This window comes from Candidatus Poriferisocius sp. (genome assembly GCF_965219775.1).
GTDB lineage: Bacteria > Actinomycetota > Acidimicrobiia > Acidimicrobiales > Bin134 > Poriferisocius.
This window is the reverse complement of the sequence record NZ_OZ244793.1, coordinates 976,116-1,089,316: the sequence shown is the minus strand read 5'-3', so window position 1 is coordinate 1,089,316 and position 113,201 is coordinate 976,116. Positions and strand designations below refer to the sequence as shown.

General features: G+C 68.2%; 108 protein-coding genes (1 of these 108 only partly in view). 64 read left to right on the top strand and 44 right to left on the bottom strand.

Annotated features, from left to right (window positions below; all coding sequences use genetic code 11):
• Positions 1-31: 31 nt before the first annotated feature.
• Together ACOQPQ_RS04990 and ACOQPQ_RS04985 are read right to left on the bottom strand one after the other, a co-directional pair.
• A complete protein-coding gene (locus ACOQPQ_RS04990; RefSeq protein ID WP_420638344.1) occupies positions 32-898 on the bottom strand; it encodes an amidohydrolase family protein in 867 nt (288 codons plus the stop codon).
• A 52-nt stretch (positions 899-950) separates the two neighbouring features.
• Positions 951-2,174 (bottom strand): amidohydrolase family protein, encoded by a 1,224-nt coding sequence (locus ACOQPQ_RS04985; protein WP_420638343.1) that lies wholly within the window; start codon positions 2,172-2,174, stop codon positions 951-953.
• Between the two features lie 277 nt (positions 2,175-2,451).
• Between ACOQPQ_RS04985 and ACOQPQ_RS04980 the strand changes: the two genes are divergently transcribed.
• The 4 genes from ACOQPQ_RS04980 (at position 2,452) to meaB (ending at position 8,607) form a co-directional block, all read left to right on the top strand.
• Positions 2,452-3,513, top strand: coding sequence for a hypothetical protein (locus tag ACOQPQ_RS04980; protein ID WP_420638342.1), 1,062 nt, complete (start codon positions 2,452-2,454; stop codon positions 3,511-3,513).
• Between the two features lie 89 nt (positions 3,514-3,602).
• Positions 3,603-5,327: a methylmalonyl-CoA mutase family protein gene (locus ACOQPQ_RS04975; RefSeq protein WP_420638341.1), complete on the top strand. Its 1,725-nt coding sequence runs from the start codon at positions 3,603-3,605 to the stop codon at positions 5,325-5,327.
• Complete coding sequence (gene scpA, locus ACOQPQ_RS04970) at positions 5,324-7,561, top strand: methylmalonyl-CoA mutase (protein ID WP_420638340.1); 2,238 nt, start codon at positions 5,324-5,326, stop codon at positions 7,559-7,561. The genes ACOQPQ_RS04975 and scpA overlap by 4 nt, the downstream gene beginning before the upstream one ends.
• Before the next feature lie 74 nt (positions 7,562-7,635).
• Positions 7,636-8,607, top strand: coding sequence for a methylmalonyl Co-A mutase-associated GTPase MeaB (meaB, locus tag ACOQPQ_RS04965; protein ID WP_420640358.1), 972 nt, complete (start codon positions 7,636-7,638; stop codon positions 8,605-8,607).
• A gap of 7 nt (positions 8,608-8,614) precedes the next feature.
• On the opposite strand, the gene ACOQPQ_RS04960 is transcribed toward meaB, so the two are convergent.
• The 5 genes from ACOQPQ_RS04960 to ACOQPQ_RS04940 all read right to left on the bottom strand — a co-directional run bounded on the left by ACOQPQ_RS04960 (position 8,615) and on the right by ACOQPQ_RS04940 (position 15,083).
• Positions 8,615-9,328 carry an amino acid ABC transporter ATP-binding protein gene (locus tag ACOQPQ_RS04960; RefSeq protein WP_420640357.1) on the bottom strand — a complete coding sequence of 238 codons (714 nt, stop codon included), beginning with the start codon at positions 9,326-9,328 and terminating at the stop codon, positions 8,615-8,617.
• 71 nt (positions 9,329-9,399) lie between these two features.
• The gene (locus ACOQPQ_RS04955; protein WP_420638339.1) at positions 9,400-10,926 is read right to left on the bottom strand and encodes an amino acid ABC transporter permease; all 1,527 of its coding nucleotides are present in this window, start codon (positions 10,924-10,926) and stop codon (positions 9,400-9,402) included.
• Between the two features lie 113 nt (positions 10,927-11,039).
• Positions 11,040-12,473 (bottom strand): ABC transporter permease subunit, encoded by a 1,434-nt coding sequence (locus tag ACOQPQ_RS04950; RefSeq protein WP_420638338.1) that lies wholly within the window; start codon positions 12,471-12,473, stop codon positions 11,040-11,042.
• Between the two features lie 160 nt (positions 12,474-12,633).
• Positions 12,634-13,770: an amino acid ABC transporter substrate-binding protein gene (locus ACOQPQ_RS04945; RefSeq protein WP_420638337.1), complete on the bottom strand. Its 1,137-nt coding sequence runs from the start codon at positions 13,768-13,770 to the stop codon at positions 12,634-12,636.
• Between the two features lie 146 nt (positions 13,771-13,916).
• On the bottom strand, positions 13,917-15,083 hold the full coding sequence (locus ACOQPQ_RS04940) for an LLM class flavin-dependent oxidoreductase (RefSeq protein ID WP_420638336.1): 1,167 nt from the start codon (positions 15,081-15,083) through the stop codon (positions 13,917-13,919).
• A gap of 147 nt (positions 15,084-15,230) precedes the next feature.
• Here ACOQPQ_RS04940 and ACOQPQ_RS04935 point away from each other — a divergent pair, with 147 nt between their 5' ends.
• Entirely contained in the window at positions 15,231-15,719 is a 489-nt protein-coding gene (locus ACOQPQ_RS04935; protein ID WP_420638335.1) for an NUDIX hydrolase, read from the top strand.
• Positions 15,720-15,764: 45 nt separating this feature from the next.
• Here ACOQPQ_RS04935 and ACOQPQ_RS04930 read toward each other — a convergent pair whose 3' ends face one another.
• Entirely contained in the window at positions 15,765-16,019 is a 255-nt protein-coding gene (locus ACOQPQ_RS04930; protein ID WP_420638334.1) for a hypothetical protein, read from the bottom strand.
• Positions 16,016-17,044, bottom strand: coding sequence for a glycosyltransferase family 4 protein (locus tag ACOQPQ_RS04925; protein WP_420638333.1), 1,029 nt, complete (start codon positions 17,042-17,044; stop codon positions 16,016-16,018). Before ACOQPQ_RS04925 ends, ACOQPQ_RS04930 begins: the two co-directional genes overlap by 4 nt.
• Before the next feature lie 154 nt (positions 17,045-17,198).
• Between ACOQPQ_RS04925 and ACOQPQ_RS04920 the strand changes: the two genes are divergently transcribed.
• Positions 17,199-18,356 carry an MGH1-like glycoside hydrolase domain-containing protein gene (locus ACOQPQ_RS04920; protein ID WP_420638332.1) on the top strand — a complete coding sequence of 386 codons (1,158 nt, stop codon included), beginning with the start codon at positions 17,199-17,201 and terminating at the stop codon, positions 18,354-18,356.
• Positions 18,357-18,407: 51 nt separating this feature from the next.
• Here ACOQPQ_RS04920 and ACOQPQ_RS04915 read toward each other — a convergent pair whose 3' ends face one another.
• The gene (locus ACOQPQ_RS04915) at positions 18,408-19,052 is read right to left on the bottom strand and encodes a septum formation family protein (protein ID WP_420638331.1); all 645 of its coding nucleotides are present in this window, start codon (positions 19,050-19,052) and stop codon (positions 18,408-18,410) included.
• 18 nt (positions 19,053-19,070) lie between these two features.
• Positions 19,071-20,489, bottom strand: coding sequence for a sortase (locus tag ACOQPQ_RS04910; RefSeq protein ID WP_420638330.1), 1,419 nt, complete (start codon positions 20,487-20,489; stop codon positions 19,071-19,073).
• Positions 20,490-20,590: 101 nt separating this feature from the next.
• Between ACOQPQ_RS04910 and ACOQPQ_RS04905 the strand changes: the two genes are divergently transcribed.
• Positions 20,591-22,126 (top strand): AMP-binding protein, encoded by a 1,536-nt coding sequence (locus ACOQPQ_RS04905; RefSeq protein WP_420638329.1) that lies wholly within the window; start codon positions 20,591-20,593, stop codon positions 22,124-22,126.
• A 36-nt stretch (positions 22,127-22,162) separates the two neighbouring features.
• Here ACOQPQ_RS04905 and ACOQPQ_RS04900 read toward each other — a convergent pair whose 3' ends face one another.
• Entirely contained in the window at positions 22,163-23,800 is a 1,638-nt protein-coding gene (locus ACOQPQ_RS04900) for a fumarate hydratase (protein ID WP_420638328.1), read from the bottom strand.
• A gap of 23 nt (positions 23,801-23,823) precedes the next feature.
• Positions 23,824-24,312, bottom strand: coding sequence for a hypothetical protein (locus ACOQPQ_RS04895; RefSeq protein ID WP_420638327.1), 489 nt, complete (start codon positions 24,310-24,312; stop codon positions 23,824-23,826).
• Between the two features lie 115 nt (positions 24,313-24,427).
• Here ACOQPQ_RS04895 and ACOQPQ_RS04890 point away from each other — a divergent pair, with 115 nt between their 5' ends.
• From ACOQPQ_RS04890 to ACOQPQ_RS04845, 10 genes are all read left to right on the top strand, one after another.
• On the top strand, positions 24,428-25,246 hold the full coding sequence (locus tag ACOQPQ_RS04890; protein ID WP_420638326.1) for a hypothetical protein: 819 nt from the start codon (positions 24,428-24,430) through the stop codon (positions 25,244-25,246).
• A gap of 62 nt (positions 25,247-25,308) precedes the next feature.
• The gene (locus tag ACOQPQ_RS04885) at positions 25,309-26,208 is read left to right on the top strand and encodes an A/G-specific adenine glycosylase (RefSeq protein ID WP_420638325.1); all 900 of its coding nucleotides are present in this window, start codon (positions 25,309-25,311) and stop codon (positions 26,206-26,208) included.
• Positions 26,209-26,277: 69 nt separating this feature from the next.
• Positions 26,278-26,778: a flavin reductase family protein gene (locus ACOQPQ_RS04880; protein WP_420638324.1), complete on the top strand. Its 501-nt coding sequence runs from the start codon at positions 26,278-26,280 to the stop codon at positions 26,776-26,778.
• Positions 26,779-26,834: 56 nt separating this feature from the next.
• Positions 26,835-27,374, top strand: a complete 540-nt coding sequence (locus tag ACOQPQ_RS04875; RefSeq protein ID WP_420638323.1) for a gamma carbonic anhydrase family protein — start codon at positions 26,835-26,837, stop codon at positions 27,372-27,374.
• 66 nt (positions 27,375-27,440) lie between these two features.
• A complete protein-coding gene (gene sufB / locus ACOQPQ_RS04870; RefSeq protein ID WP_420638322.1) occupies positions 27,441-28,844 on the top strand; it encodes a Fe-S cluster assembly protein SufB in 1,404 nt (467 codons plus the stop codon).
• Positions 28,844-29,236 (top strand): hypothetical protein, encoded by a 393-nt coding sequence (locus ACOQPQ_RS04865; protein WP_420638321.1) that lies wholly within the window; start codon positions 28,844-28,846, stop codon positions 29,234-29,236. Before sufB ends, ACOQPQ_RS04865 begins: the two co-directional genes overlap by 1 nt.
• Positions 29,233-30,522, top strand: coding sequence for a Fe-S cluster assembly protein SufD (gene sufD / locus ACOQPQ_RS04860; protein ID WP_420638320.1), 1,290 nt, complete (start codon positions 29,233-29,235; stop codon positions 30,520-30,522). Before ACOQPQ_RS04865 ends, sufD begins: the two co-directional genes overlap by 4 nt.
• The gene (locus ACOQPQ_RS04855; protein ID WP_420638319.1) at positions 30,519-30,875 is read left to right on the top strand and encodes a non-heme iron oxygenase ferredoxin subunit; all 357 of its coding nucleotides are present in this window, start codon (positions 30,519-30,521) and stop codon (positions 30,873-30,875) included. Before sufD ends, ACOQPQ_RS04855 begins: the two co-directional genes overlap by 4 nt.
• Positions 30,876-30,885: 10 nt before the next feature.
• Positions 30,886-31,665: a Fe-S cluster assembly ATPase SufC gene (gene sufC / locus ACOQPQ_RS04850; protein ID WP_420638318.1), complete on the top strand. Its 780-nt coding sequence runs from the start codon at positions 30,886-30,888 to the stop codon at positions 31,663-31,665.
• Positions 31,662-31,967 carry a 4a-hydroxytetrahydrobiopterin dehydratase gene (locus ACOQPQ_RS04845; RefSeq protein WP_420640356.1) on the top strand — a complete coding sequence of 102 codons (306 nt, stop codon included), beginning with the start codon at positions 31,662-31,664 and terminating at the stop codon, positions 31,965-31,967. The genes sufC (ACOQPQ_RS04850) and ACOQPQ_RS04845 overlap by 4 nt, the downstream gene beginning before the upstream one ends.
• An 11-nt stretch (positions 31,968-31,978) precedes the next feature.
• Here the strand turns inward: ACOQPQ_RS04845 and ACOQPQ_RS04840 are convergent, their stop codons facing one another.
• Positions 31,979-32,467 carry a hypothetical protein gene (locus ACOQPQ_RS04840; RefSeq protein ID WP_420638317.1) on the bottom strand — a complete coding sequence of 163 codons (489 nt, stop codon included), beginning with the start codon at positions 32,465-32,467 and terminating at the stop codon, positions 31,979-31,981.
• 187 nt (positions 32,468-32,654) lie between these two features.
• On the opposite strand from ACOQPQ_RS04840, the gene ACOQPQ_RS04835 reads away from it, so the two are divergent.
• Entirely contained in the window at positions 32,655-33,158 is a 504-nt protein-coding gene (locus ACOQPQ_RS04835) for a pyridoxamine 5'-phosphate oxidase family protein (RefSeq protein WP_420638316.1), read from the top strand.
• A 41-nt stretch (positions 33,159-33,199) separates the two neighbouring features.
• Here the strand turns inward: ACOQPQ_RS04835 and sufU are convergent, their stop codons facing one another.
• The 4 genes from sufU to ACOQPQ_RS04815 all read right to left on the bottom strand — a co-directional run bounded on the left by sufU (position 33,200) and on the right by ACOQPQ_RS04815 (position 36,444).
• Entirely contained in the window at positions 33,200-33,679 is a 480-nt protein-coding gene (gene sufU / locus ACOQPQ_RS04830) for a Fe-S cluster assembly sulfur transfer protein SufU (RefSeq protein WP_420638315.1), read from the bottom strand.
• An 81-nt stretch (positions 33,680-33,760) separates the two neighbouring features.
• Positions 33,761-35,002, bottom strand: coding sequence for a SufS family cysteine desulfurase (locus ACOQPQ_RS04825; RefSeq protein WP_420638314.1), 1,242 nt, complete (start codon positions 35,000-35,002; stop codon positions 33,761-33,763).
• Positions 34,993-35,751, bottom strand: a complete 759-nt coding sequence (gene sufC / locus ACOQPQ_RS04820; protein ID WP_420638313.1) for a Fe-S cluster assembly ATPase SufC — start codon at positions 35,749-35,751, stop codon at positions 34,993-34,995. The genes ACOQPQ_RS04825 and sufC (ACOQPQ_RS04820) overlap by 10 nt, the downstream gene beginning before the upstream one ends.
• A gap of 84 nt (positions 35,752-35,835) precedes the next feature.
• Positions 35,836-36,444, bottom strand: coding sequence for an MBL fold metallo-hydrolase (locus ACOQPQ_RS04815; protein WP_420638312.1), 609 nt, complete (start codon positions 36,442-36,444; stop codon positions 35,836-35,838).
• 112 nt (positions 36,445-36,556) lie between these two features.
• Here ACOQPQ_RS04815 and ACOQPQ_RS04810 point away from each other — a divergent pair, with 112 nt between their 5' ends.
• From ACOQPQ_RS04810 to ACOQPQ_RS04795, 4 genes are all read left to right on the top strand, one after another.
• Positions 36,557-37,672 carry an acyl-CoA dehydrogenase family protein gene (locus ACOQPQ_RS04810; protein WP_420638311.1) on the top strand — a complete coding sequence of 372 codons (1,116 nt, stop codon included), beginning with the start codon at positions 36,557-36,559 and terminating at the stop codon, positions 37,670-37,672.
• 111 nt (positions 37,673-37,783) lie between these two features.
• On the top strand, positions 37,784-38,236 hold the full coding sequence (locus tag ACOQPQ_RS04805; protein WP_420638310.1) for a hypothetical protein: 453 nt from the start codon (positions 37,784-37,786) through the stop codon (positions 38,234-38,236).
• A 20-nt stretch (positions 38,237-38,256) separates the two neighbouring features.
• On the top strand, positions 38,257-38,448 hold the full coding sequence (locus tag ACOQPQ_RS04800; protein ID WP_420638309.1) for a hypothetical protein: 192 nt from the start codon (positions 38,257-38,259) through the stop codon (positions 38,446-38,448).
• Positions 38,445-39,203 (top strand): alpha/beta hydrolase, encoded by a 759-nt coding sequence (locus tag ACOQPQ_RS04795; RefSeq protein WP_420638308.1) that lies wholly within the window; start codon positions 38,445-38,447, stop codon positions 39,201-39,203. The genes ACOQPQ_RS04800 and ACOQPQ_RS04795 overlap by 4 nt, the downstream gene beginning before the upstream one ends.
• Positions 39,204-39,290: 87 nt before the next feature.
• On the opposite strand, the gene ACOQPQ_RS04790 is transcribed toward ACOQPQ_RS04795, so the two are convergent.
• The 3 genes from ACOQPQ_RS04790 to ACOQPQ_RS04780 all read right to left on the bottom strand — a co-directional run bounded on the left by ACOQPQ_RS04790 (position 39,291) and on the right by ACOQPQ_RS04780 (position 41,993).
• Positions 39,291-40,388, bottom strand: a complete 1,098-nt coding sequence (locus tag ACOQPQ_RS04790; RefSeq protein ID WP_420638307.1) for a hypothetical protein — start codon at positions 40,386-40,388, stop codon at positions 39,291-39,293.
• Between the two features lie 26 nt (positions 40,389-40,414).
• Positions 40,415-41,182 (bottom strand): SDR family NAD(P)-dependent oxidoreductase, encoded by a 768-nt coding sequence (locus ACOQPQ_RS04785; protein ID WP_420638306.1) that lies wholly within the window; start codon positions 41,180-41,182, stop codon positions 40,415-40,417.
• Between the two features lie 67 nt (positions 41,183-41,249).
• Complete coding sequence (locus tag ACOQPQ_RS04780; protein WP_420638305.1) at positions 41,250-41,993, bottom strand: SDR family NAD(P)-dependent oxidoreductase; 744 nt, start codon at positions 41,991-41,993, stop codon at positions 41,250-41,252.
• A gap of 257 nt (positions 41,994-42,250) precedes the next feature.
• Between ACOQPQ_RS04780 and ACOQPQ_RS04775 the strand changes: the two genes are divergently transcribed.
• Complete coding sequence (locus ACOQPQ_RS04775; RefSeq protein ID WP_420638304.1) at positions 42,251-43,138, top strand: amidohydrolase family protein; 888 nt, start codon at positions 42,251-42,253, stop codon at positions 43,136-43,138.
• 32 nt (positions 43,139-43,170) lie between these two features.
• Here ACOQPQ_RS04775 and ACOQPQ_RS04770 read toward each other — a convergent pair whose 3' ends face one another.
• Complete coding sequence (locus tag ACOQPQ_RS04770) at positions 43,171-44,277, bottom strand: mandelate racemase/muconate lactonizing enzyme family protein (protein ID WP_420638303.1); 1,107 nt, start codon at positions 44,275-44,277, stop codon at positions 43,171-43,173.
• A 180-nt stretch (positions 44,278-44,457) separates the two neighbouring features.
• Here ACOQPQ_RS04770 and ACOQPQ_RS04765 point away from each other — a divergent pair, with 180 nt between their 5' ends.
• Positions 44,458-45,474, top strand: a complete 1,017-nt coding sequence (locus ACOQPQ_RS04765) for a LacI family DNA-binding transcriptional regulator (RefSeq protein WP_420638302.1) — start codon at positions 44,458-44,460, stop codon at positions 45,472-45,474.
• A 420-nt stretch (positions 45,475-45,894) separates the two neighbouring features.
• Here the strand turns inward: ACOQPQ_RS04765 and ACOQPQ_RS04760 are convergent, their stop codons facing one another.
• Positions 45,895-46,827, bottom strand: a complete 933-nt coding sequence (locus ACOQPQ_RS04760) for a BsuBI/PstI family type II restriction endonuclease (RefSeq protein ID WP_420638301.1) — start codon at positions 46,825-46,827, stop codon at positions 45,895-45,897.
• Positions 46,828-46,884: 57 nt separating this feature from the next.
• Positions 46,885-48,426 (bottom strand): Eco57I restriction-modification methylase domain-containing protein, encoded by a 1,542-nt coding sequence (locus ACOQPQ_RS04755; RefSeq protein ID WP_420638300.1) that lies wholly within the window; start codon positions 48,424-48,426, stop codon positions 46,885-46,887.
• A gap of 688 nt (positions 48,427-49,114) precedes the next feature.
• Between ACOQPQ_RS04755 and ACOQPQ_RS04750 the strand changes: the two genes are divergently transcribed.
• The gene (locus tag ACOQPQ_RS04750; protein ID WP_420638299.1) at positions 49,115-50,368 is read left to right on the top strand and encodes a hypothetical protein; all 1,254 of its coding nucleotides are present in this window, start codon (positions 49,115-49,117) and stop codon (positions 50,366-50,368) included.
• A gap of 236 nt (positions 50,369-50,604) precedes the next feature.
• On the opposite strand, the gene ACOQPQ_RS04745 is transcribed toward ACOQPQ_RS04750, so the two are convergent.
• The 5 genes from ACOQPQ_RS04745 to ACOQPQ_RS04725 all read right to left on the bottom strand — a co-directional run bounded on the left by ACOQPQ_RS04745 (position 50,605) and on the right by ACOQPQ_RS04725 (position 55,536).
• Entirely contained in the window at positions 50,605-51,894 is a 1,290-nt protein-coding gene (locus tag ACOQPQ_RS04745; protein ID WP_420638298.1) for a DUF222 domain-containing protein, read from the bottom strand.
• A 168-nt stretch (positions 51,895-52,062) separates the two neighbouring features.
• Positions 52,063-52,299 (bottom strand): biotin/lipoyl-containing protein, encoded by a 237-nt coding sequence (locus tag ACOQPQ_RS04740; RefSeq protein WP_420638297.1) that lies wholly within the window; start codon positions 52,297-52,299, stop codon positions 52,063-52,065.
• An 11-nt stretch (positions 52,300-52,310) separates the two neighbouring features.
• The gene (locus ACOQPQ_RS04735) at positions 52,311-53,303 is read right to left on the bottom strand and encodes a thiamine pyrophosphate-dependent dehydrogenase E1 component subunit alpha (protein WP_420638296.1); all 993 of its coding nucleotides are present in this window, start codon (positions 53,301-53,303) and stop codon (positions 52,311-52,313) included.
• Positions 53,304-53,328: 25 nt separating this feature from the next.
• Entirely contained in the window at positions 53,329-54,333 is a 1,005-nt protein-coding gene (locus ACOQPQ_RS04730) for an alpha-ketoacid dehydrogenase subunit beta (protein WP_420640355.1), read from the bottom strand.
• Between the two features lie 108 nt (positions 54,334-54,441).
• Positions 54,442-55,536 (bottom strand): Gfo/Idh/MocA family protein, encoded by a 1,095-nt coding sequence (locus tag ACOQPQ_RS04725; RefSeq protein WP_420638295.1) that lies wholly within the window; start codon positions 55,534-55,536, stop codon positions 54,442-54,444.
• 92 nt (positions 55,537-55,628) lie between these two features.
• Here ACOQPQ_RS04725 and ACOQPQ_RS04720 point away from each other — a divergent pair, with 92 nt between their 5' ends.
• Together ACOQPQ_RS04720 and ACOQPQ_RS04715 are read left to right on the top strand one after the other, a co-directional pair.
• Positions 55,629-56,393 carry an SDR family NAD(P)-dependent oxidoreductase gene (locus ACOQPQ_RS04720; protein WP_420638294.1) on the top strand — a complete coding sequence of 255 codons (765 nt, stop codon included), beginning with the start codon at positions 55,629-55,631 and terminating at the stop codon, positions 56,391-56,393.
• Between the two features lie 95 nt (positions 56,394-56,488).
• Positions 56,489-56,803: an L-rhamnose mutarotase gene (locus ACOQPQ_RS04715; protein WP_420638293.1), complete on the top strand. Its 315-nt coding sequence runs from the start codon at positions 56,489-56,491 to the stop codon at positions 56,801-56,803.
• Positions 56,804-56,843: 40 nt separating this feature from the next.
• Here the strand turns inward: ACOQPQ_RS04715 and ACOQPQ_RS04710 are convergent, their stop codons facing one another.
• Positions 56,844-58,262 (bottom strand): hypothetical protein, encoded by a 1,419-nt coding sequence (locus ACOQPQ_RS04710; RefSeq protein ID WP_420638292.1) that lies wholly within the window; start codon positions 58,260-58,262, stop codon positions 56,844-56,846.
• A 90-nt stretch (positions 58,263-58,352) separates the two neighbouring features.
• Here ACOQPQ_RS04710 and ACOQPQ_RS04705 point away from each other — a divergent pair, with 90 nt between their 5' ends.
• Complete coding sequence (locus ACOQPQ_RS04705; RefSeq protein WP_420638291.1) at positions 58,353-59,759, top strand: hypothetical protein; 1,407 nt, start codon at positions 58,353-58,355, stop codon at positions 59,757-59,759.
• Between the two features lie 81 nt (positions 59,760-59,840).
• On the opposite strand, the gene ACOQPQ_RS04700 is transcribed toward ACOQPQ_RS04705, so the two are convergent.
• The gene (locus ACOQPQ_RS04700; protein WP_420638290.1) at positions 59,841-61,304 is read right to left on the bottom strand and encodes a hypothetical protein; all 1,464 of its coding nucleotides are present in this window, start codon (positions 61,302-61,304) and stop codon (positions 59,841-59,843) included.
• A gap of 33 nt (positions 61,305-61,337) precedes the next feature.
• On the opposite strand from ACOQPQ_RS04700, the gene ACOQPQ_RS04695 reads away from it, so the two are divergent.
• Both ACOQPQ_RS04695 and ACOQPQ_RS04690 read left to right on the top strand, forming a co-directional pair.
• Positions 61,338-62,456 carry a hypothetical protein gene (locus tag ACOQPQ_RS04695; RefSeq protein ID WP_420638289.1) on the top strand — a complete coding sequence of 373 codons (1,119 nt, stop codon included), beginning with the start codon at positions 61,338-61,340 and terminating at the stop codon, positions 62,454-62,456.
• A gap of 7 nt (positions 62,457-62,463) precedes the next feature.
• A complete protein-coding gene (locus ACOQPQ_RS04690; RefSeq protein ID WP_420638288.1) occupies positions 62,464-63,486 on the top strand; it encodes an alcohol dehydrogenase catalytic domain-containing protein in 1,023 nt (340 codons plus the stop codon).
• 33 nt (positions 63,487-63,519) lie between these two features.
• Here the strand turns inward: ACOQPQ_RS04690 and ACOQPQ_RS04685 are convergent, their stop codons facing one another.
• The 4 genes from ACOQPQ_RS04685 to ACOQPQ_RS04670 all read right to left on the bottom strand — a co-directional run bounded on the left by ACOQPQ_RS04685 (position 63,520) and on the right by ACOQPQ_RS04670 (position 67,810).
• The gene (locus ACOQPQ_RS04685) at positions 63,520-64,569 is read right to left on the bottom strand and encodes an ABC transporter permease (RefSeq protein ID WP_420638287.1); all 1,050 of its coding nucleotides are present in this window, start codon (positions 64,567-64,569) and stop codon (positions 63,520-63,522) included.
• A 1-nt stretch (position 64,570) separates the two neighbouring features.
• Positions 64,571-66,085, bottom strand: coding sequence for a sugar ABC transporter ATP-binding protein (locus tag ACOQPQ_RS04680; protein ID WP_420638286.1), 1,515 nt, complete (start codon positions 66,083-66,085; stop codon positions 64,571-64,573).
• A gap of 55 nt (positions 66,086-66,140) precedes the next feature.
• Positions 66,141-67,103 (bottom strand): sugar ABC transporter substrate-binding protein, encoded by a 963-nt coding sequence (locus tag ACOQPQ_RS04675; protein WP_420638285.1) that lies wholly within the window; start codon positions 67,101-67,103, stop codon positions 66,141-66,143.
• Between the two features lie 131 nt (positions 67,104-67,234).
• Positions 67,235-67,810, bottom strand: coding sequence for an HhH-GPD-type base excision DNA repair protein (locus ACOQPQ_RS04670; protein ID WP_420638284.1), 576 nt, complete (start codon positions 67,808-67,810; stop codon positions 67,235-67,237).
• 86 nt (positions 67,811-67,896) lie between these two features.
• Between ACOQPQ_RS04670 and ACOQPQ_RS04665 the strand changes: the two genes are divergently transcribed.
• The 18 genes from ACOQPQ_RS04665 to ACOQPQ_RS04580 all read left to right on the top strand — a co-directional run bounded on the left by ACOQPQ_RS04665 (position 67,897) and on the right by ACOQPQ_RS04580 (position 85,742).
• Complete coding sequence (locus ACOQPQ_RS04665; RefSeq protein ID WP_420638283.1) at positions 67,897-68,121, top strand: hypothetical protein; 225 nt, start codon at positions 67,897-67,899, stop codon at positions 68,119-68,121.
• 103 nt (positions 68,122-68,224) lie between these two features.
• Positions 68,225-68,743 (top strand): HNH endonuclease, encoded by a 519-nt coding sequence (locus tag ACOQPQ_RS04660; RefSeq protein ID WP_420638282.1) that lies wholly within the window; start codon positions 68,225-68,227, stop codon positions 68,741-68,743.
• Entirely contained in the window at positions 68,727-69,503 is a 777-nt protein-coding gene (locus tag ACOQPQ_RS04655) for a lipoyl protein ligase domain-containing protein (protein ID WP_420638281.1), read from the top strand. The genes ACOQPQ_RS04660 and ACOQPQ_RS04655 overlap by 17 nt, the downstream gene beginning before the upstream one ends.
• Before the next feature lie 239 nt (positions 69,504-69,742).
• Complete coding sequence (locus ACOQPQ_RS04650) at positions 69,743-70,150, top strand: division/cell wall cluster transcriptional repressor MraZ (RefSeq protein WP_420638280.1); 408 nt, start codon at positions 69,743-69,745, stop codon at positions 70,148-70,150.
• A gap of 290 nt (positions 70,151-70,440) precedes the next feature.
• The gene (gene rsmH, locus ACOQPQ_RS04645; RefSeq protein ID WP_420638279.1) at positions 70,441-71,430 is read left to right on the top strand and encodes a 16S rRNA (cytosine(1402)-N(4))-methyltransferase RsmH; all 990 of its coding nucleotides are present in this window, start codon (positions 70,441-70,443) and stop codon (positions 71,428-71,430) included.
• The gene (locus ACOQPQ_RS04640) at positions 71,430-71,816 is read left to right on the top strand and encodes a hypothetical protein (protein WP_420638278.1); all 387 of its coding nucleotides are present in this window, start codon (positions 71,430-71,432) and stop codon (positions 71,814-71,816) included. Before rsmH ends, ACOQPQ_RS04640 begins: the two co-directional genes overlap by 1 nt.
• Positions 71,813-73,906, top strand: coding sequence for a penicillin-binding transpeptidase domain-containing protein (locus ACOQPQ_RS04635; protein ID WP_420638277.1), 2,094 nt, complete (start codon positions 71,813-71,815; stop codon positions 73,904-73,906). Before ACOQPQ_RS04640 ends, ACOQPQ_RS04635 begins: the two co-directional genes overlap by 4 nt.
• 11 nt (positions 73,907-73,917) lie before the next feature.
• Positions 73,918-75,351, top strand: coding sequence for a UDP-N-acetylmuramoyl-L-alanyl-D-glutamate--2,6-diaminopimelate ligase (locus tag ACOQPQ_RS04630; RefSeq protein WP_420638276.1), 1,434 nt, complete (start codon positions 73,918-73,920; stop codon positions 75,349-75,351).
• Positions 75,348-76,379, top strand: coding sequence for a phospho-N-acetylmuramoyl-pentapeptide-transferase (gene mraY, locus ACOQPQ_RS04625; RefSeq protein WP_420638275.1), 1,032 nt, complete (start codon positions 75,348-75,350; stop codon positions 76,377-76,379). Before ACOQPQ_RS04630 ends, mraY begins: the two co-directional genes overlap by 4 nt.
• The gene (gene murD, locus ACOQPQ_RS04620; RefSeq protein ID WP_420638274.1) at positions 76,376-77,698 is read left to right on the top strand and encodes a UDP-N-acetylmuramoyl-L-alanine--D-glutamate ligase; all 1,323 of its coding nucleotides are present in this window, start codon (positions 76,376-76,378) and stop codon (positions 77,696-77,698) included. Before mraY ends, murD begins: the two co-directional genes overlap by 4 nt.
• The gene (gene ftsW / locus ACOQPQ_RS04615) at positions 77,695-78,885 is read left to right on the top strand and encodes a putative lipid II flippase FtsW (protein ID WP_420638273.1); all 1,191 of its coding nucleotides are present in this window, start codon (positions 77,695-77,697) and stop codon (positions 78,883-78,885) included. Before murD ends, ftsW begins: the two co-directional genes overlap by 4 nt.
• The gene (gene murG, locus ACOQPQ_RS04610; RefSeq protein ID WP_420638272.1) at positions 78,882-80,042 is read left to right on the top strand and encodes an undecaprenyldiphospho-muramoylpentapeptide beta-N-acetylglucosaminyltransferase; all 1,161 of its coding nucleotides are present in this window, start codon (positions 78,882-78,884) and stop codon (positions 80,040-80,042) included. Before ftsW ends, murG begins: the two co-directional genes overlap by 4 nt.
• Positions 80,043-80,047: 5 nt before the next feature.
• On the top strand, positions 80,048-81,421 hold the full coding sequence (gene murC / locus ACOQPQ_RS04605; RefSeq protein WP_420638271.1) for a UDP-N-acetylmuramate--L-alanine ligase: 1,374 nt from the start codon (positions 80,048-80,050) through the stop codon (positions 81,419-81,421).
• Entirely contained in the window at positions 81,418-82,365 is a 948-nt protein-coding gene (gene murB / locus ACOQPQ_RS04600) for a UDP-N-acetylmuramate dehydrogenase (RefSeq protein ID WP_420638270.1), read from the top strand. Before murC ends, murB begins: the two co-directional genes overlap by 4 nt.
• 1 nt (position 82,366) lies before the next feature.
• On the top strand, positions 82,367-83,242 hold the full coding sequence (locus ACOQPQ_RS04595; RefSeq protein ID WP_420638269.1) for a cell division protein FtsQ/DivIB: 876 nt from the start codon (positions 82,367-82,369) through the stop codon (positions 83,240-83,242).
• Positions 83,243-83,348: 106 nt separating this feature from the next.
• Positions 83,349-84,434 carry a cell division protein FtsZ gene (ftsZ, locus tag ACOQPQ_RS04590; protein ID WP_420638268.1) on the top strand — a complete coding sequence of 362 codons (1,086 nt, stop codon included), beginning with the start codon at positions 83,349-83,351 and terminating at the stop codon, positions 84,432-84,434.
• Between the two features lie 22 nt (positions 84,435-84,456).
• Positions 84,457-85,116, top strand: coding sequence for a YggS family pyridoxal phosphate-dependent enzyme (locus ACOQPQ_RS04585; protein ID WP_420638267.1), 660 nt, complete (start codon positions 84,457-84,459; stop codon positions 85,114-85,116).
• Between the two features lie 113 nt (positions 85,117-85,229).
• Positions 85,230-85,742, top strand: coding sequence for a cell division protein SepF (locus ACOQPQ_RS04580; protein WP_420638266.1), 513 nt, complete (start codon positions 85,230-85,232; stop codon positions 85,740-85,742).
• A 30-nt stretch (positions 85,743-85,772) separates the two neighbouring features.
• On the opposite strand, the gene ileS is transcribed toward ACOQPQ_RS04580, so the two are convergent.
• Positions 85,773-88,958, bottom strand: coding sequence for an isoleucine--tRNA ligase (gene ileS / locus ACOQPQ_RS04575; RefSeq protein ID WP_420638265.1), 3,186 nt, complete (start codon positions 88,956-88,958; stop codon positions 85,773-85,775).
• 129 nt (positions 88,959-89,087) lie between these two features.
• On the opposite strand from ileS, the gene ACOQPQ_RS04570 reads away from it, so the two are divergent.
• From ACOQPQ_RS04570 to ACOQPQ_RS04560, 3 genes are read left to right on the top strand one after another with little or no spacing between them, the layout of a single operon-like run.
• Positions 89,088-89,726: a TraR/DksA family transcriptional regulator gene (locus ACOQPQ_RS04570; RefSeq protein WP_420638264.1), complete on the top strand. Its 639-nt coding sequence runs from the start codon at positions 89,088-89,090 to the stop codon at positions 89,724-89,726.
• A 4-nt stretch (positions 89,727-89,730) separates the two neighbouring features.
• Positions 89,731-90,228 carry a signal peptidase II gene (gene lspA / locus ACOQPQ_RS04565; protein ID WP_420638263.1) on the top strand — a complete coding sequence of 166 codons (498 nt, stop codon included), beginning with the start codon at positions 89,731-89,733 and terminating at the stop codon, positions 90,226-90,228.
• A 32-nt stretch (positions 90,229-90,260) separates the two neighbouring features.
• Positions 90,261-91,256, top strand: a complete 996-nt coding sequence (locus tag ACOQPQ_RS04560) for an RluA family pseudouridine synthase (protein WP_420638262.1) — start codon at positions 90,261-90,263, stop codon at positions 91,254-91,256.
• Between the two features lie 44 nt (positions 91,257-91,300).
• On the opposite strand, the gene ACOQPQ_RS04555 is transcribed toward ACOQPQ_RS04560, so the two are convergent.
• Positions 91,301-91,744: an RrF2 family transcriptional regulator gene (locus ACOQPQ_RS04555; protein WP_420638261.1), complete on the bottom strand. Its 444-nt coding sequence runs from the start codon at positions 91,742-91,744 to the stop codon at positions 91,301-91,303.
• Between ACOQPQ_RS04555 and ACOQPQ_RS04550 the strand changes: the two genes are divergently transcribed.
• The 10 genes from ACOQPQ_RS04550 (at position 91,731) to ACOQPQ_RS04505 (ending at position 101,885) form a co-directional block, all read left to right on the top strand.
• Positions 91,731-92,927, top strand: a complete 1,197-nt coding sequence (locus tag ACOQPQ_RS04550; RefSeq protein WP_420638260.1) for an alkaline phosphatase family protein — start codon at positions 91,731-91,733, stop codon at positions 92,925-92,927. The genes ACOQPQ_RS04555 and ACOQPQ_RS04550 overlap by 14 nt on opposite strands.
• A gap of 42 nt (positions 92,928-92,969) precedes the next feature.
• A complete protein-coding gene (locus ACOQPQ_RS04545; protein ID WP_420638259.1) occupies positions 92,970-93,482 on the top strand; it encodes a proteasome activator in 513 nt (170 codons plus the stop codon).
• Between the two features lie 149 nt (positions 93,483-93,631).
• Complete coding sequence (gene dnaE / locus ACOQPQ_RS04540) at positions 93,632-97,159, top strand: DNA polymerase III subunit alpha (protein WP_420638258.1); 3,528 nt, start codon at positions 93,632-93,634, stop codon at positions 97,157-97,159.
• A 153-nt stretch (positions 97,160-97,312) separates the two neighbouring features.
• Positions 97,313-97,981, top strand: a complete 669-nt coding sequence (locus ACOQPQ_RS04535; RefSeq protein ID WP_420638257.1) for a hypothetical protein — start codon at positions 97,313-97,315, stop codon at positions 97,979-97,981.
• 26 nt (positions 97,982-98,007) lie between these two features.
• The gene (locus ACOQPQ_RS04530) at positions 98,008-98,586 is read left to right on the top strand and encodes a nitroreductase family protein (protein ID WP_420638256.1); all 579 of its coding nucleotides are present in this window, start codon (positions 98,008-98,010) and stop codon (positions 98,584-98,586) included.
• The gene (locus ACOQPQ_RS04525; RefSeq protein ID WP_420638255.1) at positions 98,583-99,071 is read left to right on the top strand and encodes a nuclear transport factor 2 family protein; all 489 of its coding nucleotides are present in this window, start codon (positions 98,583-98,585) and stop codon (positions 99,069-99,071) included. Before ACOQPQ_RS04530 ends, ACOQPQ_RS04525 begins: the two co-directional genes overlap by 4 nt.
• 84 nt (positions 99,072-99,155) lie before the next feature.
• On the top strand, positions 99,156-99,533 hold the full coding sequence (locus ACOQPQ_RS04520; protein WP_420640354.1) for a Zn-ribbon domain-containing OB-fold protein: 378 nt from the start codon (positions 99,156-99,158) through the stop codon (positions 99,531-99,533).
• 34 nt (positions 99,534-99,567) lie between these two features.
• Entirely contained in the window at positions 99,568-100,770 is a 1,203-nt protein-coding gene (locus tag ACOQPQ_RS04515; protein ID WP_420638254.1) for a thiolase family protein, read from the top strand.
• Positions 100,771-100,818: 48 nt separating this feature from the next.
• Complete coding sequence (locus ACOQPQ_RS04510) at positions 100,819-101,637, top strand: SDR family NAD(P)-dependent oxidoreductase (protein WP_420638253.1); 819 nt, start codon at positions 100,819-100,821, stop codon at positions 101,635-101,637.
• Positions 101,637-101,885 (top strand): NifU family protein, encoded by a 249-nt coding sequence (locus ACOQPQ_RS04505; RefSeq protein ID WP_420638252.1) that lies wholly within the window; start codon positions 101,637-101,639, stop codon positions 101,883-101,885. Before ACOQPQ_RS04510 ends, ACOQPQ_RS04505 begins: the two co-directional genes overlap by 1 nt.
• 80 nt (positions 101,886-101,965) lie before the next feature.
• Here ACOQPQ_RS04505 and ACOQPQ_RS04500 read toward each other — a convergent pair whose 3' ends face one another.
• Entirely contained in the window at positions 101,966-104,860 is a 2,895-nt protein-coding gene (locus tag ACOQPQ_RS04500) for a fibronectin type III domain-containing protein (protein WP_420638251.1), read from the bottom strand.
• A 166-nt stretch (positions 104,861-105,026) separates the two neighbouring features.
• Positions 105,027-107,024, bottom strand: a complete 1,998-nt coding sequence (locus tag ACOQPQ_RS04495; RefSeq protein ID WP_420638250.1) for a thioredoxin domain-containing protein — start codon at positions 107,022-107,024, stop codon at positions 105,027-105,029.
• 107 nt (positions 107,025-107,131) lie between these two features.
• Between ACOQPQ_RS04495 and ACOQPQ_RS04490 the strand changes: the two genes are divergently transcribed.
• Entirely contained in the window at positions 107,132-107,977 is an 846-nt protein-coding gene (locus ACOQPQ_RS04490) for a 1,4-dihydroxy-2-naphthoate polyprenyltransferase (RefSeq protein ID WP_420638249.1), read from the top strand.
• 10 nt (positions 107,978-107,987) lie between these two features.
• On the opposite strand, the gene ACOQPQ_RS04485 is transcribed toward ACOQPQ_RS04490, so the two are convergent.
• From ACOQPQ_RS04485 to mshD, 3 genes are read right to left on the bottom strand one after another with little or no spacing between them, the layout of a single operon-like run.
• Positions 107,988-109,535 (bottom strand): AMP-binding protein, encoded by a 1,548-nt coding sequence (locus ACOQPQ_RS04485; protein ID WP_420638248.1) that lies wholly within the window; start codon positions 109,533-109,535, stop codon positions 107,988-107,990.
• A gap of 27 nt (positions 109,536-109,562) precedes the next feature.
• On the bottom strand, positions 109,563-110,279 hold the full coding sequence (locus ACOQPQ_RS04480; RefSeq protein ID WP_420638247.1) for a ubiquinone/menaquinone biosynthesis methyltransferase: 717 nt from the start codon (positions 110,277-110,279) through the stop codon (positions 109,563-109,565).
• Positions 110,276-110,974 carry a mycothiol synthase gene (gene mshD / locus ACOQPQ_RS04475; RefSeq protein WP_420638246.1) on the bottom strand — a complete coding sequence of 233 codons (699 nt, stop codon included), beginning with the start codon at positions 110,972-110,974 and terminating at the stop codon, positions 110,276-110,278. The genes ACOQPQ_RS04480 and mshD overlap by 4 nt, the downstream gene beginning before the upstream one ends.
• A gap of 64 nt (positions 110,975-111,038) precedes the next feature.
• Here mshD and nth point away from each other — a divergent pair, with 64 nt between their 5' ends.
• A complete protein-coding gene (gene nth, locus ACOQPQ_RS04470; protein ID WP_420638245.1) occupies positions 111,039-111,680 on the top strand; it encodes an endonuclease III in 642 nt (213 codons plus the stop codon).
• A gap of 18 nt (positions 111,681-111,698) precedes the next feature.
• Here the strand turns inward: nth and ACOQPQ_RS04465 are convergent, their stop codons facing one another.
• Together ACOQPQ_RS04465 and ACOQPQ_RS04460 are read right to left on the bottom strand one after the other, a co-directional pair.
• The gene (locus tag ACOQPQ_RS04465) at positions 111,699-112,664 is read right to left on the bottom strand and encodes an LLM class flavin-dependent oxidoreductase (RefSeq protein ID WP_420638244.1); all 966 of its coding nucleotides are present in this window, start codon (positions 112,662-112,664) and stop codon (positions 111,699-111,701) included.
• Positions 112,665-112,762: 98 nt separating this feature from the next.
• A complete protein-coding gene (locus tag ACOQPQ_RS04460) occupies positions 112,763-113,080 on the bottom strand; it encodes a hypothetical protein (RefSeq protein WP_420638243.1) in 318 nt (105 codons plus the stop codon).
• A gap of 19 nt (positions 113,081-113,099) precedes the next feature.
• Here ACOQPQ_RS04460 and ACOQPQ_RS04455 point away from each other — a divergent pair, with 19 nt between their 5' ends.
• Positions 113,100-113,201 carry the 5' end (the start) of a type II toxin-antitoxin system CcdA family antitoxin gene (locus ACOQPQ_RS04455; RefSeq protein ID WP_420638242.1) on the top strand. 108 nt of this gene lie beyond the right edge of the window, so the window shows 102 of its 210 coding nt (coding positions 1-102); it begins with the start codon at positions 113,100-113,102; the stop codon falls past the right edge of the window.

Sequence of the window (113,201 nt, the reverse complement as noted above, 5' to 3'; positions counted from 1 at the left end):
CCAGCCGGTCCAGCCCAACCGGGCCGCGGCGTCAATCCAGCTTGAGCACCCGGAGGGCGTTCTCCCGCAGGAATCCGGGCCACACCTTGTCGCGGAAGGGGACGTCACGCAGCTCGGTCATGATCCGCTCCAGCGACAGCCCCATGGGGAAGTAGCCGGCGTAGATCACCTTGTCGGCCCCCCGGGTGTTGGCGTAGCGGATGATGGCCTCGGGGTAGTGCTTGGGGGCGAACGCCGAGGTGGAATAGTGCAACCCCGGCCATTTCAGCATGAGCTTCACGGCCAGGTCCTCCCACGGCTCGCAGCCGTGGCGGGTCACGAAGGTCAGCTCGGGGAAGTCGTACATCACCCGGTCGATGCGCTCCACGTGTTGGGGCGAGAACGGGAACCGGGGGCCGGGCACGCCCGAGCACACGAAGATGGGGATGTCGAGTTCTATGCACTTGGCGTAGATCGGGTAGAACTTGGCGTCGTCGATGGGCACCTGGGGGAAGCAGCCCGCCGGGAAGGCGGTGGCCGCCTTGAGGCCCCACTTCTCGTGCAGGGCCACCATTTCGCGCAGTGTGCCCATCACGTCGTTCGGGTTGACCTCGAAGGACGGGATGAACCTCTCGGGGTGGGCGGTGAGCGCCCGCTGACAGGTGTCGTCCACGCACGAGATCATGGCCCGCTCGATGTTGAACCGGTCCATCTCGCCCAACACCACCTGCAGGGGGTCGTCGTCGGTGCCGTACAGCTCCTTGGGCACCCCCTTGAACATGTACTCCACCGGGAATTCGAACTCCTCGCTCGACTGGGTGTCCTTGGTCTGTTGGCGAATGAAGTCGTACGTCGAGAAGTCGGGTTTGGGGAACCCCAACATGGTCTCGATGATGGGGATGTCGGTGGGCATGCCCATGGCAGTGGTGCCTCCTGGTGAACGGTGTGGTCGGGCGGCTTGAACGGATTCTTCAGGCGGCCAGGGCCGTGCGGGGGGTGATCACGTCCCAGGCGTTGTCCCGCATCATGGCCTTGGTCTCGGCGTCGGTGAAGTTGGGGATGTCGTACACGAAGTCGGTGGGCACCTCCAGCCCCTCGGCGTGGGGGTAGTCGGAGCCGAACAGCATGTGGTCGGCGCCCATGGTCTCCTTGATGAGGTCGATGTCGTCCTCGTAGTAGGGCGAGACCCACACGTGGGCCTGGAACTGCTCCACCGGATCGGACGGGAACTCGTTGGGCATCTTGCCGTAGGCGATCTTGAGTTCCTCGGCCAGCCGGGGGGCGAACATGCCGCCGTTCTCGATGCAGGCGATCCGCAGATTGGGGTGGCGGTCGAACGCCCCGTGGCACACCATGGCGGCCATGGTGTCGAAGATCTGGCGCTCGTGGCCGGTGACCTGGCGGAACGTGGACGTGCGGAACGACTGGAAGTCGTCGGTGGGCTCCCACCGCTCGTTGTAGTCGTGCAGGCCGCCGTCGCCTCCGTGCATGCCCACGGTGATGCCGGCTTCGGCGATGCGGGCCCACACCGGGTCGTAGTGGGGCATGCCCGGTGAGCGGCTGGCGCCGTCGGGGGTGGGGACGGGGCCGGGCACCATCACCACCATGCGGGCGCCGTTGTCCAGGGCCCACTCCACCTCGTCAACCGCCCAGTCCACGTCGATCATCGAGATCATGGGGGCGGCGAAGATGCGCCCGTGGTAGGCGAAGCCCCAGTCTTCGGCCAGCCACCGGTTGAACGCGGTGAACGCCGCCTTCACCGCCGGGGGATCGTGGCGCAGCGACTGCTCCATGCCCACCCCCAGGGTGGGGAAGAACAGGGCGGCCTCGATGTCCTGGGTGTCCATCAGGGCCAGGCGGGCGTCGCGGTCGCGGTATTCGGGGCGCTCGGCGATGGGCTCGAGGTCGCCGAACATGGTCTTCACGTCGATGCCGTCCTTGTTGCGGCCCCGGAAGTAGTCCTGGAGGGCACCCGGCTTGGACACCGGGTCGAAGGTGGGGTTGGGGATGAACCGGTTGACCCGGCCCCCCACCAGCAGGCGCTGCTTGCCGTCGATGTGGGCCCACTGCATGCACCGCTTCTTCATGTTCGGGGGGATGTGGCGGATGAAGGCGTCGGTGGCTTCGTAGTAGTGGTTGTCGGCGTCGAACACCTTGAACGGCAAATCGGCCATGGGGCTACCTCCCGTGGGCATGGGGCAAGTGGGCTGCCTCAATCACATCGTTGACTCAGCCTCGTTGGCGGGTTCACGGGCAGTTTAGGCCGACGGCGCGTCCCGGAGAATTGTCCGAGCGAACGGGCGGAGCGGGGCCTCAGCTCCCGGCGGCGGCCTGGCGGGCGACTTCCATGCTCGGCCCAGGGCGAGTCCGGACGGCAACCACACCCCAACGCTACCGCCCTCGGCGGATTGCGCGGAGGCAACTACATTGACGATTGTGCTGGGCCAGCAGGAAAGGGGGCGGAGACCTGCCGTGGTGTTGGCGGGCGCGGTGGTGTGTCTGACGGTGTTGGCTGGCACGGTGGGGGCGGGGTCCGGTGGGGTGTTGGCCCATGAGTCGACTGACCATGAATCGGGAGGCCATGTGCCGGTGGCGGATGTGGTGTTGCGTGATGAGTTGGTCGCTGATCAGGAGAATTTGTTGAACGCCTACCGGTGCTTGTTCGACGTGGACACCGAGCTGGTTGCTGACGGGTGTCCGGCGGGTGTGGTGGTGCCTGCCGCTCCGCCGGAGTTTCCTACTGTGGATGACGTTGCGTTGCGGGACCGGTTGGTTGCTGATCAGGAGAACTTGTTGAACGCCTACCGGTGCCTGTTCGACGTGGACACCGAGCTGGTGCCCGACGGATGTGGTGAGCCCGAGCCACCGCTGAGCGGTGGGGGGACGGGGTGGCGGTTGGATGGTCACGGTCAGCCGTTGGCGGTGCGGGTGTGGTCGCAGGCCGAGACGGGCAGCCCGTGGCCGCCCGCCGGAACCGGACGCCAAGAACTGGACTGGATGACCCGCTGCATGCGCGAGTTCCAGGACTACACCGGTGAAATGGTCCGACGAGGCTGGCTGACTCCAGACGACGCCACCAACGAGTGGGGGGCCCGCTACTGCTCCAACAACCTCTCATCGGCGTGGGGGCCGGTGGTGCTCGACGGGCGGGACAAGGCGTGTGTGTACGACAAGCTGTTGAACCGCAACATCCGCACCATCTCCGGGCTCAACGACCAGTACACGATGTGGGACTGCCCCACCGGCCCCGACGGACTCGACCCCGACCCGCTACGACCCTTCGAAGTCCGCTGCCGCGATCTCGTCGCCCGGCTCCTCGCCGACGGGCATATCACAGAGGGGCTGCGGGAGGCATGGGAATCCCGCTGCGACCTGCCGCCGTCGAATCCCTACAACCCCGGGGGACCCCTGCCGCCCCGAGACCCCGACCGGCCCTGCAACTCCCAGCGCTACGCAGCCAAGAACCTCTTCGAATTCAACCTGAGAGCACAAGACATCAAGAACACCACCCGCTACGACTGGAGACCCTGCTGAAGGCACCAGGGCAGCAGTTCACCATTGCGGTGGGTGGCGCTCGTGGGGGTGGTTGGGGTGGGGGGTGGGGCGGGCGTACGATTGTGGGGGTGAGTGAGATCGGAGCCGCCGAAGGGGGCGTGATGAGCCTGGCGGCCGATTTCGACCTGGCGGGGCGCGACGAGTGGATGGCGCTGGTGGAGCAGGCCTTACGAGGGGCGTCGTTCGACAAGAGGCTGGTCCACACCACTTACGACGGCATCCAGATTCAACCCCTCTACACCGGGGCCGACCACGCCGGCGACCCCAGCATGCCGGGGATGGCCCCGTTCACTCGCGGCAGCCGGGCCTCGGGCGGCCCGTGGCAGGTGCGCCAGGCCCACAGCCCGGCCATGGGACACGCGGAGCTGCTGGCCGCGGTCCACGGAGGGGTGGACGCCATCGAGCTGCACGTGGAAGGAGCCGGCAGCCCCGACGAGTTGGGCGCGCTGCTGGAAGGCGTACCCGAGTCGGTGCCCGTCATGCTGGCCCCCGGCAGCGAAGCCTCCGAGGCGTTGGTCGGGCTCTGGGAGCGGCGCGGCCTGGCCCCGGCTGAGTTCCAAGGCGGTTTCGGGGTGGAGGCTGCCGATCCCCGGGTGGCAACTGCAGTGTCGCGGTCGCTGGCCTTTCCGGGGGTGGTGGCTGCGGTGGCCAACGGCGCCCGGCTGGCCGACCAGGGTGCCAGCGAGGCCCAGGAGCTGGCCGGATCGCTGGGCGACGGGGTGGCCTTTCTCCGGGCCTGCGAGCAGGCGGGCCTCGAATTGCCCAAGGCGGTGGCCAAGCTGGAGTTCCGCTACGCGGCCGGGGTGGACCAGTTCTCGACCATGGCCAAACTGCGGGCCGCCCGCCGACTGTGGGCCCGGGTGACCCAGGCGTGCGGCCTGGAACCGGCGGCGCAGCGCCAGCACGCGGTGACCGCCGGGGCCATGATGACCCGCCGTGACCCGTGGGTGAACATGATCCGCACCACGGTGGCCTGCTTCGCGGCCGCCGCCGGGGGGGCCGACGCCATCACCGTTGCCCCCTACGATGCCGCCATCGGCGTGCCCGACCCGCTGGGGTTGCGGATCGCCCGCAACACCCAGCTTCTGTTGCGGGAGGAGTCCCATCTCCACCAGGTGATCGACCCCGCCGGGGGCTCCTACTACGTGGAGTGGCTCACCGACGCCCTGGCCACCACCGCCTGGGGTCTGTTCCAGGACCTGGAGGCCGGGGCCGCCCTGGCCGAGCGCATCGAGGCCACCCACGGGGCCCGGAGCCGGGACGTGGCCACCCGCCGCCTCCCGATCACCGGGGTGAGCGAGTTCCCCCACTTGGAGGAACCGACCGTCGAACGCCCCCCGATGCCCGCCCCTTACGGCTTGCGACGCCGGGCCGAGCCGTTCGAGGCCCTGCGCGACGCCGCCGACGCGGCCGGAGCGGGCGGCACGACCCGGCCCGAGGCGTTCTTGGCCTGCCTCGGCCCTCTGGCCGTCCACAGCGCCCGATCCACCTTTGCCACCAACCTGTTGGCCGCCGGGGGCATCCGGGCCATCGCCGGTGACGGCTTCGACACCCCGGCCGAGGCGGCCACGGCCTGGGCGGCGTCAGCGTCCCCGGTGGCGGTGGTGTGCTCGTCCGATGAGCTTTACCAGGAACAGGCCGCGGCCACGGTGGCCGCCCTGAAGGAGGCCGGATGTAGCTACGTTCTGCTGGCCGGTCGCCCCGACGATCGCTGGGGGGCCGACGGCTACCTCTACCTCGGCTGCGACGCCCTGGCCGCCCTGCAGGCCGTCCACCAAAGGCTGGGGCTGTGACCGTCCCCGATTTCACCACGGTGGATCTCGACGCCCCGGCGGCCCCGACGGCCAACGGGGCCGGGCTCGAACGGTGGGCCGACCTGGTGGCCGAACAGACCGGACACCGCCCCGACGACCTCACCTGGGCCACCCCCGAAGGCTTCGGCGTGCGCACGCTCTACACCGCCGAGGACCGGGCGCCGCTGGACTTCTGCGACACCTACCCCGGCCTGGCCCCCTACCTGCGGGGCCCGTACGCCACCATGTACGCCACCCAGCCGTGGACCATCCGCCAGTACGCCGGGTTCTCCACCGCCGAGGACTCCAACGCTTTCTACCGCCGCAACCTGGCCGCGGGCCAAAGGGGGCTGTCGGTGGCCTTCGACCTGGCCACCCACCGGGGCTACGACTCCGACAACGAGCGGGTCGGCGGCGACGTGGGCATGGCCGGGGTGGCCATCGACTCCATCTACGACATGCAGATCCTGTTCGACGGCATCCCGCTCGACCAGATGAGCGTGTCGATGACCATGAACGGGGCGGTGCTGCCCATCTTGGCCATGTACATCACCGCCGCCGAGGAACAAGGCGTGGCCCCCGCCCAGCTCGCCGGGACCATCCAGAACGACATCCTCAAGGAGTTCATGGTCCGCAACACCTTCATCTATCCGCCGACCCCGTCGATGCGGATCATCTCCGACATCTTCGCCTACACCTCGGCGAACATGCCCAAGTTCAATTCCATCTCCATCTCCGGCTACCACATGCAGGAGGCGGGGGCCACCCTCGACCTGGAGCTGGCCTACACCCTGGCCGACGGGGTGGAGTACGTGCGGGCCGGGCTGGACTCCGGGCTGGACATCGACGCCTTCGCTCCCCGGCTCAGCTTCTTCTGGTGCATCGGGATGAACTTCTTCATGGAGGTGGCCAAACTGCGGGCCGCCCGCCTGCTGTGGGCCAAGCTCATGGCGCCGTTCCATCCCACCAACCCCCGCTCGCTGTCGTTGCGCACCCACAGTCAGACCTCGGGGTGGAGCCTCACCGCCCAGGACGTGTTCAACAACGTGGTCCGCACCACCGTTGAGGCCATGGCCGCCACCCAGGGCCACACCCAGTCGCTGCACACCAACGCCCTGGACGAGGCCCTGGCCCTGCCCACCGACTTCTCGGCCCGGATCGCCCGCAACACCCAGTTGCTGTTGCAGCACGAGTCGGGCACGTGCCGGGTGGCCGACCCCTGGGGCGGCTCCTACTACGTGGAGCGGCTCACCCACGACCTGGCCCAGCGGGCGTGGGCCCACATCGGCGAGGTGGAGGAGGCCGGGGGCATGGCCGAGGCCATCGAGGCCGGGATCCCCAAGCTGCGCATCGAGGAGGCCGCCGCCCGCACCCAGGCCCGCATCGACTCGGGGGCCCAGACGGTGGTGGGAGTGAACCGCTACCGGGTGGACGGGGAGGAGGGCGTGGAGGTGCTGCGGGTGGACAACGCCGAGGTGCGGGCCGCCCAGATCGACCGACTGGCCCGCCTGCGGGCCGACCGGGACGCCGAGGCCTGCGAGCAGGCCCTGGCCGCGCTCACCAACGGGGCCGCCACCGGAGCAAACGGCAGCGGCGGCAGCCGGGACGCCAACCTGCTGGCGTTGGCGGTGGACGCCGCCCGGGCCCGGGCCACCGTGGGGGAGATCAGCGACGCCCTGGAAAAAGTGTATGGTCGCCACGCCCCCCGGATACGGACGATCTCCGGGGTGTACCAGGGGGAGATGGCCGACAACCGCAACAACGGGGGCAGGGCTCATGGCGGCCGCATCGACGAGGTGCGGGCCGCAGTGGCCGATTTCGCCGACCGGTCGGGGCGTCGCCCCCGACTGCTGGTGGCCAAGATGGGCCAGGACGGCCACGACCGGGGCCAGAAGGTGATAGCCACCGCGTTCGCCGACCTCGGCTTCGACGTGGACGTGGGGCCGCTGTTCCAAACGCCCGCCGAGGTGGCCCGCCAGGCGGTGGAGGCCGACGTCCACATCGTGGGGGCGTCGTCGCTGGCCGCCGGGCACCTGACCCTGGTGCCGGAGCTGCGGGCCGCACTGGAGAAGCTGGGGCGGTCCGACATCATGATCGTGGTGGGCGGGGTGATCCCCCCCGACGATCACGACGAGCTGCGAGCGGCCGGCGCCGAGGCGGTGTTCGGTCCGGGGACGGTGATCGCCGACGCCGCCCTCAAGCTGGTGGCCGCCTTGGACGCCCGGCTGGGGTGAGCCCCGTCGCCATGGACCCTGATGCCCGGTAGTGCCGACCCGGCCACCCGGTGTCACCGGTGAGCCCCGCCGCCATGGATCTGGATGCCTGCGTCGAGGGGGTGTTGGCTGCCGACCGCACCTGGCTGGGCCGGGCCGTCACCTTGGTGGAGAGCACCCGAGCCGGCGATCGGGCCCCGGCCACCGAACTTCTGCATCGTCTGCTGCCCCACGCCGGCGGGGCCCGGCGGGTGGGGATCACCGGCGTGCCCGGGGTGGGGAAGTCCACCTTCATCGACGCGGTGGGCACCAGCCTCACCGCCCAGGGCCACCGGGTGGCGGTACTGGCGGTGGACCCGTCGTCGTCGGTGTCGGGCGGCAGCATCCTGGGCGACAAGACCCGAATGCCCCGCCTGGCCGTGGACGACGCCGCCTTCATCCGCCCGTCGCCGTCGTCGGGGTCGCTCGGCGGGGTGACCCGCACCACCCGCGAGACCATGGTGGTGGTGGAGGCGGCCGGGTTCGACGTGGTGCTGGTGGAGACCGTCGGGGTGGGCCAGTCGGAGACGGCGGTGGCCGACATGGTGGACTTCTTCCTGGTGTTGATGCTGCCCGGCGCGGGCGACGAACTGCAGGGCATCAAGAAGGGGGTGTTGGAGTTGGCCGACGCCCTGGTGGTGAACAAGGCCGACGGGGCCAACGAGGTGGCCGCCCAGCGGGCGGTGCGGGACTACCGGGCCGCGCTGGCCATCACCGCCCCGGCTCATCCCCGGTGGGTGCCCCCGGTGCTGGCCGTCAGCGCCATCGAGGGGACCGGCATCGACCAGGTGTGGGGCCATGTGCAGGCCTACTTCCGGGAGCTGGCCGACGACGGCGAGCTGGGTCGGCGCCGGGCCGGTCAGCAGGTGCGGTGGATGTGGGCCATGGTGGACGATCTGCTGCGCGACCGGCTGCGGGCGTCCTCCGAGGTGCAAGAGCTGGCCGACCGTCTGGAGCAGCAGGTGGCCGACGGCAAGGTCACCCCCGCCGCCGCGGCCGCCGAAATCACCGGAGCGCTGTTTCGCTGACGCCTGGCTAGAGGATCTGGGAGAGGAACAGTTGGGTGCGGCGTTCCTGGGGGTTGGTGAAGAAGTGCTCGGGTTCGCCCACTTCCACGATCTCGCCGTCGGCCATGAAGATCACCCGGTCGGCGGCTTCCCGGGCGAAGCCCATCTCGTGGGTGACCACGACCATGGTCATGCCCGAGGTGGCCAACTCCAGGATCACCTCGAGCACCTCGGAGATCATCTCGGGGTCGAGGGCCGAGGTGGGCTCGTCGAACAGCATGATCTTGGGCTGCATGGCCAGCGAGCGCGCGATGGCCACCCGCTGCTGCTGGCCCCCGGAGAGCTGACCGGGGAACTTGCGGGCCTGCTCGGGGATGCGCACCCGTTCCAGGAGATCGGCGGCCCGGGCCTCGGCCTGGGCCTTGGGCATCTTGAGCACCTGGCGGGGTCCGAGGGTGATGTTGTCCATGACCGACAGGTGGGGGAAGAGGTTGAACTGCTGGAAGACCATGCCGGTCTCCCGCCGGATGAGGGAGATGTTGCGGAGGTCCTCGGAGAGCTCCACGCCGTCGACCACGATATGACCCTGGTCGTGGTGCTCGAGGCGGTTGAGGCACCGGATGAGGGTGGACTTCCCCGACCCCGACGGTCCGATAACCACCACCACCTCGCCGGTGCCCACCTTGAGGTCGATGTCCCGCAGGGCCTGGAACGAGCCGAAGAACTTGTTGACCCCGGCCATCTCCACGATGGCTGTGCGGTCACCGATCTGGGTGGCGTCGCGGTTGACGGTCGGGGCATGGGGCGTGTCGGTCATCGTTCTCCTACTCCCAGCCGCCGCTCGAGGCGTTGGCTCTCCTTGGACATGGTGTAGCTGATGGCCCAGTAGGCGAAGGCCACGAAAACCAGCGTCTCGGCATGGGTGGCGGCGATGAAGCCGTCCTGGGAGTGGATCAACTCCCGGGCCCGCACCAGCTCCACGATGCTGATGATGGACAACAGCGAGCTGTCCTTGAACAGGCTGATGATCTGTCCCACCATGGCGGGGATCACCGCCCGTAGCGCCTGGGGCAACACGATCAGGCGCATGACCCCGAAGGGCTGCAGGCCCACGGCCTGTCCGGCCTCCACCTGGCCCCGGGGCACCGCTTGGAGGCCGCCGCGCACCACCTCGGCCAGGTAGGCCGAGCTGAAGATGGTGAACATGATGATGGCCCGGGTCAGAAGCGACAGCGGGGTGTCGACGTCCAGGAAGAAGCCGATGAAGATGCTGGCCACGAACAGCAGGGTGATGAGGGGAACACCCCGGAAGAACTCGATGTAGCCCACGCACACCCAGCGCACCACCGGCAGCGACGACCGACGACCGAGGGCCAACAGCAGGCTGATGGGGAAGGCCAGGATGATGGCGGCCACCGAGGCCACCAGGGTGAGGTGCAACCCGGACCATCTGTCCCACCCCACGCTGGAGGTGTCGCCGATGAGCCAGTAGACGACCCGCACGGCCACCACGGCCACCACCACGGCCGTCACCTGCATCACCTGCCTGCATCGCGCCAGCACCTGGGGGGTGACCAGGCGTTCCCGGTGCGACATGGGCCACATCACCATCGACCCCAGATGGCGGGTGAAATCCCGGGTGCCGGCCAACCGAAAGGCAGCCCCCGCGACCAGGGCGCTGGTCCACCACCAACTGATGCCCCCGGTGCCGGTCAGCACCTGGAACGACACGATGGCGGCCAGGCCGGCCACGAACCAGCCCACCGGGCGGAGCCTGCGGGGCGCGCGCAGGAGCACCTGGCGCAGCCCAAGGCCGAGGGCCACCGCCGAGAGGGTGAACAGGGTGGGCCAGATGGTGCCGGTGAAGGCCAGGATGACGGCCAGCAAGGCCACAATGGGCCAGTAGCGTCGGGCCAGGCCCACCGCAGTGACCCGTTCGGCGGGCACACCGATCTCGTCGGCCCGGTCCCGGGCCGCGGCCAGCACCATGCCCCAGGCCATCCCGATGGACGAGGCCAGCAGGTAGGTCTGTACCACCAGGCGCCACTGTTCCGAGCGGGGGAACGTGCCGATCATCAACAGGGTGAGGTTGGCGCGCACCGACTGCCACTGCCCGGAGGCGAACAGGAACTTCCCGCCCCGATAGGCGAGGTACACGCCGACCGCCGACAGCAGGATGGTGATCAGCGCGTTGTACCAGGTGTTGAACAGGTCCTTGCGCAGCCGAGGCACCCGTACGGCCATCACCCCGGCGACGCCGGAGCCCACCATGCCCCAGCCGAACACCGTGGTGGGCCCGGAGGTGGCCACCATCACGAGGCCGAGGGCGGCGGCGACCACCCCTATCACGGTGCCCGCGCCCCGACCCGCCGGGGGGTGGGGCGCCGAGGGTCTCGTGATCGGCGCAGAGGGCGCCGAAGACGCTGATGATGCAGAGGACACGGTGGGGGCGGTCATCGTTCTTTGAGCTGGATGGAGCGGTTGTAGAGGTTGAGGATGAACGAGATGATCAGGCTGATGGCCAGGTAGATGGCCAACAGGATCCCGATGAGTTGTGGCGCGGGGTTCCCGTTGCCGATGGCGGTTTGCACCAACAAAGTGGTGTCGAAGTAGCCGACGGTGATGGCCAGGGAGGTGTTCTTGGCCAGGTTCAGGCACTCACTGATATAGGGCGGCACCGCGATCCGCAGCGCCTGGGGCAGGATCACATGGCGGTACTGCTGTGATGACCGCAGACCGATGGCCGAGGCCGCCTCGCCCTGGCCCCGGGGCAGGGCCAAGATGGACCCCCGCACGATCTCGGCCACGAAGCTGGCGGTGTAGAAGCCCAGGGCGATGGTGAGGGCCAGGTAGCCGGAGTTGGTGGCGAAGCCGCCCGAAATCCGCCGTCCGCTCTCGGAAATGGCGGGCCACGACCACTGGTAGGGCGCGTCGAGGGCCACGAAGCTCACCACGGCGATCAACGCGAATGCCCCCAGCGACCACAGCACCCGGCGATGGGGCCGGCCGGTGGCGGTGTTGCGAAGGGTTCGCCACCGCCACACGGCCGCGGCCACCACCGCGCCCGCCAACACCAGCAGCCAGAACGAGCCGGTGGCCCCGTCGGCGGCCAGGGAGGGAACGCCCCATCTGTCCTTGCTGATGATCAGGTAGTTGCTGTCGCTACCCGGCCAACGCCCTTCCCACGGGTACTGGCCCCGGCTGATGGCCCAGGCGGGCAGGGGGCCGAAGGTGAACAGGGCGAAGCCGAAGAAGACGATCACCACCAAAGGGGGGATGTTGCGCAGGGTCTCCACGTACACCGAGGCCAGCCAGGCCACCAGCTTGTTGGAGGAGAGGCGGGCGATGCCCACGAACAGGCCGATCACCGAGGCCATGAGGATGCCCACCACCGAGGCCAAGGCGGTGTTCTTCACGCCGACGACGATGGCCTGCCAGAGGGGGTTGCGGGCATCGAATCCGGCGTCGCGGATCTCGAAGTTGGTCGGGCCCTGCAGCATGTCGAAGTCCCGGGGGATGCCGGTCTCGTCCATGCCGGTGACCAAGTTGTGGAACAGCCACCGCAGCGTGGCGATCACCACCACCGCCATTGCCACCTGGCCCACGACCCGCAGCACCCGCACGTCCCGCCACAAGTCGCCCACCACCATCACCACGGTGGCGGCGGGAACGGCGACGGTGAAGAACCACCCGAGGATGAGCTCCACCATGTCGGCCGAGTCCGTCCGGAGCCCCCAGCCCAGCCAGAAGGAGCCCCCGCCGATCACGGCCACCAACAAGAGGTCGATCAGTCCGGCCCGCAGCCGTGCCCCAGGGGTCGCCGGAATCCCGCCGGCTCCGAGCCGGTTCCCAGCGTCGGGCCCCGTGGTTGTCTTCCCTTCCGGCACTCAGCTCACATTACGCAGTGGCGCCGGCCCGGTGAGGGACCAGGCCCCGAACGCGCCAGGGGCGACCCCGAAGGGCCGCCCCTGTACGAGTGCTTTTGCCTCGGCTACTGCGCCGGACGGCTCAGCCTCCGACGCTCACCAGGCTCCTGGCCGAGAACCCCTAGCGGTAGGGCGGGACGTACATGAGCCCGCCGTTGGTCCACAGGTCGTTCACGCTTCCGGACAGCGTGCCCAGTTGGGGATGCCGGTTGAAGATCTCCTCGTAGTTGCCCACCTGCGAAACCACCTGAACGGCGAAGTCGGAGGGAAGGCCGAGACCGGGATCGAAGTTGTCGTTCCCGAGGAAGTTCAAGATGTTGGGGTCGCTACCGCTGTAGGAGTTGATGTTGGAGGAGTCGAGGCCGAACTCCCACGCCTGCACGGTGGCCATGATGGCCCAATTCACGACCTGGGCCCACTGGGTGTCCCCGTCGAGCACCACCGGGCCGAGGGGCTCCTTGGAGAACACCTCGGTCATGATGTGCTGCTCGTCACCGCCCGATTGCTCGATCTCCAGCTTGAACACGCCCAAGGCGCTGCTGTCGGCGGTCATCGCCTCGCACTGCCCTTCGCCGTACGCCGGAACCAGAGTGTCGAAGCCCTCGAAGGTGATGGGGGTGAAGGGGATGCCCCGGGCGTTGAACACCGCGGTGAGATTCAACTCGGTGGTGGTCCCGGAGGAGACGCAGATGTTGGCGTCGGCCAGGTCTGCCAGTTCGGTGAGCCCGCTGGAGGCGGGGACCATGATGCCCTGGCCGTCGAAGTAGGTGGTGAACAGGAAGTTGGCCGACTCGCTGCCGTCCCGGGTGGCCGTCCAGGTGGTGTTGCGGATCATCACGTCGAACTGGCCGGTCTGCAGGGCGGTGAACCGCTCGGCGCTGGTCACCGGCACGATCTCCACCGCGTCGGCGTCGCCCAACACGGCGGCGGCCACCACACGGCACATGTCGACATCGAAGCCCTCGTAGGTGCCGTCGGGGTTGACGGCGGCAAAGCCGGGCAGATCGTCGCGAGAACCGCACAGCACCCGGCCTCGATTCTGGACGGCCTCGAGCACCCCTCCGTCCTGTATCCGCACCACATCAGCGGTGGGTTCCGTCGCGTCGGGCTCCGAGGCGGTCGGCTCGGGGGCCGTGTCCTCGGCGGTGGGCTCCGGAGCGGCACCGTCGTCATCGTCGTTGCCGCAGGAGGCGACCACCAGGGCGAAAGCCAGCAGGAGGCCGAAAAGGGCGAGCCAGCGGGAGGGGGACTTCAGCATGTTGTTGCTCCTTGCTGCTGAGGGGTGCTGCTGAGAAGTGCTCAGGACACAGGGTTGCCTTGCACCCTACTTCGGCGGATCCCCTTCCGGGAAGGCAGGCAGGAGCTTTTCGGGATCGACCTCTCGGGATCGAAGTCTCTGCGCCGCTAGGCGACCGCAGCCAGAGCGGCCTCCCGTTGGCGGGTGGAGCGGTGGACGGGGTCGGTGTCGATGACCGGGATGACGTGCTTGCCGAAGTTCACGATGGTCTCGCGCACCACCTCCATCGGCAGGGTGGAGGTCAGGGGGCTGATCACGTACTGATCGGCGCCCACCCGCTCGTACTGGCGGGACACGTGAACGCAGTCGTCGGCGTTGCCCACGCACAGCGTTCCGCCCTCGATGGCCATCTTGACCTCGTCGTGGGTGGGCTCGGGAATGACCGCCGGCCATTCGGGGATGCCCTCGGGCTTGGGGAAGGTGTCCAGCCAGCGGTACACCAGGCACTGGTAGTAGTACATGTGCCCGCGGGTGGCGTAGTCGATGGCGGCCTCCCGGTCGTCGAGGCAGATGCCGAAGCCCACGCACATCACGTTGTCGTGGACGTAGTCGCCCACCGGGTTGGTGCAGCTCGCGATCTCGTTCTTGTAGATCTCGATCAGGGGGGCGATGTCGTCGGGTGACCCGATGGTGAAGCACAGCACCCCGATGCCCAGCTTGCCCGCCTTCTCGAAAGTGCTCGGACTGCCGCAGGCCACCCACAACGGGGGGTGGGGCTTGGTGACCGGCTTGGGGAAGATCTCCCGGGGCGGCATGGAGAAGCTGTCGCCCTCGTAGCTGTAGGCCCCCTCACGCCACATGTGGGGGATCTGGGCGATGGCCTCGTCCCACAGGCCTCGGGTGATCTCGGTGTCGGCCAGCCCGGTGGCCGGATCCCGGGGGGTGCCGGGCATCCCGAACCCCATCACCTCGGTGGACGAGGACCCCCGACCGGTGCCCAGCTCGAAGCGACCGTTGGACAACACGTCGATCATGGCGGCCCGCTCGGCCGAGCGCACCGGGTGGTTCACCGGGGCGGTGATGTTGAAGATGGCCGAGCCCAGATGCACGTTCTCGGTGGTGGACGCCACCGCCGACAGGAACACCTCGGGCGCCGACATGTGGGAGTACTCCCGCAGGAAGTGGTGCTCGGAGGCCCAGATGTACTTGAACCCGTTGCGGTCGCAGAGCTGGGAGATCTCCAGGTTGTCGCGAATGCGCTGGGCCTCCCACTCGGGGTTGTCCTCGTAGCCGAAATCCGGCACGAAACACTGGGCGAAATATCCGAACTCCATGGTGGGCGACCCCCGTTCTGGCTTGTGGTGCGGCACTGTACCGGCGCAGGCCACCGGCGATCTATCCGAGGCGGCCATGCTCAGTCGGGGAGTACCGACTGCTCGGGAGGCGCGAGCCGACGGCCGAGGCCGGTAGGGTCGGCGCCCATGGTATGGACGTTGCGTCGGCCCGCGGCCCGGGTGGTGCTGCTGGATCGGCAGGGGCGCATCTTCCTGATGCGGGCCAGCGACCCCATCGACCCCCACAAGGGGCCGTGGTGGGAGATCCCCGGCGGGGGGCTGGGTCCGGGCGAGGACTCGGCCGAGTGCGCCCGCCGGGAACTCTGGGAGGAAGCCGGGTTCGCCGACGTGGAGGTGGGGCCCTGCATCTGGACCCAGCACGTGGAGTTCGACTTCGCCGGCATCCACTTCGATTCCAACGAGCGGATCCACGTGGCCTGGTGCCCCGAAGGGGGCGAGTGGGATCCGCAGCACCTGGAGGCGTTGGAGGCGGCCGCGTTCGAGGACGCCCGCTGGTGGGAGCTGGAGGAGTTGCTCCGCTCCGACGAGAAGGTGCTGCCGGAGCGGCTGCGGGAGTTCCTGCCCCCGGTGGTGGCCGGTCGGTTGCCCGAGACCCCCATCGACATCAGCCCCTGACGGGGGCAGGGGGGAGTAGGGGGCCCGCGGGGGCTCAGCGTGAGGTCAATCCTCGGGGAGCGGCTCCTCGCGGTCGGCGGCCCGCACCGCGTAGGCAAAGACGATGGACGGGGCCAGTACCAACGAGCCCACCAGCAAACAGACGATGGTGGCGGTGACCACGGGGTTGCGAAAGCTGGTGGCCAGGCCGGTGAAGAACAGGGCGGCCGCCACCAGATACAGCAGGTAGCCCAGCCGCTGGCCCGCCACGGTGAGCCGGCCGATGCGCCGGCGCCGGGCGGCCAATCCGTCCCCGCTCACGGGAGCCAGCCCGCGTCGGCCAACAAGGCCACCAGGTCGGATCGCACCCGGTCCAGGGAGAAGTGCTGTTGGGCGATGGCCCGATTCTGGCTCAACAGCTCGGGGTCGGGAGATTCGAGAAAGCGCCGCACCTCGTCCAGGCGGTCGGGGGAGAACCACCGGAAACCGAACTCGGCCAGCTCCCCGGCCACCGGGTAGTCGCCCACCACACAGGGACGGCCCCAGACGGCCGCCTCCACGGGGGGGTTGCCGAAGCCCTCCCACGTCGAGGGGAACACCACCAGGTCGGCGGCCGCGTAGATGTCGGGGGTGCGGGCCACCGGACGGTGGATCACCGGGCAGCGGGCTTCGGCCAGGAGCTGGGCCAGGGTGGCGTCGTAGCCCTCCTCGGCGTGGCCCATCAGCCAGTAGGTGCCCCCGAGCTGCTCGGTGACGGCGATGGCCGCCGGGATGTTCTTGCGGGCGATGGCCCGCACCGGGTGGACGACCAGCAGGGTGGGGTCGTCCACGCCCAGGGCGGCCCGCATGGCCGAGCGGTCCCCGTTGGGGCCGTGGGTGTCGAAGCCGTTGTAGATCACGGTGGCCTCGATGTCCCGTTGGGCGAACTGATCGGCGGTCAGCCGGTTGATCACCACGTGGCGCCAGGCCGGGTCGCGGGGGGGAAGCTCGGTGACGGCGGCGAACCGCTCCCGCTGCCAGGGAGGGTCGTGGTGGTGCAGGATGGCGGGCCGACCGGCCAGGGTGCGGGCCACCGTGCGGGCGGCGGCCAGGTTGAGGGGAATGGTGCAGAGGTTCTCCACCACCACCAGGTCCACGTCGGCCACCGCGGCGGCCAGGGCGTCGGGATCGGGGCCGTCGGGTTGGTCGATGCCCAGGCCCGGCACCACCCGGTCGACCGGGCCTTCGGCGGCCACCGTCACCATGTCGAAGCCGATGCCGGTCAGCAGGTCCTGCCACAGGCGGGCCACCACCGAGACGCCGTCGCTCAGCCCCAGTCGAAAGGAGAGCATTGCGCCTCGGGCCATGCCCCGAGGTAATCAGATGACGCCGGCGGGTGAGACCTTGGAGCCAAGGGGCAAGCCGGGGCGGCTTGCCGCCGGGGGAGCTGAGCGGCTTACCGGTCGGGCGGCTTGCCGCCGGGGGATTGTGGGGGACGGGGGATTGTGCGACGGTGGGAAGGTGGATGGGCCCGACGACTTCGACCGCACCACGGTGCGAGAAGCGGCTCGGGCCGTGCTGGCCGCCCACTGGGTGCCCGAGGGCTACACCGCCCCCAATCCGGCCACCTACCCCTGGCAGTGGCTGTGGGACTCGTGCTTCCACGCCCTGTGCTGGACGGAACTGGGTGACGATCGTGGCTTGGAGGAAATCCGGACCGCCCTGTCGGTGCAGGCAGCCGACGGCTTCGTGCCCCACATGAACTACGTGCGTGAACCGGGCGTGGCCGCCGATCTGTGGGGACGACCCGGAGCGTCGTCCATCACCCAGCCCCCGATGTACGGGCACGCGTTGGCCGAGATGGTGCGCCGAGGAGTGGAGGTGGAACCGGAAACCGTGGCGGCGGCCGAGTGGGGCCTACGGTTCCTGCTGTTCGACCGCGAGCGCCTCCCCGGCGGGCTGGTGGCGCTGTGTCATCCCTGGGAGAGCGGGGCCGACGACAGTCCCCGCTGGGACGACTTCTGTCCGGGGGGGTTCACGCGGGACCGCTGGCGTCCCATCAAGAACCGGTTGGTGGCCACCGTCGAGCGCAGCGCCTGCGGCTCCCCGGTGGCCAATCCGGCCTTCGATTGCGCCTCGGCGGGGTTCAACGCCCTGGTGGTGTTCAACGCTTGGGAGCTGGCCTCTGTCACCGGTCGGACCGAGGTCACCGAGCGGGCCGACGAATTGGCCGGTTGCCTGGCGGCCCAGTGGGACGAGCCACGGCGCACATGGGCCGACGCCGGGTTGGCGGCCACCGGGTCGGGACGGGCCCGTACGCTGGACGGGCTGTTGGCGATGCTGGTGGCCGAGGAGCCCGACCGGATCGACGCGGCGGCCGAGGCGTTGACCGACCCCGAGGCCTACGGCGGTGGGTGCGGCCCGGCCGGGGTGCATCGGGCCGAACCCGGCTTCGACCCCCGTGCCTACTGGCGGGGGCCGGCGTGGCCCCAGCTCAGCTACCTCATGTGGGTGGGCCTGTTGCGCCACGGCCGGCAGGAAGCCGCAGCGGCGGTGGCGGCGGCCACGGTGCGGGGGGCGATGCGCAGTGGTTTTGCCGAGTACTGGGATCCCGACGACGGCACCGCCGGGGGGGCCGTGCCCCAGGGCTGGGCCGCAGTGGCCGCCCTGATGGTGTGACGTCTCGGCGGCAAGGCCCCGGCCGAGTCGCGGCCCGGGGCGGCGAGTGCGCTACAGCCCGATGTCCTCCATGGTGCCGATTATCAGCAGGCCCTGGTAGCTGTGGACGTAGCAGGAGATGCGCCGACGCTGCTCGTTTCCTTCCCAGTCGGTGCGGCTGGGGGTGATCATGCCGATGTCCAATTGCGACAGCTCGTAGGCCAGGCCGACAAACGGCACGAACTGCTCGTAGCACCGGCTCTGCCCCCAACTGTCCACGGCTTCCTCGCCGGGGTAGGGGGCACCGCGGGGCGCATCGTGGATCAAGATGGCGTACACCTGGGCGTTGTGGGGGCGGGTGCAGCCGATGGCGGTGGTGAGCTGGGCGGGCAGGTCGTTGCGGTCGAGGTAGGTGTACTGGTTGAAGCACGTGCCCACCAGCAGGTCGAACGGTTCGGTCACGGTGCCCTCGAACCGGTCGCGCAGGTCTTCCTCGGTGGGCAGCAGATCGGGTTCGGCGGTGGGGGCCACGAACACGTCGTCGAGCAGAGAGTCCTCCGGCCCACCGCCGCCGCAGGCGCTGAAGGCCGCCAGCACCACCAGCGCCAGTCCCCATCGGGCCATCAGTCCCCATCGGGCTGCCCGTCCCCGTCGGGCTGCCCGTCCCCGTCGGGCCATCAGTCCCCACCGGGCCACCGTGCGCTGCAGCTCTGCCATCAGGTCGTCACCATCGGGTCAGTAGGAGGGCAGGACCCGATCGATGTGCCAGAAAGCCATGAACATCACCACCAGGAACGGGGCGGCCGACAGGGAGTAGGCCGGGAGCCGCTTCCAGCGCTGCCCGACGAACAGGGCCGAGAGCCAGATGGCCAACGCGGCCAAACTCCACAACACGGCCGGCACCACGGCGTCCCCGTCACCGTCGAGACCCTCACCGAAGGAATCGGAGCCCCCGCCCTCTGCGAGACCCTCGCCGAAGGAACCGGAGCCGGAGCCGGCCGGGAGCGGGCCCGCCGCCAGGGCTTGGGTGCCTGTGCCCCCGAAACCGGAATCGTCGGCTTGTCCCAACGCACCGTCGAGGGAGTCCTCTTGCGAGTCCCCCGGTGCGGGCTCGGGCGCCGAAGTCCCCGTGGTCTCGCCGACGGTCTGTTCGGTGTCCCGCCCGTTGGTGCTCGCAGGGTTGTTCCCCGGCGGGGCCTCCTGAGCCGCGTCCGGGGGGGCCGTATCCTGCCCTTGGGGGCCGTCGGTCTCCGACACGTCCTCGTCGGCGAGTTGGGCGGCGGCCGGCACGTCCTGATTGGGCCGGGCATAGGTGGGGGCGGGGTCGCCGACAAGCTCGGCCACCACGATGATCCGCTGGCGGGCGGAGCCCTTGGGGTGGCAGGCGGTGAGGGTGAGGCGGTTGGGGTGGTCGCGGAAGTCCTGGTCGAGCACCTCCACCGCGGAGGGGGCCACGATGAGGTGCCCGTAGCCGTTGCCCTGTTCCACCACCAGGTAGGTGAACTCCCCCTGGATGGTGGTGATGACGATCTCGTCGCCGGGGGCCAGTTGGTCGATGTCGCCGAAGGGGGCGCCGTAGGTGGTGCGGTGACCGGCGATGGCCACGTTGCCCGCCTGACCGGGCATCGGCGTGGCCGGGTAGTGGCCCGGCGCCTTGCGGAGGTCGCTCACCCGCACGCCCTCCACCACCGTCTTGTCCACATCGATGGCGGGAATCTCGATGCGGGCGATGGCCGTTCCCCGGTCCCGATAGAGCATGGACAACCACACCGGGTGCGGTTCGAGGGACGTTGACGGGCCGTCGGCGGCTGGAGGAGAGGCCACCGGCGAGGACGTCGGGTCGACCCCGGCTGCGGGAGCAGGAGTGGGAGCGGAATCGGCCGGATCGGGGTCACTGTCCGTGGGCGTTGCGGGGGACCCGGCAGTCGGTGCGACCGGCTCGGGGGTGGCCGGAGGCCCGGCCGGAACGACGGTTTCGGGTTCGAGGGCGTTGGAAGCCTCCAGCAGGTCGGCGAACTCGCTGTTGAGTCCCCGCTGCGACCGGGCCTCGATCACGCCGGTGCCCCAGAGCTGGAAGATCCCGAACAACAGGATGATCAGGCCGATGGCAATGACGGTCTTTCCCAGTGTTCCCAGCACCCGAGCAGCCGTCACGGCGAAATTGTACGAGCCGGGGGCAGCGTCTTGGCATCGCGTGGCCCCGAGCCACCCCTGGTTGCGGCGACGACCGGTCGGAAGCTGGGTACGGTGGGGGAATGAAGGTAGCTCTCAACGTTCGTGACTTCTTGGACCGGGCGGCGACGGTGTACGGGGATCGGGTGGGGATCGTGGACGAGCCGGATCAGCCGGCGGCCGGGTGGGGCGAACTCACCTACGCCCGGATGGCCGAGCTGGCTCGGGCCCAGGCCGCCGCCCTGGACGAGCACGGCGTGGGCTTCGGCGAACGGGTGGCCATCGTCTCGCACAACGCCGCCCGCCTGATGCTCTCCCTGTTCGGGGTGAGCGGCCACGGCCGGGTTTGTGTGCCCGTCAACTTCCGGCTGAACCGCCACGAGATCAGCTACATCGTGGAGCACTGCGGGGCCTCCATGTTGCTGGTGGACCCCGACCTGGCCGACGAGCTGGCCGACGTGGACTGCCGCCACCGCTACGTGCTGGGCGCAGAGGCCGACGAGGCCCTGTACCGCTTCGGGGAGGACCCCGAGCCGTGGACGCCCCACGAGGACGCCACCGCCACCATCAACTACACCTCGGGCACCACCGCCCGCCCCAAGGGCGTGCAAATGACCCACCGCTCGCTGTGGCTCAACGCCACCACCTTCGGCTGGGCGGCCGGGGTCAGCGACCGTGACGTGTACCTGCACACCCTGCCCATGTTCCACTGCAACGGGTGGGGCATGCCCTATGCCGTCAGCGGGGTGGGTGGCCGCCACATCGTGCTGCGCAAGGTGGACGGCGCCGAGATCCTGCGCCGGATCGAACGACACGGGGTGACCTACCTCTGTGGCGCCCCCGCAGTGGTGGCCGCCGTGCTGGACGCGGCCCAGCAATGGGAAGGGGAGATTCCCGGCGCGGGACGGGTGCGGATGACAGTGGCCGGGGCCCCGCCCCCCACCCGCACCATCGAGCGCATGGAAACCGAGCTGGGCTGGGAGTTCATGCAGCTCTACGGCCTCACCGAGACGGCCCCGTATCTCACCATCAACCGCTCCCGGTCCGAGTGGGATCACCTGCCACCGGCGGAGCGGGCGGTCAAGCTCTCCCGCCAGGGGGTGCCGGCGCTGGGGATCACCGTGACGGTGGACGACTCCGGCGAGGTGCTGGCCCGGGGCAATCACGTCCTCGAGGGCTACTGGGACCAGCCCGACGTGTCGGCCGAGGCCCTGGCCGGGGGCTGGTTCCACACCGGCGACGGCGGCCACATCGACGACGAGGGTTACCTCACCCTGTCGGACCGCAAGAAGGACGTGATCATCTCCGGGGGCGAGAACGTGTCGTCCATCGAGGTGGAGGACGCCCTGTTCGCTCACGAGGCCGTGGCCGAGGTGGCCGTGATCGGGGTGCCCGACGAGAAGTGGGGCGAGACCGTGAAGGCCCTGGTGGTGCTGGCCCCCGGGGCGGTGGCGACCGAGGCCGACCTGATCGGGCACTGCCGCAGCCGGTTGGCCCACTACAAGTGCCCCACGTCGGTGGAGTTCCGCGACGAACTGGCCCGCACCGCCACCGGCAAGCTCCAGAAGTACCGCCTGCGCGAGCCCTACTGGGCCGACCGGGAGCGGGAGATCAACTAGCGGCGTTTACGGCAGGGCCGGCCGGGAGCCTGAGCGTCACGACGAGATGGTGACCGGGGTGGCCACCTCGGCGAAGAAGTCGTTGCCCTTGTCGTCGGTCACGATGAAGGCGGGGAAGTCCTCCACCTCGATCCGGAACACCGCCTCCATGCCCAACTCGGCGTACTCCAGCACCTCCACCTTGCGGATGGAGTCCTTGGCCAGCCGGGCGGCCGGCCCGCCGATGGATCCCAGGTAGAAGCCCCCGTGGCGGGCGCAGGCCTCGACCACCGGCCGGGACCGATTGCCCTTGGCCAGCATCACCAGGCTGCCGCCCGCGGCCTGAAACTGGTCCACGTAGGCGTCCATGCGCCCGGCGGTGGTGGGACCGAACGAGCCGGAGGCGTACCCCTCGGGGGTCTTGGCCGGACCGGCGTAGTACACCGGGTGGTCGCGCAGGTAGGCGGGCATGGGCTCCCCGGCGTCGAGCCGCTCCTTGATGCGGGCATGGGCCAGGTCGCGGGCCACCACCAGGGTGCCGGTCAGCGCCAGCCGGGTCTTCACCGGATAGCGGGACAGCTCGGCGCGGATGTCGGCCATGGGCTGGTCCAGGTCAATGGCCACCACCTGGCCGCTCAGCTCGTCGTCGGTGATCTCCGGCAGGAAGCGGGCCGGGTCGGTTTCGAGCTGCTCCAGGAACACCCCCTCGGCGGTGATCTTGCCCAGGGCCTGGCGGTCGGCCGAGCACGACACCGCCACCCCGACCGGACAGGAGGCCCCGTGGCGGGGCAGGCGGACCACCCGCACGTCGTGGCAGAAGTACTTGCCCCCGAACTGGGCGCCGATCCCGAAGTGCCGGGTCAGCTCCAGGATGCGGTCCTCCCACTCCAGGTCCCGGTAGGCGTGGCCGGTGGCCGACCCCTGGGTGGGCAGGGTGTCGAGGTAGCGGGCCGAGGCGTACTTGGCCACCTTCAGCGTGTACTCCGCCGACGTGCCCCCGATCACCACGGCCAGGTGGTAGGGCGGGCAGGCCGCGGTGCCCAGGGTGCGCAGTTGCTCGTCGAGGAAGCGGGTGAGCGACTCGGGGTTGAGCAGCGCCTTGGTCTCCTGGAAGAGGTACGACTTGTTGGCCGACCCCCCGCCCTTGGCCATGAACAGAAACGAGTAGGTGTCGCCGGGCGTGGCGTAGATCTCGATCTGGGCGGGCAGGTTATTGCCGGTGTTGCGCTCCTCGAACATGGAGAGCGGGGCGAGCTGGGAGTAGCGGAGGTTGGAGGTCCGGTAGGTGTCGAACACCCCCCGGGCGATGGCCCGCTCGTCGTCGGCGTCGGTCAGCACCCGCTCGCCCTTGTGGCCCACCACCACGGCGGTGCCGGTGTCCTGGCAGCCGGGCAGCACCCCACCGGCGGCGATGTTGGCGTTGCGGAGCAGCTCGGTGGCCACGAAGCGGTCGTTGGCCGAGGCCTCGGGGTCGTCCAGGATGGCGGCCAATTGGGCCAGGTGACCGGGCCGCAGCAAATGGGCGATGTCCCGCATGGCCTCGGCGGTGAGCAGGCGGAGGGCCTCGGGGTCCACCTGGAGGAACTGGCGGTCGCCGAGAGTGACCGTCGACACGAAGTCGGTGGTCAAGAGGCGGTATTGGGTGGTGGTGTCAGGGGCGGTGGGGAGCAGTTCGGTGTAGGCGAAGTCGGCCATCAGCTTGCCTCGACGGCCTCATCTCAGCCGAGCGCCGGGGTTCCGGCGAACGGCGACGGATCGTCGGGAACGGGAATGACCGGCGGGCGCCAGCTCATGGCCCGGGCGAGTTGGGTGGCCACGTCGCGCCAGGCGGCCGGGTCCCAGCCCTCCGCGGAGGCCCGCAGGTTGAGCTGGTGGTCGAGGTGGACGATGGCGGGCACCGTTTCCAGGCCCAGGGCCCGCACCACCGAGCGGTCTTCGTCGGCAAACGTCAAGAACTCGCTGGTCCACGGCCCGAGATACTCCTCGGTCTCGTCCACGGAAGCGGTGACGAGGAAGGCCACCCGGCAGTCGGCGCCCACGAAGTTGCGCAGAATGCGCCCGGAGGTGTCGATGAGCCACGAACTCTCGTAGGTGTAGGGGTCGAGCACGACCATCACCAGGTGAAACACGGTCACCCAGTCGCCCATGGGGCGGGGCTCGCCGTTCAGCGGGGTGAGGGTCACATCGGCGTCAAGCGTGGTGGACATTGCCTGCGAAGTTACTCCAGGCCAAGGGCCGAAGCCGGTGTCGGGCCGAGGATCGGCCCGCAGACCCGGCGCCGGCGACGCCGAGGGCCGATACCCGCCGGTCTACGCTGGAACCGTGCATCCGATCGAGCATCTGCGCTACGTGGCCCGCACGCCCGGGGTGCCCCAGGAAGCGCTGGTGCGGGAGACGGCGGGGGCGCTGATGAGCTTCAGCAACGAGCCCGCCGGGTTGGTCACCACCTGTCGGCGTCTGACCGCTCGCCAGCCGTCGTCGGGTCCGCTGTTGTGGCTGGCCTCCCGGGTGCTCACCGCCACCGATCCCCCGGCGGAAATCCGGGCGTGCGTGCAGGCCATGGCCGATGACGACACCGCTCGGCTGCTGGCCCGCGAGCTGCCGCTGGACGGCACCGTGAGTGTGCTCGGGTGGCCGGACTTGGTGGGCGGTGCCCTGCGGCGGCGAGGCGACCTTCGGGTGCTGGTGGTGGACGTGTTGGGGGAGGGCCACCAGCTCGTTCGCCGCCTGTCGGAACAGGAAGGCCGGGTGGAGGAGGTGGCCGAGACCGGCCTGGGCGCCGCGGCCGCCTCGTCCGACGTGGTGCTGGTGGAGTCGGCGGCGGTGGGCCCGGAGGGGTTCTGGGCCGTTTCCGGCTCTCGGGCGGCCGCTGCGGTGGCGCAAGCCGCCGGGATTCCGGTGTGGTTGGTGGCCGGCCAGGGGGCCGTGCTTCCCGAGGCGCTGTGGCGGTCGCTGGTGCAGCGGGTACGGGGTCAGCAGGCCCTCGAGGGCGTGACGGAGGCGTGGGACGCCCCCGAAGAGGTGGTGCCGTTGGCCTTGGTGGACCAGGTGGCCGGCCCGGAAGGACTGACCTCGGTGGCCGAGGCGGTTGCCGGGGCCGACTGTCCGGTGGCCCCCGAACTGTTCGCCGCCGACGGTTGAGCCCCGGCTTGGCTGGGGGCCCGGCTTCTGGTGGCCATTCGATCACTTCGGCGGTCACATCGGTGAGCCACGCCCGGCCTGCCGAGTCCCGGGAGGCGGCGCTGTTGGCCTGGGGTGAGCGCAACCGGCGGGATCTTCCCTGGCGGCGCACCCGCGATCCCTGGGCCGTTCTGGTTTCGGAGGTGATGCTCCAACAGACTCAGATCAGCCGGGTGGTGCCCCGCTACCGGACGTTCCTGGAGGAGTTCCCCACCGCGGCGGCCTGCGCGGCCGCCCCCCCGGCGGCGGTGATCCGGGCATGGGACGGGCTGGGCTACAACCGCCGAGCCGTGTCGTTGCACCGATGCGCCCAACTGGTGGTGGCGGGCCACGGCGGCCGGCCACCCGATGGCCTGGCCGCGTTGTTGGCGCTGCCCGGAGTCGGCCCCTACACCGCCCGGGCGGTGCTGGCCTTCGCCTACGAGCACGACGTGGGGGTGGTGGACACCAACGTGGGCCGGGTGCTGGCCCGCTGGCAGGGTCGCCCGCTGACGGCGGCTGAGGCTCAGGCCGCCGCCGACGCCGCGGTACCCCCCGGTGGGGGTTGGGCCTGGAACCAGGCCCTGTTCGACCTGGCGGCCGAGGTCTGTACCCGCCGGGCGCCCCGGTGCGAGCAGTGCCCGGTGCGGTGGTGGTGCCGATGGCGGGGCCGAGGGGCCGATCCCGCCGACGGCTCGGCCGGGGTGAGCGGCGGGCAATCCCGGTTCGCGGGCTCGGATCGTCAGGGGCGGGGCCGCCTGGTGGCCGCGTTGCGCATGGGCCCGGTTGCCGGGGCGGAGGTGGCCGCCGCCTGCGGCTGGCCCGATGACCCGACTCGGGCCGAGCGGATACTGGGCGAACTGGTGGCCGAGGGCATGGTGGAGATCGACCGTGAGGGCCGGGCCCGGCTGCCCGAGGCGGAATCGGCCCACGGCAGCCGGTAACCTCCGTTCCGGTAACCCCGAGAATCGCAGACCGTGAGGGCAGAGCCTGCCCCTGGGTGAGGAGCCACCGTGTCCGACAGTTCGCCGTTCGATTCGGCTTTCTTCCGCCAGGTGTTGGGGCAGTTTCCCACCGGCGTCACCGTGGTCACCGCCGCCGGGCCCGAGGGACCGGCCGGGTTGGCCATCGGATCCTTCGGGTCGGTGTCGCTGGATCCCCCGCTGGTGATGTTCATGCCGGGCAAGTCGTCGTCCAGTTGGCCGGCCATCGAGGCCGCCGGCCATTTCGGGGTGAACATCCTGGCCGCCGACCAAACCGAGATGTCCAACGTGTTCGCCTCTCGGGCCGACGACAAGTTTGCCGGTCTGCAGTGGTCCTCCAAGGTGACCGGTGCCCCCATCTTCGACACCTCCCTGGCCTGGATCGACTGCGAGATCGACCAAGTGGTGGAGGCGGGCGACCACTGGATCGTGCTCGGCCGGGTGTTGGACCTGGGCGTGCAGCGCGACGACGTGGGCCCCTTGGTGTTCCTGGCCGGCTCCTACGGCACGTTCGAACCGCTGGGATCGTGAACTGGTCGTGACCAGGTAGGACCAAGCAGGACAGACCGAGGAGAGAGAGCCGAGCCGTGCCGCTCTACGCGTTGGGGGCCCTCGAGCCCGACATCCACCCGGAGGCGTTCGTTCATCCGCTGGCGGTGATCATCGGTCAGGTGCGGGTGGGGTCCGAGTCCACCATCTGGCCGGGAGCGGTGCTCCGGGGTGACGGGGCGGGCATCATCATCGGAGCCCGGACCTCCATTCAGGACAACGCCGTCATCCACAACACCGACGAGCTGCCCACCGTGGTGGGTGACGACGTGACCGTGGGTCATCTGGCCCATCTGGAAGGCTGCACCGTGGAGAACGAAGCGCTGGTGGGGGTGGGCTCGGTGGTGCTCCACGAGGCGGTGGTGGGACGGGGCGCGCTGGTGGGCGCCAGCGCGGTGGTCACCAACCACATGAAGATCCCGCCTTTGGCGTTGGCCGTGGGCGTGCCCGCCAAGATTCGGGAGGGCTACCTGGCCGAGGGTCAGAACCGGGAGGACGCCCTCAACTACGTGGCCCGAGGCCGTCGCTATCGGGCCGAGATGCGAGAGATCAGTCCGCAAGAGATGGGCAAGAGATGAGATTGTCGGGCTGACTGCCGGTAGGATTCGGCCAACAACTCCCACACCCGTCACGAGGATCACAACATGTCTTCAGAAGCCCTCGCACTGGACCTCGGCCGCTACAAGCTCGGCTGGAGCGACGAGGAGGACTACGTGTTCAAGCCCAAGAAGGGGCTGAACACCGACATCGTGCAGGAGATGTCGTGGATGAAGAGCGAGCCCGACTGGATGCGCAACTTCCGCTTGAAGTCGCTCAGCCGGTTCGAGAAGCGGCCCATGCCCAACTGGGGCGGCGACATGTCGGGGATCGACTTCAACGACATCTACTACTACATCAAGCCCACCGAGGAGCAGGTCGACGCCTGGGAGGATCTGCCCGACGCCATCAAGGACACCTACGAGAAGCTGGGCATTCCCGAGGCGGAGCGCAAGTACCTGGCCGGGGTGACCGCCCAGTACGAGTCCGAGGTGGTGTTCCACCGCAACCGGGAGGACCTGGAGCGCCAGGGGGTGCTGTTCTGCGACATGGACACCGCCCTGCGGGAGTACCCCGATCTGGTGAAGGAGCACTTCGGCACCATCATCCCACCGGGCGACAACAAGTTCTCTGCCTTGAACTCGGCGGTGTGGTCGGGCGGCAGCTTCATCTACGTGCCCCCCGGCGTGACGGTGGAGATGCCCCTGCAGGCCTACTTCCGCATCAACGCCGAGAATATGGGCCAGTTCGAGCGGACGCTCATCATCGCCGACGAGGGTTCGCAGGTCCACTACATCGAGGGGTGCTCGGCCCCGGTCTACACCAGCGATTCGCTGCACTCCGCGGTGGTGGAGATCCTGGTCAAGAAGTCGGCCCGGGTCACCTACACCACCATCCAGAACTGGTCCAACAACGTGTACAACCTGGTCACCAAGCGGGCCAAGGTCGAAGCCGAGGGTCACATGGAGTGGATCGACGGCAACATCGGCTCCCGGCTGACCATGAAGTACCCCGCGGTGGTGATGGTGGGCCCCAAGGCCTCGGGTGAGGTGCTGTCGGTGGCCTACGCCGGTCCCGACCAGCACCAGGACGCCGGAGCCAAGATGACCCACGCCGCCCCCGAGACAACCTCCAAGATCGTGTCCAAGTCGATCTCCAACGGCGGCGGGCGCACCAGCTACCGGGGTTTGGTGCGGGTGGAGGACGACGCCTACGGGTGCCGCAGCCACGTGCAGTGCGACGCCCTCATCCTGGACGAGGACAGCGTGTCCGACACCTACCCCTACATGGAGGTGGGCACCCGGGACGCCGAGATCGGCCACGAGGCCACCGTTTCCAAGGTGGCCGACGAGCAGTTGTTCTATCTGATGAGCCGGGGGCTGACCCAGGAGCAGGCCATGGGCATGATCGTCAACGGCTTCATCGAGCCCATCACCCGCACCTTGCCGATGGAGTACGCCGTGGAGTGGAGCCGGCTCATCGAGTTGCAGATGGAGGGATCTGTCGGCTGATGCCCATGCGGCAGGACTGCAAGTACTTCGAGAGCCGGTCGTACCCCAATGGCGACACGGTGCGGAAGTGCGATCTGGACTTGGCTCCCGAGGCCCCGTGGCGTTGCCCCGACGACTGCTCGGCCTTCGAGCGGCGCTTGGTGGACGTGAACTGGTCGCACGGGACGCTGGTGACCCCTCCGACCCCCAAGGAGCCGGCCAGCGTGGGTAGCGACGACAGCATCGGCGCCCTGTTGGACGCCGCCGAGGACATTGTGAACGAGGCCGGCCCCCGGGTGCTGGCCGAGGTGGAGCGGGAACGCAACCGTCGGCGGGGCATTGCGGGAACCCGGCGAAAGCTGGGGGCGACCGGCGGAAAGGCGAAGCGGCGCAGGCGCCGGAAACGTTCGTGAGCACAACCCAGTTCAGTCCCGCTGTGGCCGGCGCCCTGCCCGGCCCCGAATGGCTGGTGCGCCGCCGGGTGGCCGCCGCCGAGCAGGTGGCCGCGTCGCCCCTGCCCTCGGCCGAGGAAGAGGTGTGGCGGTACACCCCCATCGCCAAGCTGGATTTCGACCGATTCGGGCTGGCCGACCAGCCGGGAGGGCGGTCGCCCGTCCCCGTGCCCTTCTGCAGCACGATGGCCGACACCAGCAACGGCAGGCTGTGCGGCGTGGAGATCGCCCCCGAAGCCGCTGCCCAGGGCGTGGAGGTCCGCCCCCTGGGCGAGGACGACGCCGAGTTGGCGGCCACCGTGGACGTCGACCTGTTCGCCGGCATGAACGCCGCCTTCAGTGTGGAGCCGGTGCTGGTGCGGGTGCCGCCGGGCGTGAGCGTGGAGGACCCCATCGTGGTGCGCCACTGGCTGGACGCCGACGGCGGTGCGGTGTTCCCCCGGCTGATCGTGGATGCGGGGGCCGATTCGTCGGTTGAAGTGCTGGAGCTGTACGGCTCGGCCGATGTGGACGCGTTCGTGGCCCCGGTCATTGAGATCCGGGTGGCCAACGCCGCCCGGGTCGGCTACCTGGCCGTGCAGGACCTCGGTCCCCGGGTGTGGCACATCGGGTCGCAGGTCAGCCACATCGGCGCCCAGGCCCACTTGCGGGCGTCCACGGCCGCCCTGGGCGGGGACTACGCCCGGATGCGGCTGGACACCCACCTGTCGGGGCGGGGGGCCACCGGCGACTTGATGTCGCTGTACTTCGGCGACGGCAGCCAGACTTTGGACTTCCGCACCTTCCAGGACCACGCAGCCCCTGACACCACCAGCAGCCTGCTGTTCAAAGGCGCGGTGGACGACACCTCTCGGTCGGTGTACACCGGGCTGATTCGGGTCCGTCCCGATGCCCGGGGCACCAACGCCTACCAGACCAACCGCAACATCAAGCTCTCGGAGGACGCCTGGGCCGAGTCGGTGCCCAACCTGGAGATCGAGAACAACGAGGTCCACTGCAGTCACGCCTCCACGGTGGGCCCCATCGACGGCGAGCAGTTGTTCTACCTGGAGAGCCGAGGGGTGCCCACCGAGACGTCCGAGCGGCTCATCGTGGCCGGGTTCTTCGACGAGGTGTTGGATCGGTTCCCGGTCGTGGGCGCGGTGCCCGCCGTGCGCGACCGGCTCCAGGCCAAGATTGCCGGGCTGGGAGGCCATGCCGGCGAGCGTTCCGATGAGCCAGGTCGCGGACACAGGCCGGCCCCATGAGCCGGGAAAGCCGCGTGATGGTGTGTGACCTGGCCGCCGTGCCCGATGGCGAGGCCCGAAGGTTCGACGTGGAGTCGGGCGGACAGGTTCACCGCGTGGCCGTGGTACGCCTCGGCGACGACCTCTACGCCCTGGGCGACACCTGCAGTCATGCGGACTTTTCGTTGGCCGAGGGCGAGGTCGATCCTGACGAGGGCACCATTGAGTGTTGGAAGCACGGCAGCCTGTTCTCCTTGAGCACCGGTGAGGCCGAGACGCTGCCCGCCACCCGTCCGGTGCCGGTGTACAACGTGGGGGTCGAAGCCGACCAGGTCTGGCTGGAGATTGATTCCCTGGGCGAGGCTGCCTCATGAGCGTGCTGGAATGAGCGTGCTGGAAATCTCCGGGCTCCAGGTGGAGGTGGCCGGCCTGAAGGTGCTGAACGGGGTGGACCTGCGGGTGGCGTCCGGCGAGGTGCATGCGGTGATGGGGCCCAACGGGTCGGGCAAGTCCACGCTGGCCCACGCCATCATGGGTCGCCCCGGCTACGAGGTGGTGGCGGGTTCGATCGTGTTGGACGGCGTCGACCTGGTGGGGCTGTCCCCGTGGGAGCGGGCCCACGCCGGGTTGTTCTCCACCCAGCAGTATCCCACCGAGGTACCGGGAGTGGGCCTGGAGCCCATGTTGGAGGAAGCGGTGGCTGCCGCCGGTGGAGATCGCGGCACGGTTGAGACCCAGGTCGCGGCGGAGGCCGAACTGGTGGGCTTCGATGCCGCCCTGCTGCACCGGTCGGTGAACGTGGATTTGTCCGGTGGGGAGAAGAAGCGCAGCGAGGCCGTGCAACTCGGCGTGCTCCGTCCCCGGATCGCCATCCTGGACGAACTCGACAGTGGTCTCGATGTGGACGCCTTGGTCGCGGTGAGCCATCGCATCGAACAGGCCACCCAGCAGGACAATCTCGGCGTGCTGGCCATCACCCACTTCAGCCGGTTGCTGACCGTGTTGCACGCCGACGTGGTACACATCCTGATCGAGGGGACCATCCGGGAGACCGGGGGGCCGGAGCTGGCCGCCCAACTGGAGGAGACGGGCTACGACCCCTGGATCGACACCCGCGCCGAATCGCCCGTGGAAATCCATGGAGGAGGAGACCTGTGGCTGTGAACTCTGGTCAGGACTTTGACAACAAGACGCTGCTCAGCGATGAGGAGATCACGGCGGGATTGGCCGACTTGCCCGGCTGGGAACGCCGGGACGACAAGCTGCACGCCACCTTCACCTTTGCCGACTTCTCCGAGGCGTTCGGATTCATGTCCCGGGTGGCGCTGGTGTCCGAGCGGTTGTTCCACCACCCCGAGTGGTCCAACGTATGGTCCACCGTGGACATTGCCATCACCAACCACGCAGCCGGGGGCCTCACCGAGTTGGACCTGGAGTTCGCCCGCCGAGTGAACAACCTGGCCTAACCCCAGGCTGCTCACTCGGCGGACAGGACGAACATGCCGGATTCGCGGCTTTGGAACATGCGGCCCGTGCGCTTTTCTCTCTGGCGGTCGAGCAGGGCTTGGCCGTCGTCAGCCGACAGCTCGTGCTGTTGGCGGCGCACCGTCTTGGCGAACTCGTCGTAGCCCTGGGTCTTGGCTGCCTCCACCAGGGCCTGTTCGTTGATGGGGCCTTCGGAGGATGCTCGGGCAATGAGCCGGGCATGGCCCGGAGGGATGTCCCCGCAGTTCAGGGCGTCGGCGGTGGAGGGCAACTCGGCCAGACGGCGGGCAGCCTCCACATCGTGCTTGGCGTGGTGGCGGGAAGTCCGAAGCTGTCGCTTGGCCACCCGGGTGGCTGCTCCGTCGCTGTCGCGGCGGGCGATCTCGGCCAGCACCTGCGACTTCAATCCGGCCAGCTTGGCTTCTGATCGTCCGATGTCGCGGAGAAGCGCCCGCAGACCCTCTGCCGACTCACGAGACACGTCCACCCCCGAGATGCACACCGTGGCACCGCAGCCACGCTGGGCGGCGGTCGGAGCCTCGGTGTTCCCGGTTGCTGGTGGTGTAAATTGCACAGGTGTAAGTGTACCGGGCGTGGGTGACAATTGCACCCGATTTACGGGGAAATAAGAAAAAATCTGATATAGGATCATCTGAGATGGAAAAAACATGAAAAATACACAATATGATTCCACTAGCGACGTCACCTGGGCGCACTTTGCCCACGAGGCCCCGGATCTGGCCCGGCGAGTACATACCCGGTTTGAAAGCCACCGCCACGCTGTGCTGGCCACCCTGCGCCGTGACGGTTCGGCCCGGCTGTCGGGCCTGGAGGCCCCCATCCGGGGCGGGCACCTGTGGTTGGGGATGATGCCGGGATCACGCAAAGCCGCCGACCTGCACGCTGATGCCCGATTCTCGCTGCACAGCGCCCCCGACAACGAGGAGCTGGCTCACGGCGACGCCCGGATCGACGGCGAAGCGGTGGCCGCCACCCAGGCCGAGGTGGACCTGTTCATCGCCGGCCACCGCATGCCCATCGACGATCCCGACGGCATGGTGTTGTTCACCACCAGGATCACCCGGACCACCCTCACTCGAGTGGTCGGCGACGAACTGGTCATCGAGTCCTGGACCCCCACCCACGGCCCCCAACAGTTCCACCGCCTCTGAGGTCTTTGGGCCCGATGAGTCACAAGGGGCGCCGGGGGGGGTTAGGGGGTTTGGGCCTTGTCCAGGGCCTCGTCGAGGGCTTGGGTGAGGGTGTGCCAGGAAAGGGTGGCGCACTTGATGCGGACGGGGAACTTGACCACGCCTTTGAGGGCTTCGATGTCGCCGAGCTTCACGTCGGCGGGGTTGCCGTTGTCCGGGGCGGGGTCGTCAGGGTCCGGTTCGATCGACATCATGGACTTGAAGGCCCGATTGAGCCGGTCCAGTTCCTCGGTGGTGCGGCCCTTGACGGTGGCCGACATCATCGACGCCGAGGCTTGACTGATGGAGCAACCTTGGCCGCCCACCTTGATGTCGTCGATCACCCCGTCGGTCACGTTGACGTACACGATCACCTCGTCCCCGCACAGGGGGTTGAACCCCTCGGCCCGGATGGCGGGCGGGGATTCCAACTCACCTCGGTTGCGGGGGTTTCGGTAGTGATCCAGGATGATCTCGCGGTAAAGGTCTTCAAGGTCAGGCATGGCGACGGTTCACCAGTGTACGGGCCGAGGCCTGGTGACGGAGTGCTTTCCTCATGAGTCGCGTGATGTGGTGAGGGCTAATCAAATGAAGAAGGCGTCGGCGTCGGCCAAGGCGTCGGCCAAGGCATCCACGTCGGACTCGTCGTTGTACACGTACATCGATGCCCGGCTGGTGGCGGCGCAGCCCAACACCCGCATGAGCGGCTTGGCGCAGTGGTGGCCGGCCCGCACGCACACCCCGGAACGGTCCAGCACCTGGGCCACGTCGTGGGGGTGGATTCCCTTGTACTCGAACGACAGCACCCCGCCCCGCTCGGCGGGCTCGGTCGGGCCGTGGATGGTGATGTCGGAACCGTAGCGCTGGTTGAGGGTACGCAACGCATAGCCGGTGAGGGCCACCTCGTGCTCTCGGACCCGCTCCATGCCCAGATCGGTCAGATAGTCCACCGCCGCCCCCAGCCCGACCGCCTCGGCGATGGGCGGCGTACCGGCCTCGAACTTCCAGGGCACCTCAGCGGTGCTGAACCCCTCCTTGGTGACGTTGGAGATCATCTCGCCCCCGCCCAAAAACGGCGGCATGGCCTCCAACAGCTCGGATTTGGCCCACAGCACGCCGATGCCGGTGGGGCCGCACATCTTGTGCCCGGTGAAGGCCACGAAGTCGGCCCCCATCTCCACCACGTCGGTGGGCAGGTGCGGCGTGTACTGGCTGGCGTCCACCAGCATGAGGGCGCCCACCCGGTGGGCGGCGTCGGCCAGCTCACGAACAGGATTGATGGTGCCCAACACGTTGGACACCGCGGCCACGCTCAACAGCCGGGCGCCGTCGAGCAAGCGGTCGAGGTCGCTCAGGTCCAGATGCCCCTGGTTGTCGATGGGAATCCAGCGCAGGTCGATGCCCACCTCGGCGGCCAGCATCTGCCAGGGCACGATGTTGGCGTGGTGCTCCAACTCGGTGATGACCACCGGGTCGCCGGCCTTCAGATTGGCCCGACCCCAGGTGCGGGCCACCAGGTTGATGGCCTCGGTGGCGTTCTTGGTCAAGATCACCTCGGAGGACCGAGGTGCCCCGATAAAACCGGCGACCTTCTCCCGGGCCGCCTCCAGGGCCTCGGTGGACTCCACCGCGAGCTGGTAGGAGCCCCGGTGCACGTTGGAGTTGTAGCGCTCGTAGTAGTCGGTAACGGCGTCGATCACCGATTGGGGTTTGTGGGAGGTGGCCCCCGAGTCCAGGTACACCAGGCGGCGGCCGTGTACCTGTCGGCACATGATGGGAAAATCGGCGCGGATGGCCGCCGGGTCGAGCGTCCGGTCTACCGCCATGCGTCGTACCCCTCGGCGTCCAACTGTACGGCCAGCTCGAAGCCCCCGCTGGCCACCAGCTTTCCCCGCATCAAGATGTGGACGTGGTCGGGCTTCAGGTGGTCGAGCAACCGGCGGAAGTGGGTGATGGCCAACACTCCCATCTGCGGACGGGTCGTCCTCACCTCTTGTACTCCCGAGGCCACGATCTTCAGGGCGTCGATGTCCAAGCCGGAGTCGGTCTCGTCCAAGATGGCCATCTCCGGCTCCAGGATGGCCAACTGGAGCACCTCGTTGCGCTTCTTCTCGCCCCCCGAGAATCCGTCGTTCAGGTAGCGGTCGGCGAACGACGGGTCCATGTCGAACCGCTCCATCCACTCCATCACGGCCAGTCGCAACTCCAGCACCGAAAGGTCCACGCCCTTGCGGGCCGACAGGGCCTGGCGCAGGAAGTTCATCACCGACACGCCGGGGAACTCCTGGGGATACTGGAAGGCCAGAAACAGCCCGGCCTTGCCCCGCACCTCGGGAGGCCAGTCGGTGATGTCGTCGCCCCGAAAGCGGATGCGGCCCTCGGTTACCAGGTACTCCGGGCTGGCCAAAAGCGCGCTGGCCAGCGTGGATTTGCCCGAGCCGTTGGGCCCCATCAGGGCGTGAACCTCACCCTCCCGGACGGTCAGGTCGATGCCCGACAGGATGGGGAAGCCGTCCTCGGCGGTGACGACGTGCAGGTTCTCGACCTCGAACAGCGGCGGCCCCGACTGGCTCACCCGATCAGTCTACGCCGGGCAGGCCGACGCCTCTACCACCGGGCAGGCAGTTCATGGCGCCGGGGATGCAAGGGTGGGTGCGGCTCACCAGCCCCGGTCGATCCACTCCTGCAAATGGGGGGTTTCGCTGCCGATGGTGGTCTGGTCGCCGTGACCGGGCAGCACCATGGTGTCGGCGGGCAGCGGGGAGAACAGCCGCTGCTCGATGGAGGAGATGATGGTGTCGAAGTCGCCCCCCTCGAACCCGGTGGCTCCGGGGCCGCCCGGGAACAAGGTGTCGCCGGAGAACACGACGGGGGAGCCCTCCAGGCGAAACGACATGGAGCCCGGGGTGTGGCCCGGGGTGTGGATGCAGTGCAGTCGGAGCCGGCCCACTTCGATGACCGACTCGTCCTCGAGCAGGTAGTCGTAGGAGTCCAACATGGCGGCGTCCTCGGCGGTGACCCCCACCTCGTAGCCCGCGTCGCGCACCGCGGGGATGGCCTGGATGTGATCCCAGTGGCCGTGGGTCTCCAGGATGGTGCGGACGCCCAGCGACGTACACAGCTCCAGCAGCAGATCGTGCTCGTTGGCGGCGTCGATCAGCACCGCATCCCCGGTTTGGCGGCAGCGCACGACGAACACGTTGTTGTCCATGGGGCCCACCACCACCTTGTGGATCTCGGCCTGGGTGTCTTGCCAGTGCAGGGTCATGGCTGCTCTTCTCGCTCGGCGCCTCGGGGTGGCCTTGATTGTGCCCCATAATTCGAGCGGGTGACAGGTTCGGGCGTGGCTCGGTCGGCCGCCGTCTAGTAGACAAAGAAGCGTGAACTTTGCCTTCAGCGAGGAACAAGAAGAGCTGCGGCGATTCGTGCGGCAGTTCTTGGAGGACAAGTCCCCCGAAACGGCGGTCCGCGAGCAGATGGACACCGAGAAGGGCTACGACGACGCCGTCTGGAACCAGATGGCCGAGCAGCTCGGCCTGCAGGGGCTCATCATCCCCGAGGAGTACGGGGGCAGCGGGTTCAGCTACGTGGAGTTGATCGTGGTGCTGGAGGAGATGGGCCGGGCCCTGTTGTGCGCCCCGTTCTTCTCCAGCGTGGTACTGGCCGCCAACACCCTCATCCACAGCGGGGACGAGGAGGCCAAAGCGGCGCTTCTGCCCGGCATTGCTGCCGGTGACACGGTGGCCACGTTGGCCTTCACCGAGGAGAACGGTCGCTGGGACGAGTCGGGCATCACCGTGGCGGCCGCCGCCGACGGCGACGGCTGGCGCATCAGCGGCACCAAGATGTTCGTGATCGACGGTCACAACGCCGACGTGGTGCTGGTGGCCGCCCGCACCGACGGCGGGGTGAGCCTGTTCTGGTGTGCCGGCGACGCCGACGGCCTGACCCGCACGGCGTTGTCCACCATGGATCAGACCCGCAAGCAGGCCCGCCTCGACTTCGACAACACCCCGGTGACCCTCATCGGCGCCGAGGGCGGGGGCTGGGCGGTGTTGGAGCGGGTGCTCGACTTGGCGGCGGTGGCCCTGGCCGCCGAGCAGGTGGGCGGCGCCCAGATGTGTCTGGACATGTCGGTGCAGTACGCCAAGGACCGGGTGCAGTTCGGTCGGCCCATCGGGTCGTTCCAGGCCATCAAGCACAAGTGCGCCGACATGCTGTTGGAGGTGGAGTCGGCCAAGTCGGCCGCCTACTACGCCGGGTGGTGCGCTTCGGAGCTGAACGACGAGCTTCCGTCGGTGGCCAGCTTGGCCAAGGCCTACTGCTCGGAGGCCTACTTCCACGCCTCGGCCGAGAACATCCAGATCCACGGCGGGATCGGGTTCACCTGGGAGCACCCGGCCCACCTCTACTTCAAGCGGGCCAAGTCGTCGGAGCTGTTGTTCGGCGACCCCACCTACCACCGGGAGCTGCTGGCCCAGCGCATCGGCATCTGAACCGGGGAGCAGCACTCCGGGTGGCTGTGCTGGTGACGTTGGTGGCCGCGGGTCGGCGTCCGACTTGAGCAGGGGTCGGCGAGGGTCGGCGAGAGGCCGGGAAGGGATTGCATGGCCGTCCTGTTGATCGTGGCGGTGATCCTGGTGGTCGCGCTGGCCGGATATTCGGTGCTGCGGGTGTCGTCCCGTCTGGCCCACAGCCGAGCCCGCACGGTGTACGACCTGGCCGAGGCGGTGGAGTTCGTGGCCGAGCGACTTCCCCACGAGATGTCGGCCAAGCTGAGCTACGACGACGTGGAGACGGTGCTGTTGTGGCGGCTGGACCATCTGCGGTTGCAGGGGTCGGCCTCCTACGGCCGAGCCGACGCCACCGCGTCGGCCGCCGAGGACCAGGATCAACCGGTGGTCACCAGCGACGACGAGTCGGTGGACTACGTGCTGGCCAAGGCCACCGCGTCGGGGCGCGACATCCAGGCGCTGGACGTGGTGGTGGTGCTCGACTTGGAGAGCCAGTACCTGCAGGACATCGGTGCCCTGGGACCTCCAGCCGAGGAACCCGGCTAGCCACGCGGTACGGTGACGGCATGGACAGGCCGCGGTCGTTGGAGGGCTTCCGGTTCGTGGGGGACAAGCGGACCCAGGCGGTGTACGACCTGGACGAGGTGAGCGACGAATCGGTCATCGAGGAGCTGGTGGCGTCGGAGCAGTTCCTGGTGTTCGGCCCGGACACGGTGGCCGAGGCCCGCAACCGCGGGTATCGGCTCCGGGCGGTGTGATTCACTGGCCGACCTCCGGGGGCATCCAGTTGGCCGGTCATCTGGCCCGGCCGGAAAACCGCCGGATGCGGGCGTTGCCCGGGGTGCTGTTGTGTTCGGGGTTTCCCTCGGTGGCCAACGGGGGCTCGAGGGCGGCTGAGCGGCTGTACCCCCTGGCCGACCGGGTGGCCGAGCACTTGGAGTGGGTGGGCATGGTGCTCAACTACCGGGGCTGCGGCGACAGCGAGGGCGATTTCTCCCTGCAGGGGTGGACCGACGACGTGCGCAGCGGGGTGGATTACCTCCACGGGCTGGATCAGGTGGAGGGCGTCTGGCTGGCCGGCTTCGGGATCGGCGGGGCCCTGGTGGCCGAGGTGGCCAGGACGGACACCCGAGTGCGGGGTGTGGCCACCATGGGGGCGCCGGTGGACTTCGCCCACTGGGGACTGGGGGCCGCGGGGGTGGCCGAGTACGCCCGTTCGCTGGGCATCATCTCCAGCGACGGCTATCCCGACTCCCTCGACGAGTGGGCCCAGGCCAACCGCTCGATCCGGGTCGACCGGTGCGCCGCCGAGATCGCCCCCCGCCCCATGCTGGTGCTGCACGGCTCCGACGATCGGGAGGTGTCGCAATTGGACGCCCGGGCCATCGCCGATGCCCACGGCGACGCCGGCCTGCGGATCATCAGCGGCGCCGGCCACCGGCTCCACTCCGACCCCCGCTGCATCGCCATCCTGCTCGGCTGGCTGGACTCCCAGATCACCCTCATCCCCTGACCGGCTGTTCACGTTTTCGGGAGTGCCTCTTGGCCGGCCCCTGATCCCGGCCGGCCCCAACGACAGCCCGGCCGTCGGTCCAACCGATCAGTCGGTCTCAGGCTTGGTCAGGCCGATGCGGACGTAGGCCTCGGCCGGGATGGCGTCGAGCGACTTGTACACCGTCCACGTGCATTTCTTGGGTTCGGGGCCCGACGTCTCGTCGGGGTGGAGGGGGGAGTCCACCACGCGGATGGGGTGACCCCACTGGCGGGCAGGCCACAGCTCGAGGGTGTAGCAGCAGTGGGCGCAGTAGTAGCACACCCCCTTCTCGTTCCAGGCCCAGTCGTGCTCCTCGGTGGTGATGCCGAAGTTGTAGGGAGGATCGGATCGTGAGCCGGTGCCCTCCACGTGGTCCCCCCGCTGGCCGCGGGTACCCGAACCGCAGGGATCGAACGCAATCACGTACTTGTCGTCGTCCTCGTACAGGTCCATGTCGCCGTCGCGCAGGGGGCCGCCCACATGGCCCCGCATGGCCTCGAAGGTGAGGTAGAGATTGCGATAAAGGGTGTCCTCATAGGCCTGCTCGCGCAGGTCGAATGGCTTGTAGCGCTCCTGGAGGTAGGGCTCCAGGACATGGGCGTAGGCGTCGCCCACCGCGGCCTCTCCCAGCCGGTTGGCCACAAAAGAGAGCATGCCCGATTGGTAGTCGGCACCCCGGTCATGGAGCTGTCGCCACGATTCCCGCAGCCGGTCGAGGTCGGCGACGGCTGCCTCTGCGGAGATTTCGTAGGCCCGCAGCCGATTGCCCAGTTCCCCGGCGGAGCGGGCGAGTTCAGCCCAGCGAGGCTCGGGCTCGAACGGCCCGCCGTCGGGAAAGGCCAACAAGCGGCGCAGGCGGTCGACCTCGGCTTCCAACTCGTCGGTACCCACCCCTCGGGAGGCGAGAAACGATCCCCAGCCCTGGCCCCACACCTGGTAGATGACGTGGACCACTTTGGCTTCTTCCATCCAGTAGTCCACCAATTGGGCAGCCGTCTCCCAGTCGCCGGCCTCGATGGCCTCTACGATCTTGACCGTGGTGGAGATCGCCTGGTCGGCCCAGTCACCGGTGCGGACCCGCTTGTTGATCTCGTCCGACCAGGTGAGATGGGTGGCCGGTGGGGCTGCCGAACCGGAAATGCTCTTCTTGGGCGTGGTGCTCATCGGTACTCCCTCTCGGTAGCTCAAGCTCAGTACATCAACATGGCGCCGCTCACGTTGATGGTGGCACCGGAGATGAAACCGGCGTGTTGGCTGGCGAGGAACACCACCGTTCCGGCCATCTCGTGGGGTTCGGCCACCCGCCCCAGCGGGGTGGCTTCCAGCATCTGCTGGTAGACCGCCGGGTCGAGGTCGGTCATCAGCATCGACGTGTTGACCTGGCCCGGCGATACCGCGTTGACCGTGATCTGGTCGGGACCGTAGGTGCGGGCCAGTCCCCGTACCATCGAGACGATGCCCCCCTTCGACGCGCAGTACACCACCGACCCCCCGAAACCACCGGTCCACCACCCCTGGGAGGTAAAGGCGATGATGCGTCCCCCCTGCCCTCCTGCTCGCATGGCGTTGGCGGCGGCCCGGCACAGAAAGAACGTGGCCTTCAGGTTGGTGTCCACCTGGAAGTCCCAGTCGTCCTCGGTCACATCGTCCACCGAGCCTCGCCGGCGCAGCACCGCGGCCAAATGGGCCAAGGCGTACACACCACCCAATTCCCTCTGGGCCCGGGCGATCAACTCCTCTTGAGCCGCCAGGTCGGCCAGGTCGATTCCCACCCCCACATGGCCCGGCCCCTCCAGATCGGCGACCACCTCGTCGGCGGCATCCTGGTGGAGATCCACGGCCATCACCCGAGCTCCGGTGGTGGCGAACGCCTCGGCCACCGGTCGGCCCATGCCGCCGGCTGCACCGGTGACGATCACCCCTCTCCCTTGCAGTCCTGCTCCCACACTCCAGGTCATCAGCGGTGCTCCTTTCCCCCGCCACTCTCGCGACTCATCTTGGCCTCTTTGGTTTGCCCGATGTTGCTCACCACGTCACCAGGCCACCGTCGAAGTTGACGGCCTGGCCCGTCATGTAGCCGGCACCGTCGGAGCACAAGAACCAGATGAGTTCGGCAAGTTCGTCGGGGGTTGCCCCCCGGCCGAGCGGCACCGCGTCCGTTCGCTGTTCGGAGAGCTGCTGGGCCGTGATGCCCCGAAGGGCGGCCACCGACCGGAGCACGTCGTCCTGCATGGGGGTGTCGATGATGCCGGGGCAGATGGAGTTCACCCGCACGGGAACGGACGACAGGGCGTAGGCAAAAGAGCGGGTGATGGACAGCACGGCGGCCTTGGATGCGGCGTATACCCCGGCCTCGGTGGTGTTGGCCAGCTTTCCCGAACTCGAAGAGATGTTCACGATGGCCCCGCCAGGCGCCATGGTCGGGCCGATGCCCTGGCAGCAGAAGAACACCGCTTCGGCGTTGACGGCGAACACGTCTCGCCAGTCTTCCGGGGTGATCTGTTCGATGTGCTTCAGCCGGATGATTCCGGCGGCTTGCACCAGCCAGTCCACGCCGCCACCGGCGTCGATCACCCGTTGGCGGTCGTGCCGGTCGGTCAAGTCGGCCACCAGCGGTGTTGCCCCTTGGTCGGCCAGCGATTCCAGACCCTGTTCGTGGATGTCCACTGTGATGACCTCGGCGCCCCCCTGCAGCAACCGCCGGGCGGCCCCGGCACCGATCCCGCTGGCCGCTCCGGTCACCATCGCTCGGCGGCGTCGGTCGCTCATGGTGTGGAGTTTCGGGAGGGCACCAATTCGGAGGGCACGATTGCAGGGCTAACGATCATGGAGGAGACGATCACGGAGAGCATGGTGGAGCTGGAAACGGTTCCAGTTGCCGACAGGATAGCACCGTAGGTTGGCTACCTCCCGTAAGGCCGAGGCGGTCGGCGGGCCGGGCTGGAAACGTTTCGAGTAGGGTTTCGCTCAGGAGAAAACAACCCACGAGTACCGGGGGCATCCGGGTACATCCAGGAGGACCGACCATGGCCGAGCGGCTCGCCTTTGTTGACAGCCACGTGCATTTCTGGGAGCGCCCGCATCCGAAGCTCATTTGGGCGTGGCTGGCCCCCGACGCCATCCACCCGCAGTTGGGTGCCATTCAGCCGCTGAAGGACATGGCCAGCTACACCGTCGACCACCTTCGGGCCGACGCCGAGGGCCTCAACGTGACGAAGATCGTCCACGTGCAGGCGGCCATCGGCTCCGCCGACCCGGTGGATGAAACCGAGTGGCTCCAGGCCATGACCGACGCCGGCGGCTGGCCCACCGGCATCACTGGCGATGCCCGTCTCCAGCACGCCGACGTGGAGGGGGTGCTGGAGCGCCACTGCGAGTTCTCCGCCATGCGAGGCCTGCGTGACTTCGCCGAAGGGGACTATCTGGTGGATCCCGCATTCCATCGGGGGTACGCCCTGCTGGAGAAGTACAACCTGGTGTACGACCTGGACGTGACCTGGGAGAACATGGGCAAGGCTGCCGACCTGGCCCGCAAGTTCCCCAACATCACCTTGATCTGCGACCACGCCGGATTCCCCCAGGAACGCAACGACGAGTACTTCGCCAACTGGCGACAGGGTTTGGTCACCCTGGCCGAGGCCGACAACGCGGTGATCAAGATCTCGGGTCTGGGAATGGGCGATCAAATGGCGGGTGGCAATTGGACGGTGGACAGCATCCGCCCCTACGTGAACGCCTGCATCGAGGCGTTCGGGGTGGAGCGGTCGTTCTTCGGGAGCAACTGGCCGGTCGACCGCATGTACTCCACCTACCGGGAGCTGATCGACGCCTTCACCGAACTGGTGGCCGAATACAGCCCAGACGAACAGGTTGCGCTGTTTTCGGCCAACGCCGAGCGCATCTACCGGATTTAGAGCTCAACCGGATCCTGCGAGTCGCCAGACCGCTATTTGTCGGCGCGGTGGCGTTCCACGTAGTCCCAGTCCAGTTCGAGGCCCCAGCCGGGGCCGCTGGGAACGGGGTACATGCCGTTGGCGATGGGGGGCCGATTGGACACCAGATCCCAAAAGAGTGGGTCACGGGTGGGGTGGAAGACCTCCACGAACGTTCCGTGGGGAACTGAGGCCAACATGTGGGCGGCGATTTGGGCCTCCTCGTGGTGGCCCATCTCCACGCCGAATACCCGGGCCATTCCGGCGATGCGACGCCACTCGGTCGGACCGCCCCCCCAAGAGGCGTCGTAGTTGCACACGTCGATGGCGCCGGCACTCATGAGTTCACCGGCGTCTTGGCGGTTGAACTCGCTCTGCCCGGCGGCCACCGGCACGCCCGCCATGAGCCGCACATCGCGCATGCCCCGAACGTCGTTGTACCACCGAACGGGTTCCTCGAACCACCGAATGTGCTCGGCCCCCACCAGGCGCACGAACTCCACGGCCTCGGCCACGGTGTACCCCTGGTTGGCGTCCACCGTGAAGACAAAACCATCTCCGGCTGCGGCTTGGGCCACCTTGAACCGGTGGGCGTCCTCGGCGGGGGAGAGACCGCCGATCTTGAGCTTGCAGCCGCCGAGGCCCATGTCGAGGTAGTCCTCCATCTCGGCGGCCAGTTGGGCATCGGTCTTGCCGTAGTAGCCCCCGATGGCCACAATGGGCAGTTCGCTGCGGTAGCCCCCCCAGAGCTGGTAGACCGGTAGTCCGGCCACCTTGCCGGCCACGTCCCAGAGGGCGGAATCCACCGCGGCCATGGCCATGACCACCAGCTTACGGTTGCGCAGGATGTCGTAGGTGGGGGGGAGCATGGCCTCCCAGCACTGTTCCACCAGCAGGGGATCGCGGCCCCTCACCAGGGGAAGCAACTCGTCCAGAATGATCCGGGCGATCTCGTGCTGGGTGTCGGGCTCGTCACCGTTGTAGCACTCGCCCACCACCCCGTCGTCGGTGTGAACCCGGGTGATCAGCGTGGCCCGCTCCGACATGGAGTACTTTGAACCCCGGAAGGTCTCCGCCAGCGGAACCACGATGGGTATGACCTCGATACGCTCGATTTTCACGATCTTGGCCACCTCTTCCTATCTCGCCAGAAACAGTACCGGTAACGTTTTCAGCCGACCAACCCGCTTCCGGTACAGGAGCAGGGTCTGGGCGCGAGGCAAGAGAACAATCTGCAGGGCAATCAGGAAGGGAGAGAAGGGATATGGGTGAACGCCATGGTTCGACGCGGTGATGACGTCATGAGGGGAGCCACCATGAAGGAGGTGGCGGCGCACGCCGGGGTGGCGCTGTCTTCGGTGTCGCGGGTGCTGAACAATCATCCCGACGTGAGCGAGGCCATGCGCCGGCAGGTTCACGACGCCATCGAAGCGGTGGGCTATGAGCCCAACCTGCTGGCTTCGAGCCTCCGCCGGGGCTCGACCCGAACCGTGGGATTCATTGCCAGCGACATCTCCAATCCCCTGTTTGCCGAAATCGCCCTGGGTGCCGAGCGCCGTCTGGACGAGGCCGGTTACTCGATGGTGCTCACCAATTCGGAGGGGAACTCCGAACGGGACGAGGCCATGATTCGGCTGCTGCGGCGCCGTCGCATCGACGGGCTCATCCTGTCGGTGGCCGACGAGGGTTGGCCGGGCACAGCGGCCGAATTGTCGAAACTGTCCGAGCCGGTTGTGCTGATCGACCGCGAGGTCCGAGGCATACACACTGCCTCGGCGGTGTTCTCCGACCACGCCGACGGCATGCAAGCAGCCACCAACCACCTTTTGGACTTGGGCCATTCCCGGATCGCGCTCATCTCGGGGGCGCCCAGCTTGCGACCGGTGCGCGAGCGCTTGCAAGGGTTTCAGGCTGCTTTCGAAGGACGGGGTCTGCCAGTGCCCGAGGAACTGCTGCGCTTCGGGAGCTTCTCGGCCCGCTTCGGTCAGGAGGCCACGGCGGAGCTACTGGCCCTGGCCGAACCGCCGAGCGCCATCGTGGCCGGGGGCAACCTGTTGCTCACCGGGGTGCTGCGGGCCCTTCGTGATGCCGGTCGATCGGTGGGCCAAGACCTTTCGTTGGTCTCCTGCGACGACGTCCCCCTCACCGAGTTGCATTCACCGCCGATTACCGTCATCGACCGAGACGCCGTGCAGATGGGCGAGGCCGCAGCGGGCCTGTTGCTGGATCTTCTGGCCGGCGGTGACCGTCCCCGAGTGACCTCCGTTCCCACCACCCTGATCATCCGAGACTCCACCCAACCGGTACGCGACCATTAGCTAGATCCCTATGTTGGATCTACTTGATTCCGCTATCCTGCAAGATGCGCTGGCCAGAGGTTACATCCACAAGATGGAGTACTCATTGAAATAGAAGATAGATGCTGCTGCCAATACCATAGATCAGAGAAGCCTTGACTTTAGGATTTCCAACATCCCTATCCAAGATCGGAGAAAAATGGCTATTAGCGACAGAAAGGTGGCCAAGTTTCAATGAACAAGATAGAACAAGCTGTCAGTCAAGCAAGATGCTCTGGCCGAACCAGCCTGCATCCGATAGGAATCAAGACTCACCTATCCACATGAACTGTTACTCGAAACATCATCCAATTTGGGGCATCATCTAATGGCCGACCCTTGCCATATTTGATGAGCAAAAAACATGACCATATAACTCAAGTCTAGACAAATTCAATCCAGTCAGAGAGCCTTTTCTTCGTGGGGTACTATCTTTGGCCAGTGAGCAGCTCCAAGCTCCATTATCCAGACAAAGGTGCCAGGGGCAATATTATCCCTGCCTCGCTGCCTTTGGGCGAAGCGACTTATGGTTCTGTAGACTGTAGTATAGCCAGTAATCTGATGCCCACGGGCCTCAAATGCGCGTTGAATCTCATCCTTACGTATGGCATCAATTTCCCCATCAGATTCAACGCAGTCAACTATCCAATAGCAACTAGTCTTTTGGTCTCGCAATATGATATCTGGCCATCTACTAGAAAGGTCCAAAGGAAGGTTATAAATGTCTATATTTCTGGACCACTCGGAATCACTTCTAGTGTCAGTATCATCTATAAACACTACTTCGTATGTGGGCAGAAAGTCTGCGCAATAGGTGTTTACAGTGAGTGGCACTAGTCGTTCCTCCAGATGAGAGGCTGCCGCAGCAGCCTCAGATGAAGCTAGCCGCAGTAATCGCATCTGTTCTGATTGAATCCAAGTTTCAAATTTAGCAAAGAAGGTATCTTCGCTAGACCGCAACAAGCTTCTGAATTCATCGATGACAAAGTAGACATTGTTGGGACTCTTGGGGTGCCAATAGTTATATGTGATTGTACATTCTTTAGTATTTACATATGCAATGCCAAGTATTCCGACCTCACGGAGTGGGAGCATAATGGTATCGCGTGCCTCACGATCTATAGAAGTCTTCCCCAATTGAGGGGCAATGGCACGAAAGATCTGCTGGGTCCCTGCTCCTGCGCTGAACTTATATCCAGCAACAGCCAATGCAGAAAAAGGACTTGCTGACTCATCATCTATTAGTGCAATGATGCACTCCTCACGTTCCGCTGTGTACAGTCCTAGACGAGTCAAGATGTCTTGGATTCTTCGACGCCTATCAATTGCAGTCATAGTTCTAGCGGCTTTCTTGAAGTGAGTTCATTGAATCCCATTGAAGAAGCCAACTAGCTATTCTGCACTTTGTTTGCTGGAGAAAGTTGATATATGCTCAAAGGCTAAGTCATCAATTTCTACTTGCACCATGCCTGGTCTAGCAAGATTCCCGATTTGTATAAGAGTCTCGAGAGTAGGGTATCGCAAATTCCGCAGATCAGTTGCATTCACTTGAGTATGACCATTAAATTGCCGAAAGTACTGATCAACCGTCGTCGTGTTCAGAAATAGCGCTAATCCTCGTGCAAGTGATTCTGACAGGCCCTGACCAAAGTGGTGGAACACATTGAGGTGATTCTCAAATGCTACTGCCTCGCAAGAAAAGTCGCTCCCTGCAACAACAGTTGCTGTGACCCGACGTCGTTCTTCCTTAGAGCTGAACCGCTTTGTTAGAACATAGTACCCTGATGGCATCAACAGCCCTTCAGTTGCATCGCACCGGACAAGGGCATTTGGCTTTCGTCCATTTTCCTGCGGCCATACCACACTTCCTTCGCGAAGATGGGTTGGGTAGATGAGTGGGACCGTCTTGTAGTTGGGCTGTTGTCGTAAGTGTTCCTTCACTCTGAAGTCGACGACTGGACCTGTTGATACTTGTAAGTTGAGTTCTGGCAACCGAAGGGGCAATTGCAGGATCTGGCGTGCATATTCTGCAGATTCCTCAGTGGGCGCTATGTGGATGAATGACTCAGGATCTCTTGGGCGGATCACCTCCTCACGTGGCACTCTTCGGGCTGTGATAGGTTCGGTAACTGATTTGCTGGCGGAGATTAGAATTGACTCTGGGTGATCCCTACGAATACCATAGAATATCACATTCTCCTGTAATACGTTGCTGTCAGCAAAGGCTATGTCTCTTGAGTCTAGGAGATGAATATGATGTAACCCCATTTCCTTGAGCAAATAATTGCGGAACTCTCTGAAATATGGACCATTGGTAAAGCTACGTGGTGTTATGGCGACGATTTGACCACCTCTCTTAAGGAGCGCAATAGCAAGAGCAACAAATGCCGCATAGAGGTTGGGAACTCTTATGCCCATATCAGCCAATATCCGTCGTTCTCCTGAGGTAGAGTGAATCTTCCTATAGGGTGGATTCATTATGACAACATCAAATGATGAGGGTTGCTGGAATGCAGGAGCACCCATTTGGTTAGTAGCCCATCCCATAAAGTCATGTGGAATGATAGTGCTCGTCATATCGTGGATTTGGCTGAACTGGGTAAGAGTTTGTCTTAGAGGAAGATGAAGTCGCGGATCTGATTCGACGGCGGACACTTCTAGTGCCCCACCTCCGTCATTGTGCCAGCGAGCAGTGGCGGCTGCGGCAAGTGAACCTATTCCCGCACCGGGATCAAGAAGTCGAACTGGATTAGGAGTTACTTCGAGCATGTTGGCCATGAAGACTGCTACTTCTTCTGGGGTAAAAAATTGGCCGAGATGCGACCTCATAGTGGTGTCTTCGTTCATGCTCCACTTGAGGCGGCGCTCTTCGAGCCCGGCCAGTAATCCCGTGTTCATCTGATTCAAGCTAGCAGCTCGTTCTTCGTGATTCATGGACCCACGGTGACCATCTTGGTGCATCCTGCGATTTCAGGGGCCAGTCATGTAGGCCCCTCCTTGGGTGGTGGGTCTGATGGTAGCGCTCAGGGTCTTGCAACGGGAGGTCTTCCGGGTGAACCTGGTGTGTGTCTGGATGGGAGGGCGGGCTCCATCGGTGGTCGCGGCGGAACTGTTGCGAACACCGAAGAGCGAGGTTGCGGTGCGACCGCTCGATGTCACGCCACTAGGTGAACGCCACTGCGACATCGCCTTCAGCCTCTGGGTGTGAGCTCATGCACCGGGTGTCAGCCCGGTGGCTGGTTACCCACCCCCAAGCTGTCGGCTACTCGCCTTCGCCAAGGTCCCAGCCTACGCTGGGATAGTTCCCGGAAACGGGAGGCCGCATCGGTTCTGCTACCGGGTGGCCTCAGCCACACCGGTAAGCCCAACCGGCGCCGTTGTGGTGGCCGCCAGAGGAAGAGGGGGGCCGGGCCGCACAGCCCCAATCCTGTCTGCGTTCTGGCAAGAGCTGGCCTCACCGCCACATCCGGCCACATCCGGCAAAGCTCCCCGGAGGGGCCTCCGCCCCGGCCTGGTCCTGCTCGAACTCGACGCCCCGCTGCTTGTTCCGGTGGCCCAGTCCTGTGGTGATGATTGCTGAAATGGTACGAAATGGTGGACGTTCCGGTGGCATACTGGAGCTGTGAGCGATGATCGCGAGATGCCAGGCTCCCCTGTAGGGGAGATTGTCGGGGAGGAGGGCCGCGACCAGGGAGCGGCGGGGGATAGTGGTTTCGATTCTCGCAGGGCCCTCTCAGCTCTTGAAGCACTGACGCATGTGCAGCGCAGCCTTGCAACCATCGACTACTCGGCAATCCATGCTGCCCTGCGAGCCGCAGGGGACTGGCCTGTTTCCGAGACTATCATGGAGGTTCAGGAGAAAGTAGCCGAGAGCTTCGCCCGTTCGGTCGACTTCTCCCGCATTGCCGCGATCCACAAAGCAATTGTGGGCGAGAATATTGCCCCTCAGTTGAATGCTCTTCAGAAGCAGTTGGGGGAACCCTCCGCTAGTCTCATCAATTTCTCAGCACTAAGCGATGCAGTCTCGGCAAGATTAGCGCTCAATGACTTGACAAGCGATGCTGCGACTCTCAGAGAGCTATCTCGCGGGGTGTCTGATTCATTGGCGCGCGCAGCTGCCAGCATCGGAGAGTCTTCTAGCGAGCTAGTCGACCTGTTGGCACAGGTCTCAAAGAGGATCTCATTCGAGCTTCCCACAATCGATATCCGCAAACTCTATGTGGGCCTATCGAGTTGGCTCCCATCTAACTTAGCTACCAGAGAGGTACTTGAGATATTAGATGAGGTAGCAAGGTTAACATTCGAAGAGGGGATACCGCTTAGCTGGGTGCCACGGCCCGAACTGGTCTTGCTGCTTATCGAGGCTGACGGACCAGATACACGTATCGGAATCCTGTCCGATCATTGTGACGAGATCCTTGATGATTGTGAAAGGGCACTTGGTCCGATCACACATGAGTGGGCCTTGCAGTGCCATAGTGCCATTGCCGCGATGCGCGCCGATCTTGAGGGGCCCGCGCAATCTCACGCGTCAAATATCATCGATAGCATTATCCTCGGCCTCCATGGCAGGAATGGCCGTGAGCATGCAAAGGCAGAAGCTCAGGGCGACTTCGATGACCTCCAGCTACAGTTTGTGGCCGAGCACCTCACACTTCGCCCGTTGTTCCTCGCCTTTGCTGCCTGGTACCCCAACAGTGGCGACGACCCTCCCAATCACTTCGCACGCCACCCTACCTCTCACGCCGTCGGTCATGAAGGGGTGTTTTCCCCGTTCCAAGCCCTGGTCGCAGTGATGCTAGCCACATCGTTGACAGTCCAATACGCCTCGGAATATGCGAGCGCCGAGGGGGCTGAATCCCATTCCCTGCTGTAGTAGCAGAGAAACAGTCTCGTGGATACCAGAAATACCCGAGCGAAAGTTGCGTGGGGTGTACGTCCGGTGACCAGGCAGCGTGGACCGGAGGTTGCCTCCAGATGGAGATGGAAGTCCAAGGGTAGATGCCTCCACCGAACATGCGGTGGGCAAATTACGTTCACGTGTCAGAGCGTGCGGGTGTGGGTGCGTTGGCGAGTTCTCGGGTCCGGACAATCAAGCAAGCAGGCAATCAATCAGGACAGTGAGACGGTTTCGGGCTCTACGTGTTGATGCTGTGACGTCGGGTTCGGGGCTCTTTTGTTGGGTTCGGCTGGGTGCCGGGCCGTTCTTCGGCGCGGATTGGGGTAGCCGTGGTGGTGGTCGTTGCGGTGGGTTTTGCGGTGGCAGGTGGGGCAGAGGAGGACGAGGTTGTCGATGTTGGTGGGTCCGCCGTGTTCCCAGGGTTGGATGTGGTGGATCTCACACGCTTGGGCGGCGAGGCCGCAGTCGACGCAGGCCTGGTCCCTGGCGTACAGGGCGAGGCGTTGGGCTTGGTTGGGGGCTCGTTGGGTGCGGCCGAGGTAGAGGGGTTGGCCGTCGGTGCCGAAGATGGTGGGGAGGATGTCGGCGTCGCAGGCCAGGCGGCGGAGTTCTTCGATGTCGATGGGGGTGCCGTCGATGAGTTCGGCGTCTTGGAGCACCCCGTGGATGGGATCCCATTCGGCGGTGACCAAAAGGGTTGTCTTCTGCGGGGCTGGCCCGCAATTGGTGCCGTTGGAAGCCTCGCCGTCGGTGTCGGGGCGGTTGCCTGCGGGTTGTTGGGTGATGAGGGCGACGAGGGCATCCGCGTTGCGTTGCTCGAACGACCGTTCTTGGCCGGTCTTGCTGTCGTGGTGGAGGAGTCGGGTGTTCATGGCCGAGAGTGCGGTTTTGACGCGTTGACCGTTGATGGTGTCGAGTTCGGCGTGGAGGATGACCATGTCGTTGTCCCCGTCGAACACTTTGGCGGTGCGCCGGGCGTGTTGGCGTTCGGTGCGGGTCATCCCACCGGCGGCCATGCGTTGGTTCTCCATGGTTGCCAACGACCGGCGGAACTGGTCGAACGACTGGGTCAGGGCCAACTTGACCAGCTCGTACCCGTCACCGTCGCGAAGGGGGGCGCGTTCGTGGGAGGCGGCGATCAACTCGGCGTGGTCCATGGTGATGAACCCATCGCGGGCGGCATCCAACACATCCGGCAGTGACCGCAACCCCTTGGCTGTCTTGGCCTGACGCTTGGCCTTGCGGGAAGCCAAACCGAACTGTTGGCAGACCGCTTCCACGGTTTCGTCGCCGGCGAGTTCGCCTAGCCGGACCAACAACCCGGCCAGGTGCGCTTCGATCTGGCGGCGGACCGTGTCGGTTTCCAACACCCTCTTGATCACCCCAGGGGCATCCAACTCCGAATAATCCTGCAACTCGAACTCGGCAACCATCGCCGCCACCGCATCCCGCACCCGGCCCGGCGGGCCAGCAGTTGTGCTGTCAGAAGATCCAAACTCCATGCATGAAAGTATACCGGGGCGGGTGACAACATCCCCCCAAAATTAGGGAATAAAATCGAGGCAATAGGGTGGAAAGCCTACTTCATCTTTGAGGAAGAGGGGTCCATAAAGGGGGCTGTGTCCAGGCATTGAAACAGGTTCCGTCCGCTGTTGTGGTTAGGCTGGACCTCAGCCGTCGATGATGGCGATAGGGGTGCCGATGGTGATTTCGTCGTCCACGGCCACCAACTGTTCGACCAGGGTTCCCGACACCGGTGAGGGCACGTCGGCGTCCACTTTGTCGGTTTCCACCTCGAGTAGTTCGTCGCCGACAGCCACGGTGTCCCCTACTTCGGCCAGCCACTGCAGGATGACCACCTCCTCGGTGGTGTCGCCCATCTTGGGAAGCTTGACGGTGTAACGCACGAGGGGTTGCTCTAAGGGGCGAGCACGTGGGCGAACATGGCGTCGACGGACGCCGGTGGGCTGGCCACGGCGGCTTCCACGGCGGCGTCGATGCGCTGCGTCACCGCCGCCTCCACGGCCTCGGGGCCGTCGCTGCTCAGCAACCCCTCCTTCACGAGGCGGCGGCCATAGGTGACGATGGGATCCCTCTCGTACCACCGCTCGTACTCCCCTTCGGGTCGGTAGGGGGCGGTGTCGGCCCGGGAGTGGCCGGCGTATCGGTAGGTCTTCAGCTCGACCAGGGTGGGCCCGCCACCACTGCGGGCCCGCTCCACAGCATCGGCCACCGCAGCGGTGGCCGCGTCGGGATCCTGCCCGTCGGCGATCTCACCAGGGATGGCGTAGGCTGCGGCCCGGACGGCGATGTCGGCCACCGGGGTGGTGAGGTCGATGCGGCTGTACTCGCCGTACTGATTGTTCTCACAGACGAAGACCACCGGCAGCTTCCAAATGGCGGCCAGGTTCAGGGCCTCGTGGAAGGCGCCGATGTTGGTGGAACCGTCGCCGAAGACGGCTACTGCGGCATCGTCGGTTTGGCGCACTTGGGCGGTGAGAGCGGCCCCGACCGCCACCGGGATCCCGGCACCCACGATGGCGAAGGTGGGCAGCAACCCGATGTCGGGGTCGCTCAGGTGCATGGACCCACCCACGCCCCCGATCGAGCCCGCTTGGCGGCCCAGCACTTCGGCCAACAGGTCGAGGGGGGTCAGGCCCAGGGCCAGGGCCACGCCGTGCCCGCGGTAAGTGCAGGTCACCGTGTCGCTTCGGCGGGTGGCGGCGGCCACGGACACAGCCACTGCTTCCTGACCGAGACACAGATGGGTGGTGCCGTGGACCAGACCCTCATCGAAGAGCGCCTGAATCTTGTGCTCCAGCGCTCGGATCTCCACCATGCGGTCGTAGCGGGCCAGACGGTCTTGCTGCACCTGCTCCCGACGCTCGACTCGCTCAGCCGGTGTGCTCATGGGTTGCTCCTTCGAGGTCTCATGCTCATGCCGTAACACGGCCTTCCCACCAGGGAGGCGGTACTTGCCCGGAATCCAGCAGCCGGAACACTTGCTCGCCGATGTAGGTCGGTGACGGCATGTACCGTTCTTCCAGTTCCTTGCCGAAGGGCACGGGCACATCAGGGGCGGTGATGCGCAGCGGCGGGGCCTCAAGATCGTCGAACACCTCGGCCACCACCGCGGCGACGATGTCGGCCCCCCAACCACCGGTAAGGGGATTCTCCTCCACGGTGACGAGCCGACCGGTTCGAGCCACCGACGCACACACCGCGTCACGGTCCCAGGGTTGGAGAGACTGCAGGTCGATCACATCGGCCGACCAAGGGGCCGCCTCCGCGGCCTCCAGGGCCGCGCCCACCATGGAGCCCAGGGCCACCACGGTGGCGTCGCCTCCTTCGGCCACCCGGCGGGCGACACCCAGCGGGAGGATGCCCTCCTCCCCGGTGGTCACCGGCTCACGACGGGCGTACAGCCGTCGGGGCTCGAGCACCACGGTGGGGTTGTCGTCGCGAATGGCGGCTCTCATCAGCCCGTAGGCGTTGGCCGGCCCCGAGGCCACCGCCAGCCTGAGCCCCGGTGTGCCCAGCACCCAGCTCTCCAGTGTCTGCGAGTGCTGCGTTCCGAAGCCCAGGCCCGCCCCCACCGATGCCCGAACGGTGAGCGGCACCGTGACCCGGCCCCCTGACAGGTAGTGGAACTTGGCCCCTTCGGTGGAGAGTTGATCCAACGCGACTCCGAGGAACTCAACGAACATGATCTCCACCACCGGCCGCAGCCCGGTGGCTGCCGCGCCGACTGCCGCGCCCAGGAATCCCATCTCGGAAATGGGCGTGTCCCGCACCCGCAGCGGTCCGAACTCCTCCAACAGGCCCTCCGACGTCTTGAACGGGCCTTCGGCCACCGCCACGTCCTCGCCCAACACGATGACGTCGGGGTTGGCCCGCATCTCGTCGGCTATGGCCACCGATATGGCCTGGTTCATTCTCATACGGGGCACAAAGGGCTCCCTTCCCAATGGCGGACTCTTGAGCGGTTGACTTCCGGAGGCGTGACGGTGCGGGACATCAGCAAGACGGAGAGCCGGAGGAGTTGGTGTTCAGGACTGGACCTGGGCGATGGTACCGGTGGTGGCGCTGCGCACGGCGGCCTCCACGATCTCCACGGTGCGGGCCCCGAGTTCGGCAGGGGAGTGGTTGGGCACGTCACGACCTGCGGTGAGGTCGACCAGGGTGTTGGGCGGGCCATCGCACAAGTACAGGCCGGCGCTGGGGGGCAACTCCACCTTCAGGTCGAGCCCGTCGTTGCGGTACAGCCACAGGAAGTCGCGCTCCAGGTCGACGATCAATTGGCCCTCCGATCCGTAGAGGCGCAGCTGGAGTTGGTGCCGGGGCCAGGGCTCGTCGGGGGCGTCGATGGCGTTGGCCGGACCGGGGCAACTGGCCCCGCTGATCGATCCGGTGGCCCCCGAGGTGTAGCGCACGGAGATGGCGTCATGGAGGTCGACCGCCGTGCCCATGTTGTTCATGAAGGCGAACACCTGTTGGGCCCGGATGTCGGTCAGCCACATGGCCAGGCCCATGGCGTGGGAAATCTGGGCGGGGGCGTACCCGCCACCGGACATGGCCGGATCGGTCCAGGTGTCGGCTTCCGGCGCGAAGCCCTCGGCCGACCCCTCGTAACCGCCACCCCCGGTGGAGGTGAGCAACTCACGGGTTCCCGACGCCATGGCCACCATGACGTGTTCGACCTGGCCCACTCCGCCCTCTTGGTCCATCAGCCGCTTGGCCTCCTGGGCCAGCGGTCCGTAGTTCCAGCCGAACGACAACAGCAGGTGGCGGCCCAGCCGATCGGCGGTGTGGTGTAAGTCCCAGGCGTGGGCCGGATCCACGGTGAAGGGCTTCTCGCACAGCACGTTGGCACCGGCCTCCATGGCCGCCTTGGCGTGTTCGTGGTGCATCCCGGAGGGACTGGCCACCACCACTGCGTCCAGGCCCTGCTCGAGGGCGTCCCGGTAGTCTTCGCTGAGGTGGGTGAAACCGAATCGACTGCCGATGGCCTCCAGCGCCTCGCGTCCCTTGCGGACCGCCGATACCAGCTCCACGTCGTCTCGTTGGGCCAGGACGGGGATGTGGTTGCTGACCGCCCATGACCCGGCGCCGATCACTCCGACCCGGACGTTCCTGCTCGCCACAGCCGCACCTCCCCGTGCTCCGGTAACGTTTCCAAGCGTAGGAAGCACACGTCGGGCGCGCAAACAAGTGAAGGCGGCGGGGAGCAGGCGATATGGCGAACACGGAGACACAAGAACAGCAGGAACCGGCCGGGCGCAGGGGAGTGGCCGACCGCACGGCGGTGGTGACCGGAGGTGGACGGGGTATCGGTCGAGCCATCGCTGAGGTGCTGGTGGCCGACGGAGCCCGGGTGGCCATCTTCGACATCGAGGTGCCGAAGGAGCCGGTCCGGCCCGACCAGGGGGCCAACACCTTGTTCGTGGAATGTGATGTGACCGACGAGCAGTCGGTGGACGCCGCGTATTCCCGGGTGGAATCGGTCTGGGGTGGGGTGGACATCCTGGTGAACAACGCCGGGATCTTCGCCCTGGAACCGTTGGAGGAGACTTCGTTGGAGTCGTGGAACCGGATGATCGCCGTGAATCTCACCGGGAGCTTCCTGTGCAGTCGGCGGGCGCTGCCCCATATGCGTCGGCAGGGTTGGGGGCGCATCATTTGCATGGGGTCGAGCGCGGGAAAGACCGGCGGGGCCAAGGACTGCGCCGCTTACGGCGCGGCGAAGGCCGGGGTGATGACGTTGGCCAAGGCCATCGCCGGCAGCTACGCCCAATGGGGCATCACCGCCAATGCCCTGGCGCCGGCCCTGATCGAGACCGACATGGTGGCCGGAATCGCCGACCTGGCCGACCAGATTCCCGTGGGGCGCCTGGGGCAGCCCGCCGACGTGGCCCAGGCCGTGCGGTTCCTGGCCGGCGAGGAGGCGGGCTATATCACCGGCGAGGTGATGGACGTGAACGGCGGCTTTCTCATCGATTGAGCTCGGTCGAGTCGCCGCTGAGGCTCGGCGCGCCGTTGCTCACCTGCGGGTGGAGGGCGCTGGAAACGTTTCGCGGCCGGCGGTAGGTTGCTCCTATGGAACGAGCATGCTTCACCTTCGAGATCTATCCCGATGCGGCCGATGAGTACAAGAAGCGCCATGACGAAATCTGGCCCGAGTTGGTGGAGGCCATCCAGGACGCCGGGTTGAAGAACTACACCCTGTTTCGGCGGGGCACCCAGATCATGGCCTACGTGGAATGCCACCCCGACGTGGAGACCGCGTTCGCCAAGATCGGCGAGACCGAGGTCAACGCCCGCTGGGCCAAGTGGTTCGAGGAAGTGATCGTGAGCCTGGCCGACGAGGACGGCAACCTCTACTGGGCCGACGAAGTGTGGCACCTGGACTGATCAGTCCCCACCTGAGCGCCGGCCTCACTGGGACCCGACCTCAGCAGACGGCGTTGATCAGCTCCATGCAGGCGTCCACCAGGATGCGCTCGCTCTCGGGGGCGATCTGCTCAACGAGCCCGTAGGAGTGGTGGGCGTAGTCGCATTCGTAGCCGCCGTCGGGGTATTCGGCCGCCGCGGGCAGGTAGGTCAACACCCCGTTGGCGTAGCCCGCGAACAGCGTGGTGGCCGCCCCTGACCGCTGTTTCACCTGGAGCGCCAATTCCGAGAAAGCCTCACCGGGCATGGTGGCGATCACGGTGTCACCGATCCGCAGGGCCTGCACGAAGGCCGGTACCTCACACGCCGCCTCGCCCTCACGTAACTGTTCGAGGGCATCCTCAGCCCAGTTCAGGTGGTATTCGATGGGGTTGAGCGTGACCTGGTCGGCTCCGTCGGCCTCCGCGCGGTCCAGGTGGTCCCGGTAGCCGTCCCGCTCGGCCTCAAGGTCGGCAACGGTGGGCAGGGGCTTGAGCGGGAGGTGCACGATACGGCCCGCGGCCCGCAGTTCCTGGGTCGGCTGCGGATCAAGGGCCACCTGTCGGTGCAACACGATGGGGGTGACCGAGCCGTAGTCGATCCGCTCCAGCCGGTGTTCGATGGGCGACAAACCATCCAGCACGTGGAGCACCTCCACCCCCAACTTGCGGCCGAAGTCGACCTCGGGGCCGCTGTGGTCGAAGAAGCCCTGCAGCGGCAAGATGTTGCCGCACGCACCCTGGAGGAACAGACAGGTGGCCCCGGTCACCTGTTCGACCAGAGCACGCATGGGTCCGGGAAAGTCGGGGTTGACGGCGGCGTCCTCGGGGCCGACCACCACCGGGTGGCAGGCGAAGTTGACCACCACGGCCAGCGTCGACCCGTCCAGCCGGTCGATCCTCATCACCCCCACGTCGCGGTCCACCGGCTTGTTCGGATTCCAGCCCAGTATCACCCGCCCTTCGGCGTTCTTCTCCCGCCGGTTGACGGCCAGGTCGAACGTCCCCGTACCCCCGGCGATCCGCACCGGCTCCAGGTGCCGGCCGGCCGAGACGGCCACCTGCCGGAGCCTCTGGGGGAACTCCTCGATGAAGGCCAGTTCGGTTTCCGACCGTTCCCGTTGTCGCCCGCCGATCTTGATGCCACCCTCGTGGGTCATGGGGCCGGCATGGGTGTGGCTCACATTGATGAGCACGTGGTCGGCCGGCGTGCCGATGTCGGTGCCGATCTCGGCCCGCAGCCGATCGGCGTCGGCCGGGAGCAGAAAGGCCACATCGGCGGCCAGGATGGCAATGCGGGCCTCGGGCGAGTCCAGAACCAGGGCGGTGGCGGTGAGGGGCGCCCGGACCTCGGTGGCGGGCGCGACCCGTCGGGAGTAGCCCACCAAGTCGATGGGCAGCGACGGAGTGATGTCGACTCGGGCGATTCCAGCGCTGACCATGCTGGCATTGTGTCAGAATCTCCGGCCATAGAATCGTTTCCAGGCAGTTCCCGACAGGGCCGGGGACAAGGACAGAGGAGAAGGGCGCGCATGCCCGAGGCGAAAATCGGCTTGCTCTCGGTGTACTTCGGGCTGTTCGACGACGCCATGCCCGCCGGTTTCCGCCAGAGTCGTGAGCGTTTCGCCGATGAAGTGCGCCGGCGGCTGGCCGACCACGGCGAGGTGGTGGCGCTCCCTTTGGTGGACGGACCGGAGCGGGCTGCCGAAGCGGGGGCGGTGTTGGCTGCCGCATCGGTGGATGTCGTGATGTTCGCTCCGACCATGGCGGCGCCTCCGGCCTGGATGGAGCGAGTTCTGGAAGGCCAGGAAGCCCCACTGGTGGTGTTGTGCGCCCAGGAGACCGGGTCGGTGCCCGACGATTACGACACCGAGGCCGCCACCGCTCGAAGCCTGCCGGTGGGCGTGGTGATGGCCACCAACGTGTTGGTACGCCGGGGTCGGCCGTTCTCGTCCGTGGTGGGGGAGTGGGGGTCACCGGAGTTGGAGGCCTCACTGGACCGGGCCCTGCGGGCCGCCATCGCGGTGGCGACGCTGAGGTCCAAGCCCTTGCTCCAAGTTGGGGAGCCCATGGACGGCTACGGCGATGTGGTGGCCACCGAAGACGAACTGGCCCGGCTGGGGGTGCGCACCGTGCCCATCGCCGCCGAGGAGCTGGCGGTCGCCTTCCAGGAAGTGTCGCCTGAGCGGCTTGGGGCGGTGGTCGATGAGGTTCGCTCCGACGCCGACACCGACGCGGCTGCGGTTGCCGATGAAGTCCTGTCCCGGTCGTGCCGGCTGAGCGCAGCCCTGGAATCGCTGTGCGATGCCCGCCAGGTGTGCGGCGGCACGGTGAACTGCCACGGGCCGATGTTGCGCTGGAATCCCGACGTGGGCATCACCGCCTGCTTGGGGGTGACCCGGCTGAGCGCGCGGGGAATGCCCTTCTCGTGTACCGGCGACATCGTGACCGCCATCGCACTGGTGTTGGGCAAGGCCATTGCCGGCGCAGCACTGTACTGCGAGCTCTACCAGATGGATATCGGGGGCGACTGGATGCTGGTGGCCAACGGTGGGGAAGGCGATCCAGCGGCGCGGGCTCCGGGGGCGCCGCTGCGCCTTCTTCCCGAGGATCACTACCGGGGCCAACACGGCCCCGGTGTGGCCGCTGCCTTCGAATTGTCCGAAGGTCCGGCCACGTTGACCAGCCTGACCCCGGTGGCCTCGGCTGTGGGGGGTTGGCGCATGGTAGTGGCCGAGGGGCAGATCGTGGGCTCCCGCCATCATCGGATGGAGGGGCCCAATGCCATGTTCCGGTTCTCGGGCGCCCCGGTGGCCGATGCCTACCGGGACTGGTGCCGGGCAGGGGCAACCCACCACGCCGCCCTGCTGCCGGGTTACCGGGCCGAGGAGATCGGTTGCGCCGCCGAACTGCTGGGTATCGAGTGGACTGCCGTGTAGGGGTGACAAGGCTGCTTCGGCTGGGTTGTTCCCGCCTCGGTCGCCGCAGTAGCTGGAGAGAGGACTCGTTTGTCGGGGCGGTCAAATGACCGTGCAGCCCACACGGGCGAAATTGGCCATGGCGGCCACCGCCGATCCCAGGTGGCCGGGCGAAATGGCGCTGTGGTGGTTGACCCCGGCCGCCGCCCATCGGGTCCAGGCTTCGGTCACGGGCTCGTGGGAGAACCGGAACATGCCCCCGACGGTGGGATTGTCCGGCAGCTCCCGACCGGTGATGTGCCCCTCGGCCACCACGAAGCCGAACCCCGACGGATGGTCGGGCTGGTGGGCGAAGCCGATCATTGATGCCGGGCCCGCGGGCAGCTCGAATCGAATCCGGTACCCGGTGCGCTCATCGGCGGCGAACCACGGGTTGGGCCCCAACGACGGCGTCCGGTCGGCGGGGCACCAACCCAGGTCGTGTTCACCGGAGTTGGCCACCGCCACCTCTCCGGTCGCAAAGTCGATGGCCTCCACCTCGTGATACAGCGCAGCCCCGGAGAGCTGCTTGCCCACCAGTAGGGCCACCGCGGTGAGCACATCACCGGTGCAACTCCACGGCACCCCGCGGGTGGTTTCGCACCCCAACCCGTAGCACGGGGTGAGCCCGGGGTCGGGGCCGAAGCGGATCTCGGGCACGTGGCAGTTCATGGCCCCGGCCGCGAAACCCCCGGCACGGTCCAGGGCCTCCAAAGCAGCGGCCAGCCGAAGGGAGCGATCCAGGTTCTCGGTTGGATCCGGGGGCGGCTCCTGTTGGTAACCGGCGGCCGTTCGGCGTTGCCGGGCCAGTTCTTCGTCGCTCACTGCGTCGTAACGCTGCTTCAGCTCCAAAGGGGACAAGGCCACCACCTCCAGACCCAGGGCCCGGGCCAGTTCCTCGTCGTCGGCGTCGACGCAGGCGTAGCCGACCATCGGTCGGCCCACCCGAGCCAGGCGGGACCCGACCAGGCGGCCGGCCACCGCACCCGCACGCAGCCGGGAGGCGACCGCACTGGCGGCCTGGTCGTCGTGGGGGGCCGACACCACCAGCTCGAAGGGGCGCTCTAGGCGATGCAGCACGTTGGTGAGCATGGGAGTTCCCACGGTTGCGCCCAGCGAGGTGATGTGGCCCGCACTGAAGTCGGCGGGAATCACGGCGGCGTCCTGCAACGCCCAGATCACCACCGGCTGGGCCATGTGGTCGAGCACGGCCAGGGCATGGGAGGGGGGTGCTGCCATGGTTTGGACCACCAGCAGGACGTCAGGGTCGTGCCCCGCGGCCTCGGTGGCCCATTGTCGACCCTGGTCGGGGTCGGCGACAAGACTGCGTTCCGGCTGTGTGTGCCCCACCACCTCCACACCATGATCCTGCAGCCGATCGACCACCGACTGCAGCAATTCCCGGCGCCGTGAGCGCAAGCCGGGTCCGACGCTGGGCTCCCAAAATGTCCAGTAGGGAGCGAAGACTGCGACTCGGGGCGTGACGGCTCGGGGATGGTCGCCCTGGTCGGGGTTGGGTATAGTCACGTCTGGAAACGTTACCAACAAGGGGGCCGAGGAATGTCCGAAACCAGGATCGAATTCTCGGAGGTACTGGGTCGCCGGGTGCGGCTCGGCTCCTGGGAAGACCAGAAGATCTCCACCTACCGCAAGATAGCCGAGAGCATTTCTTCGGGCGACTGGGAGACCGCTGCCGACTTGGCCGACTACTTCACCGACGAGGCCAACGTCTGCTTCAGCCTCTACCGCCAGTGGATCAACGACCTCCGGGGCTTCCTCCGGGATGGGGGGGCCACCCCCGAAGAGGTGGCAGCCATCGACGCCGATGTGCAGTCCAAACTCACCTGCCCCGACGGTCGAGCCTGGAACCCCCATCGCCACTGGGACCAGTACCGGTCGGAGCAACGAAAACTGCTGGCCTACATCTATCGGGAGCAGGCCGAAGAGGCCCTGGAATGGCTGGCCGCCATGAAGGAGACCTGGCGCCAAACCCACGATCGTGATGTGGACCACACCTACGGCCTCATGTCGGTCATCCAGGAGCGACACGGGGCTCAGGGCATTGCCGACATGTATCAACGGGTGCTCGTTCCCTTGTTCTCCTGGCGGTACAACAAATTCGACATCGATCAGCACCCCTGGGACGAGGGGCTGGAGACCCTGATGTTGGTGGCCTGCGAGGCCATGCGAGGCCATCTGGTGGGTCCTGAGCGGACCGGCGATTTCGAGCTGACCGAGACCGACGACCGGTTCATCCTGCGGTTCGACCCCTGCGGGTCGGGACAGCGCATCGTGAGGGGGGACTGGATCGAAGAGACCCCGGCCCGAATGGAGCCCCCCTACAACTGGGACGTGGCCACCGAGGAAGCCTCCTGGAACCACTTCACCAAAGGAGTTTGCCTCTACTGCGCCCACTGCATCGTGCTGATGGAGGAGTTGCCCATCGACCGGTTCGGCTATCCGGTTCGGGTTATCGACCCGCCGGTGTACCCCGACACCAATCGGGATCCCGAGGTGCGCCAGCAGTGCCAGTGGTCGATGTTCAAGGATCCCACCGCCGTGCCCGAGGAGTATTACGTGCGGGTGGGCCGCACCAAGCCCGACCGCTTCGGTTCCAGCCATTTCGATGCCCCTGAGCTGCCTGACGCCGGCGCGCTGGGGATGCCCGGCACGGGCTGAGGCAGTCGTGCAGGCCGCCGAGCTGCGAGGCTACGGGCAGCCCCTGGAGTTGGTCGAGCGGGAACCCATCCAGCCCGGCCCCGGCCAAGTGGTGGTGGAGGTACGCGCCTGCGGGGTGTGTGGCAGCGACGTGTTTCTGCGCAAGGGTGGCTTCGACTCAACGCTGCCCATCGTGCCCGGCCACGAAGCCTCCGGGGTGGTGGCCCGCCTCGGCCCTGACGTGAATGATGTGCAGGTGGGCACCCCGGTGGCTGTCTACTACATCGAGCACTGCGGGCACTGCGAGATGTGTTCTGTCGGGCGGGTGAACATGTGCCTGTCGGTGCGGCGCATGGGCGTGGAGTACGACGGGGCGTTCGCCGACGAGGTGCTGGTGCCCGCCCGCAACGTCATTGCCGTGGAGCCGGAAGATGATCTCGCCGCGGTGGCGGTGCTGACCGACGCGGTGGCCACCCCGTATCACGCACTGGTCAGGGTGGGGAAAGTCGAAGCGGGTATGACCGTGGTGGTGCTGGGGGTGGGGGGGATCGGCTCGAATGCCGTGCAGGTGGCCGCCCTCCTCGGCTGTGATGTGGTTGCCGTGAGCCGTTCCCCGGCCAAGCTGGACCTGGCCGAGCGGCTCGGCGCCCGGGCGGTGGTATCGGCCGCCGACGGCGAACAGGAGATGCTGGAGGGAATCAAGCGGGCCTGCGGTCCGGCCGGACCCCAAGTGGTGGTGCAAACGGTGGGTTCGGCCGACGTGGACACCCAGGCCATCAAGGCGGTGGGCATCGGGGGGATGGTGCTTCTGATCGGTTCCAGCGTGGATGCGTTCTCGGTCCGGGCGGTGGACCTCATCTGGAAGGAGGCCTCGGTTCACGGTTCTCGGGGATTCGTGCCCGACGACATCCGCGAGGTCCTGGACTTTTATCGATCCGGGCACTTGCCTGTTGACCATTTGCTGGGCCGACAGCGCCCGCTGTCGGAGGCCAACGCCGCCCTCGACGACCTCGAAGCGGGCCGGGTGCTGCGATCGGTGCTCGTGCCCTAGTTGATGGGCCTCCAACCGGAGGCTGCGGAGAACTCAGGAGCTGCTGAGTCGCACCCGGAGTCGGTCGAAGGAGACGGCGATCACGAGCAGAGCACCCTGGCTGAACTCGATCCAGAACGTGGGGACGTCGGTCTGAATGAGACCGTTCTCCAGCACGTTCAGCACCAGCAGGGCCAAGAACGTGCCGATGATCGAGCCACGACCGCCGGACAGGCTGGCCCCGCCCAAGATGATGGCGGTCACCACGGTCAGCTCGAAGCCGGCGCCGCTGTTGGTGGCGGCGCTGCCCACCTGGGAAACCCGGATGAGCCCGGCCATGGCGGTGGCCAGCGCGCTGATGACGAAGGCGATGAACAGCACCCGTTCGGTGCGAATGCCGGCCAGACGAGCGGCATGGGGATTGGCGCCGACGGCGTAGACCGAACGGCCGTAGACGGTGTACTTGAGGAGCAGGTGACAGGCGATGGTCACCCCGAGAAAGATGTAGACCGGGGTGGGTATGTCGAACAGGGGTCGGCTCACCCCGAGATCGCCGAAGCCGTTCAATCGGATGGTTTGGCCGTCGCCCAGCACCTTGGTCAATCCCCGGAACATGGCCAGGCCGCCCAGGGTGACGATGAGGGAGTTCAGACCGATCTTGGTGACCGTGAAGCCGTTGAACATCCCGATGAGCAGGGCGATCCCGATGGTGATGAGGAGGGCCAGAGCGATGCCGACGCCGAAACCGTAAGGGGTGGTGGTTGCGTCGGTGGCGGTGGTGGCCACCGCCATGGTCATGCCCAGCAGTCCGGCCACCGAGCCCACCGACAGGTCGACTTGTCCGCCGATGAGCAAGATGGTGGCCGGCATGGCGATGATGCCGATCACCGCGGAGTTCTGGGCGATGTTGACGAAGTTGTCGAAATCGAAGAAGTACTGGGAGGCGAGCGAGAAATAGAGAATCAGTGCGGCGAGCACGAACAACAGCGCGGCCGACTCGGGCAGCGACACCACCGCTCGGGTGAGCAGCCCTTGACCGGCGTCCGGTGCCGCCTGGCTGTGATCGCCACTCGATTCTTCAGTGGTCGTGGGGGTCTCGTCCATCTCAGCCTCCGGCGTGGGTCAACAGCGAGTTCATATTGATGTCGTCTCCCTCCAGCGCCGCGGTGATACGCCCCTTGGCCACCACCGACGCCCGGTCGGCCACCGCGATCACTTCCTCGTAGTCGGAGGTGACGATCAAGATCGCCGCGCCCTGTGCGGCCAGGTCCCGGAGCACGCGATAGAGGTCGGCTCGGGCGCCCACGTCGACCCCCCGGGTGGGCTCGAGCATAACCAGGGCGTTGGCCTCCCGTTCCAGCCAGCGCGACACCAGCACCTTTTGTTGGTTGCCCCCCGAGAGCTCCTCCATTGGCTGGGAGGCCTGCCCGCTGCTCCGGATGGCAAGCCGACCGAGCCACCGGTTGAAGGCCTGCTGCTCCACGTCGGCGTTGAGGATGCCCCGAGTGGCCAGTCGTGGCCATGAGGCTACGGCCACGTTCTCCCCCACGGGACGGGAGGCGAAGGCCCCGCCCACCTTGCGATCTTCGCTCAGAAAGCCGATGCCGTGGTTCACGGCGTCCACCGGTCCGGCCAGGTCGGCCACCTGGCCCCCGATCTCCAGTGTTCCTTCTGTGATGGGTTCCAGGCCGAACGCGCTGCGCCCGATTTCCAGTGCCCCCGAGCCGAGCTTTCCGAACAGGGCCACCACCTCGCCCGCACCGACGTGCAGGTTGACGTCGGCGAAGTTCGGGGGTGACGACGCCCCGGTCCACCGCAAGGCGACATCACCATCGGGGCCGCCGGTCGAATCGGGCCGACCGGTGCCCAGGTCGTGACGACCCACCATGGCAGCCACCAGTTGCGGGCGATCCACCGACTCAGTCGCCTCCAACAGGGCGACCTCCCCGTCGCGCAACACCTGTACTCGGTCCGACAAGGCGAACACCTCGTCCAGCCGGTGGGTGATGTAGACGATGGCCTGGCCCTGGTCGCGAAGACGACGAATCCGGTCGAACAGCACGTCGGCCTCATGCTGGGACAGCGCCGCGGTGGGCTCATCCAGAATGAGAACCCGGGCATCGCTGGAGAGCGCCCGGGCGATCTCCACGAACTGACGCTCACCCACCGTCAGGGTCGATATCTCGGCTTCAACGTCGATGTCGGCTTCGAGGGATTCCAGGATGGCCCGGGCCCGGCGATTCATTTCTCGCCAACTGACGATGCCCCGCCGGTGCGGAATGCGACCCAGTGAGATGTTCTCGGCCACGGTCAGGGTGGGGGCGTCGTTGAACTCCTGGGCGATCATGGAGATACCCGCCGCCCGGGATTCGATGGGCGTCAGCGTGGGGTGGGCCTCGTCGTCGATGATCACCGTGCCCGCGTTGGGCCGGTAGTCGCCCACGATGATCTTCACCAGCGTGGACTTGCCGGCGCCGTTCTCGCCGAGCAGGGCCAGCACCGATCCCGAACGGGCCTCCAGGTCGACACCCTTCAGCACTTCGACCCCGCCGAAGGATTTTCGGATACCGGCGGTGGCCACCACCGTGGTCGTGGCCACCGCAGTTCCGGAGGTACTCATGACAGGAAGGAGTTCCTCAGCGACCCGTTGGGCAATCGAAACTGCCCTTGGCGGATCAGCCGCAGTCCGTCACCTCGTAGATGCTTTCGATGTTCTCGGAGTTGATGATGATGTGTTCGGTGAACAGATTCTCCGCCACTTCCTCGCCGTCCAAAATGGCCTGGGCGGCGGGAATGAGGATTTCGCCGTACCGCTCGGGGAAGTAGGCGGTGGAGGCCACGTAGTTCGGGTTGTCGCGGATGTCGCACCAGATGCTCGGGTCCGTGCCCTGCCCCGAGTAGTAGAGGTCGCCTTCACGGCCGAGGGTTCGGGCCGCGGCCAAGGCCCCGATGATGCCGTCTTCGTTGATGGCCACCACCACGATCCGCTCGCCGGGCAGAGCGGGCAGCAGGTCGGTCATCTGCTCGAGGGCGGTGTCGGTGCGGTCGGCCCCGTCCATCACCCGGGCGTTGACCAGCGGGCAGTGCTGGGTGAAGCCGGAGCGGTACCCGCCCATGCGGGCCTGATTGGCGGCGCCGGCCGCCGTCGACTCCAACGACACGTAGGCGTCGTATTCGCAGTCGAAGTTCTCCTTGATGAACGCCCCGATGGCCGAGCCGGCCAGTTCGCCGGCCCCTTGATTGTCGGCCCCCATGAAGGCCACTTCACAGGGATCCTGCACAATGTCGATGGCGATGGTGGGTACGTTGTCGTAGGCCGCGCAGATTTCGGGACTCGACTCCTGGAACACCTGGAAGTTCAACACCACGTCAACGTCGCGCTGTCCCATGAGCTGGGCGCACTCCAGGGCTTTGGCCGGGTCGATCTCGGAGTCGCAGACCACCAGATTGAGACCGGCGGCGTCGGCTTCCCGCTGCACCGAGTCGGAAACCAGCTTGACGAACGGAACGGAATCCCCCAGCGAGATGTAGCCGATCACGGCTTCGTCATCGTCGTCACCTCCGCACGCAGTGACTGCGGTGGCCAACAGCATCAGGGCCGCCAGAAGGGCCAGCACCAGCTTCAGGCTCTTGGTCATTGTCTTCTCCTCCCCGCATCCGCCGAAGCACGGCTAGAAACGTTTCCAGGGGAGAAATTACCCACGCCTTCACCAAGGCGCAACTTTCTCTCTCCCTACGCTCGGGGAGGCAGTTCGCCGGGGGTCGGGGGTCAGTCTTGTTTGGTCTTGCCTTTGGCCTTTTGGGCCTTCTTCCAGGCGCGGACCTCGGCGAGGGCGTCGGGGCCGTCGATGTCGGCCACCGAGCGGGGGGTGGCGTCGGCGAAGGGGCCTGCGGCGGCTTCCCAGCCGGCCGGGGTCACGTTGAAGCGCTTGGCCAGCACCGCCAGGAAGATCTTGGCCTTCTCGTCCCCGTAACCGGGGAGGCCCTTCAGCCGCTCCAGCAGCTCCTCACCGGTGGCGGCGTCGGCCCACACCCGACCGGCATCGCCGTCGTAGTGCTCCACGATGTAGCGGGCCAGCTCCTGGGCTCGGCGGGCCATTGATCCGGGGAACCGGTGCAGGGCGGGCTTCTCCTTGAAGGCGGCCTCGGCCTTGTCGGGGTCCAGCACGGCCAGGCGCTCAGCGGAGAAGTCGTCGGGAATGCGCTCCTTCAGTCGCAACGGCGACTTGAACGCCCACTCCATGGGGATTTGCTGGTCGAGCATCATGGCCAACAGCAGGGCGAAGGGGTCGTCGATGAGGAGTTGGTCGGCGTTCGGATCGCCGGTTACGGCAAGTGTTCCCATCGGGCCATCGTACTGCCGTTCGCCCAAATCGTCATCGGCAACGGGGCACTGACGGGGCACTACTGACGGGCCACTATCGTGGTGGGGTGGCTCGGGTGCCGGTGGGGATTATGGTGAGGTTGCTGGGCAGGCCCGGCCTCTGGGCCACAGCCGTGCGGCTGGGGTGGCGGTTGCGGGGGTTTCCCGACCCGGCCTACGTGCGGTTCCGCATGGTCACCATGTACGGCGATGGCGACCACGACGCCCGGGCCGACGATCTGATCACGTACCTGCAGTGGTGCCGATCGTGGGAGCGGGCGAAGCAATTGTGAGACCACCGGCCCTTCCTCCGGTAGAGGGCCATGACAGTGGGCAACGGTTGGCCAAGCAGTAAACCGCACCAAGTCGGCCGGTCGGTTCACTATGGTTTCTGCCATGAGCCGGGCGCTGGTGCTGAACGCCTCCTTCGAACCACTGAGCGTGGTGTCCCCCCGGCGCGCCGTGATTCTGGTCATGGGGGACAAGGCCGAGGTGGTACTGGAGTCGGGTGATCGGATCCGCTCCGAGCGCCTGGACGTGCCGGTGCCCTCGGTAGTGCGCCTGCGCTACTTCGTGAAGGTGCCCTTCTTCCGCACCGGTGGCCTGAGCCGCCGAGGGGTGTTCGCCCGCGACGGCTACCGCTGTCAGTACTGCGGTCGCCACGCCGACTCGATCGACCACGTCCGGCCCCGCAGTCGGGGAGGGGCCCACTCCTGGGACAACGTGGTGGCCGCCTGCCGCCGGTGCAACATGAACAAGCGCGACCGCCTGCTGTCGGAGACCCCGATGCGGTTGCTGCGCCCCCCGGCGGAGCCGCCACGGTCGGCCTGGGTGGCATCGGCGGTCGGCCACGTGCCCTCCGACTGGCTGCCCTACCTGGACCCGAGCGCCGAATCGATTGCCCAAACCGCCTGAACCCACGGCAACACGTGAGGCCACGGCGGGGGCCGGTCCTCAGCACGGCGGGTGGGCGGTCCGCCGCCTGTCGGGAACGGTAGGGGAGTTGCACGCCCGCACCCCGGATCCCGACGCCGGCCGAGAGGTGTGGCTCATGACACCCCTCGACGCCGCCGTGGTGCTGGGGTCGACCCAGCCGGAGACGGTGGCCGCCGGCCCGGCGACCGGTACCACGACCGAGTCCGCGAGCGGCGGCCCGGCCGACGGTGACCCTGCCGACACTTCGGGCATCTCCATTGTGCGACGCCGGAGCGGCGGGGGCGCGGTGCTGGTGACCCCCGGTGACTGCGTGTGGGTCGACGTGATCGTCGGCCGGGGCGACCCGCTGTGGGACGACGACGTGAACCGGGCGTCGTGGTGGCTGGGTCGGGCCTGGGCCGACGCCTTGGCCTCCCTGGGCGTCGGCCCGGCGCAGGTGGTCCAACGCTTCGAGCCCGGCCCGTGGGGGCGGCTGGTCTGCTTCGCCGGCCGGGGGCCGGGGGAGGTCACCGTCGGGGGGGCCAAAGTGGTGGGCGTCACCCAGCGCCGTACCCGGACCACGGCCCGGTTCCAAACACTCCTTTACCGTCGGTGGGCGCCCGAGACGCTGCTGAAGCGTCTGGTAGTGCCGTCCCACCGGGTCGAGGAACTCCGAGGTGCCCTGGCCCGTGCGGCTCGCCCGGTTGCGGCTCGCCCCGAGCACCTCCACGCCGCCCTTCTGGCGGCAATGCCTCAGTAGTACCGCCCGAGCAGGCCGGCCCAGGAGGCCTGCCCGAGCAGCGGCGCGCCAGTACCTCCACCCGAGCGGCGCGCTCCGGAAGACGACGCAAGGGGGACGTTGCCGCCCAATTGCTCAGGAGGGGGTTGCATTGGTGGGGTAGTGGGGGATATTGTGGGACGAAATGGGAGAAAAGGGGAACATCCTTTGGGGGCAAGCCCGAGTAGGGCACGACCTCGGGAACCGGGACGGAGCCGACAATGCTCACCGGTGAGCACGATCGCTCGCTGGACGAGAAGGGTCGGCTCTCGTTGCCCCCGGCCTTTCGTTCCGCGCTGGCCGAGGGGGCCTATGTGGCCGTCTACAAGCGATGCCTCGGCATCTGGACCGCCGACGAGGCCCGCAGCTCGCTGGAGCGGTTGGAGGCGGCCGTGCGCAACGGTGAGGCCACCGGCGACGAGTTGCGGCGGTTCTCGGCCAGCCTCGAGCCCGCGCCGGTCGACGCCCAGGGCCGCCTCAGCCTGCCGTCGTCCAAGCGGGAAGCGCTGGGACTGCACAAGAGCGTGGTCCTGGTGGGCGTGTTCAACCGCGGCGAGGTGTGGGATGCCGACGAGTGGCAGTCGCTGCACGCCGAGCACGGCGATGTCGACGTGGACCGCTGGCTGTGATGCGGTCCGATGAGACGAAACAGGGACACCGGTCCCGAGCGAAGGGAGTACCGACCAACAACGGGGCACGAACAAACAACTGAGCGCTCATGGGCAGTCCTCCGTCTGACGAAGATGGAAGGCCCCTACTCCGCCCGCTTGCCATTTGACACAACCGGGGAGAAATCCCGGAGTGCGATCGCCAGGCGGAGGACTGCCGATGAGCGCCATTTTGGTCGCCCGACCGCCTCGGGCGCAAAAGCTCATCTCGCAACCACCGGCCCGATGAGCCGCTGAGGAGGTGCATGAACATGACCGGCGGGCCGCCAACGGCGAGCGACAGCCGATTTCTGCATCACCCGGTCATGGTGGCCGAAGTGGTGGACCACCTGGCCACCATCCCTTCGGGGGTGTTCCTGGACGCCACCGTGGGCGGGGGAGGCCACGCCCGGGCCCTGCTGAACGCCCGCCCCGATCTCGCGCTGATCGGCCTCGACCGTGACCCCTCCGCGGTCGAGGCCGCCCGCGCCGCCCTGGTCGACCGGGACGCCACCATCTGCCAGGCCCGTTTCGGCCAACTGGCCGACGTGCTGGACGCCCAGGGCGTGTCCCGATTGGCGGGTTCGCTGTTCGACCTCGGCGTCAGCTCCGCGCAACTGGACCGGCCCAACCGGGGGTTCAGCTACCGCCACGACGGCCCGCTGGACATGAGGATGGACCGCGCCCAGCCGACCTCGGCCCACGACGTGGTGAACACCTGGCCGACGGAACGGCTGGCCGGAGTCCTGCGTGCGTTCGGCGACGAGCGCTACGCCCATCGGGTGGCGGCGGCCATCGTCCGGGCCCGGCCGATTGTCGGCACCGCCGCGCTGGCCGACGTGGTTCGAGAGGCCATTCCCGCACCGGCCCGCAGACGGGGAGGCCACCCGGCCAAGCGCACCTTCCAGGCCATCCGCATCGCGGTCAACGACGAGTTGGATCAGATCGAGCCCGCCCTCCACGCCGTCATCGACCGCCTGGTCCCCGAGGGCCGGGGGGTGGTGCTCAGCTACCACAGCGGCGAGGACCGCATCGTCAAGCAGGTGCTCCGCCGCCGGGCCGGCCTCGACGACGAAGCCCGTTTTCGGGGCCTGCCCCGGGCGGCCGGCCAGTCGCCTCCGGCCATAGAACTCATCCCCCGGGGCAGCCGCCGCCCCCGCGCCCAGGAGGTGGCCGACAACCCCCGAGCCTCCAGCGCCCGGTTCCGGGCCTTCGCCAAGCGGGGAACCCAACCGGACGAACACGACAGGGAAGCCGCCTGATGGCCGCCCCGCAGCAACGCCCCCGGCCCGCCCCGTCCCCGCCGCAACCGGCCGAGCAACCCCGCCGACACCTGCGGGCCGCCCCCCGCCCCCGCCGGAGGCTGATGCCCATCCTGGGCTGGGCGGCCGCGGTGACGGTGGTGATCGCCCTGTTCGCCCTGGCCTTGTTCCACGCCGTGATCGTGGATCGCCAGACCACGCTCGACGGTCTGAACGAGCAACTCGACGACGCCCGGGCGGTCAACGATCGGTTGCGGCTCAACGTGGCCCGGGCCGAGGCTCCCGACCGCATCGTGGCTGAAGCCCTGTATCGGCTGGGCATGGTGGAACCGGATCAACGGGTGTACCTGGTGCCGGTGGAGTTGGAGGAGGGTGGCGCCCGGTGAACGCCGCGGGGGGCACCGGCGGAGACCGCCGCCGGGGGCCCGCTGACGCCCGGGGATCCAAGGGGGTCGCCCCACCCCGCCGGGGGGTTGTCGAGTCGGAGCGGGCCAAAGGGGTCCGGTCCCGGCGGCGTCGTGGTTTGGCGATGGCGGTGGTCTTCGCCCTGATGGCGGTGGTGCTGAGCGTTCGGTTGGCCGACCTGCAGTTCTTCAACTCCGACGCCTACGTGGAGTACGGCCAGCAACAGCGCATCCGCACGGTGAAGCTGACCGCCGACCGGGGCCGAATCCTGGATCGCAACGGCAGCGAGCTGGCCGTGTCGGTGCCGCAATGGACGATCTGGGCCGATCCCAGCCACGTGGATGACCCGGCGGCCGCGGCCGCGGCCCTGGCCCCGGTGCTGGACATGGACGAGCAGCGGCTGTTGGCCCTGCTGAGCGAACCCGACCAGCACGCCTACCTGGCCCGGACCGTGCCCGACCGCGTGGCCTGGTCGGTGGCCGACCTCTCCCTGACGGGCGTGTACCGGCTGGAGGAGTCGGCCCGCTTCAATCCGGCGGGTGCTCGCCTGGGCCAATCGGTGGTGGGCACCGTGGACGTGGACCAGCGGGGCATCAGCGGCCTCGAGTACCAATTCGACGAGCTGCTGGGCGGCGTCCCCGGCGAGATGGTGCTGGAGAGCAGCCACGACGGACGCACCATTCCCACCGGCGCCCGTCACATCCGCCCGGCCCAGCCCGGTGCCGACCTGCACCTGACCATCGACCGGTCGCTGCAGTTCGAGGCCGAACGGGCGTTGAAGCGACAGATCGACGAGGTGGATGCGCAGAGCGGCACGGTGGTGATCATGGTTCCGGCCACCGGGGAGATCCTGGCCATGGCCTCGGTGGGTCGAGACGACGAGGGTGAGCCGGTGGCGCTCACCGAGAACCGTGCGGTCACCTGGGCCTATGAGCCCGGATCGGTGATGAAGAGCGTGGCCCTCTCCGGGGTGATCGAGGAGGAGTTGGGGGCGCCCCACCACGTGCGCGAAGTGAATCACTGGATCGAGCTCTACGATCAGGTGTTCACCGACCACACCGAGTACGGCACGGTGCTCTACAGCATGGAGGAAATCCTGGCCCGTTCGTCCAACACCGGCACCGTGGAGTGGGCCCTGGTCCTGGGCTCCACCCGCCTGGCCGCTTACCTGTCCCGCTTCGGACTGGGCTGGACGACGGGGTTGGGGTTCAAGGGGGAGTCGGCGGGATTGGTGCCCCAACTGCTCACCTGGAGCGGCACCGACGTGGCCAGCTTCGCTCTCGGACAGGGCATTCTGGCCACACCCCTGCAGGTGCTGATGGTGTACAACACGCTGGCCAACGACGGCGTGCTGGTGCCCCCCACACTGGTGCGGTCGGCGGTGGACGCCGAAGGCCGGGAGGTCGCCCTGGATCGGGGCGGGCCGGTGCGGGTGGTGTCGGAGCGAACCGCCTCGCAGATGACCGACATGCTGGTCACGGCGGTGCGAGAGGGGACGGGGCGCAACGCCCAGGTCGACGGCTACACCATTGCCGGCAAGACCGGGACCGGCCAGAAGGTGCTGTCCGACGGCAACTACGAGGACAGCGAGGGGTTCAGCCGCTACACGGCAACTTTTGCCGGCTTCTACCCGGCGGAGGATCCCCAACTCTCGATGATCGTGGTGATCGACGAACCGGTGACCAACTTCTACGCCAGCCAGGCCGCCGCCCCCCTGTTCGCCGATCTGGCCAAGTACTCCCTGCAACGCCTGCGCATCGCCCCCCCGGTGGACTTCATCACCGTGCCCCCCAAACTGGGCCCGGCTCCCACCCCCCAGCCGGTTGCCGAACCGACACCGACGGCGGCCACCTCGGAGCCCGCGCCGGACCCGGCGCCGGAGTCCGCGCCGACGGCGACCCCGGAGCCCGCGCCGGAGTCCGCGCCGACGGCGACCCCGGAGCTGGTGCCGGAGTCCGCGCCGGCGGCCACCGCGGAGCTGGTGCCGGAGTCCGCGCCGGCGGCGATTCCTCAGCCGGAAGCCCCGCCACCGGACTCCGAAGCATCCCCACAAGCTGAGGCCGGGCCGTGACCACCCGGTCGATGCCATTGGCCTTGCTGGCCGAGGCCGCCGGTGGGGCCGTTACCCGGTGCGGGGACGCCGCGGTCACCGGGCTGGCCCACGATTCCCGGCGGGTGCAACCCGGTGACCTGTTCTTCTGCGTGCCCGGCGCCCACCACGACGGCCACGACCATGCCCCCGAGGCCCTCCGCCGGGGGGCGGCCGGCCTGGTGGTGCAACGGTCGCTCCCGCTGGAGGGTCCGCAGATCCAGACCCCGTCGGTGCGCCGAGCCATGGGGCCGATCTCCTCGGCGTTCCACGGCCATCCGTCTCAATCCCTCACCGTGGTGGGGGTCACCGGCACCAACGGCAAGACCACGGTGTGCCGCCTGCTGGGATCGGTACTGGCCGCCGCCGGCGTGCGAACCGAGGTGCTGGGCACGCTGTCGGGCACCCGGACCACCCCCGAGTCCCTCGACCTGCAGCAACGGCTGGCCGCCTGGCGCTCGGCGGGGGGCCAGGCGGTGGCCATGGAGGTGTCCAGCCACGCCCTGCACCAACACCGGGTGGACGGCACCCGCTTCGACGTGGCCGTGTTCACCAACCTCTCCCCCGAACACCTCGACTACCACCGCACCACCGAGGAGTACTTCTCGGCCAAGGCCCGGCTGTTCACCCCCTCGCTGTCGGACCGGGCGGTGGTCAACCGGGCCGACGAACACGGCGGGCGGCTGCTGGCCGAACCGGGTATTCCCACCGTGGGATTCGACCCCCGAAGCCACCGGGTGACCCCGGCGCCCGAGGGAACGGCGTTGCGCTGGCGGGGACACGACGTCGCCCTGCCGTTGCGGGGTCGCTTCAACGCGGCCAACGCCCTGGCCGCGGCGGAGGCCGCGTTGGCCTTGGGCGTCGGCGTGGCCGAGGTGGTGGCCGGCCTGCAGGCGGCCGCCCCCGTACCGGGCCGCTTCGAGGTGGTGGCATCCGACCACCCGTTCATGGTGGTGGTGGACTACGCCCACACCCCGCAGGGCCTGGGCGAGGTGCTGGCCGCCGCCCGGGAGCTGGTGACCGGCACCGGGTGCCTGCGGGTGGTGTTCGGTTGCGGCGGCAATCGGGACACGGCCAAGCGGCCGGTGATGGGCCGGGTGGCCGGCCGAGCCGCCGATCAGGTGATCGTCACCTCCGACAACCCCCGCGACGAGGATCCCGAGGCCATCATCGCCGACGTGCTGGCCGGTGTACGCAAGGGCACGGGCACCGTGGCCGCCGAGCCCGATCGGCGGGAGGCCATCGCCCGGTGCCTGGCTGAGGCCGCCGCCGGCGACGTGGTGGTGGTGGCCGGAAAGGGGCACGAGACCGTCCAGGTGGTGGGGGACCGACACCTCCCCTTCGACGACCGGGCCGTGATCGCCGAGATCCTGGGTACCGGGGCCGACGGCGTGCAAGAGAGAGCTGCCGAGGAGGTGGCCGGGTGATCCGTCTTCTGGTGGCTGCCGCCATCGCCGGGTTGATCTCGTTGTTCGGCACCCGCTCCCTGATCAGGTTTCTGCGCAAGCACGCCATCGGGCAACCCATTCGCCAGGACGGGCCCCAAGGTCATGTCAGCAAGGCGGGCACCCCCACTATGGGCGGGGTGGCCATTGTGGTGGGGGCCCTGGCGGGCTACGCCATCAGCGACCTCTACAACGGCATCTTCACCCGCACCGGCCTGATCGTGATGGCCGCCATCGTGGGCGCGGGCATCGTGGGCTTCGTGGACGACTGGCTGAAGGTATCCCGGGAGCGCAACCTGGGGTTGGGCAAGCGAACCAAGATCCTAGGCCTGTTGGTGGTGGCGGTGGGCTACGCCGTGTTGATGATCCACCTGACCGACGTCCGCACCAACCTCTCCTTCACCCGCTACGACTCCCTGGACATCGATCTCGGGCCGTGGGGCTGGGGGCTGTGGGCGGTGTTGCTCATCCTGGGCACCAGCAATGCGGTGAACCTCACCGACGGCCTCGACAGCCTGGCCGCGGGCTCCTCCATGTTCGCCTTCGCCGCCTTCGTGGTGATCGCCTTTTGGGCCTTTCGCAACCAGGACATCTACGGCATCCCCCACGCCCTGGACCTGGCCATCGTGGCCGCGGCCATGGTGGGGGCCGCCGCCGGATTCATGTGGTGGAACGCCGCCCCCGCCCAGATCTTCATGGGCGACACCGGGTCGTTGGCCCTGGGCACCGGCCTGGCCGCGCTGGCCCTGGCCACCAACACCCACCTGCTGTTGCCCATCATCGGCGGGCTGTTCGTGATGGAGACCCTGTCGGTGATCATCCAGGTGTTCAGCTTCCGGGTGTTCGGCACCCGGGTGTTCCGCATGGCCCCCGTCCATCACCATTTCGAGCTGGCCGGTTGGCCGGAAACCACGGTCATCATCCGGCTGTGGATCATGACCGGGTTGGCCACCGCGGTGGCCCTGGGCCTGTTCTACGCCGACTTCGTGTCGATCGGGGGTGCCGATTGAGCGGGGGTCCGGTGCTCTTGGCCGGCTTCGCCGTCACCAATCAGGCGGTGGCCGCGCAACTGCTCGAACGGGGCGGTGCGGTGGTGGCGGCCGACGACGCCCCCGCGCCCGACGCCGTGGCCCGAGCGGTTGCGTTGGGAATCGACCTGGTGGCCGCTCCCGGCGCCGACCGGTGGCGGGCCCTGGTGGCCGACGCCGAGGTGCTGGTACCCACCCCCGGCCTGCCTGAGGCCCATCCGGTGATGCGGGCCGCGGCCGACGCCGGAACCCCGGTCATCTCCGAGTTCGACCTGGCCCAGCGCTGGGACTCCCGCCCCCGGTTGGCGGTCACCGGGACCAACGGCAAGACCACGGTGGTGGAGATGGTGGCCGCCATGATGGAGGCCTCGGGCATCGCCGCCGCGGTGGCGGGCAACACCGACGTACCGTTGGTGGAAGCCGTTCGCGACCCGACCCCGGCAACTTTTGTGGTGGAGGCCTCCTCGTTCCGGTTGGGGCACAGCCGGTGCTTTCGCCCCGAGGTGGGGGCGTGGCTGAACTTCGCCCCCGACCATCTGGACGTCCACGCCTCGCTGGAGCGCTACCGGCAGGCCAAGGCCTCGCTGTGGCACCGGGTGGACGACGACAGCATCTCGGTGGTGAACGGGGGCGACCCGGTGGTCGCCGCCGCCGCCCCCGCCTGCGGCCGGGTGGTGACCTTCGGGCTCCGCCACGGTGACTTCCGGGTGAGCGGCGGCGCGCTGTGGGCCGAATCGGAGAAGCTGATCGACACCGCCGAGCTACGGCGGTCGCAGCCCCATGAGCTGGCCAACGCCCTGGCCGCTACCGCGGTGGCCATGGCCGGCGGGGCTCATGTGGAGGGCGTGCGGGATGCGCTGGTGGCCTGGACGGGGTTGCCCCACCGGGTGGCCCTGGTGGGTGAGCGCGACGGGGTCCGCTTCTACGACGATTCCAAGGCCACCACCCCTCATGCCGTGTGTGCCGCCGTGCGGTCGGTGGGCCCGGCGGTGCTCATCGCCGGAGGTCGCAACAAGGGCATCGACCTGGGCCCGATGGTCGAGGTGGTCGACGCGGTGCGCTCGGTGGTGGCCATCGGGGAGGCCGCCCCCGAGGTGCGCCGAGTGTTCGCCGGTCGCTGCCCGGTGGCGGAGGCCTCGTCCATGGCCGACGCCGTGCGGATGGCCGCCGACGCGGCCCGGCCCGGTGACGCGGTGTTGCTGTCGCCGGGGTGTGCGTCGTTCGACTGGTACGGCTCCTACGCCGAGCGGGGCGACCACTTCACCCAGCAGGTGCACGAGCTGATCGGAGGATCGCCATGACCACCGTCGCGCCCCACCTCGGCAGGCGAACCTGGCCGGCGGCGCTGGTGGCCGCCCTGCGGGCCGCGCCGGTGGGCCAGGCCACCATCCCCTTCTACCTGTTGTTCGGACTGATCGTGACCCTCAACGCCGTCGGCCTGGTGATGGTGCTGTCGGTGTCGTCGGTCACCAGCCTGTACGTGGGCCAATCCACCTGGTTCACCTTCCAGCGCCAACTGGTGTGGAGCATGGGCGGGTTGGTGGCACTGCTGGTGATGATGCGAGTGAACTACCGGCAGTGGCAGCGGTGCGCCAACGGCCTGGTGGTGCTCACCATGGTGCTGTTGGTTGCGGTGCTGATTCCGGGGATCGGCACCACGGCCAACGGGGCCACCCGGTGGATCTACTTCGGGCCCCTCAGCTTCCAACCCTCGGAGTTGGCCAAGCTGGCCATGGCCCTGTTCGCCGCGAGCTGGCTGGCCGACCGGGTGGGGGACAAAGCGGGGGCCGAGCGCGACACCCGCACCACCATCCGACCGGTGCTGGTGGTGTGCAGCCTCATGGCCGGGTTCATCCTGCTCCAACCCAACCTGGGGACGGCGGTGATCATCGTGATGGTGGCCTTCGCCGCCTTGTTCATGGCCGGGGTGCCGCTTTTGCCGCTCACCGGCTGGTCGCTGCTCAGCGGGGGGGCGGCGGCGTTGGCCGCCTGGGGGTCGGGCTATCGCCGCGACCGGGTGGTGTCGATGCTCGATCCCTGGTCCGATCCGTTGGATTCCGGCTGGCAGACCATCCAGTCCCGGGTGGGCATCGCCTCGGGCGGGGCCTCGGGGGTGGGGCTGGGGGAGAGCCGGATCAAATGGGGGTTCCTGCCCGAGGCCCAAACCGACTTCGTGTTCGCCGTTTTGGCCGAAGAAATGGGTTGGATGGGGGCGATGTTCGTCATCTGCCTGTTCGCCGGGTTCGTCTTCTGTGGGATCTGGGTCGCCCTGAACGCCCCCGACCGCTTCGGCCAGGTGCTGGCCGCGGCCATCACGGTGTGGGTGGGGGCGCAGGCCTTCGTGAACATCGCCGCGGTGGTGGGGGTCCTGCCCATCACCGGGGTGCCCCTGCCGTTCCTGTCGGTGGGAGGTTCGGCGTTGCTGTCCGCCATGGTGGCCACCGGCGTGCTGCTCAACATCGCCCGCCAGATCCGGGTCGAGCCGTGAGCCCTCCCGAACCGTCGGCATCGGTGTGGGCGGTGATCGCCGGCGGGGGCACGGCGGGCCACGTCAACCCCGGGCTGGCCGTGGCCCAGGCTTTGGTGCGGAGCGGCCATCGGCCCGAGGAAATCCACTTCGTGGGGTCGGATCGGGGGGTGGAGCACACGCTGGTACCGGCCGCCGGATTCGAGCTGACCACGCTGCCGGGCCGGGGCTTGCAGCGCCGACTCACCTGGCAGAACGTTCCGTCGGCCTGGGGAATGGCCCAAGCGGTGGCCCAGGCCGGTCGACTGTTGCGCCGACTACAACCGTCGGTGGTGCTGGGGGTGGGGGGCTACGCCAGCGTGCCCTGCGCGCTGGCCGCTCGACGGCTCGGCATCCCGGTGGTGGTGGCCGAACAGAACGCCGCTCCTGGCATGGCCAACCGCCTGTCGGGGCGATGGGCCCGGGCCTGCGCGGTCTCGTTTCCCGACACAAAACTGCCCCGGGCGGTGGTGACCGGCAACCCGGTACGCGACGAGGTCCAGGCCATCGATCGGGCGAGCCACCGGGCGGCCGCCCGCGCCGCCCTGGGGGTGGACGACCACCGGCGCCTGGTGGCGGTGGTCAGCGGCTCGCTGGGAGCGGCCCGAGTCAACCGGGCCGCCTTCGAGGCCGCCCGCTACTGGGCCGACCGGGACGACCTGGCCGTCCACCACGTGGTGGGCCGCCGGGACTGGCGGGAGCTGGCCGACCTCCGTCCCGACCTGGCCGGCGCCCCGCTGCAGTATCGGGCGGTGGAGTACGAGCACGACATGGGGCGGGTGTACGCCGCGGCCGACCTGATGGTAGGACGGGCCGGGGCCACCAGCGTGGCCGAGCTGGCCGTGGTCGCCCTGCCGTCGGTTCTGGTGCCGCTGCCGTCGGCCCCCGGTGATCACCAAACGGCCAACGCCGCTCGACTGGCCCGAGCCGGGGGAGCGGTGCTGGTGCCCGACGCCGACATGGACGGGGCCCGCCTGGTTGCCGAGGTGGATGCCCTGATGGGGGAGTCCGGCCGCCTGGAGGCCATGGGGCAACGGGCCGGCCAACTCGGTCGCCGTGATGCCGACCGGGCCGTGGCCGAACTCCTGGAGGAACACGCGGGCGTTCCCCGAATCCGCCGACGGCGGCGGCGAGAATAGCCACCATGGTGGAATTGCGCCCGACCGCTCGGGTCCACATCGTTGGCGTGGGGGGCGCAGGCATGTCGGCCATCGCCGTGGTGTTGGCCGACATGGGCTGTGCGGTCACCGGCAGCGACGCGGTCGACTCCCCGGTGCTCGACCGGTTGCGGGACCACGGGGTGCAGGTGGGCGTGGGCCACGACGGGTCGCGGGTTGCCGGAGCCGACCTGGTTGCCCGGTCCACGGCCATCGGCGACGACAACCCCGAAGTGGTGGCCGCCCGACGAGCGGGCATCCCCGTGCATCGTCGGGCCGAGATCCTGTCGGCCATCACCTCCATGCGGACCACGGTGGCGGTGGCCGGCACCCACGGCAAGACCACCACGTCGGCCATGCTGTCGCACATCTTGACTGCCGTCGGCGCCGACCCCGGCTTTGTGGTGGGGGCGCTGATGGCCGACGGCAACATCGGCGCCCGGTGGTCCGACGGCCCCTGGTTCGTGGTGGAGGCCGACGAGAGCGACGGTACCTTCGGGGAGCTGACGGTAGACCGGGCGCTGGTCACCAGCGTGGAACCCGACCACCTGCGCACCGACCGCTCGGCCGAGCAGTTGGCCGACGAGTTCGCCCGGTTCTGTGCCGGGGCCACCGGGGGGCTGGTGGTGTGCGCCGACGACGATGGTGCGCTGGTGGCCTCACAGGGTTGCGAGCGGGTGCTCTACGGCACCGGCCCGCAGGCCGACTACCGCTGGCGGTTCCGGCGGCGGGATCGCCATTCGGTGGAGGGCGAGGTGATCGGCCGCGGACGGTCGTGGGGCCGGGCCACGGTACCGATGCCGGGGGATCACAACGCCGTCAACGCCCTGGGGGCGCTGGCCATGGCCTGCGAGCTGGGGGTGGTCGGGCCCGACGCGGTGGCCGCACTGGCCGGATTCGGGGGCGTGGCCCGGCGGTTCGAGTACCGGGGGGAGGCCGGGGGCGTGGCCTTTGTCGACGACTACGCCCACCTGCCCACCGAGGTGGCCTGTGCGCTCCAGGCGGCCGCCGAGGGGGGATGGGACCGGGTGGTGTGCGCGTTCCAACCCCACCGCTTCACCCGCACGCTCCATGTGGGGTCGGCCTTCGGGGAGTGTTTCGAAGGGGCCGACGTGGTGATCATCACCGACATCTACTCCGCCGGTGAACCGGAGATCCCCGGGGTGTCCGGCGAGTTGATCTGGCGCACGGTGACCGAGGCCCACCCCGAGTGGGACGTGTCCTACGTGGCCGCACTCGACGACGCCGCCGACCGGTTGGCGGAGGTGCTGCGCCCCGGTGACCTGTGCTTGACCCTGGGGGCGGGCGACCTCACCGACGTGCCCGACCAGGTGATGGCCGCCCTGCGCCCTCGACGATGACCGCCTCCCGCTGGGACCGGGTGGCCGCCGAGCTGGCCGCGGCCCTCGGGCCGGCCGCTGTTCGCCGGGAGCGGCCCATTGGCCCCGACACCACTTACCGGGTGGGGGGCGCCGCCCGGGTGGGGGTGACCCTTTCGGCCGGTGATGACGCGGCGGCGGTGGCCGAGGTGGCGGCGGCCCACGGTACCGACATCCTGGTGGTGGGCCGGGGCTCCAACCTGTTGGTGGCCGACGCCGGCTTCGACGGGGTGGCCGTGTGGCTGGGCCCGGCTTTCCAGTGGATCCGAATCGACGGCACCCGCCTGAGCGCCGGAGCGGCCGCCGGTCTGCCGGTGCTGGCCCGCCGCAGCGCGGCCGCCGGGCTCACCGGCTTCGAGTGGGCGGTGGGGGTGCCTGGTTCGCTGGGCGGGGCGGTGCGCATGAACGCCGGGGGCCACGGGTCGGACATGGCGGCCACCCTGATTCGCGCCGAGGTGGCCGACCTGCGCCAGGGCCGTCTCGAAAAGTGGAATCGGGAGCAACTGGGGTTGGGGTACCGGCGCTCGGCGCTGGCCGACCATCACCTGGTGGTGAGCGCCGACATCGGCCTGGCCGCCGGGGACGCGGCGGCCTCCGAGGCGCTGATCGCCGAGATCGTGGCCTGGCGGCGCGAGCACCAACCGGGGGGGCTCAACGCGGGCTCGGTGTTCACGAATCCCGACGGCGACAGCGCGGGCCGCCTGATCGATGCGGCCGGGCTCAAGGGGCTTCGGGTGGGAACGGCGTCGGTTTCCGACAAACACGCCAACTTCTTCATCGCCGATCGGGGCGGTTCGGCCGACGACGTCCACGAGCTGATGGCCCGGGTCTTCGTCCGGGTCCGGGACGCCTTCGACGTCGCCCTGGTTCCCGAGACCCGCCTGGTGGGCTTCGGGCCCGGCCCGTGGCAAGGGGGGGCCACCTAACATGGCATCGGAGAAACCCGGCTCGCCTCCCGCTTCGGCACCCCCGTCGGGTACCCGGACGACGCCATCACCGCCCACGGGTTCGGCGCCCCCCCTGTCGGCGGGCTCGACCTCCCCCGCAACCGCCCGACCCCCGCTGGACCCTCGAATCCAAGCCCGGCGCCAACGCGTCCGCTCCCGGCGGCGCCTGCGCCTGTGGATCGGCGTCGGGCTGGTGGTGGTGCTGGTGGCCATCGGGTACGGGATCACCCAGAGCCCACTGCTCGACGTGGACGAGGTGGAGGTGATCGGCGCCCAACGCACCGGGGCGGACGTGGTGCTGGCCACGGCGGGAATCGAGCGGGGCGACCCCCTGCTGGGGCTCGACGTGTCGGGGGCCCGTCGTGCCATCGCCGCGTTGCCGTGGGTGGACCAGGTGCGATCCAGCCGGGGGTGGGGAGGAAAAGTCACCTTCGACGTGACCGAGCGCGAGGCAGTGGCCCAGGTTGCGGTGGAGGCGGGGTGGGCGTTGTCGGATGTCCAGGGTCGGGTGCTGCACATCGATCCGGCCCCGGCCGACGTGCCGGTGGTGTTGGTGGGATCGGTTCCCCAACCAGGGGGGTGGTTGCCGGGGACGGCCTTGCCGCTGCTGGAAGCGGCCGAGGCCCTGGGTTCGATTCCCGCCGAAGAGCTTGGACCGATCTCTTGGGTGAACGGACAGGTCATCATCGACTTGCCCGGCTCGGGTCAGGCCTCTTGGGGGGGCCGGGATGATCCGCAAGGAAAAGCCGTTACCCTGGCCACGTTCCTGGCCAAAGTCGACCTGCACTGTTTCGAGTTGATCGACCTGAGCGTTCCCGAGTTTCCCGTGTTGACCCGAATCGACGACTGCTCGTAAACTACATCTACCTCTACTAGAGGAATAGCTATTCAAGCCTCAACCTCTTGTTCATATGAACCCCAAGTGGAGGGTGAAGTTTCAGGCGTGCGAAGCGAGGGAACCCATGGTTGATCCCCAGAACTACTTGGCGGTCATCAAGGTCGTCGGTGTGGGCGGCGGCGGTGTCAACGCAGTCGACCGCATGATCGAAACCGGTTTGCGCGGCGTGGAGTTCGTGGCCGTCAACACCGATGCCCAAGCCCTGCTCATGAGTTCGGCTGAAGTAAAGCTTGACATTGGTCGAGAGCTCACTCGAGGGTTGGGGGCAGGCAGCGACCCCGATGTCGGAGCCCAAGCGGCCACCGACCATCGTAAGGACATCGAGGTGGCCCTCAGTGGGGCCGACATGGTGTTCATCACCGCCGGAGAAGGCGGCGGTACCGGCACCGGGGCCGCCCCCGTGATCGCCGAAATAGCCAAGAGTCTGGGAGCGCTGACCATCGCCGTGGTCACCCGGCCGTTCGGCTTTGAGGGTCGGCGGCGTTCGGTGCAGGCCGAGAGCGGCATTCAGGCCCTCAAGGACAAAGTCGACACCCAAATCGTCATCCCCAATGACCGCCTGCTCACCATTTCCGACGATCAAACCTCGGTGGTGGATGCCTTCCGCATGGCCGACGAGGTGTTGCTGCAGGGCGTGCAGGGCATCACCGACCTGATCACCACCCCCGGGCTCATCAACACCGACTTCGCCGATGTGCGCATGGTGATGCACGACGCCGGGTCGGCGCTGATGGGAGTGGGGGTCTCTTCGGGCGAGGGTAAGGCGGTGAGCGCGGCCCGCAAGGCCATTTCCAGCCCGCTGTTGGAGGCCTCCATCGAAGGGGCCCGCGGCATCCTGCTGAGCATCGCCGGCGGTCCCGGTCTGGGCATCTTCGAGGTGACCGAGGCGGCCGAGATCGTGCAGGGGGTGGCCCACCCCGACGCCAACATCATCTTCGGTACGGTGGTGGACGACTCCTTGGGCGACCACATCCGGGTCACGGTGATCGCCGCCGGGTTCGATCGCTGGGAAGGCGAGCGGGCCACCCGATTGACGGCCGCCGATTCCCTGGGCTCGTCGGACACCCCTGACGTGTTCGGCGGGGCCGACGACGACTTCTTGGACTCCGAGATGGAAGACGAGTTCGACATCCCCTCCTTCCTCCGATAGCGGGCCGCAGCAGAGCGGGCCCATGCTCGAAGCCGCCGAAGTTGCCGAGCGCCTCAGTGCCCTGCGGGAGCGGCTGGCCCGGGTGGGGGGCGACCACGTACAGGTGGTGGCCGTCACCAAGGGTTTCGGGCCCGAGGCGGTGGCGGCGGCCACCGGCGCCGGTCTGTCGGACCTGGGGGAGAACTACGCCCAGGAGTTGCTGTCCAAAGCGGCGACCACGCCGGCTCCGCCCGCCGAGGACGGAGGCCCCCGGTGGCACTTCATCGGGCGACTGCAGCGCAACAAGATCCGCAAGATCGCCGGGGTGGTGCATCTGTGGCAGAGCGTGGACCGCCCGGAGGTGGCCGAGGAGATAGCCCGGCGGGCCCCCGGGGCGCGGGTGCTGGTGCAGGTGGACGTGGCCCGCACCGGTGGCCGCGGTGGGTGCCTGCCCGAGGACACCGAATCGCTGGTGGCCCGCGGTCGCCAGGCCGGGCTGGCGGTGGCGGGCCTGATGGCCGTCGGCCCCCCCGGCCCCCCCGAGGACGCCCGCCCCGGCTTCCGCCTGCTGGCCGCCCAAGCCCGTGAATTGGGCCTGGGGGAACTCTCCATGGGCATGAGCGCCGACATCGAGGTGGCCGTGGAGGAGGGGGCAACCATGATCCGAGTGGGCACCGCCCTGTTCGGCCCCCGCCCCGCCTGACCCGTGATCGCCGGTCGGCGGGGGGTGAGTCCCCGAAAACAGGGGGGTGTTCCTGTACGCTCGGAGGTATCCCATGAGTGAGCTGCCGAGAGGGGGATGAGCAAATGTCGTCCATGTGGCAGAAAACCAAGTTCTGGCTCGGGTTCGGTACGGAAGAGGAGTTCGCCCCCAGCGGTTACATGGAGCCGGATGCCGACATGCGGCTGGTGTCCCGGATGCCCGAGGAGCCGACGGTTATGGGCCCCGACATCGGCTCGGTGCGGCCCATTCCCTCGACCGGTCCGTCGGAGCCCGAGCCTCCGGCCGAGCAGCCCCGGAACAGCTTCGTGCGGCCCATCCCGTCGGCGGCCTCCAAGCCCTCGGTGGTGACGCCCATGTCGTTCGACGACGCCAAGGACGTGGGGGACTGCTTCCGCGGGGGCCAGGCGGTGATCGTCAACCTGCAACACGGCAGCCGGGACGTGGCCCGACGGTTGATCGACTTCTCCAGCGGGCTGTGCTACGGCCTGGACGGGCGCATGGAGCGGGTGGCCGACCACGTGTACCTGCTGACCCCCTCCGACGTGGAGGTGTCGGCCGAGGAACGGCGCCGCATGGAGCAGGCCGACTACCAGAACAACACCTGACGCCCCCCCGCCAATGGGCCGGGGCTGCGGTCAGGTCGCTTTGGTCAATTCGACAATCAGGTGGCCGGCGTCAATGCGTTGGAGATTCTTGATCCCTGCCGCCGTGGCCTTTTCGGCTTGATCGGCGACCCTCAGCTCTCGGACGGATGCGGCCAGGACCTGTTCGCAGATGTAGGTCTCATGGGCGCGCACGGCGTCGATGATCTCCTCATCAACCAACAGAGCCAGATCGATCCTGTCGGTGACGTTGAGGTCCAGCCTCTTTCGTTCGTCCTGAACCTTGCGCACCACATCGCGGGCGATGCCCTCGGCTTCCAGTTCGGGGGAGATGGCGGTGTCGAGGGCGACCACGGCGTCGCTGGTGGGTAGAGCGGCGGCGGTGGTGCCCTCCACCGGGTTCAGGGCCAAATCGAACTCGCCGTCGGCCAGCGTGTGGCCGGCCACGGTCACGGTACCGTCGGGGAGTTGCTCCCATTGGCCCGCCCGAGCGGCGGCGAACACCTCTTGGACCCCCTTGCCCAACCGGGGGCCCAAGACCTGCCCGTTGGGACGCAGCACGAACTGCCCGTAGGCGGCGAGATCATCGCTGAGGACCACGTCCTTCACGTTCACCTCGTCGGCGATCAGGTCGGCGAAAGGGGCCAGGGAGGCGGCGTCTTGGCCGGCCACGGTGAGTGACGGCAAGGGTTGACGCACCCGGATGGCCTCGTCCTCTCGGACCCGGAGCCCGGTGGAGCACACGTGGCGCACCCGGTCCATAGCGGCCACCAGCGCGGGGTCGTCGGGGAGTTCCTCGGGGTCAGGCCAATCGGCGAGATGAACGCTGGGCTCTCCGGTCAGGCCCCGGTAGATCTCCTCGGACACCAGCGGCAGGAACGGGGCCAGCAGCCGGGCCAGGGTGGTCAGCACCGTGTACAGGGTGTCGTAGGCGTCCTGCTTGTCGGCGGCCGAGGATGGCCGGGCCGGGGCCCAGAACCGATCACGGCTGCGGCGGATGTACCAGTTGTTGAGGGAGTCGATGAACCCCTCCAGTTCGGTGGCGGCGCCGGGCAGGTCGTAGGCCTCCATGCGCCCGGAGACCGCGTCGATCAGCATCCGGGTCTTGGCCAGGATGTAGCGGTCGAGCCGGTCCTCGGAGCCGGTCCGCCGTGAGGCCCGGACGCCGTCGGCGTTGGCGTAGAGGGTGAAGAAGTAATACGCGTTCCAGATGGGGATGATCACCTGGCGCATCACGTCGTCGATGCCGTCGTCGTCCAAGCGGAGATCGCCGCCCCGCACAATGGGCGACCCCATGAGGTACCAGCGCAGGGCGTCGGCCCCTTTGGTGGCGAAGATCTCCTCGGGCTCCGTGTAGTTCCTCAGCTTCTTGGACAGCTTGCGGCCCTGGGCGTCGAGCAGGATGCCGTGGCAGATCACGTTGTTGAAGGCGGGCCGGTCGAACAGGGCCGAGGCCAGCACGTGGAGGGTGTAGAACCAGCCCCTGGTCTGGTTGATGTACTCCACGATGAAGTCGGCCGGGAAGTGATGCTCGAACCACTCCTTGTTCTCGAAGGGGTAGTGGACCTGGGCGAAGGGCATCGACCCCGACTCGAACCAGCAGTCCAGCACCTCGGGCACCCGCCGCATGGTGGACGCACCGGTGGGGTCGTCGGGATTGGGCCGGGTCAGTTCGTCGATGCCGGGGCGGTGCAGGTCCGCCGGGCGCACCCCGAAGTCCCGTTCGATCTCGTCGAGGCTGCCATAAACGTCAACTCGAGGGTGAGACGGGTCGTCGCTGCGCCACACCGGGATGGGCGAGCCCCAGAAGCGGTTGCGGCTGATCGACCAGTCGCGGGCGCCCGCCAGCCAGGTGCCGAACCGGCCGTCGCGCACGTGGTTGGGCACCCAGTTGATCTGTTGGTTCAGGGCCAGCATGCGGTCGCGTATCTCGGTGACCCGCACGAACCAGGAACTCAGGGCCCGGTAGATGATGGGCTCGTCGGTGCGCCAGCAGTGGGGGTAGTTGTGCTCGTAGGTGGCGTGGCGCAGCACCCGGCCCTGGTCCTTCAGCCGGGTGATGATGCCCGGGTTGGCCTCGAACACGTTCACCCCGGCCCAGTCGGCCACCTCCTCGGTGAAGCGGCCCTGATCGTCCACCGGCACCACCACGGGCACGCCGTTGGCCTCGGCGGCCATCTGGTCGTCCTCGCCGAAGCCGGGGGCGGCGTGGACCACCCCGGTGCCCTCGGCGGTGTCCACGAAGTCGGCCCCCACCACCCGGAAGGCCCCGTCGTCGGCCAGGGAGGCGAAGTAGTCGAACAGCGGCCGGTAGCGCCGACCAATCAACTCGGCGCCGCGCACCGTGCCCACCACCCGGCCCTGGCCCAGTTCGGCGCCGTAGGCCTCCAGGGTGGCCGCGGCCAGAACCACGTGGCCGCCGTCGTGTTCCACCACGGCGTACTCCACCTCGGGCCCGACGATCAGCATCAGATTGGACGGCAGGGTCCACGGGGTGGTGGTCCAGGCCAACAGGCGCATCGCGCCCGGGTCGCCCGGTTCGGTCACCAGGTCGAAGGCCACGGTGATGGCCGGATCCTGGCGGGGTCGGGTGGCGTCGTCGAGCCGGATCTCGAAGTTGGACAGCGGGGTCTCGGCCGCCCACGAGTAGGGCATCACCCGGTAGGCCTCGTAGACCAGGCCCTTGTCCCACAGTTCCCTGAAGGCCCACATGACCGATTCCATGTAGGGCAGGTCCATGGTCTTGTAGTCGTTGTCGAAGTCCACCCAGCGGGCCTGGCGGGTGACGGTGGTCTCCCACTCCCGGGTGTAACGCTGCACGGACTGGCGGCAGTAGTCGTTGAATCGGTCGACCCCGTAGGCGGTGATGGACGCCCGTCCCGACACGTCCAACTCCTTCTCGGCCTCCATCTCGGCGGGCAGGCCGTGGCAGTCCCAGCCGAACCGGCGCTCCACCCGGCGACCCCGCATGGTGTGGTAGCGGGGGATCACGTCCTTCACGTAGCCGGTGAGGAGGTGGCCGTGGTGGGGGAGGCCGTTGGCGAACGGCGGCCCGTCGTAGAAGACGTACTCGTTGTCGCCGTCGGTGCCCGCCGTCCGGGACTCCACCGAGCGGGCGAAGGTGCCGTCGGCCGACCACGACTCCAGGACCCGGCGTTCGATCTCGGGGAACGAGGGCTTGGGGTCGACCTCGGGATAGGGAGGGGAGGGATCGGGCAACGGACCTCCAGGCGGGTGGGCTGCCCCAAGGTACCCGGTGCCGGCTTCGCTCCCGACATCATTAGCCGGCGGGCCCTCCCGGGGGCCGGGGAGTGTTCCGCAGCGGTGGCGGCTACACTGCCGCCTGCGATGGCAGAGAAGAAGACCGCGTCCAAGACTCCGGCGAAGAAGACCAGCACAGCCAAGGCCCCGGCCAAGAAGCCTGCGGCCAAGAAAGCAGCCTCCGCCAAGAAAGCAGCCGCGGCCAAGAAGAAGACCAGCACGGCCGAGGCCCCGGCCAAGAAAGCAGCCCCGGCCAAGAAAACAGCCCCGGCCAAGAAGCCTGCGGCCAAGAAGGCAGCCCCGGCCAAGAAGCCTGCGGCCAAGGCCCCGGCCAAGAAAACAGCTCCCGCCAAGAAGCCCCTGTTCGACGACAAGTACCTGGACAAGCAGCGGCGGCTGTTGTTGGAGGAGCGCAGCCGCTACGTGACCTCGGCCACCCGGCTCAAGGCGGAGGCCGACTCCCTGGTGGAGGAGCGGGAGCCGGGCGACGTGCAGTTCGACGAGGAGTCGGGGGAGGGGGACACGCTGGCGGTGGAGCGGGAACGCGACCTGGCCCTGAGCGCTCACGCCCGAGCCGCCGTCGAGCAGATCGACGCCGCCCTGGCCCGAATCGACAACGGCACCTACGGCATCTGCGTGGTGTCGGGCAAGCCCATCCCTCGCCAGCGCCTGAACGCCATCCCCTGGGCCGCCGAGCGGGTGGAGCACAAGGCGGGCGGGTTCTGAGTCGGTGGGCGTTCGCCGCCACAACGTGATCTTGCTGTCGGTGGCCGGTCTGGTGGTGGCCGTCGACCAGCTCACCAAGTGGTGGGCCCTGGTGACGCTGGACGACCGCAGCATCGACCTCATCTGGACGTTGAGGTTTCATCTGGTCCACAACACCGGGGCCGCCTTCGGTTTGGGACAGGACCGGGACACCGTGATCGCCGTGTTGGCCCTGGTGTTCGTGGTGGTGTTGGCCTGGGCCAGTTGGGGAGGCCGCCGGTTGTCGCTGCCCCCGCTGCTGTTGGGCATGGTGCTGGGCGGAGCGGTGGGCAACCTGTCCGATCGGGTGGCCCGCCGGGGTGACGGGGTGCTGGGCGGGGCGGTGGTGGACTTCATCGATTTCCAGTGGTGGCCGGTGTTCAACGTGGCCGACGCCTCCATCGTGGTGGCGGGCATCACTCTGGTGCTGTTGGCCTCCCGCCGTCAACCACCCCCGACGCCCGATGCAGCCGATGAATCCTGACCGCCCTGCCGGGTGATGTCCGGGTCGAGCTGATGGAGCGGGAGGGGGTGGTGAGCCAGGTGCTGGCCGGTGAGCGCCTGGATCGGGTGGTGGCGCTGGTGTGGGGGTGCAGCCGGGGCGAGGCCACCCGCCTGGTGAGCCAACACAAGGTGGAGGTGAACGGGGAGCCCGCGCGGGGTCGGGCACAGCGGCTGGTGGCGGGCGACCACATCGCGCTCCTGGAGCTGCCGCAGATGGCTCGGCCACGTCCGGAGCCCGATTCGTCGGTGCCGTTGGACGTGGTTCACGAGGACCGGCAGGTGATCGTGGTGAACAAGCCGCCGGGCTTGGTGGTCCATCCCGGATCGGGCCACCCCGCCGGAACCCTCGTGAACGGGTTGTTGGCCCGGTACCCCGATATGGCCGGGGTGGGCGACCCGGACCGTCCGGGCATCGTCCATCGCCTCGACCGGGGCACCTCGGGGCTGTTGGTGGTGGCCCGGACCCAGGACGCCCATGAGGCGTTGACCGCGGCCCTTGGTCGCCGGGACGTTCACCGGGGCTATGTCGCTTTGGTGGAAGGATGGCCCGACGACGACCGGGGGGTCATCGATGCCCCGGTGGGCCGCTCGGCTCGCCATCCCACCAAGATGGCGGTGACCGCCGAAGGCCGCCCGGCCCGGACCCACTACGAGGTGATCGCTCGGATGCCGCCCCGAACCGATGACCCCGGTGACGCGAAGACGGGGAGAGCCGACCCCGCCGACGGTTGGACCCGCCCATCGGCCGGTCTGGCGGTGACGCTGGAGACCGGGAGGACCCACCAGATCCGGGTACACCTGGCCGCCATCGGCCACCCGGTGCTCGGCGACGACCTCTACGGCCGGGCCGACCAACCCGGTATCGACCGCCCGGCCCTGCACGCTCGGGCCTTGGCCTTCCGCCACCCCGAGACCGGCGAGCGGCTGCGATTCGAGGTCGATCCCCCCGAGGACTTCTCCCGCCTCCACCGATTGTTGCGCGGCGACGATCTCTCCGGCTCGGTGTGAGCCAAGCAGGGGAGCAGTCTGCCCGTGTTGATCGCCGGAGGGCCTCAGTCCGAGCCGGGCCAGGGGAGCAGGCCGCGTGCGGTCTTTGCGATATCGGCCAGGGTGTAGTCGCTCAACAGGTCGTGCATGATGTCACCCGCGTGGGTCCAGATGGCCAAGAGCACGCACTGGCCTTCGTGGTCGCAGGCCCCGTCCTGGTGGGGTTCCCCGAAATCGCCCAGCACGATGGGACCGTCCACCGCGCTGACGATCTCGCTCAGGCGGATCTCCTGGGCCGGTCGGGCCAGGGCGTAGCCTCCACCGGCCCCCCGCTTGGAGCGGACCAGGCCCGCACCCTTGAGGGCCTGGAGAATCTGCTCGAGGTAGGGCTGGGGAAGGCCGGTGCGTTCGGCGATGTCCCGGACCGAGGTCGGTCCCGACTCATCGGCGTGCAGGGCCAGCGACAACAGCGCCCGGCTGGCGTAGTCTCCCCGCGTGGATACTCTCACCGCCCGTCACCCTAGTGGTCGAGCCGGCGGCACCGAACCCGCCCCGTTTCCGGTGCTTCCCGACTACCGGGGGGCGTGTTTGAGCAACGTGGTACCCGCTCTGCTGGGACCACCCGACGCCTGTGCGTGGATGCCCGCCCCGGTGCGGGAGGCCAAGGCGGTGGTGCTGTTGCTGGTGGACGGCATGGGCTGGGAGCAGCTTTGCGGGCGGGCCAAGCTGACTCCGGTGCTGTCGGCCATGGAGGGCGGGCCCATCACCACGGTGGCGCCCACCACCACGACCACGGCACTGACGTCGCTGGTCACCGGGTCGGCCCCCGGCGAGCACGGCCTGATCGGCTATCAGCTCGCCGTCGGCGGCCAGGTGCTCAACACGCTGCGCTGGACGGCGGGCACCAAGCGAGCCGATGCCCGCAAGAGCATCGTCCCCGAGCAGATGCAGACCCGGCCCGCCTTCTTCGGGCGGCGGGTGCCCGCGGTGGGCCGCAGCGAGTTCGTGGGTACCGGGTTCACCCGGGCACACCTCGACGGGGTGGACTACCGGGGCTACAAGCTCACCAGCTCCTTGGCCGTGGAGGTCCGGATGCTGGTGGACGCCGGGGCCCCTCTGGTGTACGCCTACTACGACGGACCCGACCGGATCGGCCACGAGTACGGGTTCGGCCCCCACCTCGACGCCGAGTACGCCGAGGTGGACCGACTGGTGGCCCAACTCCTGGCCGTGCTGCCCCCCGAAGCCGCCCTTCTGGTGGTGTCCGACCACGGGCAGGTCATGGTGGGCGACGCCAAGATCGAACTGGCCCGGGAGGTGCGGGCGCTGTCGGCGGTGGTGTCGGGCGAGGCCCGGTTCCGCTGGCTGCACGCCCGGCCCGGTCGGGCCCCGGATCTGCTGGCCGCCGCCGAGGGGCTCTACGGCCAACACGGCCTGGTGGTCGGCCAACAGCAGGTTTTGGACGAGGAGTGGTTCGGCCCGGTGGTGAGTGAGCAGGCGCGGTCGCGCATGGGCGACGTGGCCCTGGTGCCCCACGAGCCGGTGGCGTTCGTCGAGCCCCCCTCGCCCACCAAGAAGTCCAGCGGTACCACCAAGAAGAAGCCCCCCTTCCAGCTCCTGGGCCGCCATGGTTCGCTGACCTCGGCGGAGGTGCTGGTGCCCTGCGTGGCCGCGTTCGGTACCCGGACATGAAGGGTTGCCGGGCAGCGAACGCGAGCGGGTAGATTGCCGACCATGCCCGAACCCTCCCGACCGGTGCCCGCCGAACCCGCCGAGGTGGTGCGCGAGGGCCTGCCCGCCCCCGCTCCGGCCGACGGGGAATCCGGCGACCTCCCCTCGGTGGGGGAGGCCATCGAGCAGCCGGCCAAGGTGATGCGGGTGGGCACGATGATGAAGCAGCTCCTGGACGAGGTGCGCCAATCCAGCCTGGACGAGTCCAGCCGTGATCGCCTCCGGGAGATCTACGCCACCTCCATCGACGAGCTGGGTTCGGCCCTGTCGGCCGATCTGCGGGAGGAGCTGGACCGTCTCATGCTCCCCTTCCCCGAGGATCACCCGCCCAGCCAGGCCGAACTGCAGGTGGCCAAGGCCCAGTTGGTGGGCTGGCTGGAGGGCCTCATCCAGGGCATTCAGGCCGCCCTGTTCGCCCAGCAGGTGTCGGCCCAGCAACAGCTCGCCAACATGCGCGGCAAGCTTCCCGCCGGCACGCCGCCGCCGGGCGACCAGCCGGTGGGCACCTACTTGTAGACGCCCCCTGACCAGGGGAAATGCCGGGGAAACAGGAAATCGGGCATCGGGCGAGCACGCCGTGGGCCGCCTTGGTAGGGTCAGGACACGCCCAAACCACACGCCTGTAGTTGTCCACAGCCAGGCCACAGATCGTCCACAGGAGCGCCGTGTCCAGTTCCTTCACCCACCTGCACGTTCACACCGAGTACTCCATTCTTGACGGCGCCTCCCGAGTGGGGGAGTTGGTCGAGGCGGCGGCCGCCGACGGGCAGCCCGCGTTGGGGATCACCGATCACGGCAACATGTACGGGGTGGTGGACTTCTACCGCGCCTGTCGCGATGCGGGCGTCAACCCGGTCATCGGCACCGAGGCCTACATGGCCCACGAGCATCGAAGCGACCGTCCACCCCGTCGGGGCAAGGTGGACGACGGTGGGGGCACCACCGAGGCCGGGGAGAAGGTCTACTACCACCTGACGCTTCTGGCCGAGAACAACGCCGGCTACAAGAACCTGATCCAGCTCGCCAGCCGGGCCTTCCTCGAGGGCTACTACTACAAGCCCCGACTCGACTGGGAACTCCTGGCCGAGCACAGCGAGGGGCTGATCGCCACCACCGGATGCCTGGCGGGCCACGTGCTCCAGGCCCTGCTGCGCCACGACTACGACGGCGCGGTGGCCAAGGCGGCCCGCCTCCAGGACATCTTCGGCCGCGACAACCTGTTCGTGGAAATCCAGGACCACGGGATTCCCGAACAGCGGCGCACCAACCCCGAGTTGATCCGTCTGGCGCGCCAGATCGGCGCGCCCCTGTTGGCCACCAACGACAGCCACTACACCCACAAGGACGACGCCGAGGCCCACGACGCCCTGTTGTGCGTGCAGACCGGCTCGTTGGTCAGCGACACCGATCGGTTGAAGTTCGACAGCAGCGACCACTACCTCAAAACGGCGGCCGAGATGCGCCACCTGTTTTCCGAGATCAGCGAGGCCTGCGACAACACCCTGTGGATCGCGGAGCGGGCCGACCTGGAGATCGAGTTCGGCAAGCCCCAGCTTCCCGATTTCCCCATCCCCGAGGCCTACGACGGCGCCGACCACTACCTGCAGGCGCTCACCCTGGAGGGCGCCGAGGCCCGGTGGGGCAGCCCGCTGCCCGACGAGGTGGCCGACCGGTTGGCCTACGAACTCCGGGTCATCTCCGACATGGGCTTTTCGTCCTACTTCCTGATCACCTGGGATCTGATCCGCTACGCCCGCCAACGGGGCATCCGGGTGGGGCCGGGCCGGGGCAGCGCGGCGGGGTGCGCGGTGGCCTACAGCCTGCGGATCACCGACCTGGACCCGATCCGCTACGACCTGCTGTTCGAGCGCTTCTTGAACCCGTCGCGGGTGTCCATGCCCGACATCGACATGGACTTCGACTCCCGCTACCGCGACGAGATCATCCGCTACGCCTCCCAGAAGTACGGGGAGGACCACGTGGCTCAGATCATCACCTTCTCCACCATCAAGGCCCGGGCGGCGGTGCGCGACAGCGCCCGGGTGTTGAACTTCCCGTACGCGCTGGGCGACAAGCTGGCCAAGGCCATGCCCCCGCTGATCCTGGGCCGGGACACCCCGCTGTGGGCCTGCCTCGAGAAGACCGAGGAGCACGCCGACGGCTATGTGGCCGCCGCCGACCTGCGCAAGATGTACGAGAGCGACGAGGACGCCCGCAAAGTGGTGGACGTGGCCCGGGGCCTGGAGGGGCTGCGCCGCCAGGACAGCATCCACGCCGCCGCGGTGGTGATCACCAAGGAACCCCTCACCGAGCACCTCCCCATTCAGCGCAAGGCGTCGCCGGGGGAGTCGCTGGAGGAAGCCCCCATCGTCACCCAGTACGAGATGCACGCGGTAGAGGACCTGGGCCTGCTCAAGATGGACTTCTTGGGCCTGCGCAACCTAGACGTCATTGAGGACGCCATCGGGCTGATCGAGCAGTCCCACGGGGTGCGGGTGGACATCGACAACGTGCCCCTCGACGACCAGGCCACCTACGAGCTGCTGGCCAGGGGCGAGACCATCGGGGTGTTCCAGTTGGAGAGCGGCCCCATGCGGTCGCTGATCCGTTCGCTGAAGCCGACCTGTTTCGACGACGTGGCCGCCCTGGTGGCGCTGTACCGGCCGGGGCCGATGGCGGCCAACATGCACAAGGACTACGCCGACCGCAAAAACGGCCGCGCCCCGGTGCGCTTCTTCCACGACGACGCCGCCGACATTCTGGGCGACACCTACGGGTTGATGATCTACCAGGAGAGTGTGATGCGGGTGGCCCAGCGGTTTGCGGGCTACTCGCTGGCCGAAGCCGACAACCTGCGCAAGGCCTGCGGCAAGAAAGACCGCGAGCTGATGGCCAAGGAGCGGGACACGTTCGTGGACGGTTGCGATCAGAGCGGCTACGGGAGTGCCCTGGGCACCGAGCTGTTCAACATCATCGAGCAGTTCGCCGACTACGCCTTCACCAAGAGCCACGCCTACGGCTACGGGCTCATCGCCTACCAGGGCGCCTATCTCAAGGCCCGCTATCCCGTGGAGTACATGGCCGCCCTGTTGACCAGCGTCAAGAACAAGCTGGAGAAAGCGGCGGTGTACCTGGCCGAGTGCCGCCAGATGAAGATCACCGTGGCCCTGCCCGACGTGAACCGCTCGGAGTCGGACTTTGCCGCCACCCGGACGGCCGAGGGCGACCAGGCCATCACCTTCGGGTTGTCGGCCATCCGCCACGTGGGCACGGGCACGGCCCAGATGATCCTGGAGGAGCGGGCCGCCGAAGGTCCGTTCGCCGACTTCCACGACTTCTGCGGGCGGGTCGACCCCATCGTGTTGAACAAGGGCGTGGTCGAGGCCCTCATCAAGGCGGGCTGCTTCGACTCGCTGGGCCATCCCCGCCAGGGACTGCTGAACGTGTCGGAGACCATCGTACGGCGGTGCATCCAGCAACAGCGCGAGCGCAGCCAGGGCATCATGAGCCTGTTCGGCGAGGACACCCAGGAGTCCTTCGACCATCCCATCGAGGTACCCGACGCCGAATTCGACAAGTCGGCCAAGCTGGCGGCCGAAAAGGAAATGCTCGGGCTCTACGTGTCCGACCACCCGGTGCTGGGCATGGAGGGGGTGCTGGCCCGCAAGGCCACCCATCGCCTCGACCAACTGGCCGAGGCCGAGGAGGGGTCGTCGGTGAGGGTGGGCGGGGTGGTGAGCAACCTGAGCAAGCGGTGGACCCGAAAGGGCGACCAGATGGCCACCTGCACGCTCGAGGACATGTACGGGGCGGTGAAGGTGACCCTGTTTCCCCGGTCCATGGAGGAGCACGGCCACAAGCTGGCCGACGACCAGGTGGTGGTGGTCGAGGGGCGGGTGGACCGCCGCGACGACGAGGACGGCGTGATCTGCTTCCGGGTGGATCCCGTCGACCCGTCGGCGGCCGACGAGTACACCCCGTTGACCCTCAAGCTGGGCACCAACGGCCTGACCTCCGAGCGGATCGACACCCTGAAGTCGGCCCTCACCGGCCATCCGGGCCGCAGCGAGGTGATTTTGATGCTCGGTGACCACCGGGCCGTCAAGCTCCCGGAGGCCTACGGGGTGGACGCCGACGGCGGGTTGATCGGCGAGCTGCGGGAGCTGCTGGGGGACAAAGCCATCGCCGTGTAGGGCGGCTAGCTGGCACTTTGCCGCCCGCTTGCCCGCCGGCCGGTGCGCCCGCAAGCGGCGGGTTTGCGCGCCGACGGGGGCGGTTGATGGACTATAGGGGTACCCACGAGGGGAATCAGTGGGTCATCAACGTACGAGGAGGACGATCAGCCCATGGCCATCGACGTCGAAACCAAGGACTGCACAGCGGTTACCGACGCGGAATTGGCCGAAATGGCCGACATGTGTGTTGACGGTCCCAACCCCTACTCGGTGGGCCTGCTCTCCAAACAGACCGAGGAGTGGGTGCTGATTTCCACCGCACGCGAGAACGGCAAGCTGCGGGGCTTCGCCTTCTCCACCCTGGAGCGCATCGGGGGTACCCCGAGCGTGTTGGTGGGCTTGGCCTCGGTGGCCCGTACCTCCAAGCGCAGCACCGTGTTGCGCCAACTCACCGACGCCCAGCTCCATCGGGCCCTGATGGCGTTCCCCGACGAGGACGTGCTGGTGGGAACCCAGTTCGACAATCCCGGCGGGTTCGACGCCTTCAAGGCGCTGGTGGACATCGTGCCCCGTCCGGGACACAAGGCCTCGGGCGAGGAGCGGGCCTGGGGGCGCCGGCTGGCCAAGCGGTTCAGCATCAACACCTCCCGGTACCTGGACCGGGACTTCCGGGTGGTGGGCGACGACGGTCAGTCCTGCCTGCTGGACTACGAGACCAACAAGCCCGACAGCATCGACCCCGACGTGGCCGCCCTGTTCGACGACCTGGATCGGGCCGCGGGCGACACCATGATCGCCTTCGGCTGGATCATGGCCGAAGACCTGCTCAAGTACGGCTGAGCGCCCCGACTTCCCTCCGGCGGCCCATGTGCCGCAACTTCCGCCCGGACGACTTGCCCGACGGGCTGGTGGTGGATCTGCTCGACCGGGCTCGGCGAGCCCCCTCGGCGGGCAACACCCAGGCCGTGGAGTTCGGCGTGGTCACCGACCCGGAGCGCTACTGGGGCATCACGTTGACTCCCGAGCGCCGGGCCGAGTTCGCCTGGCCCGGCTTGTTGCGGGCCCCCGTGTTGGTGCTGGTGCTGACCGACCCGGAACGCTACGTGCAGCGCTACGCCGAGCCCGACAAGGCCCACTCCGGCTTGGGCCGCAACCCCGAGGCGTGGCCCGTGCCCTACTGGTGGGTGGACGCGGGCATGGCCGTCCACCATCTGTTGGTGGCCGCCACCGCCGCCGATCTGGGGGCCTGCTTCTTCGGGGTCTTCGAGCACGAGGCCGCCGTGCGGCAGGGACTCGGGTTGGCCGACCGGTACCGGATCGTGGGAACGGTGGCGTTGGGCTACGCCGCCGACCACCGCCCCGGCCGGTCCGCGGGCCGACCCCGCCGCCCCATCGACGAGGTCGTTCACCTTGTGCCGCCGGATCGTCTACGGTGCTCGCCATGAACATGCCCAACCCCGAAGACCGCCTGGCCATCGAGGACGTGATCGTCCGCTACACCGTCGCCATCGACGAGAAGGACTGGGACCTCCTCGACACGGTGTTCACCCCCGATGCCCGCCTGGACTACTCCTCGTCGGCCCCCGACGTGCCCGAGGCCGCGGGCGACTACCCCACGGTGAAGGGGTGGCTGCAGGCCGCGCTGTCGATCTTCCCCATGACCCAGCACCTGGTGGGCAAGACCTACATCCGGAGTTGGGACGGCGACACCGCCCAGTGCACCACGCTGTTCCACAACCCCATGGGCATGCCGGTGGCCGACGACGGCAAGACGTTCGATCCCAACGGGCCCAAGCAGTTCATGTTCTTCGTGGGGGGCTGGTACCACGACACGGTGACCCGCACGCCCGACGGCTTCCGCATCACCCAGAAGATCGAGACCTCCGGCTACCACGAGGGGGGCTTCCCCGAGGGCTTCGCCGGCCCCTAGCCGTCTCCCTGGCGGCTTGGCAATGGCCCCGTAGTAGGACGGCCCGGCGACGGGTGGGGTAGTGTCGTCATCGTGCAGATCCCCATGGTGGACTACTTGGTCTTGGGCGACGAGCCCCACTTGCAGGCCAACCAGTGTGACAATTGCGGCGCCCGTTTCTTCGGTCGGCGCAACGCCTGTGCCCACTGCGGGGGACGGGAGTTCTCCACGGTTCCGGTGAGCAACACCGGCACGCTGCGCACATTCAGCATCGTGTACCGGGCCGCCCCCACCATTCCGACGCCCTACGTGTCGGCCATCATCCGCACCGATGACGACACCACCGTGCGCTCCAACCTCATCAACGTGGAGCCCGACCCCGCCAAGATCACCCTGGGCATGAAGGTGAAGCTGGACACCTACGTGGCGGGCACCGACGACGACGGCCAGGAGGCGGTGGCCTTCGGCTACTCCCCGGCGTGACCATCTGACCGAACCAACCGACAGGAGGCCGACAATGGCGCAAGACATCTGGGTACTGGGAACGCACATGACGGCGTTCGGGCGCTATCCCGAACAGGACGCCGTGGACCTGGCCACCGCGGCCGCCCTGGGGGCGTTGGACGACGGGGGGGTGACCATGTCCGACATGGACCTCTTGGCCTGCGGCACCTTGTTCCAGGCCAGCTCCGGCATGGGCCAGCAGGTGCAAAAGCAGATCGGCCAGACCGGCATTCCGGTGTACAACGTGTCCAACGCCTGCGCCACCGGGGCCACCGCCCTGCGCACGGTGATCATGGCCATTCGGGCCGGTGAGGCCGACCTGGGCCTGGCCATCGGCGTGGAGCAGATGGGCAAGATGGGCCTGTTGGCCGGCGGATCCCGCAAGGAGAAGAACGTGTACGAGCCGTCGGGCCGCTACGGGGCGGTGATGGCCATCGACGGCATCCTGGGCACCGACACCATGCCCGGCGTGTTCGCCCAGGCGGGTATGGAGTACGCCAACGACAACGACGGCGTGGGTTTCGAGCAGTTCGCCAAGGTGGCCCAGAAGAACCACGCCCACTCCACCCTGAACCCCCTGGCCCAGTACCAAAAGGAGTTCACCCTGGAGGAGGTCATGGGGTCGCCCATGCAGTCGTACCCCAACACCTTGCTGATGTGCTGCCCCACCGGCGACGGGGCGGCGGCCACCGTGCTGGTGGGCGAGGAGCGGTTCGCCTCCCTGAGCAAGGAGCAACAGGCCCGGGCGGTGAAGATCTCCGCTTCGGTGCTGACCACCGACCCCTACGTGGAATCGGGCCACATGCAGCCCGACGTGAACACCCTCACCCGCAACGCCGCCCAGGCCGCCTACGAGCAGGCCGGGGTCGGACCCGAGGATCTCAGCCTGGTGGAGCTGCACGACTGCTTCGCCACCGCCGAGCTGATCCACTACGACAACCTGGGCCTGTGCGAGCCCGGCGGGGCCGGCGACTTCATCGACCGGGGCGCGCCGTGGCGCGACGGTGACACCCCGGTGAACGTGTCCGGCGGGCTGATCTCCAAGGGGCATCCCATCGGCGCCACCGGCGTGGCCAACGTCTACGAGGTGGCCACCCACCTGCGGGGCGAGGCCGGAGACCGCCAGATCGAGGGGGCCAACGTGGGTTTGGCCCACGTGATCGGGCTCGGCTCGAGCTGCGGGGTCCACATCCTGGAAAAGAGCGGGGTGGGCTGAGCCCCACCTCCAACCGAATCCCTCTCCCCGCGCCGGTCACCCCTGCCCATGAGCGTCCAGATCGATCACGCCGGCAAGGTGGCGTTGGTCACCGGTTCGGGAGCGGGCATCGGCCGGGAGATCGCCCGGTGGCTGGCCCGAGCGGGCGCCGCGGTGGCGGTGAACGACGTGCGGGCCGAACCGGCCGCCGAGACGGTGGAACTCATCGCCGGCGAGGGGGGCACCGCCGCTCCCCACGTCGCTGATCTGCGGGGCGACGAGGCCATCGAACAGCTCGTCGCCGGGGTGGTGGACCGGTGGGGCCGCCTGGACATCGCGGTCAACAACGTGGGGATGATGGCCGGACGGGGGGTGGCCCGCTTCGTGGACACCGACGGCGCCCATTGGCGGGACATCCTGGATCAGAACGTGGTGCTGACCGCGCTGTGCGGTCGGGCCGAGGCCCGGGTGATGATGGAGCAGGGAGGGGGCGTGATCCTCAACGTGAGTTCGGGGGAAACCACCCGACCGTCGCCCATGATGTCGAGCTATGCCGCGGCCAAGGCGGCCATCAACCACCTGACCTGGTCCATGGCGGTGGAACTCGGTCCTCACGGCATCCGGGTCAACGCGGTGGCGCCGGGCACCACCCTCACCGAGGTGGTGAAGGAGGCCTTTCCCGCCGACCACTACCAGGAGATCGTGGCCGCCACCCCGCTGCGCCGGGAGACCCTGCCCGAAGAACTGGGGCGGTTGTGCGTGTACCTGGCCTCCGACTTGGCCCGCTGCACCACCGGGCAGTTGATCCTGGCCGACGCCGGGGCCTTCCTGTCCCGGGGGCGACCCCCGAATCTCGGTTCCGAATCCCTGATCAAGGAGACGCCGTGATGGACCAGACCCTGTTGGACGACGCCGTGGGCGAGTTGCGGGCCATGGTGGCCCTGGACGGGGGCGACGTGGAGGTGGTGTCGGCCGGTGACGGCGCGGTGGCCCTGCGGCTCATTCTGGAGGGCGCCGAGTGCCGGGAGTGCGTGATGCCCCGGGACTTCCTGGAACAGATCGCCCTCGACATGATCGGCTCACGGCTGAGCGAGGTACAGGCCGTGACCATCCACGACCCCCGCGAGCAGGACTGACCGCGACCATCCTTAACGTCAGGGGAGCGGGCTGACCCCCCGGCCAAGCGGGCTCGGCCGGGCCGGGGGATTGGCAAGGGTCAGTCGTCTTGTACCAGTTCCTCGATGGTGACGGCGTCGTTGTTGTCCTCGTCGATGGTCACCTTGTAGATCTTCGACTCGAGGTAGCCGCCGCTGCCGCCGATGGAGCTGGCCCCGTTGGCCCGGACCTGGGCCTGGTAGTAGTACCCGTCCCGCAAGCTGGTGGCCGAGAACTGGGACTCACGGGTGTCGTCGGCGGAGACGGTGCGGGAGGAACCCCAGCTTCCGCAACTGAACCCGGTGGTGCCGCAGCGGCGCCACTGCACGGTGTAGCTGTTGACGGTCAACGCGCTGGTGGGCACGTCCCATTCCAGGGTAAGGGTGTCGCGGTTGTTGGCGTCCAATTGGACTACCACGCCGAGGTTTTGCGGCACGAACGTGGCGCCCGGGGTGGCGCTCTTGGCCTCCGACCAGGGACCGTCCCCGATAGTGTTCCGGGCCAGCACCCGCACCTCGTGGCTGGTGCCGGAGGTCAAACCGGTCAGGACATAGCTGTAGTTGGGCCCGTCGTTGCCGTCGGGATCAGCCTGAGCCAACGACACGTTGCTCGAACTCCAACTGGTGTTGCCCGCGCGCCGCCACTGGATGCGGAAGCCGGTGACCTTGGCCTTGTTGCTCTCCTCCGCCGACGTCCAGTCCACATTCAGCGACCGGATGTTGTCGGCGTTCTCGGCCACCGAGGTGAGGCTGGGGGCGCTCAGGGTGCCGGGCTCGGCCGAGACCACCGTGGACCACGGTCCCGGACCGTTGCTGTTGATGGAGAGCATCCGCACGTAGTAGAGCCGGTTGTTGTCCAGTCCGGTGATGGTGTAGCTGGACTCACTCCCGGCGCCGGCGGCTGACGGCGTGGTTTGCTCGCAGCTTGTGCTGGTCTGGCAGTTGCTCGGGAAGCTGCTGCTGGTGTTCCACTGGAGCACGTAGCTCTGCACGGAGGGCGTGCTCTCGGGATTGGTCCAAGTCACCGTGATCTGGCGGCTGCCGGGATCCAGGGTGATGCCCGACGGGGCGGACGCCTGTCCCAACACGATGCGGGCGGTGGACGACCACGATCCGGCGATGTCCCGGTTGATGGCCTGCACCCGCACCTCGTACTCGTTGGAGGCGGTCAGATTGGCAATGGTGGTGGTGGTCGCCGGATCGCCGCCCGCGTTGGCCGGGCCGACCGTGATCTGGCGGGCGTTGGCCGACCAGCCCTCCCCGGCGGTGCGGTTGCGCCACTGCACCTGATAGTGGGTGGGCTGGCGGTTGGGGTCGGTCTGGTCGGGCTTGGTCCAGGTGACCCCCAAGGAGCGGGAGTTGGCCCCGGTGGTGGTCAGCGACACCTCCAGGGGCTGGCCGGGGGTGGGTCGGGTGCTGGTCAACCGCAGCGACTCGGTGAGCGACCACGTGCCGGGGCCGTTGGCCGTCACCCCCTGTACCCGCACGTAGTGGGTGCCGCTGGACAGGCCGGTGATGGCGTACTCCGTGGTGGAGGCGGCCACACTCGCCTGGCGGGCGGCCGACCAACTGGAGCTGCTGGTGGACCACTGGACGATGTAGCTGTTGATGCCGTCGTCCGCGCCGTGGGGGGGATCCCAGTTGGCCGCGATCTGGCCGTAGAACGAGCTGGTCAGCGGGTTGTCGTCCGGCCAAACGGGAGGACCGGCCAAGCCGGGGGTGCTGGACAGAGTGGGGGTGAAGGGATCGCTGGAGAGGCCGCGGACCGCCTTGACCCGGACGTTGTAGGTGGTGTAGTTCGCCAGCCCGTTGATGGTGAGGGTCGTCGTACCGCTGTCGGTGTAGGCCCGGCGGGAGGTCTGCCAGCTCTGGCCCCGAGGCGTCCACCACACCTCGTACTCGTACACGGCTTCGGCGTCGTAGGGGTCGCTGTCGTTGTCGGAAGTGTCGTCGTCGGCGGTCACCACGTCCCAGCTCACGATGATCTGGTTGTTGTTGGGATCGAGTCGGAGGTTCTGGGCGGCTCGCTTGTTGTAGGTGCCGGGATTGGTGGCCACCGGTGCGGTCGGCGGAACGATGGGGGTGGTGGTGCCGCCGCCACTGCCGCTGCCGCTGCTGCTGCCGGACCCACTACCGGAGCCGGATCCGGAGCCAGAGCCGGTCCCGGGGGTGGTTCCGGTGGGAGAGGGCTGACCGGTGGCGCACACGTCCTTGGCCTCGGCCGCCGGCTCCCCGAAGGAACCGGGCACCCGCAGGCACTCAACGGCCACCAATTGGTTGAACCGGGCGGGTTGCAGCAGGGCCAACCGCTCGAAGGCGTTCTGGCGGGCCACCGCCGACCGGCGGGTGCGGGGCAGCGAGCAGGTGTCGGCCACGCCGTTGCCGTCGCTGTCGAACGGGTAGGTGACCGGCCCGCCGAAACTCCGGTCGAGGCAGAAGGCGCGTCCGGTGATCACCGGCCCGGAGAAGAACCGATCGCTCACGTTCTCGAGGGGGATCGTGCTGTAGGGGACGGCGACCGGCGTGCGTCCCTGGGCATGGGCCGCCCGGGGGGCGGCGCAGTCGTCGGTGGCCTCGTCCACGGGTTCGCCGAAGGTCTCGGCCACTTTGGTGCACTCTTCGGCGTAGAGCTGGCCGAAGAGCAGGGCAAGCTCGCCCCCCAGGCTCTCCATGGCGTTCTGGCGGGCGGCCGTCTCCCGGCGGGTGCGGGTGAGCGAGCAGGTGTCGGCCACCCCGTCACCGTTGCTGTCGAATGCGGTGGTGATCGGTCCGCCCAGGCTGCGGTTGACGCAGTAGTCCGGGCCGTTGATGGTGCCCGAGTAGTACCTGGTGGTGTTGGTTTGGGCGGACGCGAGCGTGGTGAGCCCGGCCAGCAGCCCGGCGACGGTCATCACTGCCCCGCACAACCGCAGGGCCCGCCTGGTGTTGCTGGTGCTGTTGGACATCATGCCCTCCATCTCGTGCCCTCCATGTCGTGCCCACCATGGCGAACACTCTGATTCGCGCTCGCTGTGTCGTGCTGACGATGGTTGCGATTTGCGCACCATTCCGGGCGCAAACCTGAACTTTATCCCAGGGAAAAGTCGATCTGGTGAACCCCCCCTCCGGGGTTGGGGGCCTCCCTCACCCGAGCTGGGCGCGCAGGTCCTGGGCGTCGGATACCGGGAGTTGGCAGGTGTAGTTGCGGCACACGTAGGCCAAGCCCTCGGTGCGGTTGTCCCACAGCGGGGAGGGGTAGGGCTCGCCCCAGGCCAGCACCGCGTTGGGCCGGTAGCGCTCCCGCACCGCGTCCACCAGATCGGGGCGCTCGCCCACGATCACGATCTCGGTGAGGCCGGTGGCCGCCATGTCCACCGCCTCCAGCAGGTGGCCGAAACCGCTGGGGTGGTTGGCCGCCACCTCGCCCAAGAGGGCCAGGATGTCGTGGGCCCGGTCGTGGTAGGAGGCCCGCCCGGTGAGGGTGCCCAGTCGCAGCAGGGCCACCGCGGCGGCGCTGTTGGCCGACGGGACGGCGTTGTCGGCGATCTCCTTGGGCCGGCACACCAACGCCTCGGCGTCCGAGCCGGTGGAGTAGACGCCGCCCCGCTCATCGTCCCAGAACAGCTCCAACATGGCGTCCGTGGCGTTGGCGGCTTCGTCGATCCACCGGGCCTGACCGGAGGCCTCGCCCAGCCGGGTGAAGGCGTCGGCCACCGCGGCGTAGTCGGCGGCGTAGGCCAGGTGGCGGGCCTGGGCCGGTCGCCGGCCGTCGCCCGCCTGCCAGGAGCGCAGCCAGCGGCCGTCGGCCCGGCGCAGTTGATCCAACAGGAAACCGCCGTTCTTCACGGCTGCTTCCATCCACTGCTGGTTGCCGGTGGCCGCAGCCGCCTCGGCCAGGGTGGCCAGCATCAGGCCGTTCCACTCCAGCAGCACCTTGTCGTCCAGGCCGGGGGGGATGCGCAGGTTGCGGGCCGACAACAGGCGTTCCCGGCCGAGTTCCACCGCCGGGGGCCGCTCCAGGTCGCCCCGCACCGGCCGCCACAGGATGTTCTGCCCCTCGAAGTTCCCGGATTCGGTCACGCCGTACCAGGCCATGAACTCCTCGGCGTCGTCGCCCAGCACCGAGGTGATCTGGGCCGGGGTCCACACGTAGAACCGGCCCTCCTCGCCCTCGGAGTCGGCGTCCAACGCCGAGTAGAAGCCGCCGCTGGGGTGGCGCAGGTCGCGCAGGACGAAGCCCACGGTCTCGTCCAGCACCTGCCGGAAGCGGGGGCGGCCGGTGACCTGCCAGGCGTGCAGGTACAGCCGGGCGAACAGGGCGTTGTCGTACAGCATCTTCTCGAAGTGGGGCACGATCCACTGGGCGTCCACCGAGTAGCGGCTGAAGCCGCCGCCGAGATGGTCGTAGATGCCCCCCGAGGCCATGGCGTCCAGCGAGTTGATGACCATGTTGAGCACGTCCTGGTCGCCGCTGTGGAGGTAGGAGCGCAACAGCACTTCGTGGCTCATGGTCTGGGGGAACTTGGGGGCGCCGCCGAAGCCGCCCCAAGCGGCGTCGTACTGGCGGCGCAGGGCGGCGGTGGCCTGCTGGAGGGCCTCCGCTTCGGGGCCGGCGGCGGCCCGCTGAGGGTCGGGCTGGATGAGGGCGGTGCGGTTCAGCGACCGGGTGAGCTGGTCGGCCTGCTCGTCCACCTCCGGGCGGCGGTTGACCCACACGTCGTGAATCCGGTGCATGATCTCGGTGAACGACGGCATCTGGCCCCGGCGGACGTTGGGGTAGTAGGTGCCCCCGTGGAAGGGGCGACCGTCGGGGGTCATGAACACCGTCATGGGCCAGCCCCCCCGACCGCTGAGGGCCTGCACGGCCTCCATGTAGATGGTGTCCACGTCGGGGCGCTCCTCCCGGTCGACCTTGACGTTGACGAACAGCTCGTTCATCACCGCGGCCGTCTCGGGATCCTCGAATGATTCGTGGGCCATCACGTGGCACCAGTGGCAGGCCGAGTAGCCCACCGACAACAGGACGGGCTTGTCGGCGGCCCGGGCGGCGGCGAACGCCTCGGGCCCCCAGGGGTACCAGTCCACCGGGTTGTCGGCGTGCTGGCGGAGATAGGGGCTGGTCTCGGCGTCCAGGCGGTTCATGGGTTGCTCCCGTGGCGAGCGGCGGGGGCGGGCCGAGCCCCGGACTCCAAGAGGCGGTTCATGGCATGGACACTAACGAACCGGGGCCATGGGCAAGACTTGGCCGCATGATCAAGTTGCTTTTGCAGGGGGCGCGGCCCCGGACGCTGCCCGCGGCGGTGGTGCCGGTGGCGGTGGGAACCGCGGTGGTGGCCCCCGACGTGGTGTGGTGGCGGGTAGCGGTGGCCCTGGTGGTGGCGCTGGCCCTGCAGGTGGGGGTGAACTACGCCAACGACTATTCCGACGGGGTGCGGGGCACCGATGCCCAACGGGTGGGTCCGGCCCGGTTGGTGGGGAGTGGCGCAGTGGCACCCGGCCGAGTGCGCACGGCGGCGTTCGCGGCTTTCGCGGTGGCCGCCGGGGCCGGGTTGGCGCTGGCCATCGTGGCGGCGTTGTGGCTGGTGGCGGTGGGGGCCGCCTGCGTGGTGGCGGCCTGGTACTACACCGGGGGACGTCGGCCCTACGGCTACTTGGGCTTCGGGGAGGTGTCGGTGTTCGTGTTCTTCGGCCTGGTGGGCACCGTGGGGGCGGCCTTCGTGCAGACCGAGCGTCTCTCCGCCCTGGCCGTGGCCGCCGCCGTGCCGGTGGGCCTGTTGGCCTGTGGCCTGTTGGCGGCCAACAACCTGCGGGACGTCGTTCAGGACCGGGCCGCGGGCAAGCTGACCCTGGCGGTGCGCTTGGGCGACCGGGGGGCGGCCTGGCTGTACACCGCCCTGGTGGGCGGGGCCATTGCCGTCGGCGCCGCGCTGGGCGCGGCCCGCCCGTGGGCGCTGTTGTCGTTGGCCGCCCTGGTGCTCGCCGGGTTCGCGGTGCGCCTGGCGTTGTCCGCTTCTCCCAAGGCACCCCTGCTCAACCACACCGCCCGACTGCACCTGGTGTTCGGCGCACTGTTGACCCTGGGCCTGGCCCTCTAGCGGCTGACGCCTACTCCTGCTCCGCCTTCCAATAGGGGGCGCGGAGGGCTTGTTTGTTGACCTTGCCCATGGCGCTGCGACCCAGGGCGGCCTCGCTCACGAACTCCACGGTGCGGGGACACTTGTAGTGGGCGATGCGGTCTCGGCAGTAGGCGATCAACTCCTGGGTCGGGTGTGGGTTGCCGGGGTCGGTGGGCACCACCAGGGCCTTGAGCTGCTCGCCCATCTCCGGGTCGGGAACGCCGATGCAGGCCACGTCGGCCACGCCGGGGTGCTCCACCAGCACCTGCTCGGCTTCGGCCGGATAGACGTTGACCCCGCCCGACACCACCATGTCGGAGAACCGGTCGGTGAGGTAGAGAAACCCCTCCTCGTCGGTGTAGCCGATCTCGCCCAGGGTGAACACCCCCGGCCGCAGGTGGGCCGCGGCCGTCTTCTCCGGGTCGTTGCGGTAGCGGATGCCCCGGCCGCTGTGGTCGGCAATATACACCCGCCCCTCCTGCCCGGGGGGCAGCTCGTTGCCGGCCTCGTCCACGATGAGCACCTCGAACGGGGGGACCGGACGGCCCACGGAACCGGGGTGATCCAACCAGTCCTGGGAGTTGATGTGGCACGAGCCCCCGACCTCGGTGGAGCCGTAGCCCTCGTACAGGACCGGTCCCAGCCAGTCGATCATGGCCCGCTTCACCGAGATCGGGCACGGCGCCCCGCTGTGGGTCACCGAGACCAGGCTGTCGGTGCGGTAGCGGTTCCGCACGTCATCGGGCAGGGCCAACAGGCGGCTGAAGTGGGTGGGCACCATGAACACGCTGGCGATGCGGTGGCGGTCGATGGCGGCCAGGGTGGCCTCGGGATCGAACCGCCCGAGCACCACCACCGGGGCCCCGCCCAGGAGGTTGCGGGTGGCCGCGAACGGTCCCGCGTGATACAGCGGTCCCACCACCAGGTGGCTGCCGATGGCGGCGTTGGGGGTCTCGCAGGAGGCGGCGTAGTCGGCCACGGTGGCCCCGCCCCGGTAGAGGCCGGGAGGCGCCTCCACCCCCTTGGGTCGGCCGGTGGTGCCCGAGGTGTAGAACAGGTGGGGGAGGGGCGGCGTGTCCGTCGGCGGGGGGTCGCCGGCGGCTCCGGCCAGGGCGTCCTCCCAGGAGATCACGTCGGGGTGGTCGGGGCAGTGCCAGCCCGTCACCGCCACCGGTGTCGCCCCGGCCACCGACTCGACCGCCTGGAGGGCCCGGGCCGCGGTCTCGGGGCCCACCAGCACCAGGGCCGACCCCGAGTCCTCCAGGATGTAGGCCAGCTCGTCGGGGGTGAGGTGGAAGTTCACCGGCACGGCCGAGGCGCCGGCCAGGGCGGCGGCCACGTAGGCGATCACCGTCTCGGCGGAGTTCTCGGCGAACACGGCCAAGCGGCGTTCCGGTCCCAGGTCGAAGGAACGGAGCAGGTGGACGGCCCGGTTCATCATGCGGTCCAGTTCGGCCCAGCCCAGGGTGATCCGCTGGTCGGCCAGGGCCAGGCGGTGGGGGTCGTCCTCGGGGATGTGTCGGGCGAGCAGGGACACGGCGGATCGGTGGGGAGGCCTACCGGTTCAGGGCCGTCGGGTGGCGGTGATGAGTTGGGCGATGCCGCCCGACAGGGTCCGGCGCTCCACGGCGTCGAAACCGTGCTCGGCCAGCATGGCCAACAGCTCGTCGGCGGGGGGCAGGTAGGACATCGAGCGGGGGAGGTACCGATAGGCGGCCCGGTCGGAGAGCAAGCCGCCGATTCGGGGCACCACGGCGCCGAAGTACACCCGGTGGCCGGTTCGCAGCACCGGGTGGGTGGGTTCCGACACCTCCAGCAGGGAGACCCGCCCTCGGGGGCGCAGCACCCGGGCCACCTCGGCGAAGAGCTCCCCGAGATCCACCACGTTGCGCAGGGCGAACCCGCAGGTGACGCCGTCGGCGCTGTGGGCCGGGACCGGCAGGCGCAAGGCGTCGCTCAGCACCAGGGGGGCGGGCCGGTCGGCCCACGCCCGGTGGCCCTGGGCGGCCCGGAGCATCCCGGTGGACAGGTCGAAACCCACGGGCCCGAGCCCGGCGGCTCCCAGGTCCCGGCACAGGTCGCCGGTGCCGCAGGCCAGGTCGAACACCCGGGCGCCCGCGGGCAGGCGCAACTCGGCCACGGCCCGGCGTCGCCACCGTCGGTCGAGGCCCAGGGTCAACAGCCGGTTGAGCAGGTCGTACCGGGGAGCGATGGCGTCGAACATGCGCCGCACGGCGGCCACTTTGGCCGGACCCTGGGGCAATGGGGCGGCCGCGGTCACGGCACCGACCACCGGTAGGCCCGGTTGGTGGCATGGTGGTGGAACCCCAGCGCGCGGTAAGTGGCGACGGCCGGGTGGTTGTCGGACTCCACGTACAGGAAGCCCACGGTGAGGCCCGCGTCTGACAGGTGGTCGAGTCCGGCCAGGGTCATCGGCTTGCCCAGGCCCTGGCCGTGGAAGTCGGGGTCCACCGCGATGGCGTAGATCTCGCCACCCGGCGGCCTCTCGTCGGGGTGGACCTTGGTCCAGCAGAAGCCGGCCAGCCGTCCGTTGCGCTCGTGCAGGCGGAACCCCTCGGCGTCGAACCAGTCCTCGGCCATGCGGGCGGCCAGGCCCTCGGGGGTCATGCCTCCCTGCTCGGGGTGCCAGTGAAATGCCCGATTGTTCACCCGGAGAAACTCCTGGTCGTCGGCGCCGGGGACGAAAGCCCGAGTGGCGATGGGGGAGCGGTCGGTGGGCAGGGGCCGTTGCATCCGCCACAGGTCACGGTAGGGGCGAAAGCCCAGGTCGCCGGCGAAGCGGTCGTCGTCGTCTCGGGCCCGTTCGATCCAGAGCTGCACCTGCGTTCCGGCGTCGGCCTGGTCGAGGACCGCCCGGATTCGGTCGGTGGCCGAGGCGTCGCGGGGTTGGTCGGGGTCCACGGTGATCGACCAGGCGAACTCCCCCTGGTCCAGACGGGTGACGCTGAGCGGCACGGCGACCACGCTACCGGCCCCGCGGGTCGCGACCGGCCCCAAGGAGGTCACTAACATCCCGGCGATGGGCACGCCGCGCACACCCAAGGGCCGGGCCAGGCGGACGCACGAGCTCTTGGCCCAGGAGTACCCCGAGGCGGTGTGCGAACTCGACCACGACACCCCCTTCCAGTTGTTGGTGGCCACCATATTGTCGGCCCAGTGCACCGACAAGCGGGTGAACATGGTGACCCCGGCGCTGTTCGCCGCCTACCCCACCCCCGATGATCTGGCGGTTGCCCCCCTCTCCCATGTGGAGGAGCTGGTGCGGTCCACCGGATTCTTCGCCACCAAGGCCAAGAACATCGTGGGCATGGCCCAGGAGCTGGTGAGCCGCCACGGGGGCGAGGTGCCCGGCAAGATGGGCGACCTGGTGCGCCTGCCCGGGGTGGGCCGCAAGACGGCCAACGTGGTCCGCAGCGTGGCGCTGGGCCTGCCCGGCTTGCCGGTGGACACCCACGTGGCCCGCATCACCGGCTTGCTGGGGATCACCGAGCACAAGGATCCGGTGAAGATCGAGAAAGAGCTGAACCCCATGGTGCCCGCCACCGAGCGGGGCGAGTTCTCCCTGCGGCTCATCCTCCACGGTCGCCGGGTGTGCATCGCCCGCCGGCCCCGCTGCCACGAGTGCGTGCTGGCCTCGTTCTGCCCGTCCGCCGGAGACTGAGGCCCCGCACTCGGGCGGTCAGAGGGCGGGCATCACTTTGTTCACCACCAGCTCCAGCGTCTCCCACCCGATGGCCGGGTCGATGCCCCCGCACAGGGGGTGCAGCGTGGCCGCTCCCTTGGTGCGGACCAGCTCGACGCACTCGTCGGGCGTGACCACGGCGTACTGGTCGGAGGCTTTCAGGTCGGCCACCTCGTCGGCCTCCACGTGCCAGCCGGACCGTTGGTCGGGGTACTGCCAGCTCGCGTAGGCCTGGGCGTCGTAGAGCAGGTTGGGGCCGATCTTGGCCCACAAGGCCTCGGGATCCTCGGTGACGAGCACCAGGCCGGGACCGTCGGGGGACATGGCGAAGGCCTCGGCGTAGCCCACCTCGGCGGCCTCGGCGTAGTAGAGGTCCACCAGCTCCTGATCCCCGATGGGGGGCATGTAGGGAAGCCGCAGCCGGGCCGCCCGCTTCGCCGAAGCGGGTACCGATCCTCCGACCATGATCATCGGGTGGGGCTGGGTCACCGGCTTGGGGGTGACCCACGCGGTGCGGCCCTGGTACTCGAACGGCTCGCCCGTCCAGGCCTGCTGCATCACCCGGATGGCCTCCTCGGTGTCGCGCCCCCGGCGGGTGCGGTCCTTGCCGAACATCTCGAACTCGAACTCCCGGTAGCCCAGGCCGGCAATGGTGATGAACCGGCCCGGCGCCATCAGGTCGATGGTGGCGATGTCCTCGGCCAACCGCAGCGGGTCGTGGTAGGGCACCAACAGGGCCGAGAGTGTACACATGAGGTTGTCGGTCGACCCCAGGATGGCCGCCGAGATGGCCAGCGGGGCCGACATGAACCCGTCCTCGGTGCCGTGGTGCTCGCTGGTGATGGCCCCGGCGAACCCCCGGGTATCGGCCCACTTCACCATTTCCAGCATGGTGCGGTACTGCTCGCCGTGGGTGACCTCGGTGAACGGAGGGGTTCGAAGATCAAAGCGCAGGTTGAACATGTTGTCTCCCGGTCATGTCGGTGGCGGGGTTGCCGCCCGGCCGACGGCACGTGGCGTCGGTGGGTACAGCTTGTCACCCGCTGTCGGTGCGTGCCGCTTCACAGGCTGCGGGTGAGCCGGTCGAGGCGGCGGGTGGCGCCCCGCAGGCTCCGCTCCACTTCGTACAGTTCGAAGGAGACGTCCTCCCGGTCGGTGTCCTCGTAGCGGCGGGCCATGTCGGCCACCCGCTGGAGGAGGTCGTCCAACACGGTGCTCATCGAACTCAGCTCGGCCCCGTCGGCGGAATTCGTGCTGTTGTCCACCGCCGGATCGTAGCGGCGGGCCGCCGGGCGGGTGGCGGCGGTGATCATGGCGGTGCCCTCGATGGTGCCCACGGTGATGATCGCGGTGATGATCCCGCTCAGCTCATATGGCACATGATGCTAGCATTAGAGTATGGCGACAACGCGCACCACCTTCACCTTGGACCAAGAGCTGGCCCAACAGGCGCGAAAGCTCCGGGTCAACGTCTCGGCGGCCGCTCGCCAAGGGGTGCTG

Excerpts from the sequence above, each read along its gene's own strand:
- ACOQPQ_RS04785 (WP_420638306.1), bottom strand. The coding sequence starts at position 41,182 with ATGACCTGGAGTGTGGGAGCAGGACTGCAAGGGAGAGGGGTGATCGTC.
- sufU (WP_420638315.1), bottom strand. The coding sequence starts at position 33,679 with ATGCCTGACCTTGAAGACCTTTACCGCGAGATCATCCTGGATCACTAC.
- ACOQPQ_RS04765 (WP_420638302.1), top strand. The coding sequence starts at position 44,458 with ATGAGGGGAGCCACCATGAAGGAGGTGGCGGCGCACGCCGGGGTGGCG.
- ACOQPQ_RS04585 (WP_420638267.1), top strand. The coding sequence starts at position 84,457 with ATGCTCGAAGCCGCCGAAGTTGCCGAGCGCCTCAGTGCCCTGCGGGAG.
- murB (WP_420638270.1), top strand. The coding sequence starts at position 81,418 with ATGACCGCCTCCCGCTGGGACCGGGTGGCCGCCGAGCTGGCCGCGGCC.
- ACOQPQ_RS04675 (WP_420638285.1), bottom strand. The coding sequence starts at position 67,103 with ATGACCAAGAGCCTGAAGCTGGTGCTGGCCCTTCTGGCGGCCCTGATG.
- ACOQPQ_RS04530 (WP_420638256.1), top strand. The coding sequence starts at position 98,008 with ATGTGCCGCAACTTCCGCCCGGACGACTTGCCCGACGGGCTGGTGGTG.
- ACOQPQ_RS04925 (WP_420638333.1), bottom strand. The coding sequence starts at position 17,044 with ATGGCCCGAGGCGCAATGCTCTCCTTTCGACTGGGGCTGAGCGACGGC.
- ACOQPQ_RS04560 (WP_420638262.1), top strand. The coding sequence starts at position 90,261 with ATGGAGCGGGAGGGGGTGGTGAGCCAGGTGCTGGCCGGTGAGCGCCTG.
- ftsZ (WP_420638268.1), top strand. The coding sequence starts at position 83,349 with ATGGTTGATCCCCAGAACTACTTGGCGGTCATCAAGGTCGTCGGTGTG.
- ACOQPQ_RS04905 (WP_420638329.1), top strand. The coding sequence starts at position 20,591 with ATGAAGGTAGCTCTCAACGTTCGTGACTTCTTGGACCGGGCGGCGACG.
- ACOQPQ_RS04960 (WP_420640357.1), bottom strand. The coding sequence starts at position 9,328 with ATGGCCGGGGTCAACAAGTTCTTCGGCTCGTTCCAGGCCCTGCGGGAC.
- ACOQPQ_RS04710 (WP_420638292.1), bottom strand. The coding sequence starts at position 58,262 with ATGGTCAGCGCTGGAATCGCCCGAGTCGACATCACTCCGTCGCTGCCC.
- ACOQPQ_RS04490 (WP_420638249.1), top strand. The coding sequence starts at position 107,132 with ATGATCAAGTTGCTTTTGCAGGGGGCGCGGCCCCGGACGCTGCCCGCG.
- ACOQPQ_RS04730 (WP_420640355.1), bottom strand. The coding sequence starts at position 54,333 with ATGAGAATGAACCAGGCCATATCGGTGGCCATAGCCGACGAGATGCGG.
- ACOQPQ_RS04500 (WP_420638251.1), bottom strand. The coding sequence starts at position 104,860 with ATGGAGGGCATGATGTCCAACAGCACCAGCAACACCAGGCGGGCCCTG.
- murC (WP_420638271.1), top strand. The coding sequence starts at position 80,048 with ATGGTGGAATTGCGCCCGACCGCTCGGGTCCACATCGTTGGCGTGGGG.
- ACOQPQ_RS04680 (WP_420638286.1), bottom strand. The coding sequence starts at position 66,085 with ATGAGTACCTCCGGAACTGCGGTGGCCACGACCACGGTGGTGGCCACC.
- ACOQPQ_RS04915 (WP_420638331.1), bottom strand. The coding sequence starts at position 19,052 with ATGGCAGAGCTGCAGCGCACGGTGGCCCGGTGGGGACTGATGGCCCGA.
- ACOQPQ_RS04900 (WP_420638328.1), bottom strand. The coding sequence starts at position 23,800 with ATGGCCGACTTCGCCTACACCGAACTGCTCCCCACCGCCCCTGACACC.
- ACOQPQ_RS04505 (WP_420638252.1), top strand. The coding sequence starts at position 101,637 with ATGGACCAGACCCTGTTGGACGACGCCGTGGGCGAGTTGCGGGCCATG.
- ACOQPQ_RS04780 (WP_420638305.1), bottom strand. The coding sequence starts at position 41,993 with ATGAGCGACCGACGCCGCCGAGCGATGGTGACCGGAGCGGCCAGCGGG.
- ACOQPQ_RS04495 (WP_420638250.1), bottom strand. The coding sequence starts at position 107,024 with ATGAACCGCCTGGACGCCGAGACCAGCCCCTATCTCCGCCAGCACGCC.
- sufC (WP_420638318.1), top strand. The coding sequence starts at position 30,886 with ATGAGCGTGCTGGAAATCTCCGGGCTCCAGGTGGAGGTGGCCGGCCTG.
- ACOQPQ_RS04835 (WP_420638316.1), top strand. The coding sequence starts at position 32,655 with ATGAAAAATACACAATATGATTCCACTAGCGACGTCACCTGGGCGCAC.
- ACOQPQ_RS04580 (WP_420638266.1), top strand. The coding sequence starts at position 85,230 with ATGTGGCAGAAAACCAAGTTCTGGCTCGGGTTCGGTACGGAAGAGGAG.
- ACOQPQ_RS04595 (WP_420638269.1), top strand. The coding sequence starts at position 82,367 with ATGGCATCGGAGAAACCCGGCTCGCCTCCCGCTTCGGCACCCCCGTCG.
- ACOQPQ_RS04735 (WP_420638296.1), bottom strand. The coding sequence starts at position 53,303 with ATGAGCACACCGGCTGAGCGAGTCGAGCGTCGGGAGCAGGTGCAGCAA.
- ACOQPQ_RS04865 (WP_420638321.1), top strand. The coding sequence starts at position 28,844 with ATGCCCATGCGGCAGGACTGCAAGTACTTCGAGAGCCGGTCGTACCCC.
- ACOQPQ_RS04715 (WP_420638293.1), top strand. The coding sequence starts at position 56,489 with ATGGAACGAGCATGCTTCACCTTCGAGATCTATCCCGATGCGGCCGAT.
- ACOQPQ_RS04630 (WP_420638276.1), top strand. The coding sequence starts at position 73,918 with ATGCCATTGGCCTTGCTGGCCGAGGCCGCCGGTGGGGCCGTTACCCGG.
- ACOQPQ_RS04465 (WP_420638244.1), bottom strand. The coding sequence starts at position 112,664 with ATGTTCAACCTGCGCTTTGATCTTCGAACCCCTCCGTTCACCGAGGTC.
- ACOQPQ_RS04660 (WP_420638282.1), top strand. The coding sequence starts at position 68,225 with ATGAGCCGGGCGCTGGTGCTGAACGCCTCCTTCGAACCACTGAGCGTG.
- sufB (WP_420638322.1), top strand. The coding sequence starts at position 27,441 with ATGTCTTCAGAAGCCCTCGCACTGGACCTCGGCCGCTACAAGCTCGGC.
- ACOQPQ_RS04940 (WP_420638336.1), bottom strand. The coding sequence starts at position 15,083 with ATGGAGTTCGGATATTTCGCCCAGTGTTTCGTGCCGGATTTCGGCTAC.
- ACOQPQ_RS04855 (WP_420638319.1), top strand. The coding sequence starts at position 30,519 with ATGAGCCGGGAAAGCCGCGTGATGGTGTGTGACCTGGCCGCCGTGCCC.
- ACOQPQ_RS04705 (WP_420638291.1), top strand. The coding sequence starts at position 58,353 with ATGCCCGAGGCGAAAATCGGCTTGCTCTCGGTGTACTTCGGGCTGTTC.
- ACOQPQ_RS04990 (WP_420638344.1), bottom strand. The coding sequence starts at position 898 with ATGGGCATGCCCACCGACATCCCCATCATCGAGACCATGTTGGGGTTC.
- ACOQPQ_RS04745 (WP_420638298.1), bottom strand. The coding sequence starts at position 51,894 with ATGGAGTTTGGATCTTCTGACAGCACAACTGCTGGCCCGCCGGGCCGG.
- ACOQPQ_RS04800 (WP_420638309.1), top strand. The coding sequence starts at position 38,257 with ATGGACAGGCCGCGGTCGTTGGAGGGCTTCCGGTTCGTGGGGGACAAG.
- ACOQPQ_RS04525 (WP_420638255.1), top strand. The coding sequence starts at position 98,583 with ATGAACATGCCCAACCCCGAAGACCGCCTGGCCATCGAGGACGTGATC.
- ACOQPQ_RS04790 (WP_420638307.1), bottom strand. The coding sequence starts at position 40,388 with ATGAGCACCACGCCCAAGAAGAGCATTTCCGGTTCGGCAGCCCCACCG.
- ACOQPQ_RS04760 (WP_420638301.1), bottom strand. The coding sequence starts at position 46,827 with ATGACTGCAATTGATAGGCGTCGAAGAATCCAAGACATCTTGACTCGT.
- ACOQPQ_RS04985 (WP_420638343.1), bottom strand. The coding sequence starts at position 2,174 with ATGCCCACGGGAGGTAGCCCCATGGCCGATTTGCCGTTCAAGGTGTTC.
- ACOQPQ_RS04520 (WP_420640354.1), top strand. The coding sequence starts at position 99,156 with ATGGTGGACTACTTGGTCTTGGGCGACGAGCCCCACTTGCAGGCCAAC.
- ACOQPQ_RS04695 (WP_420638289.1), top strand. The coding sequence starts at position 61,338 with ATGTCCGAAACCAGGATCGAATTCTCGGAGGTACTGGGTCGCCGGGTG.
- ACOQPQ_RS04825 (WP_420638314.1), bottom strand. The coding sequence starts at position 35,002 with ATGGCGGTAGACCGGACGCTCGACCCGGCGGCCATCCGCGCCGATTTT.
- nth (WP_420638245.1), top strand. The coding sequence starts at position 111,039 with ATGGGCACGCCGCGCACACCCAAGGGCCGGGCCAGGCGGACGCACGAG.
- ACOQPQ_RS04510 (WP_420638253.1), top strand. The coding sequence starts at position 100,819 with ATGAGCGTCCAGATCGATCACGCCGGCAAGGTGGCGTTGGTCACCGGT.
- ACOQPQ_RS04935 (WP_420638335.1), top strand. The coding sequence starts at position 15,231 with ATGGTATGGACGTTGCGTCGGCCCGCGGCCCGGGTGGTGCTGCTGGAT.
- ACOQPQ_RS04895 (WP_420638327.1), bottom strand. The coding sequence starts at position 24,312 with ATGTCCACCACGCTTGACGCCGATGTGACCCTCACCCCGCTGAACGGC.
- ACOQPQ_RS04535 (WP_420638257.1), top strand. The coding sequence starts at position 97,313 with ATGGCCATCGACGTCGAAACCAAGGACTGCACAGCGGTTACCGACGCG.
- ACOQPQ_RS04815 (WP_420638312.1), bottom strand. The coding sequence starts at position 36,444 with ATGACCCTGCACTGGCAAGACACCCAGGCCGAGATCCACAAGGTGGTG.
- ACOQPQ_RS04670 (WP_420638284.1), bottom strand. The coding sequence starts at position 67,810 with ATGGGAACACTTGCCGTAACCGGCGATCCGAACGCCGACCAACTCCTC.
- ACOQPQ_RS04545 (WP_420638259.1), top strand. The coding sequence starts at position 92,970 with ATGCCCGAACCCTCCCGACCGGTGCCCGCCGAACCCGCCGAGGTGGTG.
- ACOQPQ_RS04640 (WP_420638278.1), top strand. The coding sequence starts at position 71,430 with ATGGCCGCCCCGCAGCAACGCCCCCGGCCCGCCCCGTCCCCGCCGCAA.
- ACOQPQ_RS04515 (WP_420638254.1), top strand. The coding sequence starts at position 99,568 with ATGGCGCAAGACATCTGGGTACTGGGAACGCACATGACGGCGTTCGGG.
- rsmH (WP_420638279.1), top strand. The coding sequence starts at position 70,441 with ATGACCGGCGGGCCGCCAACGGCGAGCGACAGCCGATTTCTGCATCAC.
- ACOQPQ_RS04755 (WP_420638300.1), bottom strand. The coding sequence starts at position 48,426 with ATGAATCACGAAGAACGAGCTGCTAGCTTGAATCAGATGAACACGGGA.
- ACOQPQ_RS04720 (WP_420638294.1), top strand. The coding sequence starts at position 55,629 with ATGGCGAACACGGAGACACAAGAACAGCAGGAACCGGCCGGGCGCAGG.
- ACOQPQ_RS04945 (WP_420638337.1), bottom strand. The coding sequence starts at position 13,770 with ATGCTGAAGTCCCCCTCCCGCTGGCTCGCCCTTTTCGGCCTCCTGCTG.
- ACOQPQ_RS04650 (WP_420638280.1), top strand. The coding sequence starts at position 69,743 with ATGCTCACCGGTGAGCACGATCGCTCGCTGGACGAGAAGGGTCGGCTC.
- ACOQPQ_RS04685 (WP_420638287.1), bottom strand. The coding sequence starts at position 64,569 with ATGGACGAGACCCCCACGACCACTGAAGAATCGAGTGGCGATCACAGC.
- ACOQPQ_RS04775 (WP_420638304.1), top strand. The coding sequence starts at position 42,251 with ATGGCCGAGCGGCTCGCCTTTGTTGACAGCCACGTGCATTTCTGGGAG.
- ACOQPQ_RS04570 (WP_420638264.1), top strand. The coding sequence starts at position 89,088 with ATGGCAGAGAAGAAGACCGCGTCCAAGACTCCGGCGAAGAAGACCAGC.
- meaB (WP_420640358.1), top strand. The coding sequence starts at position 7,636 with ATGGATCTGGATGCCTGCGTCGAGGGGGTGTTGGCTGCCGACCGCACC.
- ftsW (WP_420638273.1), top strand. The coding sequence starts at position 77,695 with ATGACCACCGTCGCGCCCCACCTCGGCAGGCGAACCTGGCCGGCGGCG.
- ACOQPQ_RS04805 (WP_420638310.1), top strand. The coding sequence starts at position 37,784 with ATGGCCGTCCTGTTGATCGTGGCGGTGATCCTGGTGGTCGCGCTGGCC.